The 113,207-nt window shown below is 71.0% G+C and carries 104 protein-coding genes and 3 tRNA genes (2 of these 107 running past the window's edge); 45 read left to right on the top strand and 62 right to left on the bottom strand.

The features are described from left to right. The 4 genes from ACZZ9K_RS08340 to ACZZ9K_RS08355 form a co-directional block, all read left to right on the top strand. Positions 1–868: the 3' portion of an HpcH/HpaI aldolase/citrate lyase family protein gene (locus ACZZ9K_RS08340; RefSeq protein ID WP_027466565.1), read on the top strand. It extends 5 nt beyond the left edge of the window; 868 of the gene's 873 nt are visible here — the last part of the coding sequence; its start codon lies beyond the left edge, outside the window; its stop codon occupies positions 866–868. 10 nt (positions 869–878) lie between these two features. Beyond that, positions 879–1,346 (top strand): DUF6264 family protein, encoded by a 468-nt coding sequence (locus tag ACZZ9K_RS08345; protein ID WP_111058095.1) that lies wholly within the window; start codon positions 879–881, stop codon positions 1,344–1,346. A 145-nt stretch (positions 1,347–1,491) separates the two neighbouring features. Beyond that, on the top strand, positions 1,492–2,739 hold the full coding sequence (locus ACZZ9K_RS08350) for an FAD-dependent oxidoreductase (RefSeq protein WP_463443814.1): 1,248 nt from the start codon (positions 1,492–1,494) through the stop codon (positions 2,737–2,739). A 77-nt stretch (positions 2,740–2,816) separates the two neighbouring features. Next, positions 2,817–3,695 carry an aldo/keto reductase gene (locus tag ACZZ9K_RS08355; protein WP_071244093.1) on the top strand — a complete coding sequence of 293 codons (879 nt, stop codon included), beginning with the start codon at positions 2,817–2,819 and terminating at the stop codon, positions 3,693–3,695. Positions 3,696–3,791: 96 nt separating this feature from the next. Here ACZZ9K_RS08355 and ACZZ9K_RS08360 read toward each other — a convergent pair whose 3' ends face one another. Next, positions 3,792–4,244 (bottom strand): hypothetical protein, encoded by a 453-nt coding sequence (locus ACZZ9K_RS08360; RefSeq protein WP_027466569.1) that lies wholly within the window; start codon positions 4,242–4,244, stop codon positions 3,792–3,794. 149 nt (positions 4,245–4,393) lie between these two features. Between ACZZ9K_RS08360 and ACZZ9K_RS08365 the strand changes: the two genes are divergently transcribed. After that, complete coding sequence (locus ACZZ9K_RS08365) at positions 4,394–5,359, top strand: NAD(P)H-quinone oxidoreductase (RefSeq protein ID WP_463443815.1); 966 nt, start codon at positions 4,394–4,396, stop codon at positions 5,357–5,359. On the opposite strand, the gene ACZZ9K_RS08370 is transcribed toward ACZZ9K_RS08365, so the two are convergent. The 6 genes from ACZZ9K_RS08370 to ACZZ9K_RS08395 all read right to left on the bottom strand — a co-directional run bounded on the left by ACZZ9K_RS08370 (position 5,356) and on the right by ACZZ9K_RS08395 (position 11,582). Next, positions 5,356–6,132, bottom strand: coding sequence for an amino acid ABC transporter ATP-binding protein (locus tag ACZZ9K_RS08370; RefSeq protein ID WP_463443816.1), 777 nt, complete (start codon positions 6,130–6,132; stop codon positions 5,356–5,358). The two genes, ACZZ9K_RS08365 and ACZZ9K_RS08370, sit on opposite strands and share 4 nt — an antisense overlap. Then, positions 6,129–7,007, bottom strand: coding sequence for an amino acid ABC transporter permease (locus tag ACZZ9K_RS08375; RefSeq protein ID WP_110862374.1), 879 nt, complete (start codon positions 7,005–7,007; stop codon positions 6,129–6,131). The genes ACZZ9K_RS08370 and ACZZ9K_RS08375 overlap by 4 nt, the downstream gene beginning before the upstream one ends. 4 nt (positions 7,008–7,011) lie before the next feature. After that, the gene (locus tag ACZZ9K_RS08380) at positions 7,012–7,833 is read right to left on the bottom strand and encodes an ABC transporter substrate-binding protein (protein ID WP_111058089.1); all 822 of its coding nucleotides are present in this window, start codon (positions 7,831–7,833) and stop codon (positions 7,012–7,014) included. A gap of 82 nt (positions 7,834–7,915) precedes the next feature. Continuing rightward, entirely contained in the window at positions 7,916–8,434 is a 519-nt protein-coding gene (locus tag ACZZ9K_RS08385) for a cupin domain-containing protein (RefSeq protein WP_247737982.1), read from the bottom strand. Then, the gene (locus ACZZ9K_RS08390) at positions 8,431–9,834 is read right to left on the bottom strand and encodes an amidohydrolase family protein (protein WP_463443817.1); all 1,404 of its coding nucleotides are present in this window, start codon (positions 9,832–9,834) and stop codon (positions 8,431–8,433) included. Before ACZZ9K_RS08390 ends, ACZZ9K_RS08385 begins: the two co-directional genes overlap by 4 nt. After that, a complete protein-coding gene (locus tag ACZZ9K_RS08395; RefSeq protein WP_463443818.1) occupies positions 9,831–11,582 on the bottom strand; it encodes an adenosylhomocysteinase in 1,752 nt (583 codons plus the stop codon). The genes ACZZ9K_RS08390 and ACZZ9K_RS08395 overlap by 4 nt, the downstream gene beginning before the upstream one ends. Before the next feature lie 81 nt (positions 11,583–11,663). Between ACZZ9K_RS08395 and ACZZ9K_RS08400 the strand changes: the two genes are divergently transcribed. Next, the gene (locus ACZZ9K_RS08400; RefSeq protein ID WP_463443819.1) at positions 11,664–11,933 is read left to right on the top strand and encodes a glutaredoxin family protein; all 270 of its coding nucleotides are present in this window, start codon (positions 11,664–11,666) and stop codon (positions 11,931–11,933) included. 114 nt (positions 11,934–12,047) lie between these two features. Beyond that, complete coding sequence (locus ACZZ9K_RS08405; RefSeq protein WP_027466577.1) at positions 12,048–12,323, top strand: GlsB/YeaQ/YmgE family stress response membrane protein; 276 nt, start codon at positions 12,048–12,050, stop codon at positions 12,321–12,323. Positions 12,324–12,549: 226 nt separating this feature from the next. On the opposite strand, the gene ACZZ9K_RS08410 is transcribed toward ACZZ9K_RS08405, so the two are convergent. Both ACZZ9K_RS08410 and ACZZ9K_RS08415 read right to left on the bottom strand, forming a co-directional pair. Beyond that, positions 12,550–13,143, bottom strand: a complete 594-nt coding sequence (locus tag ACZZ9K_RS08410; RefSeq protein WP_138801932.1) for a TetR/AcrR family transcriptional regulator — start codon at positions 13,141–13,143, stop codon at positions 12,550–12,552. 77 nt (positions 13,144–13,220) lie between these two features. Beyond that, positions 13,221–15,281, bottom strand: a complete 2,061-nt coding sequence (locus tag ACZZ9K_RS08415) for an MDR family MFS transporter (protein ID WP_463443820.1) — start codon at positions 15,279–15,281, stop codon at positions 13,221–13,223. Positions 15,282–15,451: 170 nt separating this feature from the next. Between ACZZ9K_RS08415 and ACZZ9K_RS08420 the strand changes: the two genes are divergently transcribed. Both ACZZ9K_RS08420 and ACZZ9K_RS08425 read left to right on the top strand, forming a co-directional pair. Then, positions 15,452–16,402, top strand: a complete 951-nt coding sequence (locus ACZZ9K_RS08420; RefSeq protein ID WP_463443821.1) for a phosphotransferase family protein — start codon at positions 15,452–15,454, stop codon at positions 16,400–16,402. A 71-nt stretch (positions 16,403–16,473) separates the two neighbouring features. After that, positions 16,474–16,863, top strand: coding sequence for a hypothetical protein (locus ACZZ9K_RS08425; protein WP_138801935.1), 390 nt, complete (start codon positions 16,474–16,476; stop codon positions 16,861–16,863). 34 nt (positions 16,864–16,897) lie between these two features. On the opposite strand, the gene ACZZ9K_RS08430 is transcribed toward ACZZ9K_RS08425, so the two are convergent. Next, on the bottom strand, positions 16,898–18,355 hold the full coding sequence (locus ACZZ9K_RS08430; RefSeq protein WP_185974055.1) for an SPFH domain-containing protein: 1,458 nt from the start codon (positions 18,353–18,355) through the stop codon (positions 16,898–16,900). Positions 18,356–18,532: 177 nt separating this feature from the next. Next, positions 18,533–19,360, bottom strand: coding sequence for an ammonia-dependent NAD(+) synthetase (gene nadE / locus ACZZ9K_RS08435; protein ID WP_138801937.1), 828 nt, complete (start codon positions 19,358–19,360; stop codon positions 18,533–18,535). A 454-nt stretch (positions 19,361–19,814) separates the two neighbouring features. Here nadE and ACZZ9K_RS08440 point away from each other — a divergent pair, with 454 nt between their 5' ends. Next, the gene (locus tag ACZZ9K_RS08440; protein ID WP_214523556.1) at positions 19,815–20,252 is read left to right on the top strand and encodes a MarR family winged helix-turn-helix transcriptional regulator; all 438 of its coding nucleotides are present in this window, start codon (positions 19,815–19,817) and stop codon (positions 20,250–20,252) included. A gap of 215 nt (positions 20,253–20,467) precedes the next feature. Beyond that, positions 20,468–21,898 carry an MATE family efflux transporter gene (locus ACZZ9K_RS08445; protein ID WP_463443822.1) on the top strand — a complete coding sequence of 477 codons (1,431 nt, stop codon included), beginning with the start codon at positions 20,468–20,470 and terminating at the stop codon, positions 21,896–21,898. A gap of 115 nt (positions 21,899–22,013) precedes the next feature. Here the strand turns inward: ACZZ9K_RS08445 and ACZZ9K_RS08450 are convergent, their stop codons facing one another. Both ACZZ9K_RS08450 and ACZZ9K_RS08455 read right to left on the bottom strand, forming a co-directional pair. After that, entirely contained in the window at positions 22,014–22,607 is a 594-nt protein-coding gene (locus tag ACZZ9K_RS08450; RefSeq protein WP_463443823.1) for a copper resistance CopC family protein, read from the bottom strand. 41 nt (positions 22,608–22,648) lie between these two features. After that, complete coding sequence (locus tag ACZZ9K_RS08455) at positions 22,649–22,816, bottom strand: hypothetical protein (RefSeq protein ID WP_155896891.1); 168 nt, start codon at positions 22,814–22,816, stop codon at positions 22,649–22,651. A 222-nt stretch (positions 22,817–23,038) separates the two neighbouring features. On the opposite strand from ACZZ9K_RS08455, the gene ACZZ9K_RS08460 reads away from it, so the two are divergent. Beyond that, positions 23,039–23,752, top strand: coding sequence for an alpha/beta hydrolase (locus ACZZ9K_RS08460; protein ID WP_463443824.1), 714 nt, complete (start codon positions 23,039–23,041; stop codon positions 23,750–23,752). Between the two features lie 90 nt (positions 23,753–23,842). Here ACZZ9K_RS08460 and argG read toward each other — a convergent pair whose 3' ends face one another. The 4 genes from argG to ACZZ9K_RS08480 form a co-directional block, all read right to left on the bottom strand. After that, on the bottom strand, positions 23,843–25,285 hold the full coding sequence (gene argG / locus ACZZ9K_RS08465; RefSeq protein WP_463443825.1) for an argininosuccinate synthase: 1,443 nt from the start codon (positions 25,283–25,285) through the stop codon (positions 23,843–23,845). Between the two features lie 117 nt (positions 25,286–25,402). Beyond that, a tRNA-Arg gene (locus ACZZ9K_RS08470) sits at positions 25,403–25,477 on the bottom strand. A gap of 13 nt (positions 25,478–25,490) precedes the next feature. Then, positions 25,491–26,594: an epoxide hydrolase family protein gene (locus tag ACZZ9K_RS08475; RefSeq protein ID WP_463443826.1), complete on the bottom strand. Its 1,104-nt coding sequence runs from the start codon at positions 26,592–26,594 to the stop codon at positions 25,491–25,493. Positions 26,595–26,642: 48 nt separating this feature from the next. Beyond that, positions 26,643–27,368, bottom strand: coding sequence for a GntR family transcriptional regulator (locus ACZZ9K_RS08480; protein ID WP_463443827.1), 726 nt, complete (start codon positions 27,366–27,368; stop codon positions 26,643–26,645). A 176-nt stretch (positions 27,369–27,544) separates the two neighbouring features. On the opposite strand from ACZZ9K_RS08480, the gene ACZZ9K_RS08485 reads away from it, so the two are divergent. The 3 genes from ACZZ9K_RS08485 to ACZZ9K_RS08495 are packed head-to-tail and all read left to right on the top strand — an operon-like array spanning position 27,545 to position 30,421. Continuing rightward, complete coding sequence (locus tag ACZZ9K_RS08485) at positions 27,545–28,240, top strand: HAD family hydrolase (protein WP_071244062.1); 696 nt, start codon at positions 27,545–27,547, stop codon at positions 28,238–28,240. Further along, positions 28,237–29,304 (top strand): alcohol dehydrogenase catalytic domain-containing protein, encoded by a 1,068-nt coding sequence (locus ACZZ9K_RS08490; RefSeq protein ID WP_463443828.1) that lies wholly within the window; start codon positions 28,237–28,239, stop codon positions 29,302–29,304. Before ACZZ9K_RS08485 ends, ACZZ9K_RS08490 begins: the two co-directional genes overlap by 4 nt. A gap of 7 nt (positions 29,305–29,311) precedes the next feature. Beyond that, positions 29,312–30,421 carry an alpha-D-ribose 1-methylphosphonate 5-triphosphate diphosphatase gene (locus ACZZ9K_RS08495; RefSeq protein WP_463443829.1) on the top strand — a complete coding sequence of 370 codons (1,110 nt, stop codon included), beginning with the start codon at positions 29,312–29,314 and terminating at the stop codon, positions 30,419–30,421. A gap of 48 nt (positions 30,422–30,469) precedes the next feature. On the opposite strand, the gene ACZZ9K_RS08500 is transcribed toward ACZZ9K_RS08495, so the two are convergent. From ACZZ9K_RS08500 to ACZZ9K_RS08545, 10 genes are all read right to left on the bottom strand, one after another. Then, entirely contained in the window at positions 30,470–31,570 is a 1,101-nt protein-coding gene (locus ACZZ9K_RS08500; RefSeq protein ID WP_463443830.1) for a TIGR03364 family FAD-dependent oxidoreductase, read from the bottom strand. Then, on the bottom strand, positions 31,567–33,312 hold the full coding sequence (locus tag ACZZ9K_RS08505) for a PhnE/PtxC family ABC transporter permease (protein WP_463443831.1): 1,746 nt from the start codon (positions 33,310–33,312) through the stop codon (positions 31,567–31,569). Before ACZZ9K_RS08505 ends, ACZZ9K_RS08500 begins: the two co-directional genes overlap by 4 nt. Next, positions 33,309–34,145: a phosphonate ABC transporter ATP-binding protein gene (phnC, locus tag ACZZ9K_RS08510; protein WP_463443832.1), complete on the bottom strand. Its 837-nt coding sequence runs from the start codon at positions 34,143–34,145 to the stop codon at positions 33,309–33,311. The genes ACZZ9K_RS08505 and phnC overlap by 4 nt, the downstream gene beginning before the upstream one ends. 35 nt (positions 34,146–34,180) lie before the next feature. Continuing rightward, entirely contained in the window at positions 34,181–35,122 is a 942-nt protein-coding gene (locus tag ACZZ9K_RS08515) for a phosphate/phosphite/phosphonate ABC transporter substrate-binding protein (RefSeq protein ID WP_173032965.1), read from the bottom strand. A 193-nt stretch (positions 35,123–35,315) separates the two neighbouring features. Then, complete coding sequence (locus ACZZ9K_RS08520) at positions 35,316–36,188, bottom strand: EamA family transporter (RefSeq protein ID WP_463443833.1); 873 nt, start codon at positions 36,186–36,188, stop codon at positions 35,316–35,318. Positions 36,189–36,566: 378 nt separating this feature from the next. Then, complete coding sequence (locus ACZZ9K_RS08525) at positions 36,567–37,403, bottom strand: lysostaphin resistance A-like protein (protein WP_463443834.1); 837 nt, start codon at positions 37,401–37,403, stop codon at positions 36,567–36,569. Further along, complete coding sequence (locus tag ACZZ9K_RS08530; protein WP_463443835.1) at positions 37,400–38,296, bottom strand: CPBP family intramembrane glutamic endopeptidase; 897 nt, start codon at positions 38,294–38,296, stop codon at positions 37,400–37,402. The genes ACZZ9K_RS08525 and ACZZ9K_RS08530 overlap by 4 nt, the downstream gene beginning before the upstream one ends. 172 nt (positions 38,297–38,468) lie before the next feature. Next, the gene (locus ACZZ9K_RS08535) at positions 38,469–38,963 is read right to left on the bottom strand and encodes an HNH endonuclease (RefSeq protein WP_027466591.1); all 495 of its coding nucleotides are present in this window, start codon (positions 38,961–38,963) and stop codon (positions 38,469–38,471) included. A gap of 351 nt (positions 38,964–39,314) precedes the next feature. After that, positions 39,315–40,301 (bottom strand): C40 family peptidase, encoded by a 987-nt coding sequence (locus ACZZ9K_RS08540; RefSeq protein WP_463443836.1) that lies wholly within the window; start codon positions 40,299–40,301, stop codon positions 39,315–39,317. 227 nt (positions 40,302–40,528) lie between these two features. Beyond that, positions 40,529–41,224: a metal-dependent transcriptional regulator gene (locus ACZZ9K_RS08545; RefSeq protein WP_071244044.1), complete on the bottom strand. Its 696-nt coding sequence runs from the start codon at positions 41,222–41,224 to the stop codon at positions 40,529–40,531. A 184-nt stretch (positions 41,225–41,408) separates the two neighbouring features. Between ACZZ9K_RS08545 and serC the strand changes: the two genes are divergently transcribed. After that, positions 41,409–42,524, top strand: a complete 1,116-nt coding sequence (gene serC, locus ACZZ9K_RS08550) for a phosphoserine transaminase (protein ID WP_463443837.1) — start codon at positions 41,409–41,411, stop codon at positions 42,522–42,524. A gap of 81 nt (positions 42,525–42,605) precedes the next feature. Here serC and ACZZ9K_RS08555 read toward each other — a convergent pair whose 3' ends face one another. Both ACZZ9K_RS08555 and ACZZ9K_RS08560 read right to left on the bottom strand, forming a co-directional pair. After that, on the bottom strand, positions 42,606–43,421 hold the full coding sequence (locus ACZZ9K_RS08555; protein WP_463443838.1) for a DUF3027 domain-containing protein: 816 nt from the start codon (positions 43,419–43,421) through the stop codon (positions 42,606–42,608). Positions 43,422–43,425: 4 nt separating this feature from the next. Further along, positions 43,426–43,803 (bottom strand): cold-shock protein, encoded by a 378-nt coding sequence (locus ACZZ9K_RS08560; RefSeq protein WP_017888041.1) that lies wholly within the window; start codon positions 43,801–43,803, stop codon positions 43,426–43,428. A 55-nt stretch (positions 43,804–43,858) separates the two neighbouring features. Between ACZZ9K_RS08560 and ACZZ9K_RS08565 the strand changes: the two genes are divergently transcribed. The 5 genes from ACZZ9K_RS08565 (at position 43,859) to ACZZ9K_RS08585 (ending at position 50,207) form a co-directional block, all read left to right on the top strand. After that, a complete protein-coding gene (locus ACZZ9K_RS08565; RefSeq protein WP_071244038.1) occupies positions 43,859–44,158 on the top strand; it encodes a hypothetical protein in 300 nt (99 codons plus the stop codon). Between the two features lie 28 nt (positions 44,159–44,186). Continuing rightward, on the top strand, positions 44,187–45,953 hold the full coding sequence (locus tag ACZZ9K_RS08570) for a helicase-associated domain-containing protein (protein ID WP_138801950.1): 1,767 nt from the start codon (positions 44,187–44,189) through the stop codon (positions 45,951–45,953). Between the two features lie 48 nt (positions 45,954–46,001). Further along, positions 46,002–47,699, top strand: coding sequence for a DNA repair helicase XPB (locus ACZZ9K_RS08575; RefSeq protein ID WP_463443839.1), 1,698 nt, complete (start codon positions 46,002–46,004; stop codon positions 47,697–47,699). 51 nt (positions 47,700–47,750) lie between these two features. After that, positions 47,751–48,446, top strand: a complete 696-nt coding sequence (locus tag ACZZ9K_RS08580) for a response regulator transcription factor (RefSeq protein ID WP_017888045.1) — start codon at positions 47,751–47,753, stop codon at positions 48,444–48,446. A gap of 66 nt (positions 48,447–48,512) precedes the next feature. Then, the gene (locus ACZZ9K_RS08585; protein ID WP_138801951.1) at positions 48,513–50,207 is read left to right on the top strand and encodes a sensor histidine kinase; all 1,695 of its coding nucleotides are present in this window, start codon (positions 48,513–48,515) and stop codon (positions 50,205–50,207) included. Between the two features lie 202 nt (positions 50,208–50,409). On the opposite strand, the gene ACZZ9K_RS08590 is transcribed toward ACZZ9K_RS08585, so the two are convergent. From ACZZ9K_RS08590 to ACZZ9K_RS08620, 7 genes are all read right to left on the bottom strand, one after another. Further along, positions 50,410–51,306: a hypothetical protein gene (locus ACZZ9K_RS08590; RefSeq protein WP_463443840.1), complete on the bottom strand. Its 897-nt coding sequence runs from the start codon at positions 51,304–51,306 to the stop codon at positions 50,410–50,412. 316 nt (positions 51,307–51,622) lie between these two features. Continuing rightward, positions 51,623–53,245, bottom strand: coding sequence for a chaperonin GroEL (gene groL / locus ACZZ9K_RS08595; RefSeq protein ID WP_138801953.1), 1,623 nt, complete (start codon positions 53,243–53,245; stop codon positions 51,623–51,625). 257 nt (positions 53,246–53,502) lie between these two features. Next, a complete protein-coding gene (locus ACZZ9K_RS08600; protein WP_017888049.1) occupies positions 53,503–53,706 on the bottom strand; it encodes a cold-shock protein in 204 nt (67 codons plus the stop codon). A 180-nt stretch (positions 53,707–53,886) separates the two neighbouring features. Continuing rightward, complete coding sequence (locus ACZZ9K_RS08605) at positions 53,887–54,492, bottom strand: LytR C-terminal domain-containing protein (protein WP_463443841.1); 606 nt, start codon at positions 54,490–54,492, stop codon at positions 53,887–53,889. After that, the gene (locus ACZZ9K_RS08610) at positions 54,489–54,845 is read right to left on the bottom strand and encodes a DUF3263 domain-containing protein (protein WP_259410241.1); all 357 of its coding nucleotides are present in this window, start codon (positions 54,843–54,845) and stop codon (positions 54,489–54,491) included. The genes ACZZ9K_RS08605 and ACZZ9K_RS08610 overlap by 4 nt, the downstream gene beginning before the upstream one ends. Positions 54,846–54,942: 97 nt before the next feature. Then, positions 54,943–55,944, bottom strand: a complete 1,002-nt coding sequence (locus ACZZ9K_RS08615; RefSeq protein WP_463443842.1) for a DUF2332 family protein — start codon at positions 55,942–55,944, stop codon at positions 54,943–54,945. Then, positions 55,944–56,417, bottom strand: coding sequence for a GNAT family N-acetyltransferase (locus ACZZ9K_RS08620; RefSeq protein ID WP_463443843.1), 474 nt, complete (start codon positions 56,415–56,417; stop codon positions 55,944–55,946). The genes ACZZ9K_RS08615 and ACZZ9K_RS08620 overlap by 1 nt, the downstream gene beginning before the upstream one ends. Positions 56,418–56,482: 65 nt before the next feature. On the opposite strand from ACZZ9K_RS08620, the gene msrB reads away from it, so the two are divergent. After that, a complete protein-coding gene (gene msrB, locus ACZZ9K_RS08625) occupies positions 56,483–56,890 on the top strand; it encodes a peptide-methionine (R)-S-oxide reductase MsrB (RefSeq protein WP_027466599.1) in 408 nt (135 codons plus the stop codon). A 37-nt stretch (positions 56,891–56,927) separates the two neighbouring features. Continuing rightward, positions 56,928–57,003, top strand: a tRNA-Thr gene (locus tag ACZZ9K_RS08630). Positions 57,004–57,219: 216 nt separating this feature from the next. On the opposite strand, the gene ACZZ9K_RS08635 is transcribed toward ACZZ9K_RS08630, so the two are convergent. Further along, positions 57,220–58,251, bottom strand: a complete 1,032-nt coding sequence (locus ACZZ9K_RS08635) for an aldo/keto reductase (RefSeq protein WP_110861756.1) — start codon at positions 58,249–58,251, stop codon at positions 57,220–57,222. A 53-nt stretch (positions 58,252–58,304) separates the two neighbouring features. After that, the gene (locus ACZZ9K_RS08640) at positions 58,305–59,090 is read right to left on the bottom strand and encodes an alpha/beta fold hydrolase (protein WP_071244025.1); all 786 of its coding nucleotides are present in this window, start codon (positions 59,088–59,090) and stop codon (positions 58,305–58,307) included. Between the two features lie 34 nt (positions 59,091–59,124). Here ACZZ9K_RS08640 and ACZZ9K_RS08645 point away from each other — a divergent pair, with 34 nt between their 5' ends. Then, positions 59,125–59,892: an NAD(P)H-hydrate epimerase gene (locus tag ACZZ9K_RS08645; RefSeq protein WP_463443844.1), complete on the top strand. Its 768-nt coding sequence runs from the start codon at positions 59,125–59,127 to the stop codon at positions 59,890–59,892. An 11-nt stretch (positions 59,893–59,903) separates the two neighbouring features. Here the strand turns inward: ACZZ9K_RS08645 and ACZZ9K_RS08650 are convergent, their stop codons facing one another. Further along, entirely contained in the window at positions 59,904–61,046 is a 1,143-nt protein-coding gene (locus tag ACZZ9K_RS08650) for a glycerol dehydrogenase (protein WP_463443845.1), read from the bottom strand. 103 nt (positions 61,047–61,149) lie between these two features. Here ACZZ9K_RS08650 and ypfJ point away from each other — a divergent pair, with 103 nt between their 5' ends. Continuing rightward, positions 61,150–62,043, top strand: a complete 894-nt coding sequence (gene ypfJ / locus ACZZ9K_RS08655) for a KPN_02809 family neutral zinc metallopeptidase (protein WP_463443846.1) — start codon at positions 61,150–61,152, stop codon at positions 62,041–62,043. A gap of 103 nt (positions 62,044–62,146) precedes the next feature. On the opposite strand, the gene ACZZ9K_RS08660 is transcribed toward ypfJ, so the two are convergent. After that, positions 62,147–63,079 (bottom strand): DsbA family protein, encoded by a 933-nt coding sequence (locus tag ACZZ9K_RS08660; protein ID WP_111056651.1) that lies wholly within the window; start codon positions 63,077–63,079, stop codon positions 62,147–62,149. Positions 63,080–63,322: 243 nt separating this feature from the next. Between ACZZ9K_RS08660 and ACZZ9K_RS08665 the strand changes: the two genes are divergently transcribed. After that, positions 63,323–64,423 (top strand): ABC transporter ATP-binding protein, encoded by a 1,101-nt coding sequence (locus ACZZ9K_RS08665; protein ID WP_071244017.1) that lies wholly within the window; start codon positions 63,323–63,325, stop codon positions 64,421–64,423. A gap of 84 nt (positions 64,424–64,507) precedes the next feature. Then, complete coding sequence (locus tag ACZZ9K_RS08670; RefSeq protein ID WP_463443847.1) at positions 64,508–65,824, top strand: DUF4032 domain-containing protein; 1,317 nt, start codon at positions 64,508–64,510, stop codon at positions 65,822–65,824. Between the two features lie 438 nt (positions 65,825–66,262). Here the strand turns inward: ACZZ9K_RS08670 and rlmB are convergent, their stop codons facing one another. Genes rlmB through ACZZ9K_RS08690 form a run of 4 tightly spaced genes read right to left on the bottom strand, consistent with a single transcriptional unit; the run spans position 66,263 to position 70,496 of the window. Further along, the gene (gene rlmB / locus ACZZ9K_RS08675; RefSeq protein ID WP_027466607.1) at positions 66,263–67,273 is read right to left on the bottom strand and encodes a 23S rRNA (guanosine(2251)-2'-O)-methyltransferase RlmB; all 1,011 of its coding nucleotides are present in this window, start codon (positions 67,271–67,273) and stop codon (positions 66,263–66,265) included. A gap of 28 nt (positions 67,274–67,301) precedes the next feature. Beyond that, positions 67,302–68,711, bottom strand: coding sequence for a cysteine--tRNA ligase (gene cysS, locus ACZZ9K_RS08680; RefSeq protein WP_111029061.1), 1,410 nt, complete (start codon positions 68,709–68,711; stop codon positions 67,302–67,304). Between the two features lie 32 nt (positions 68,712–68,743). After that, complete coding sequence (ispD, locus tag ACZZ9K_RS08685; protein ID WP_463444745.1) at positions 68,744–69,997, bottom strand: 2-C-methyl-D-erythritol 4-phosphate cytidylyltransferase; 1,254 nt, start codon at positions 69,995–69,997, stop codon at positions 68,744–68,746. Between the two features lie 16 nt (positions 69,998–70,013). After that, positions 70,014–70,496 carry a CarD family transcriptional regulator gene (locus ACZZ9K_RS08690; protein WP_017888066.1) on the bottom strand — a complete coding sequence of 161 codons (483 nt, stop codon included), beginning with the start codon at positions 70,494–70,496 and terminating at the stop codon, positions 70,014–70,016. A gap of 159 nt (positions 70,497–70,655) precedes the next feature. Here ACZZ9K_RS08690 and ACZZ9K_RS08695 point away from each other — a divergent pair, with 159 nt between their 5' ends. After that, on the top strand, positions 70,656–71,294 hold the full coding sequence (locus ACZZ9K_RS08695) for a hypothetical protein (protein ID WP_463443848.1): 639 nt from the start codon (positions 70,656–70,658) through the stop codon (positions 71,292–71,294). Positions 71,295–71,390: 96 nt separating this feature from the next. Here ACZZ9K_RS08695 and ACZZ9K_RS08700 read toward each other — a convergent pair whose 3' ends face one another. Together ACZZ9K_RS08700 and ACZZ9K_RS08705 are read right to left on the bottom strand one after the other, a co-directional pair. Next, positions 71,391–72,071, bottom strand: a complete 681-nt coding sequence (locus ACZZ9K_RS08700; RefSeq protein ID WP_027466611.1) for a response regulator transcription factor — start codon at positions 72,069–72,071, stop codon at positions 71,391–71,393. Next, positions 72,068–73,234, bottom strand: a complete 1,167-nt coding sequence (locus ACZZ9K_RS08705) for a sensor histidine kinase (RefSeq protein ID WP_027466612.1) — start codon at positions 73,232–73,234, stop codon at positions 72,068–72,070. The genes ACZZ9K_RS08700 and ACZZ9K_RS08705 overlap by 4 nt, the downstream gene beginning before the upstream one ends. Before the next feature lie 146 nt (positions 73,235–73,380). On the opposite strand from ACZZ9K_RS08705, the gene phoU reads away from it, so the two are divergent. Beyond that, positions 73,381–74,049: a phosphate signaling complex protein PhoU gene (gene phoU / locus ACZZ9K_RS08710; RefSeq protein WP_027466613.1), complete on the top strand. Its 669-nt coding sequence runs from the start codon at positions 73,381–73,383 to the stop codon at positions 74,047–74,049. Between the two features lie 49 nt (positions 74,050–74,098). Further along, positions 74,099–74,647, top strand: coding sequence for a P-loop nucleotide/nucleoside kinase family protein (locus ACZZ9K_RS08715; RefSeq protein WP_138801966.1), 549 nt, complete (start codon positions 74,099–74,101; stop codon positions 74,645–74,647). Between the two features lie 183 nt (positions 74,648–74,830). On the opposite strand, the gene ACZZ9K_RS08720 is transcribed toward ACZZ9K_RS08715, so the two are convergent. After that, complete coding sequence (locus tag ACZZ9K_RS08720; protein ID WP_071244006.1) at positions 74,831–75,577, bottom strand: phosphoglyceromutase; 747 nt, start codon at positions 75,575–75,577, stop codon at positions 74,831–74,833. A 44-nt stretch (positions 75,578–75,621) separates the two neighbouring features. On the opposite strand from ACZZ9K_RS08720, the gene ACZZ9K_RS08725 reads away from it, so the two are divergent. Then, positions 75,622–76,395, top strand: a complete 774-nt coding sequence (locus ACZZ9K_RS08725; RefSeq protein ID WP_463443849.1) for a class I SAM-dependent methyltransferase — start codon at positions 75,622–75,624, stop codon at positions 76,393–76,395. A 14-nt stretch (positions 76,396–76,409) separates the two neighbouring features. Here the strand turns inward: ACZZ9K_RS08725 and ygfZ are convergent, their stop codons facing one another. The 3 genes from ygfZ to ACZZ9K_RS08740 all read right to left on the bottom strand — a co-directional run bounded on the left by ygfZ (position 76,410) and on the right by ACZZ9K_RS08740 (position 78,512). Then, a complete protein-coding gene (ygfZ, locus tag ACZZ9K_RS08730) occupies positions 76,410–77,492 on the bottom strand; it encodes a CAF17-like 4Fe-4S cluster assembly/insertion protein YgfZ (RefSeq protein ID WP_463443850.1) in 1,083 nt (360 codons plus the stop codon). Further along, positions 77,492–78,094, bottom strand: coding sequence for a heme-binding beta-barrel domain-containing protein (locus ACZZ9K_RS08735; RefSeq protein ID WP_027466617.1), 603 nt, complete (start codon positions 78,092–78,094; stop codon positions 77,492–77,494). Before ACZZ9K_RS08735 ends, ygfZ begins: the two co-directional genes overlap by 1 nt. A gap of 136 nt (positions 78,095–78,230) precedes the next feature. Further along, the gene (locus ACZZ9K_RS08740) at positions 78,231–78,512 is read right to left on the bottom strand and encodes a hypothetical protein (RefSeq protein ID WP_128780538.1); all 282 of its coding nucleotides are present in this window, start codon (positions 78,510–78,512) and stop codon (positions 78,231–78,233) included. A 179-nt stretch (positions 78,513–78,691) separates the two neighbouring features. On the opposite strand from ACZZ9K_RS08740, the gene ACZZ9K_RS08745 reads away from it, so the two are divergent. Genes ACZZ9K_RS08745 through ACZZ9K_RS08755 form a run of 3 tightly spaced genes read left to right on the top strand, consistent with a single transcriptional unit; the run spans position 78,692 to position 82,260 of the window. Then, entirely contained in the window at positions 78,692–79,375 is a 684-nt protein-coding gene (locus tag ACZZ9K_RS08745; protein ID WP_017888078.1) for a response regulator transcription factor, read from the top strand. Next, positions 79,375–80,199 carry a mycothiol synthase gene (gene mshD, locus ACZZ9K_RS08750; RefSeq protein WP_463443851.1) on the top strand — a complete coding sequence of 275 codons (825 nt, stop codon included), beginning with the start codon at positions 79,375–79,377 and terminating at the stop codon, positions 80,197–80,199. Before ACZZ9K_RS08745 ends, mshD begins: the two co-directional genes overlap by 1 nt. Before the next feature lie 6 nt (positions 80,200–80,205). After that, the gene (locus tag ACZZ9K_RS08755) at positions 80,206–82,260 is read left to right on the top strand and encodes a serine/threonine-protein kinase (RefSeq protein ID WP_463443852.1); all 2,055 of its coding nucleotides are present in this window, start codon (positions 80,206–80,208) and stop codon (positions 82,258–82,260) included. Between the two features lie 105 nt (positions 82,261–82,365). Here ACZZ9K_RS08755 and ACZZ9K_RS08760 read toward each other — a convergent pair whose 3' ends face one another. From ACZZ9K_RS08760 to ACZZ9K_RS08770, 3 genes are read right to left on the bottom strand one after another with little or no spacing between them, the layout of a single operon-like run. After that, on the bottom strand, positions 82,366–86,637 hold the full coding sequence (locus ACZZ9K_RS08760) for an FtsK/SpoIIIE domain-containing protein (protein WP_463443853.1): 4,272 nt from the start codon (positions 86,635–86,637) through the stop codon (positions 82,366–82,368). Positions 86,638–86,674: 37 nt separating this feature from the next. Beyond that, a complete protein-coding gene (locus ACZZ9K_RS08765) occupies positions 86,675–88,081 on the bottom strand; it encodes a type 1 periplasmic-binding domain-containing protein (protein WP_463443854.1) in 1,407 nt (468 codons plus the stop codon). After that, positions 88,078–90,834 carry a hypothetical protein gene (locus ACZZ9K_RS08770; protein ID WP_463443855.1) on the bottom strand — a complete coding sequence of 919 codons (2,757 nt, stop codon included), beginning with the start codon at positions 90,832–90,834 and terminating at the stop codon, positions 88,078–88,080. The genes ACZZ9K_RS08765 and ACZZ9K_RS08770 overlap by 4 nt, the downstream gene beginning before the upstream one ends. Before the next feature lie 253 nt (positions 90,835–91,087). Here ACZZ9K_RS08770 and ACZZ9K_RS08775 point away from each other — a divergent pair, with 253 nt between their 5' ends. Continuing rightward, a complete protein-coding gene (locus tag ACZZ9K_RS08775; RefSeq protein WP_027466622.1) occupies positions 91,088–91,681 on the top strand; it encodes a hypothetical protein in 594 nt (197 codons plus the stop codon). 317 nt (positions 91,682–91,998) lie between these two features. Here ACZZ9K_RS08775 and ACZZ9K_RS08780 read toward each other — a convergent pair whose 3' ends face one another. The 5 genes from ACZZ9K_RS08780 to ACZZ9K_RS08800 form a co-directional block, all read right to left on the bottom strand. Next, a complete protein-coding gene (locus ACZZ9K_RS08780; RefSeq protein ID WP_463443856.1) occupies positions 91,999–92,280 on the bottom strand; it encodes a hypothetical protein in 282 nt (93 codons plus the stop codon). A 328-nt stretch (positions 92,281–92,608) separates the two neighbouring features. Then, positions 92,609–93,445: a hypothetical protein gene (locus tag ACZZ9K_RS08785; RefSeq protein ID WP_463443857.1), complete on the bottom strand. Its 837-nt coding sequence runs from the start codon at positions 93,443–93,445 to the stop codon at positions 92,609–92,611. A gap of 631 nt (positions 93,446–94,076) precedes the next feature. Beyond that, the gene (locus ACZZ9K_RS08790; RefSeq protein ID WP_138801976.1) at positions 94,077–94,316 is read right to left on the bottom strand and encodes a hypothetical protein; all 240 of its coding nucleotides are present in this window, start codon (positions 94,314–94,316) and stop codon (positions 94,077–94,079) included. Between the two features lie 83 nt (positions 94,317–94,399). Continuing rightward, positions 94,400–99,820: a DUF6531 domain-containing protein gene (locus ACZZ9K_RS08795; protein ID WP_463443858.1), complete on the bottom strand. Its 5,421-nt coding sequence runs from the start codon at positions 99,818–99,820 to the stop codon at positions 94,400–94,402. A gap of 117 nt (positions 99,821–99,937) precedes the next feature. After that, complete coding sequence (locus tag ACZZ9K_RS08800; protein ID WP_027466625.1) at positions 99,938–100,219, bottom strand: hypothetical protein; 282 nt, start codon at positions 100,217–100,219, stop codon at positions 99,938–99,940. A 207-nt stretch (positions 100,220–100,426) separates the two neighbouring features. Here ACZZ9K_RS08800 and ACZZ9K_RS08805 point away from each other — a divergent pair, with 207 nt between their 5' ends. The 6 genes from ACZZ9K_RS08805 to pstB all read left to right on the top strand — a co-directional run bounded on the left by ACZZ9K_RS08805 (position 100,427) and on the right by pstB (position 108,072). Further along, the gene (locus ACZZ9K_RS08805) at positions 100,427–102,592 is read left to right on the top strand and encodes an RNA degradosome polyphosphate kinase (protein ID WP_027466626.1); all 2,166 of its coding nucleotides are present in this window, start codon (positions 100,427–100,429) and stop codon (positions 102,590–102,592) included. Beyond that, entirely contained in the window at positions 102,589–103,536 is a 948-nt protein-coding gene (locus ACZZ9K_RS08810) for an NUDIX hydrolase (protein ID WP_463443859.1), read from the top strand. The genes ACZZ9K_RS08805 and ACZZ9K_RS08810 overlap by 4 nt, the downstream gene beginning before the upstream one ends. Before the next feature lie 406 nt (positions 103,537–103,942). After that, the gene (locus ACZZ9K_RS08815; RefSeq protein ID WP_071245762.1) at positions 103,943–105,049 is read left to right on the top strand and encodes a phosphate ABC transporter substrate-binding protein PstS; all 1,107 of its coding nucleotides are present in this window, start codon (positions 103,943–103,945) and stop codon (positions 105,047–105,049) included. 144 nt (positions 105,050–105,193) lie between these two features. Then, positions 105,194–106,144, top strand: a complete 951-nt coding sequence (gene pstC, locus ACZZ9K_RS08820) for a phosphate ABC transporter permease subunit PstC (RefSeq protein ID WP_027466629.1) — start codon at positions 105,194–105,196, stop codon at positions 106,142–106,144. A gap of 13 nt (positions 106,145–106,157) precedes the next feature. After that, the gene (pstA, locus tag ACZZ9K_RS08825) at positions 106,158–107,243 is read left to right on the top strand and encodes a phosphate ABC transporter permease PstA (protein WP_027466630.1); all 1,086 of its coding nucleotides are present in this window, start codon (positions 106,158–106,160) and stop codon (positions 107,241–107,243) included. Positions 107,244–107,292: 49 nt separating this feature from the next. Next, positions 107,293–108,072 (top strand): phosphate ABC transporter ATP-binding protein PstB, encoded by a 780-nt coding sequence (pstB, locus tag ACZZ9K_RS08830; protein WP_027466631.1) that lies wholly within the window; start codon positions 107,293–107,295, stop codon positions 108,070–108,072. Between the two features lie 215 nt (positions 108,073–108,287). Here the strand turns inward: pstB and ACZZ9K_RS08835 are convergent, their stop codons facing one another. The 3 genes from ACZZ9K_RS08835 to ACZZ9K_RS08845 form a co-directional block, all read right to left on the bottom strand. Continuing rightward, positions 108,288–109,163, bottom strand: coding sequence for an anti-sigma factor (locus tag ACZZ9K_RS08835; RefSeq protein ID WP_463443860.1), 876 nt, complete (start codon positions 109,161–109,163; stop codon positions 108,288–108,290). Continuing rightward, positions 109,160–109,759, bottom strand: coding sequence for an ECF RNA polymerase sigma factor SigK (sigK, locus tag ACZZ9K_RS08840; RefSeq protein WP_027466633.1), 600 nt, complete (start codon positions 109,757–109,759; stop codon positions 109,160–109,162). Before sigK ends, ACZZ9K_RS08835 begins: the two co-directional genes overlap by 4 nt. Before the next feature lie 529 nt (positions 109,760–110,288). After that, positions 110,289–110,918 (bottom strand): DNA-directed RNA polymerase subunit beta, encoded by a 630-nt coding sequence (locus tag ACZZ9K_RS08845; protein ID WP_138801980.1) that lies wholly within the window; start codon positions 110,916–110,918, stop codon positions 110,289–110,291. A gap of 127 nt (positions 110,919–111,045) precedes the next feature. Here ACZZ9K_RS08845 and ACZZ9K_RS08850 point away from each other — a divergent pair, with 127 nt between their 5' ends. The 4 genes from ACZZ9K_RS08850 to ACZZ9K_RS08865 all read left to right on the top strand — a co-directional run bounded on the left by ACZZ9K_RS08850 (position 111,046) and on the right by ACZZ9K_RS08865 (position 112,708). Further along, complete coding sequence (locus ACZZ9K_RS08850; protein ID WP_138801981.1) at positions 111,046–111,207, top strand: DUF2207 domain-containing protein; 162 nt, start codon at positions 111,046–111,048, stop codon at positions 111,205–111,207. Between the two features lie 53 nt (positions 111,208–111,260). Continuing rightward, a tRNA-Lys gene (locus ACZZ9K_RS08855) sits at positions 111,261–111,333 on the top strand. A 41-nt stretch (positions 111,334–111,374) separates the two neighbouring features. Continuing rightward, the gene (locus tag ACZZ9K_RS08860) at positions 111,375–112,211 is read left to right on the top strand and encodes an SGNH/GDSL hydrolase family protein (RefSeq protein WP_463443861.1); all 837 of its coding nucleotides are present in this window, start codon (positions 111,375–111,377) and stop codon (positions 112,209–112,211) included. A 176-nt stretch (positions 112,212–112,387) separates the two neighbouring features. Further along, entirely contained in the window at positions 112,388–112,708 is a 321-nt protein-coding gene (locus tag ACZZ9K_RS08865; RefSeq protein ID WP_027466636.1) for a hypothetical protein, read from the top strand. 88 nt (positions 112,709–112,796) lie between these two features. Here the strand turns inward: ACZZ9K_RS08865 and ACZZ9K_RS08870 are convergent, their stop codons facing one another. Beyond that, a protein-coding gene (locus ACZZ9K_RS08870) for an aldose 1-epimerase family protein (RefSeq protein ID WP_463443862.1) crosses the window boundary here: on the bottom strand, positions 112,797–113,207 show its end. It continues 522 nt past the right edge of the window; 411 of the gene's 933 nt are visible here — the last part of the coding sequence; the start codon falls outside the window, past its right edge — the gene reads right to left on this strand; its stop codon occupies positions 112,797–112,799.

Raw genomic sequence — 113,207 nt, forward strand, 5'->3', positions numbered from 1 at the left:
CATCGACGACCGCACCACTCCGTCCGCCCCCACGCCGAACCGGCGTCGATCGGTCCCCGCCGAGATCTCACGGTCGTGGCTGCTGGTGTCCGGCACCGCCACCGACCGGTTCGACAAGTCCCAGCGCTCCCGCGCCGACCAGATCATCCTGGACATCGAGGACGCCGTCGACCCCGCCGCGAAGCCCTCGGCCCGGCAGGGCGTCGCCGCCTGGCTCGCCGGCGGCGGCGAGGCCTGGGTGCGCATCAACGACGTCACGACGGACTTCTGGGCGGATGACGTCGAGGAGCTCCGCGGCCTGCCCGGGCTGCAGGGCGTCATGCTCGCCAAGACCGAGTCCCCCGCCCAGGTCACCGACACCTGGCACCGGCTCGGCGGCCAGACGCCGGTGATCGCCCTCGTCGAGTCGGCCCTGGGCATCGAGGAGTCGGTGTCGATCGCCAAGGCGCAGGGCGCGTTCCGTCTGGCCTTCGGTTCCGGCGACTACCGACGCGACACCGGGACCAGCGCCGACACGCTCGCGATGGCGTACCCGCGGTCGAAGCTGGTCGTCGCCTCGCGCGTCGGCGACCTGCCGGGTCCGATCGACGGCCCCACGGTCGGGTCGTCGCACCCGATCCTCCGCGAGCAGTCGCAGGTGGCCGTGTCGCTCGGCCTCACCGGCAAGCTGTGCCTGGACACCGAGCAGCTCCCCGTCATCAACGAGGTCATCTCCCCCACGCCGACGGACGTCGCCTGGGCGCAGGACTTCCTCGACGACTTCGAGGCCCGCGGCCGGGTCATCCGCGACGGTTCCGACCTGCCGCGGCTCGGTCGGGCGCAGAAGATCCAGCGGCTCGCACAGGCGTTCGGGGTCGAGGCGCGGTAGGACTGCACGCATGACCTGGTCCAACGTCCCCGGCCCTCCGCCGCAGTCCTCCTCCGGCCCCACGGACGCGCAGCGCGCGGCGTGGGAGCGCGGTGGCACCACGCTGTTCCCGCCGGCGAAGCTCGCCGACCGGATCTCGACGGTGCTGCTCCTGGTGTTCGGTGCCGTCATGACCGCGATCACGGCGGTCGTCGGCATCGTCGCGATCGCCTCGGCCACGGCAGAGTGCGACGCCTCGGCCGGGTGCACACCCGGTGGGTACTTCGGTGGCGCGGCCATCGCGGTCGGTGGCGCCTTCGTCATCGGGGTCGCCACGATCGTGCTGTCGATCGGCGCGTGGATCCGACGGAAGCCGTCGTGGTGGATCGCGGCGATCGGCTTCGTGCTCGCGATCGTCGTCATCGCCTGGGGCGGGGTCGTCTTCGTGAACGCCGTCGACAGCGGGTCCGGATCGTCGTCGGTGTCCGCCAGCGCCTGACCGGCGCGCACCGACACCACCCTTCCGGCCGGACCCCGGTCGTCCGCCGCGTGTCGGGCCTGCGAACGCGTGTGCGTTCCGGCCTGGAGGCCGCGGGTCGGGGCTGCCACGCGCCTCCGGTCCGGACCGGGGTAGCGTCCCGGGCATGGTGACGGTGTCGCGGACGACGGTCGCGGTGGTCGGTGGCGGCCCGGCAGGGGTCGTCCTCGGGCTGCTGCTCGCCCGCGCCGGCGTCGACGTGCGCGTGCTCGAGCGGCACGACGACTTCAACCGGGACTTCCGGGGCGACACGGTGCACGCCTCGACCATCCGGCTGCTCGACGAACTCGGACTCGGTGCACCGTTCCGGGCGTTGCCGCAGTCACGCCTCGACGACTTCTCGCTGCCGATGCCGGACGGCTCCCGGCTGCTGCTCGGTGACTTCTCGCGTCTCGCCCCTCCGTACGACCACGTGGCGATGGTGCCGCAGTGGGACCTGCTCGACCTGCTCGTGACCGCCGCCCGTCGTGAACCGTCGTTCCGCATCGCGATGGGCCTCGCGGCGACCGGACTCATCGAGGAGAACGGGGTCGTGACCGGGGTCCACCTGCGGCCGAGGGACGGCACCGGCGAACCCGAGGAACTCCGTGCCGACGTCGTGATCGCCTGCGACGGGCGGAACTCGGCGCTGCGCCGCGCCGCCGGGCTCGTGCCACGGGCGTTCCGGGTGCCGTTCGACACCTGGTGGTTCCGGTTGCCCCGGCGCCCCGGGGACGCGGCGAGCGCCCTCACCCCCGCGTTCTCGGACCGGGACGTGCTGCTGAGCTTCCCGCGGCCGGACTACCACCAGGTCGCGTACTTCGCGCCGAAGGGCTCGGACGCGGCCCTGCGCGCCGCAGGGGTGGCGGCCTTCCGTGCCCGGGTGGCGCGGCTCCGACCGGACTTCGCGGACCGGGTCGACGCGATCGCCTCGATGGACGAGGTGCACGTGCTCGACGTCCGGATGGACCGCCTGCGCCGGTGGTGGCGCCCGGGGCTGCTCTGCATCGGGGACGCCGCGCACGCGATGTCGCCCGCCGGCGGGGTCGGCATCAACCTCGCGGTGCAGGACGCGGTGGCGACCGCGACGATCCTGGTGCCGGCGCTCCGACGGGGGCTCCGTGGTGGCGGCCTCGACCGGACGCTCGCAGCCGTCCAGCGTCGTCGGACCCCGCCCGCAGCCCTGGTGCAGGCCGCGCAGGCCGTGCTGCACCGGGTCGTGTTCGAACGGGCCTTCGCCGGGCACCTGCAGGACGGTCCGCCGCTGCTCCCGGTGCTGCTCGCGCGCTGGGTCCCGCCGGTCCGGGGCCTCTACGCCCGCGGCATCGCGTTCGGTCCGCTGCCGGAACACGCGCCGGCGTGGGCTCGTCGGTGACCGGGAGCTCGTCGGTGCGGGCGCCTCGTCGTGCGGGAACTGGGCGTCGGCATCGGGGCCGGGCGCATGCTGGGCCGATGAAGCAACGAGTCATCGGAGACGTGTCCGTCAGTGCCATCGGTCTGGGCGGGATGCCCATGTCGATCGAGGGCCGGCCGGACGAGCGTCAGTCCATCGCCACGATCCACGCAGCGCTCGAGAACGGTGTCACGCTCATCGACACCGCCGACGCCTACCACCTGGGCGGCCACGACGAGGTGGGGCACAACGAGGAGCTCATCGCGCGGGCCGTCCGGGAGTTCCACGACGACACCTCGGACGTGCTCATCGCGACGAAGGGCGGACACCTGCGCCCCGAGGCCGGCAACTGGGCGCAGAACGGGCACCCGGAGTACCTGAAGGAAGCCGCGAAGGCCTCGGCGAAGCGGCTCGGCGTCGAGCAGATCGGCCTGTACCAGTTCCACCGGCCCGACCCGGCGGTGCCGTACGCCGACTCGATCGGGGCGCTCGCCGAGCTGCTCGACGAGGGCGTCATCCGGATGGCGGGCATCTCGAACGCCGACCCGGACCAGATCCGCACCGCGAACGAGGTGCTCGGCGGACGCCTGGCGTCGGTGCAGAACCAGTACTCACCGAAGTTCCGGTCGAGTGAGCCGGAGCTCGAACTGTGCGACGAGCTCGGCATCGCGTTCCTGCCGTGGAGCCCCCTCGGTGGCATCGGGAGCGCGGCGGACCTCGGGACCGCGTTCGAGGACTTCGCGTACATCGCCCGCGACCGCGGGGTCACCCCGCAGGTCATCGCCCTGGCGTGGGAGCTGCAGAAGAGCGACGTCGTCGTGCCGATCCCCGGTGCGTCGCGGCCGCAGTCCATCCTGAACTCGATCACGGCGCCGACCGTGCGGCTGCGGCCGGAGGACGTCGCACGCCTCGACGCCTCGCAGCCCGCGGCCGTCTGACGCCCGTTCCCCCCGACGGGGGAAGCACGACGCCCCGCCGCTCCTGGTCGAGGAGCGGCGGGGCGTCGTGCTGTGTGTGGCTGGGCGTGCGCCCGCTCAGCTCTTGGCGGGGCAGACCGCCGAGACCTGGTCGAGGGTGGTCTGCACCTCGGTCTGGGCCTTCTTGACCTCGGCGGAGTCCTCGGCCGCACCGGAGCGGATGGCGGAGCTGTAGCCCTTCGCCGCGCCGGAGAAGTCCTCGAACGTGTCGTGGACCTGGTCGTTCGAGACCTTCGTCAGCGCCGAGTCGATGCGCTGGACGAACTCGTCGACGAGCGCCGCACGGGCCTTCGGGTCGGCCGGGGCAGAGCTGGAACCCTGCTCCTTGAGGAACGACGCGAGTTCGTTCTCGAGCAGGGAGCAGGCTTCCCCCTTGGTCTGGGCGGGTGCTGCGGCGGCGGTCTTCGAGGCCGACGGTGCGCTGGACGAGCCCGAGTCGCCGCCCGAGCAACCGGCGAGCAGCGTGAGTGCGAGGCCGGCGGTGGCCAGCGCGATGAGCTTCTTGGGCATGGTGGAGAGTCCCCCTCGATCTGTCCGCACTCCCCCGGATGAGGTGCAGATCCGTCGTCGAGCGTACAGGGAACCTCCACAGGGACACCGGCGGTGGTTGTGGGCGACCGGCAGCCAGCCGGAGGCGGGTGGCGCGTACCGTCGAGGGCATGCGAGCCATCACGTTCGACGACACTTCCATGTCCGTCACCGACCTGCCCGACCCCGAACCCGGCACGGACGAGGTCCTGATCGAGGTCGCCGCGGCCGGCGTCAACAACGCCGACCTGCAGCAGCGCGCCGGGAACTACCCGCCGCCGCCCGGGGCGTCGGAGATCCTCGGGCTCGAGGTCTCCGGCACGGTGCGGGCCGTCGGCGCGGGCGTCACGACCGCGGCGGTGGGCGACCGCGTGTGCGCGTTGCTCTCCGGCGGCGGGTACGCGGCACTCGTGGTCGCGCCGGTCACCCAGGTGCTGCCGGTCCCCGAGGGCGTCGACCTGGTCGAGGCGGCCGGACTGCCCGAAGCCGCGTGCACGGTCTATTCCAACATCGGCATGCTCGCCGGACTCCGCCCCGGGCAGACGCTCCTGGTGCACGGGGGTACGGGCGGCATGGGGTCGCACGCGGTGCTGTGGGCGAAGGCCCTCGGTGCGACGGTGATCGCGACGAGCGGCGGCGACCGCAAGGTCGCCGCGTCCCGTGACCTCGGCGCCGACCTGGCCATCGACCACCGCACGGAGGACTTCGTGGAACGCGTCATGGCGTTCACCGACGGTGTCGGCGTCGACGTCGTGCTGGACGTCGTCGGGCCGTCCTACCTGGAGCGGAACCTGCAGGCCCTCGCCCCGAACGGGCACGTCGCGGTCATCGCCTCGGGCAGCGGCCGCACCGCCGAGCTCGACTTCGGGGTGCTCATGCGGAAGCGCGCGACGATCAGCGGCACGACCCTGCGCGCACGGCCGCTCGCCGAGAAGGCCGCCATCGTCGAGGCGGTCCGCTACAACGTCTGGCCGCTGGTCGCCGACGGCCGGGTGCGCCCGGTCATCGACTCGGTGCTGCCCATGGCCGAGGTCGAGGAAGCCCACCGCCGCGTGCGCGACGGCGAGGTCATCGGCAAGGTGCTGCTGACGCCCTAGGCGTGCACGCGGGCGAGGAACTCGACGAGCGCCGGGTGCTGCGGGTGGTCGAGGACGTCGGCGGGGGAACCCTGCTCGACGACCTCGCCGCGGTGCAGGAACACGATCCGGTCGGCGACGTTCCGCGCGAAGTGCATCTCGTGCGTCGTCATCAGGATCGTCGAACCCTGTCGCTTCAGCTCGGTGACCAGGTCGAGCACCTCACCGACGAGCTGCGGGTCGAGGGCGCTCGTGACCTCGTCGAGCAGCAGGAGTTCCGGGTCCGACGCGATCGCCCGGACGATGGCGACGCGCTGCTGCTGCCCGCCGGACAGGCGGTCGGGGTACGCATCGGCGAACGAGGCGAGCCCGATCCGGTCGAGCAGGCGGCGCGCGGTGTCCTCGGCCTGGGCCCGTCCGATGCCGTGCACCTGGCGGGAGGCGAGCGTGACGTTGTCGAGCACGCTCATGTGCGGGAACAGGTTGAACTGCTGGAACACCACGCCGATGCGCGCCCGCACGGCGTCGACGGCGATGCGCGGGTCGGCGATGTCCGTGCCCTGCAGCAGGATCTCGCCGTCGTCGATGCCCTCGAGCAGGTTGACCGTCTTGAGCAACGTCGACTTGCCGGAGCCCGAGGCCCCGATGACGCAGATGACCTGGTGGCGGCGGACCGTCAGGTCGATCCCGCGCAGGACCTCGTGCTCACCGAAGGCCTTGCGCAACCCGCGCAGTTCGAGGACCGCGCCGTCCGTACCGGACGCACCACGGGCCTCCAGGCCGGCCTCGCTCATACGGTCCCTCCGATCTGCTCGCGCCGCTGCTGGCGACGCGCGATCGCGTCCGTGACGCGGATCAGCGGCAGGCTGATCACGACGAACAGCAGCCCGGCGACGAAGTACGGCGTGAAGTTGTAGGTCTCGGCCTGCGCGATCTGGGCGGAGCGGACCGCGTCGACGGCCCCGAGGATCGACACCAGGCCGACGTCCTTCTGCATCGACACGAAGTCGTTCATCAGCGCTGGCGTGACCTTGCGGATCGCCTGGGGCAGCACCACGAGCCGCAGGGTCTTGGCGTGCGAGAGTCCGAGCGATCGGGCGGCCAGGCGCTGGGAGGGGTGCACGGCCTCCATGCCGGCGCGGAGCACCTCGGCGATGTAGGACGAGTAGGTCAGGGTGATCGCGATCGTGCCCCAGACCTCGGCGGGGAGCCGCGGGAACACCCCGAGCCCGGGGATGCCGTAGCCGACCAGGTAGAGCACGATGATGAGCGGCAGGCCGCGGAACAGGTCCGTGTAGCCGGTCGCGAGCATCCGCAGCGGGAAGAACACCGGGTTGCGCAGGCCGCGGACGACCGCGAGCAGCGTGCCGAAGACGGCGACGCCGATGGCGCTGAAGAACAGGATCCGGACGTTCAACCAGAGGCCCAGCAGGATGTCCGGGAACGTGTCGACCGCGGTCTCCGGGTCGAAGAACGACTGCTGCACCGCCGCCCACCCGGGGGTGTTCACGACGCCGAAGTACACGACGGCGAGCACGACCAGGGTGGAGACGACCGACACCACGACGGAGCGACGGCCACGCTGGCGACGGTAGAGCCGACGCTCGAGCTCGACCTGGCTCGGCGCGGGTGCGGCGACCGGGGTGCCGGCCCCTGCTGGCAGGGTCATCCGGTTACTTCAGGACCGGCGTACCGGTCTCCGACGAGAGCCACTTGGTCTGCAGGTCCTGCAGGGTGCCGTCGTCGTCGAGGGTCTTCAGGGCCTTGTCGACCTTGCTCGTGAGCTCCGAGTCCTTCGGCAGGACGAAGCCGAACTCGTCGCCCTTGCCGTCGGACGGGAACTGGGCCGACACGGTGCCGTCGTCGAGCTGCGCCGAGGCCATGTAGAACGCCGTCGGCAGGTCGGTGACGATCGCGTCGATCTGCCCGGACTTGAGCGCGAGCACGGCGTCGTCGTTGGAGTTGAACACCTGCGGCGTGACCCCGAGGACGTCCTTGACGCTCGCGATGCTCGTCGAACCGGTCGCGACGCCGATGGCGTCCTGCTTGAGCGCGGCGATCGTGGTGTCGCCGGCGGCCTTCGACCCGGACGTCGTCACGACCGCCTGCGTCGTCGTGTAGTAGGCGCTCGACATGTCGACGGCCTTCTTGCGCTTCGCGTCGATCGAGAACTGCTGGACGTTGAGGTCCCAGTCCTTCGGGCCCGGGGCGATGGCGCTGTCGAAGGTGCTGCGCTTCCAGACGACGTCGGACTTGCCGTAGCCCATCTCCTTCGCGACGGCGTACGCCACGGCGGACTCGAAGCCCTTGCCGGACTCGGGCTTGTTGTCCTCGATCCAGGGCGAGTACGCCGGGTCGCCGGTGGCGATCGTGAGCTTGCCGTCGGTCACGGTGCCGTCGGCGTTGCTGCTGCCCCCGGCGGAGCAGGCCGACAGGGCGAGGGCGGCGACCGCGGCGGTGGCGACGGCGAGGGTGAAGCGGAGGTGACGGGTCACGGTCGGGCCTTCGTGCGAGGGGGTGGGGGCAGGTCGAAGTGTACTTCGCAGTGGGATACCAACGCGAAACGGTGTCGCGGTGCTACTCGGCGGCAGCGTCCCCGTCGTCGGCCATCGTGAAGTCGTCGAACGAGAACCCCGGCGACACCAGGCAGCTCAGCAGCACCTCGCCGTCGCCCGGGATCGTCCGCTGCCACACGCCGCCGCGAACGAACGCCTGCGCGTCGTTCACGCGGTCGCGTCCGGCGTCCGGGCCGAGGGTGATCGTCGCGCCGGGCTCGGGGACGTCGCCGTCGCCGCCGAGCTGCAGGTCGACGGTGTCCGGCCCGTGCCACATCCAGATCTCGTCGCTCGTGACCCGGTGCCAGGCGGAGGCCTCGCCCGGGGGCAGCAGGAAGTGGATCAGGGTGGCGGCGGGACGCTCCCCGGCGGGGGTGGTGACCGTCGCCGGCGAGGTCCAGGTACGCACGTACCAGCCACCCTCGGGGTGCGGTTCCATGCCGAGGGCGATCGCGCGCTTCGGTACGTCGAGCCACTCGATCAGCTCACCGGTGACGGTTCGGCGTGCGGCCATGCCGGGGTGGGGTGCGGACTCGGTCATCGTTCCTCCTGGGAAGGGACTGGCGGCGGAGCGACCGCCGTGGACGGTGCTGCCGGGGAAGCCGGCTCGGTGACGACGCCCGCCGCGGCGCGGACGACCCCGCGGATCACGGTGGCGGCCGCCCGCCCGGCGCCGTCCTCGACGAGCTCGGCGAGCGCGTCCGGCACCGTGCGGGCGTCGACGTCGAACACCGCCAGGTCGGCGCGCGCCCCGACGGCGAGGTGCCCGATGCGGTCCGGTCCGACGGCCAGCCCCATCGCGTGCGCACCACCGAGGGTCGCCGCTGCGAGCAGTCGCTCGTGCAGGTCACGGTGCCCGTAGCCCTGGGCGCGGGCGATGCGGTGCAGCGCGGTGACGTCGGCCATCAGGTCGAGGGACGGCGACGACGACAGGGAGTCGGTGCCGATGGCGATCGGGCTGCCCTCGCGCAGGTAGTCGGCGACGGGCGGCGGGTCGAGGCCGATGACGGCGTTGGAGCGGGGGCACAGCGCCACCGCCGTGCCACGGGCGCGCAGGAGCGCCCGGTCGGCGGCGGTCATGTACACGCCGTGGGCGATGTGGCAGTCCGGCCCGAGCACGCCGAGGCGGTCGACGAACGCGGTCGCGCTGGCACCGAAGCCCAGGGCTCGCAGCGCCCGGAACGACGGCACGTTTGCCAGGTGCCAGTCGTTCCCGTGGCCGACGCCGTCGACCCCGTCGAGCCCGGGGACCGGACCGAGGGCGGTGCGCTCCCCCTCGAACGCCGCCTCACCGAGGTGCAGGTGCAGCCGCAGGCCGCGCTGCCGCACGATGTCGGGGAGCTCGAGCAGCGGAGCGACCTCGAGCGAGTACGGCGCGTGCGGTGACAGGCCGGCACCGGGTGTCGTGGGGATCCGGTCGAGTTCGTCGAGCACCTGGTCGCGACCGTGCGACTGCCAGGCGTCGTTCTCCCAGTCCATCACCTCCCAGTACGCGATGCCGCCGAGGCCGGCGTCCTGCAGGGCAGTGGAGGCCTCGATGTCGGTGACGATGTCGGCGATGCTCGTGACTCCGGCCAGGATCGACGCCCGTGCACCGTCCGCGGCTTCGGCCCGCCAGTCGTGCGGTTCGGCGTAGTCGACGTTGAACGCCGCGGCCCAGTCCTCGAACCCGTCGTACTGGCGTCGGCCGACACCGGACATGCCGGTGTACTGGAGGTGCGAGTGCGCGTTCACGAGTCCGGGCAGGAGCGCGCCACGCCACTGCCGCTCGGTGAAGGTCGCGCCGGACCCGGTGAGCTGGTCGATGACCCACGACCGGTCGCCGACGTGCAGGATGCGGCCGTCCTGCACGGCCACCGCGCCGTCGGCGATCGGCGGCGCCGTCATCGGGACGACGACGCGCGCCGAGTGCACGGTGACCGGGTGTGGACGGGCGCTCATGCCGGGTCTCCGAAACGGCGGGTCCGGACGTCCGGCTCGCGATCCGCCGGGTGCTCAGCGGGGAGCCCTGGGCCCACGCCGCCGGTTCCGGGCTGACGCGCCAGCGGCAGCCCGGCCGTGCCGGTGGGGAGAGGCAGAGGTCGGCTCCCGAAGGCGGCGAGCGCCGCGCGGGCGGTCACGTCGTCGACCGCGGGGTCGATCGGCACGACGGCACGCTCCAGCTCGTCGCCGCGTTCCAGGAGCATCCGGACGGCGCCGAGCTGCACGGCGAACGACAGGTCCATGATCTCGACCGGGTTGCCCTCGGCCGCGGTGATGTTGATGCAGCCGCCGTCGTCGAGCACGATCGGCCCGCCGTCGGCCCCGGGGAACACCAACCGCTCGGCCTTCGGCCCCGCGTCCTGGCGCCGGGCCCCGGCGGCGAGCGCGTCGTCGATGGCGATCTCCTGGTCGACCCCACCGGCGACGGCGAGGACCGCGCCGTCCGCGCAGGCACGGAGCACCTCGAGGTCGATGGTGTCCGGCACCCCGGTGGCGCTCATCACGAGGTCGGCGGCGCGCACCGCCTCGACGAGCGGGGCCACGGCGTACCCGGCGAACCGCGCCTGCAGGGCGCGGACCGGGTCGGTCTCGGCGACCGTCACCCGGAACCCGAGGGCGGTGAGCACCAGGGCGACCCCCTTGCCGACGTGCCCGAACCCGGCGACGACCGCCGCGCCTCCCGGCATCACCCGGTGTGTGCCGGACGCGAGCCCGTCGACCAGGTCGAGCACCGCGAACACCGTCGACTGCCCGGTGCCGTACCGGTTGTCGAAGAACGTCTTGGCGCGGGCGTCGTTCACCGCGATCACGGGGATGCCGAGCTCGCCGCGCGCCGCAAGGACACGAAGGGGTCGCAGGCCGCTCGTGGTCTCCTCGGCGGCTCCGAGCATCGTCGGCAGCAGGTCGGGGCGTTCCTGGTGGGCGAGCCGGATGACGTGCGAGCCGTCGTCGAGCAGGATGTGCGGCGCGGTGTCGAGCATCGCGAGGGCCAGCTGCTTCTGCTCGGGGAGCGTCGCCGTGCTGCTCGCGAACACCGTCAGACCGGCGGACCGCAGTGCGTCGGCGACGGCGTCGTCGGTCTCGTCGGCGTGGGCGTAGACGACGACCTCGGCACCGGCGTCACGGAGCAGCAGGCTCAGCACCGCGGTCTTGGGCTCGAGGAACATCGCGACACCGATGCGTGTGCCGCGCAGGAGCCCGCCGTCGCGGAGTTCCGCGGCGACCGAGCGGGCGACCGGCATCGACCGTCGTGCCCAGCGCAGGCGGGCGTCCGCAGCGGGGTCGTCCTCGGGGTCGCGGCCGGTGGACACCAGGAAGACGTCGTCGGACAGCATCGGGACGGCGAGCACGCCGGGGCGGGCGGGTGCGACGGGGCCGAAGGCGTCCTCGTCGACGGCGGGCAGGTAACGGCCGGCGTCGATGACGACCAGGGTGGTGCCGCGCGGGCGGTCGGCGGCCTGCTCGACCGCGGGGGTCGATTCCTCGGGCGCGCCGAGGCACCAGAGCTGGTCGACGAGGTCGGACGGCTGCTCGGCCTCGCGCGCGCCGAGTGCGGTCAGCAGGTGCCGCAGTGTTGCGGCATCCCGGGGGTCGCCGCCGACGATGCGGAACCGGCGGGCGGCGACGAGCAGGTTGGTCGCCGCGGCGAAGCGCCGAACGGCCGCCGAGGCCCAGACCAGCGTCGCGGGGTCGGGTGCTGGCGGCATGTGCCAATCGTAGGGCGAGCGGGGCGCGGGTCCGGCGGCGCTCCGGGAATGCCCGGGGGCGCTCCGACGTACTCTCTGCACATGAGCGATGCGACGACTGTCCCCGACCGCGTGACCATGTTCGGTGCCGACTGGTGCCGCGACTGCCGTCGGTCCAAGGCGCTGCTCGACACCCTCGGCGTGGACTACGAGTACGTCGACGTGGAGCAGGACCTGTCCGCGGCCGACCGTGCCGAGGCCATCAGCGGCCGGAAGAACATCCCCGTCGTGGTGCTGCCGAACGGCAAGCACTTCGTCGAGCCGTCGGACGCCGAGCTGCGGGCCGAGCTCGAGGCCTCCGGCGTCGTCTGATCGTCGTCTGACCGGCGAACCCGACAGTCCTCCCAGGAAGCCCGGAGTTTCGTCGGACGTCGGCCCTGACTCCGGCAACCATGCCGCGGCAACCGCACCCACGAGGAGGACACCGTGCTCGGTCTCATCATCAGCTTGATCATCATCGGTCTCATCGCCGGCGCTCTCGCCCGGCTCATCATCCCCGGCAAGCAGAACATCGGCATCCTCATGACGATCGTCCTGGGCATCGTCGGATCGTTCGTCGGCGGGTTCCTCGGGTTCCTGATCTTCCAGCACGACCCGATGGACGGCTTCTTCCAGCCGGCCGGCATCATCGGTTCGATCATCGGCGCGATCATCGTGCTGTTCATCTACACCCGCGTCGCGGGCCGCGGCTCGCGCCGCTAGGCACGACGCTGCCGGTCTGACCGGCGAACAACCACAGTCACCCCGAACCGCGTTTCCACGTGGTTCGGGGTGACTTTGCGTGTGCGGACCGACTGCGCGCTGCGGGCTGCGACCGCGCGACGGTGTGGACGCGAAACGGCCTGGAGGCGCGGTGCGGGTCCGACCCGCACCGCGCCTCCAGGCCGTGGTCGCCCCTGCGCCGGGGGCGACGCGATGGTCACGCTGATCAGGCGGTGGCGAGCCGCCCCATCTCGCCGACGACCGCGCGCAGCCGCGCAGCCAGTTCGTCGCGGGAGCCGTCCGCCGATCGGTGGGCGGACTCGATCACGGCGGCCATCACGAGGGTGGTCGCGGTCCGCGCGGTGTCCTCGTCGACGCGCTCGGCGGCCACCGCCAGCACGGTCTGCCGCGCGTGCGCCATCCACTGCATCATCGCCGGGACCATCTCGGGGCGGGCTCGGACGAGCTCCTTCATGCGCCGGCGGTCCTGCGGCAGGGTGACCGTGTGCGCGACGAGGTCGCAGAGGTCCGACACGAGCGGCCCCGTGGAACCGAGGAACGCTGCGCGTGCCGTGTCCGGGACCGTCGTGGCCGGCAAACCGAGGGCTGCTTCGGCCTTCGACGGGAAGTAGTTGAAGAACGTCCGCGGGGAGACCCCGGCGTCCGCGCAGATCTGCTCGACGGTCACCCCGGCGAGTCCGTGGTCGGTGACCAGGGCGAGCGCCGACCGGTGGATGGCGGCCCGGGTCTGCTGCTTCTTGCGCTCCCGCAGGCCGCAGTCGGTCAGGGCGGTGGCCTCGGTGGTGGTGAGCTGGTGCACGTGCTGCGCTCCGTCTTGTTCTCGGGTTGGTGCGACGCCGGGCCCCCGCGTCCTCGGACGAGGAGGCCCGGCGTGACTCAGACCTGCGCCCGACCACCCTGGACGGGGATCGAACCGGTGACCGGGGCGGTGGGCGAGCCCATCGTGTCCGCGGCCCGCACGGCCTGCGCCTCGAGGTCGTCAGCGGTGCCGGCGTCGTCCGCCTGCTCCTGCAGGGCCGAGCTCTTGCGGAGCGGCGGCGCCTTGAAGAAGAAGCTCAGGACGAACGCGAGCAGGATCACCGCGAAGCCGACCCAGTAGACGGTCACGGCCGAGGCGTTGAACCCGGACATGAACGGCCGGGTCAGGGCAGCGTCCGCACCGTTGAGGTACGACGTGTCGCTCGTCTCGGCGTTCGAGTCGCTCGAGTCGTTCGCGCCCTTGTCGATCTGCTTCGACAGTTCCGGTGCGAGCTGGTCCACCCAGTAGGTGCGCTGCGCCGAGTCCGACCAGTCGACGACGAGCCGGCCGTCCTGCACGCTGGCGTGCGCCTTGTCGGCGGCGGCGGTGAGCGCCTGCTGCTGCACGGCGTCGGGAGCCCCGGCGGTGGCCTGGGTCACCTGGTCGGTGGCGGTGTCGAGGCCGGACTGCACCTGCTTCTGGAGCGGGGTGACGATCGGGTTCCAGATCTGGTCCATGACGCCCTGGTTCGCCTTCGCGCTGGCGACCTCCGGGTCGAGCGCCGCACTGAGGGCGGGCTTGAGGTTCGACTCGTCCGCCGTGGCGTGCAGGATGTTCGCCGGCATGAGCGAGAACAGGACGGACAGCAGGACGGCGGTGCCGAGCGTGCCACCGATCTGGCGGAAGAACGTGGCGGACGACGTCGCCACACCCATGTCACGCGGCTGCACCGAGTTCTGGGAGGCCAGCGTGATGCTCTGCATGAGCTGGCCGAGCCCGAGGCCGATCAGGAACATGCCGATCATCAGGAACCACAGCGGCTTGTCGATCGTCATGAACGTCAGGACGACGTAGCCGAGCGACACCAGGGCCGTGCCGATCACCGGGAAGATCCGGTAGCGGCCGGTGCGGGCCACGATCTGCCCCGAAGCGATCGAGGCGATCATCAAGCCGCCGATCATCGGCAGCGTCGCGAAGCCGGACTCGGTCGGCGTCAGGCCGGTGACGATCTGCAGGTACAGCGGGATGGTGAGCATCGCGCCGAACATCGCGAAGCCGACCAGGAAGCCCAGGATGGTCGCCATCGAGAACGTGCTCGAGCGGAAGAGCTTGAGCGGGATGATCGCGTCGTCCTGCATGCGGGTCTCGATCACCAGGAAGGCGACGAGGCCGAGCGCACCGATGACGTAGCAGGCGATCGCGTTGGCCGAACCCCAGCCCCACGTGCGGCCCTGCTCCGCGACGAGGAGCAGCGGCGCGAGCGTGACGATGACCGAGGTCGCGCCCCACCAGTCGATGCGTGGCTTGGCCTTGGCCTCGCCGAACTTCGGCAGGTGCAGGAACGCGATCACCATGAGGAGCGCGGCGACGCCGATCGGCACGTTGATCAGGAACACCCAGCGCCAGCCGGTGATGCCGACGATCGAGCTCGCACCGGCGAACAGTCCACCGATGAGCGGGCCGATCACGGACGAGATGCCGAAGACCGCCAGGAAGTAGCCCTGGTACTTCGCGCGCTCACGGGGCGCGAGGATGTCGCCCATGATCGCGAGCGGGAGCGACATCAGCGCACCGGCACCGATGCCCTGGAACGCGCGGAAGGCGGCGAGCATGGTCATCGACGTCGACAGGGTCGAGAGCAGCGATCCGAGGATGAAGACCGCGATGCCGAAGATGTAGAGCGGACGACGGCCGAAGACGTCGGAGAGCTTGCCGTAGATCGGCGTGGTGATGGTCGACGCGATCAGGTAGGCCGTCGTGACCCAGGCCTGCTGGTCGAGGCCGTGCAGGTCGTCACCGATCGTGCGGATCGCCGTGCCGACGATGGTCTGGTCGAGCGACGACAGGAACATGCCGGCCATCAGGCCGTAGATGACGAGCAGGATCTGGCGGTGCGACATGATCGGCTTGCCCGGCGTGCTCGCCGGGGAGTCCTGTCGTCCGCGCGACACCTCGACGGGTGCGGTGGCAGTGGACATGCGGGGTTCCTCACAGGGGATGTGGCGTGGTGGTCGTCGGCCTGGTCGGGACCCCGAAACGAGGGTCAACCTTGCAGGCTCTGCAACTTTACACCGCAAGCACCTTTGCTGCCAACGCAAAGTTGCCGAGTATGCACGTTGGTGTACGGGTTCTCAGGTAGCGTCGGCGCATGGGGCGAACCACCTGGACCGACGTACCGACGACGCTGCGGCAGCAGGTGGAGGGGGTGCTGGGCGGTCCGGTCGTGACCGCCGAGTCCCAGGCGAGCGGGTGGTCGCCCGGAAGCGCCGACCGGGTGACGACCGCGGCGGGGGAACGAGCCTTCGTGAAGACGGTGTCGCGCTCGCGCAACGAGGCCGCCCTCGACCTGCACCGCCGCGAGGCCGAGGTCATGGCCCAGCTGCCGACCACCGTGCAGGCACCGCGGCTGCTCGACGCGCTGCACGCCACGGTCGACGGTGACGACTGGGTCGCACTCGTGCTCGAGGACGTCGCAGGGCAGCACCCGGGCGAGCACCTCGACGGATCGGACACGACGGCCGTGCTCGACGCACTCCACACACTGCCGCTCGCGACCGATGGGCTGGCGACGCTCCCCCGCATCACCGAGGACCTGCGCGAGGAGTTCGGCGCCTGGGACCGGATGCTGGCGGACGACTCGAACGCCGTCCGCGTCGCCGAGGTCGTCCCGCCGCACATCCTCGACGCCGGCCCCGCGATCGCCCACGCGGCATCGGGGGCAGCTGCCCTCGTCGACGGCGAACACCTCGTGCACGCCGACTGCCGAGCGGACAACCTGCTCGTCGACGACACCGGGCTCGTCTGGGTGGTGGACTGGCCCTGGGCGAGCGTGGGCGCGCACTGGCTCGACCCTCTGACCTACCTGCTCGACACGCTCGTCCGCGGCGAGGACGACGCCGTCGAACACCACCTCGCCACGCACCCGGTCTTCGCCGGGGTGCCCGCCGCCACGATCGACGCCGTGCTGGCCGGGCTCGCCGGGCTGTTCTTCGAGCACGCCCTGCCCCCGGCACCGCCGAACATGCCCGCCATCCGCGACTTCCAACGGCGCGAGGGCGTGGCGACCGCCGAGTGGCTGCTCCGCCGCTGGGCCGCCTGACAGCGCCTCCGCCCGAGCGGGGGACGCGTCTGTCCAGGGAGCGCAGCGCACCGGAGCGTACGGTCCACCGCATGACTGACGAGCCCCGCACCCCGCGTCCCGAAGACGACGCCGCGCGCCTCGGTCTCGTCGTCGTCGGAGAGGCAGCAGCCCTGCAGTCCGGCGACGAGGCGGCACTGGACGCGAGCGAGCAGAACATCCGCGACACGATCGACGAACTGGTCGACGAGCCCCTGACCCCGCGGCAGGAGGAGGTCGTCGAGCGACTCGCCTCGGCCGGCGGCACGCTGACCGCCGGACTCAGCGGTGCCCTCGCCGCCCAGAGCGGTCGCAGCGTCGACGACGTGCTCGAGGGCGCGGCCCGCAGTGTCGTCTGGCAGCAGCGGCTCGCCGACGAGCGTGAGGACGCCGGCGCTCAGCAGCGCGACCCGCAGAACGAGAACGGGCACGACGAGGGCTGATCCCCCGTCGCGCCCGCTGCAGGCACCCGCTCGGCTACTCGGCCGGCTCGACCTGCGGCACCGACTGCTCGCGCACGACAGCACGGGCAGCCGCCTGACCCGTCGTGGTGCTCTTCACGATGTCGCTCAGGGTGAACCCGGCGGTTGCGCCGAGCAACGCATCGACCTCGCTGAACTGACTGACGACGCTCTTCGACAGGGCACCGGCGCCCTCGGAGGACACCACGGTGAGCGTGTCGATGTTGCTCATCGGCGCGGCGAGCTCGCGGGCGATGCTCGGCAGCGTCTCGATCGCCTTGACCCGCAGGACGGCCTCGGAGTGCTGTGCGAGCGCGTCGGCCTGCGCCTTGGTCGCATCGGCCTCGGCCTGACCCTTCGCACGGATCGCGTCGGCGGCGGCTTCACCCTCGGCGCGTGAGGCGTCGGCGGCGAGCTTGCGGGCGTCCGCCTCGGCCTTCGCCTCGGCCGCGACGGCCTCCGCGGAGATCCGACGGGCCTCGGCCTGGGCGCGTGCGGTCTCGACCTGGGCCCCGGCGGCGGCTTCGGCCTCGACGCGGGTCTTGCGCGCCTGGGCCTCGGCGACGGCGGAGACCTCGGACTCGAGCTCGGCACGGCGCAGCTCGGCACGCTTCTGCGCGGTGATCTGCTCCTGCTCGACGACACCCTGGGACGCGCGCGCCTGGGCGAGCGGGCCGGCGGCAGCGGCTTCGGCGGACGCACGGTCGGCGTCGAGCTGCAGCGCGGCACGGCGGATGGCCAGGGTGTTCTCGGCCTCGGCGATCGCCTGGTCGGCGGTCGCGCGGGCCTCTCGCGCTTCACGGTCGGCCTGGGCCTCGGCGTTCTCGGCCTCGAGTCGCACGCGTGCACGCTCGGCACGGCCAAGGTCGCTGATGTACTCGTTGCGGTCCGAGATGCCCTTGATCTCGAACGAGTCGACGTCGAGCCCCTGGCTGTGCAGCGCGTCCTTGGCGACGTCGAGCACAGCGACGGTGAGCTGATCGCGCTTGCGGATGATGGTCGACACGTCGGTCGCACCGATCGAGGCGCGGAGCGAACCGGACAGGACCTCGCGCGCGAAGTCGTCGATCTTCTTCTCCTGCCCGAGGAACCGCTGTGCGGCCGCCCGGATCGAGGCGTCGGTCTCGCCGACCTTGACGAGCGCGACGGCCTCGACGTCGATGGTGACACCGCGGGAGTCCTGCGCGTTGACGTTGATGTCGATCGCACGCGAGCTGAGCGACAGCTTCGCGACCTTCTCGAAGAAGGGGCGGACGAGCACACCGGCGCCGAGCACGACCTTGATGCCGGACTCGACGGTCTCGGTGCCGTCGGCGTTCTTGACCTTGCGGGAGCGCTTGCCCGTGATGATGAGCGCTTCGTCGGCACCGGCGTTGCGGTACACGACCTTGGCGTAGATCAGCGCGATCACGGCGAGGACGATGATCCCCACGACGATCAGCGGGACGGCTCCGAGCGCGAACAGGACTTCCATGACTCCCCCTTGAGGACCAGGCGCCAGCCTGGATTCCGCATCTGTTGTTCCGTTGGCTCCCATCCTAGGAGCGCACGCGGACAGCGGGGCCGCGCTGGGGAGGGTTGGGGACAACAGACGGGAGGCGCGGTGCAGGATCACCTGCACCGCGCCTCCCGTCCGGGGTTGCGTCAGCGCCTACGCGCCCGCACGCCACCACTCGTCGAAGGGCGTCGCCGGCACCTGGCGCTTGTGCTCCGTCGCGCGGTAGCGCGACTCGATCGCCTCGGCGACCTCGACCGGCACGTCGTGTCCCTGCAGGTAGGCGTCGATCTCGGCGTAGGTGAGTCCGAGGTTCGCCTCGTCGGTCTGCCCGGGCAGCTCGTCGAGCAGGTCGGCGGTGGGCGCCTTCTCGTACAGGCGAGCGGGTGCGCCGAGGTGCTCGAGCAGCTGCCGCCCCTGGCTCTTCGACAGCCCGGTGAGCGGGGTGAGGTCGACGCCGCCGTCGCCGTACTTGGTGAAGAAGCCCGTGACGGCCTCGGCCGCGTGGTCCGTGCCGACCACCAGCAGGCCGCGCTGCCCGGCGATCGCGTACTGGGCGACCATCCGCATGCGCGCCTTGACGTTGCCCTTCACGAAGTCGCTCAGCTCGATACCCGAGGCCGCGGTGTCCTCCATGACCCCGTCGACCCCGTGCTCGATGTTCACGGTGACGCCAGGTTCGGCCGCGATGAACTGCAGGGCGAGCTGGGCGTCGTCCTCGTCGGCCTGCACCCGGTAGGGCATGCGGACGGTCGTGAACTCGGCCGGGTGCCCCTCGGCGCGGAGCGACTCGACCGCGAGCTGGGTCAGGCGGCCGGCCAGGGTGGAGTCCTGCCCGCCGCTGATGGCGAGGAGGTACCCCTTCGCCCCGGTCGTCAGCAGGTAGTCGCGCAGGAACCCGACACGACGGGCGACCTCCTGCTCCGGGTCGATGGTCGGCTGGACGTTGAGGTCCGCTGCGATGGCGGCTTGGAGTTCACGCACCACCCCAGTATCACGCCGATCCGGCTCCGTGGACCGGCAGGTTCCCGAAGACGTCCATCGGATCAACCGGGAGGTCCCGGGGCGGCGGTGACCCGATCACCACCGCCCCGGGGATCCGCGACGACCCGAACGCGTCGCGGACCCGGTGAGGCGGACGCCGGTACCCGCCGGCGCCCGTCCTGGTCAGGCGCGACGAACTCGTCGCGCCGGGATCGCGGTGGGTGGTCCGTGGTGTGGCACGATGCCCCCTCCTCCGACGGGGTCTCCGCCGCTGATCCGCCCCCGGTGGTGAGCCAGGGGATGTGGGGCCCGTCGAACGGGCCGGAGGCGGCTGGTGAGGCCGCTTGCTGTGGAAGGTATCAGGGTCCGGGCAGGACTCGACACCCCCGTTGTGGGGTCACGGGTCAGGCTGGGTTCGTTGACAGTTCGATGCCTAACAGTTAGAGTCCTGATCATGCAGGCACCGGACTTCACGACACCGCTCCAGCTCATGCGGTGGATCGGATGGGCACAGCGCAAGGGCGCCGAGGAGTGGGTCCGTGAGCGCGACCTCACCCACGAGCAGTCCTTCGTGCTCGGGTACCTGCAGGAACACCCCGGCGCCATCCAGCGGGACATCGCCGAGGCCACCCGGACCAGCGCGGCCAGCGTCTCGAGTCTCCTGCAGGGACTCGAGCGGCGCGGCCTGATCGAACGACGACCGGACGCCACGAACGGGCGGACGAAGACGGTGCACGCCACCCAGGCGGGCATCGACCTCATCGCCGGGTTCACCGACGCGATGGTCGCCCTCGACGACTCCCTGCTCGCACCGCTCGACGCGGACGAACGCGCCACCCTGCGGCGGCTGCTGCAGAAGGTGACCGCGCAACTCGCGCCGCCGACCCGCTAGCCGCACCACCCGCACCAGCGCACCACCCGCGCCACCGCACCGACCCGCTCCACGCACCACGCGCCTCCCGGCCGGATCCGCCGGCGCGCCCTCGCGACTCCGCGATCCCGCGCCTTCGCGATCCCGCGACTTCGCGACCCCGCCGGTCGCGCGCTCCCCCCTGCCGTGCCGGCGTCCGTCGGCGCGCCCACCGTCATGCCCGGAAGGGAACCGTCATGTCCTCCACCACCACCACCGCTGCGGCGACGAACCGCTGGTACCTCTCCGCTGCCCCGATCGCCCGAGCCCTGGTGCACCTGTGCGTGCCGATGGCCGCCGCGATGGTCGTCAGCGCCCTGTACAACGTCATCAACGCGGGCTTCATCGGCGCCCAGCACGACACGTCCCTGCTCGCCGCGATCACCTTCGGCACGCCGCTGCTCGGCCTCGTGATGGCCGTGGGCGGGGTGTTCGGCGTCGGCGGCAGCGCCTTGATGTCCCGGTTGCTCGGAGCATCGGAACACGATCCCGACAAGGCGCGGGACATCAAGCACGTCGCCTCGTTCGCCCTGTGGGGAGCCGTGGTGACCGGCGCCGTGCTCGGCGTCGTCGGACTCCTGCTGCTCCGCCCGCTCGTCGCCGTCCTCGGTGCCGACGCGGCAGCGGTCCCCGCCACGAGCGAGTACGTCGCCGTGATGCTCGCGTTCGTCCCCGTCCTCGCCGCGTCCTTCGCGCTCGAGCAGATCGTCCGCTCCGAGGGTGCCGCGCGGCAGGCGATGATCGGCCTGGTCCTGTCCACGGTCGGCAACCTGGTGTTCGACGTCCTGTTCATCCTGGGGCTGCACTGGGGTGTCGGCGGCGCCGCACTCGCGGTGGGCCTGGCCAACGTGGTCTCGATCGTCTACTGGGTGACGTGGCTGCAGCGGAACAGCGAGAACGTCAGCTTCGCGCCGAAGTGGTTCACCCTGCGTGCGGACATCCTGAAGCCCGTGTTCGGCATCGGCGTCGGCGAACTGCTGCAGTCCGCGTTCCTCATCGTCACGACACTCGTCCTCAACAACCTCGCCGCCGCCTACGGTGACGACCCGCTGGCAGCGATGGGCGTCGCGGTCCGCATCGCCCAGGTGCCGGAGTTCCTGGTGATGGGCGTGACCATCGGCGTGCTGCCGCTGCTCGCCTACGCGTTCGGCGCGGGCGACGCCGATCGACTCCGCTCCGGCCTGCGCGCCGCGGCCCTGACCGTCGGCGGCATCGTGCTCGTCTTCTCCGGCACCGTGTTCGTGTTCCGCGAGCAGGTCTTCACGATCTTCTCCGGTGACCACTCGGTGCTCGCGATCGGCATGACGATCCTGACGGCACAGCTCGTCGCCGCCGTCGTCAACGGGTTCACGGGACTGCTCACCTCGCTGTTCCAGGCGACCGGGATGGTCATGCCCGCGATGGTGCTGTCGATGGCGCAGGGCGTGTTGTTCATCCCGATCGTGATCGCCGGCAACGTGTGGTTCGGGCTCGCCGGGATCATCTGGGCACTCACCGTCACCGAGGGCATCGTGTTCGTCGCCGCCGTCGTCCTCTGGCTGGGGACGCGGGGCCGCATCGCCCGAGGCCTGGCCGAGGGCAGCGCGGCACGCGCCGACGCCGCGCTGGAGGCCGCCCCCGTAGCGTGAGGCGCGTCGCCCCCGGCGTCACGCACCACGTGCGGACGGGAGGCCCGGTGCCGGTCCGGCACCGGGCCTCCCGTCCGTTGCGTGGTCGCGTGACGTGCGCCGCGCGCGCTGGGTGCTACGCGCTGCGGCCGCGCCGCAGCAGCAGCACGACGACCGCGCCGGCCACCAGGACAGCTCCGGCGCCGAGGCCGATCCACACGCCCGGCGCGATGCCCGGCGACGAGGACGGAGCACCGTCCGAGGCTCCGGTGGCCGTCGCGGTGGCACTCGGCGTCGGAGCGGTGCTCGGCGTCGGGGTGACACTCGCGCTCGGGGTCGACGTCGGCGCTGCGGCCCGGTACTCGAACGCGAGCGTTCCCTCGATCGGGTGGCCGTCCGGCGACACGTACCGCCAGAGCACCGTGTAGCTGCCCTGGTCGAGGTCGACCGCGCGGCGCATGGTCGTCCCGGAGACCCTCACGTCACCCGTGGCGACGTCGGCACCGGAGGCGTCGGTCACCTGGATCCGGAGTCCGGCGTCGAGGCCGGCGAGCGGCGCCTCCGAGAAGGTCAGGTCGACGGATCCGAGCGGTTCGGTGACGACCGCCCCGTCCGCCGGGGTGCTGCTGGTCAGGGCCGAGTGGGCCGACGCGGGCTGGACACCGACGAGCGTCAGCAGTCCCGCCGCGACGATCGCCAGTGCCGCCGCCGTGGTTCGGGCTGTGCGCATGCGCAGACTCTACCGACGGCCGAGCGGCAGCCCGCTGGGGGTCAGAGCTGCTCGCCGAGGAAGTCCGCGTAGGTGGGCTCGTAGCGCGCTTCACTGACGCTGACGAGCTGGTGGCCGGTTCCTTCGAGGCGTTCGGCGACGAGGGCGGCGAGGTCCTCGGGCGAACGGAGCCCGTGGCGGTGCCACGCGTTCTGGATGGTGGCGGTCATGGCGACCAGCCCTTCGTCGAGATGATGCGCATCTCGGATCCGCCCGGGTCGACCCGCTGTGCCAGACCCCACAGATCGTGAGGAGCATCGTGACGACGAGTCCCTGATGACTGACCCGGTACCGCAACGATACGGTCGGGCCGGATCGCCGTCGAGGCGGATGCGCTTCGCGGCTGACGGACGCGACGGACCGGCGCGGCGGGTGCGCTGTAGCGTCGGCGCATGGAGATCCTCTTCGTCCACGGCGCGCTCGTGCGCGACGGCGACTGGTGGTGGCAGCCCACCGCCGACCTGCTGTTCGAGGGCACCGGTGTCCGCAGTCGATCGGTGGCGCTGCCGTCCTGCGGCGAGGGCCCGTCCGGCCGCCCCGAAGGCGGTCTCGCCGAGGACGCTGCAGCGCTCCGGGCCGCGCTCGACCACAGCGACGGCGCGATCGTCGTCGGGCACTCGTACGGCGGCACGGTCGTCGCCGAGGCTGGTCAGCACGATGCCGTCGAGCACCTGGTCCACGCGTCGTCCTACCTGCCCGACGTCGGATCGGCCCAGGCCGGGATCATGTCGGACGAGCCCGACCCGGTGGCGATCGGTGATGCCGGGGACGGAGCCCTGGCACTGGTCGGGTACGACGCCTCGTCGTTCGGCGCGCGGTTCCTGCAGGACGCCGTCCCCGAGGTGCAGCGGGCTGCGTGGGACCGCGTCACCGCACAGTCCACTGCCGCGTTCGTCACGCCGACGACCGCCGCGGGCTGGCAGGGCGTCGACTCCACCTACCTGGTCTGCACCGAGGACCGGAGCACAACCGTCGGCCTCCAGCGAGCGCACGCGGCACGTGCGACGCGGAGCGTCGACGTCCCCACCGGGCACCATCCCTTCATCACCCGGCCCGACCTGGTCGTCGAGCAGCTCGAGCTGCTGCTCGGAAGCGCCGCGGCTTGAGACGTCGCGACGACGGACGGGAGGCCCGGTGCCAGCTGGCACCGGGCCTCCCGTCATCGAGGGTCGCGCCCAGGGCGCGGATCCGCTCGATCAGTCGGTGCCGGAGTCGAAGGCCGCGCCCTCGGAAGCGAGGTCGGTGCGACGACCCATCGCGTCCTCGGCGTCGGAGGCGACGATCGCGCCGCCGAGGATCTCCTCGGCCTCGCCCGCCTCGAGCTCGCCGACGAGCTCGGCCGTCGCGCCGCCGATGAGGCCGGCAGCGGCGTACTGCTCGAGCCGCGAACGGGAGTCCGCGATGTCGAGGTTGCGCATGGTGAGCTGGCCGATGCGGTCGTCCGGGCCGAAGGCGGCGTCGCCGACGCGCTCCATCGACAGCTTGTCCGGGTGGTACGACAGCGCGGGGCCCGTGGTGTCGAGGATCGTGTAGTCGTCGCCGCGACGCAGGCGCAGCGTGACCTCGCCGGTGACGGCGGAGGCGACCCAGCGCTGCAGCGACTCGCGGAGCATGAGGGACTGCGGGTCGAGCCAGCGGCCCTCGTACATCAGGCGACCGAGACGACGGCCCTCGTTGTGGTACGAGGCGACCGTGTCCTCGTTGTGGATCGCGTTGAGCAGGCGCTCGTAGGCGATGTGCAGCAGCGCCATGCCCGGAGCTTCGTAGATGCCGCGGCTCTTCGCCTCGATGATGCGGTTCTCGATCTGGTCGGACGCACCCAGGCCGTGGCGGCCACCGATGGCGTTCGCCTCGTAGACCAGGGCCACCGCGTCGGGGTACTCGACGCCGTTGATCGCGACGGGGCGACCGGCTTCGAACCGGACGCTGACGATCTCGGTCGCGACCTCGACGTCGTCACGCCAGGCGGCGACACCCATGATCGGCTCGACGATGTCCAGGCCGCTCGACAGCTCTTCGAGGCTCTTCGCCTCGTGCGTCGCGCCCCAGATGTTCGCGTCGGTCGAGTACGCCTTCTCGGTGGAGTCGCGGTACGGGAACCCGCGGGCGACGAGCCACTCGCTCATCTCCTTGCGGCCGCCGAGCTCCTCGACGAACTCGGAGTCGAGCCACGGCTTGTAGACGCGCAGACGCGGGTTGGCCATCAGGCCGTAGCGGTAGAACCGCTCGATGTCGTTGCCCTTGTAGGTGGAGCCATCGCCCCAGATGTCGACGCCGTCTTCCTTCATCGCGCGGACGAGCATCGTGCCCGTCACCGCGCGGCCGAGCGGCGTCGTGTTGAAGTACGTCTTGCCGCCGGAGCGGATGTGGAACGCACCGGTCTGCAGGGCGACCAGGCCTTCTTCGACCAGGGCGCTCTTCGCGTCGACCAGTCGGGCGATCTCGGCGCCGTACTCGTGGGCGCGGCTCGGGACGGCGTCGATGTCCGGCTCGTCGTACTGGCCGATGTCGGCCGTGTACGTGCAGGGGATCGCTCCCTTCTCGCGCATCCAGGCAACGGCGCAGGAGGTGTCGAGACCCCCTGAGAACGCGATGCCGACTCGTTCGCCGACGGGGAGACTGCTCAGGACCTTGGACACGGGGTCAATCGTACGGGGCCCGCGGGCCGGGCTACCGTCCGGGGCGACGGTTGTGGAGAACTCCCCCGCGAAGTGGTGCCCCCGGACAGCACTGCAGGGACTCGAACCCCTTCGACCTGGTGCCCCTGGAGGGACTCGAACCCCCAACCGTTTCCTTAGGACGGAACTGCTCTTCCATTGAGCTACAGAGGCTGGCCCGTCCACTCTAGCGGCGGAAGCCCTGCAGGAACGCGTGCAGTTCGTCGACGAACAGGTCGGGCTGCTCGAACGGCGCGAAGTGCCCACCGCGGTCGAGTTCGTGGTGGAACACGAGGTTCGTGGTGCGCTCGAGCCACTCGCGCGGCGCCCGCACGATGTCGCCGGGGAAGATCGAGAACCCGGACGGCACCTCGACCCGTCGCTCCAGCTGCTCCGCCGGGATCGCCGCGTTCGCGTGGTACATCCGCATCGCCGAGCCGATCGTGCCCGTGGCCCAGTACTCGGTGAGCAGCGCCAGCACCTCGTCGCGCGTGTAGACCGACCACGGGTCCCCGTCGCAGTCGCTCCACGCCCGGAGCTTCTCGAGGATCCAGGCGGCCAGCCCCGCGGGCGAGTCGTTCAGCCCGACGGCGGCGGTCTGCGGCTTCGTGCGGTGCAGCATCGCGTAGGCACCCTCGGCGGTGCGCCACCGATCGGTCGCGGCGACGAACTCCCGCTCGGCGGCGGACAACGTCGACGCATCGAGGCCCGGCCAGGCGAGCCCGCCGTCGATGCGGTGCACGGCGACGACCCGGTCTGGGTGGTCGAGTGCCAGGTAGCGGGCGACGTGCGTGCCGATGTCGCCACCGGACACCGCGAACCGCTCGTACCCGAGGTCCGTCATCAGCGTCGCCCACATGCCGGCCACCTGCCGGGTGTCGAGCACCTGCGGCGGTGCATCCGAGAACCCGTAGCCGGGCATGTCCGGCACGACGACGTCGTACCCGGCGGCGACGAGCATCGGCAGCACCTTGCGGTACCGCCAGCCGGAGTCCGGCCAGCCGTGCGCGAGCAGGACCGGCAGGGCATCGGGCCGCGGAGCGCGGGCGTGCAGCACGTGGATGCCGATGCCGTCGACGACGACACGGCGCGAGGGCAGCGCAGCGAGCTCGGCACGGTGTGCGTCGAAGTCGAACCCGTCGGCCCAGTACTCGACGAGGGGGCGCAGGACGTCGAGGTCCACGCCGAGCGACCAGCCGAGCCCGGCGGGCGCGTCCGGCCAGCGCGTGGCACGAAGCCGAGCGCGCAGGTCGTCGATGGTCGCGTCGTCGATGTGCGGTGTCTCGCCCATGTCGGCGACGCTAGTCAGCGCCACCGACGAACGGAAGCCCGCAGCCGATCAGGTCAGCGGTGCGTCCCGACCGGCCTCGAACAACACCCGGATGGCGTCCGCCCGGATCCACCGCTCGCTCAGGCAGAGCGGTCGCTCGTCGTCGCGGTCCGACGTCAGGCTCTCGATGAACCAGCCGAGCGTGACCTCGTCGAGGTCCAGGTGCCGGGCGACGTCCTCGGACACCACGTCGGCGGTCGCACGGACCCAGCGGCGGTGCGGTACGGACCGTCCGACCTGCCGGAGCACCTCGTACAGCGAGTCACTGACCTGCAGCGCCTCGGCGAGCTCGGGCACGATCGCCGGCGGGACCCACTCCACGCCCCACGCAGCCGGCAGCCCGTCGACCAGTGAGCGCCGGGTCAGGCGGTGCACGGGCGCGCCCGGTTGCAGGTCGAGGGACTCTGCGATGCGCGGCGGGACCGGGACCAGTGCACACGACAGCGTCACGCTCGACGGCTTGCCACCGGCGGCGCGGACGGTGTGACTCCACGACGGTGCCGCCCGCGAACCGATCAGGTAGTCGATGCGGCGTGCGACGAAGCTGCCGACGCCCTTCACCCGGCGGATGCGGTTACGCCGCTGCAGGTGCTGCAGCGCTGCCCGGGCGGCGGACCGCCCGACGCCGAACCGCGCCGCCAGCTCCGCCTCGCTGGCCACCCGCGAGCCGATCGGCAGATCGGCCAGCTCGCCCTCCAGGGCGGCGGCGATGTCGAGGTATCGGGTCTCCGGCACGCTCGGACTGTAGCCGGTCCCCCTGGCGGACCGCATGCCTGTCCGGACAGGCCGTGACGAGCCTCCCGGCGTCGTTCACCTGGCGGACACCTGCGCACCGTCTGCCCGCCACGGGGCGCTCCGACGCTGGTCGGACCGCGCCGGTCCCGGCGTGACGGCACGAACCCAGGAGTCCCATGATCTCGCTCGTCTGCCTCGACATGGCAGGAACCACCGTCGACGACGGTGGCGTCGTCCTCGATGCCTTCCGCACCGCGCTCACCGACGTCGGCCTCGAGCACGGGAGCTCGGAGCACGACCGTGCGGTGCAGTACGCGGTCGACACCATGGGCCAGTCGAAGATCGCCGTGTTCACGGCACTCTTCGACGGGGACGGCGACCGTGCCGAGGCTGCGAACACCGCGTTCGAGCGCGCGTACGCCCGCACCCTCGACCGCGGCGTGCGGCCGGTGGACGGCGCCGTCGAGACGCTCGTCGCACTCCGCGCAGCGGGGCGACGGATCGCGCTGACCACCGGGTTCTCGCCCGCGACGCGCGACGCGGTGCTCGACCTGCTCGGCTGGCGGCCGCTGATCGACCTCGCGCTCTCCCCCGCCGACGCCGGCCGCGGGCGCCCGTACCCGGACATGGTGCTCGCCGCCGTGCTCCGGACCGGCACCGACGACGTCCGTGACGTGGCGGTCGTCGGGGACACCGTCGCCGACCTGCTCACTGGCCACCGTGCCGGCGCCTCCGTCGTGGCGGGCGTGCGGACCGGGACGCACCAGGACGCCGACTTCGCGACCGTCCAGCACACCCACGTCCTCGACTCGGTCACCGAGGTGCCGTCGGTGCTCGCCGAGGTCGAGGACGCCGCCCGGGTCCTGGCGTGACGCCGGTGCGCGCCGACGCCCGGTACGCCCTGTGGCACGGCGTCGGCGCCCCGGTCACCGTCGAGTCGCTGCCGTCGACGACGCTGCCGGACGGCGGTGTGCTCGTCGAGGTCGAGCTGGCCACCGTGTGCGGCAGCGACCTGCACACCGCACTCGGCCACCGTCCGGGTCCGACGCCGAGTGTCCTCGGCCACGAACAGGTCGGCCGCGTCGTCGCGGTCGATGCCGTGCCGCCGACCACCGTCCAGGGACAGCCGGTCCGGGTCGGTGACCGCGTCGTGTGGTCGGTCGCCGCGTCGTGCGGCGACTGCGACCGGTGCGCGTCGGGCATCCCGCAGAAGTGCCGCTCCCTGCGGAAGTACGGCCACGAGGCCGTCACCGCGGACTGGACGCTGAACGGCGGCTTCGCCACGCACTGCGTCCTGCTCCCCGGCACGGCGATCGCGGTCGTCCCCGCGCACGTGCCCGCGGCCGTCGCCGCGCCGGCGGCCTGCGCCACGGCGACCGTGGCCGCGGCACTCGACGCCGCGCAGCGACCGCTCGACGGCGCACGGGTCCTGGTCACCGGTGCCGGCATGCTCGGGATCACCGCCGTCGCGATGGCCGTCGACGCGGGTGCCACCGTGACCGTCTCCGACCCGAACGCCGGACGACGTGCCCGGGCGGTCTGCTTCGGCGCGGCGCGGGCCGTCGCCCCGGGTGACGCGATCGGGTCCTTCGACGTCGCGGTCGAGCTGTCCGGCCACCCCGATGCGGTCGAGGCGGCGGTGGACTCCCTCGACGTCGACGGTGTCGCCGTGCTCGTCGGCGCGGTCTCGACCAGCCGTGCGGTGACCATCGACCCGGAGCAGATCGTGCGGCGGCTGAACCGGATCGTCGGGGTCCACAACTACGCGCCCCGGCACCTCGCGACCGCGGTGGCCTTCCTCGCGCGCAGCGGGCTGCCCTTCGCGGACCTGGTCGAGCGGTCGGTCGGCCTCGACGCGGTCGGGCACGCCGTCACGACACCGCCGTCGGACGGGTTCCTGCGCCGCGGGGTCGACCCCGCGGTCGCCGTGGTGTGATGGCTGCGTGACGACCTTCACCGCTGCCCGTGTCCACCGGGGCGACGGCGGGACGCCGAGTTCGTCCTTCGCCGTGCGCGACGACGTGGTCGTCGAGGCGTCGGACGGACCGGCGGTCGACCTCGGCGACGTCGACGTCCTGCCGGGGCTGGTCGACCTGCACGCCGACTCGCTGTCCCGCTTCGAGCAGCCGCGCCCCGGCGTCCCGGTGCCGCTCGGGCACGCGCTCGAGTCCTTCGCCGCCGACGCCCTGCTCGCCGGCGTGACGACCGCCCTGCTGTGCTGCTCGGTGGAGCACGCGACGGCTCCGGCGCGCAGCGCCGAGCACGCCGCCGCCGTCCTCGACGCGGTCGCCGCGTCCGACCTGCCGGTCGACGTCCGCGTGCACCTGCGCGTCGACGTCACCCACGACGACGCCGTGGCGGCGGCCGGGAGGCTCGTGGCGGCGCACCCGGATCGGGTCACCCTGGTCTCGTACATGGACCACACTCCCGGACGCGGCCAGTACTCGACCGTCGCCGCCTGGAGACGGGCCTACCGCGCACTCGACCGCGCCGACGACGAGGTGCTCGATGCCCGCCTTGCGGCGTTCCACGCCGGTGCCGAGGGCATCGGCCGCCGACGAGCGGCCGTCGCCGAACTCGCGAACCGGGCCGGTGTCGTCGTCGCAGCACACGACGACGAGACACCCGAGGCCGTCCTCGAGGCTCGGCGGCTCGGTGCCCGGATCTCGGAGTTCCCGGTCACCGAGCGCGCTGCGGCCGCGGCGATCGACGCCGGGCTCGGGGTCGTCGTCGGTGCCCCGAACCTCTGGCGGGGCGGGTCGCACGGCTCCGGGCTGTCCGCTCGCGCGGCGATCGCGGCCGGTCGGGCCGACGTGGTGGCGTCGGACTACCAGCTCGGGTCGCTGCTGCCGGGGCTGCGAGCGGCCGCCACCGCCGGGGTCGCACCGTTCGCCGAGCTCGTCGCGACGGTCACCCGGAACCCCGCGGAACACGTCGGGCTCCCGGACCGGGGGCTCCTCGCACCGGGTCGCCGTGCGGACTTCGTCGCCGTGCGCGAGGACCGTGTGGTCGGTGTCTGGCGCGACGGCCGGCAGCGGCTGTTCCGCGACTGACGGTCTCCCCCGCCGAAGACCACCGGGGTCAGCCGAGGACCGCCGGGGTCAGCCGAGGACCGTCGGCGCGATGCCGAGGCCGGTCGTCATACCGATGCCCGTGGTGACCGTCACGACGTCGACGCCCGGGACCGGCCGGTCGATGAGGAACTCCCGCCCCGGGGCCGAGGCGTAGACGCCCTGCCACCGGTCGACCACGGAGACCGGCGCACCGAACAGCCGCTCGGTCTCGGTGACGAGCAGCCGGAAGCCGTCCTCGTCCTGGAACGGTGGCGCGTCGACCTCGCGCTCGTGGGTGTCCCCGACGATGACGCTGCCGTCCGGCGGTGACGTGTACATCTGATTGAGGTCCCAGCGGATCCCCTCGGGCAGGTCGGCGGCGAGCCGGTCCCGCAGGGCACCCGCTCCGGGCATCGCGGCGAACCCCGAGTAGCGCAGCAGCGACCACCCGGTCAGCAGCGGTGTGGCGAGCGGGAAGGCGAGCGGGATCGTCGCACGCAGCATGTGGAGCCGGCAGCGGAGCAGACCGATCGACTCGGCGAGCTCCGGGAAGAGCTGGTCGAGGTCGTGGTTGGTGCAGACGATGATCCGGGTCCCCTCCACGACGCCACGACCGGTGCGGACGGCGCCGGTGGTGACCTCGAGCGCGGGGGTGCGCCAGTGGAAGGTGACCCCCTGCCCGGCGAGCCAGCGCGCGATCGCGGGTGCCGCCTCCCGGGGGTCGACCTGCAGGTCGTGCGCGAGGTGCGCGCCGCCGAGGGCCGTAGCGGGATCGACCGGCACCGCCGCGGCGATCTCGGCCGCGTCGGCCAGCCGCAGGTCCGCGCCGGAGTCGCGGTACTCCTCGAGCACCGCCAGCTCCTCGGGGCGACGGGCGACGACGTGTGCACCGCGTTCGCGCGCCGTGAACCCGGCGAGCTGCGCGAGTGCGAGCCAGCGGCGGCGTGCCTCCTGCGCGTAGCCGGCTGCCTCCCCGGTCTGCGGGGTGACGCAGGCGTGCCCGAAGTTCCGGACACTCGCACCGACGACCGCGGCCGCACGGTCGACCACCGCGACGCGGGCGCCCTGCCGGAGTGCCTCGTAGGCCATGCCGAGCCCGACGATGCCCGCGCCGACCACGACGACGTCGTACCGTTCCGTCGCGCTCACCGGAACACCCGCCGCAGCCACATGGCCAGGCCCTCGGTGACGAGCACCGTGACCAGGATGAGCAGGACGATCGCGGTGACGGACGCGTAGTTCGATCCCTGCGCTGCATTGAGGAGGTAGTAGCCGATGCCGCCACCTCCGACGATGCCGAGGATCGTCGCCGCACGGATGTTCGTGTCGAGCAGGTAGAAGGTGTGCCCGAGCATCGCGCGGAACCCCTGCGGCACCGTCGCCGAGGCGTAGCGCTGCAGGCGACCCGCGCCGGTGGCCGTGACGGCGCGCTCGGGCCCGGGAGCGACCTCTTCGAGCGAGTCCGCGATCAGCTTGCCGAGGAGCCCGATGCCACCGAAGGCCAGGGCGAGGGTCCCCGCCTGCGCACCGAGCCCCGTCACGACGATGAGCACGACCGCGAGGATCGTCTCCGGGATCCCGCGGACGACGACGAGCAGCAGCCGTGCGCCGCCCCGGACCCCGCGCCCGGGGGCCACGTTGCGGGCGGCGAGGGACCCGATGACGAGCGAGAGCAGCAGCGCGAGGACGGTCGCGGCGAGGGCGATCGCGACGGTGTCGAACATCGCGCCGAACATGATGCCGGCGCCGTAGCTGCCGAAGGACGGCGGCCAGAACTGCACGGCGACGGCGGGGATCTTGCCCCACACGGTGACCAGGTCACCCCAGGCGATGTCGCAGACCACGACACTGCCGACGACGACGGCCAGGGCGACCCAGCACCAGATCCCGTTCCGGACCCGGACGGGGGTCCACGGACGACGGAGGGTGCCCTCGACCGTCGCAGCGACCGGTCGCTGCGTGGCCGGTACGGCCTCGGCTCGCTGGCGGTCCCGCCGACGCATCCACCGACGGGCAGCCGTGGCACCGATGCCGCGCCCGGCCGGGGCCACACCGAGCATGGCGGCGCGAACCGAGCTGGAGACGATCTCCATCAGGACGCACAGGCCGAAGATGACGATGGCGTACCCGATGCCGAGTGAGTAGTCGAGCGACTTGAACGCGAAGGACATCTCACGGCCGAGGCCGACGATGCCGACGTACCCGAGGATGACCGACCCGCGCAGGTTGATGTCGTTGCGGTGCAGGATCGTCGCGACCCACGACGGCAGCACCTGCGGGAGCACCCCGGCGGTGAACTGCTGCGCACGGCTCCCCCCGGCTGCCCGGATCGCGTTGCGCGGTCCTTCGTCGATCTGCTCGATGGCGTCCGCGAAGAGCTTCGAGATCATCCCGACGGAGTGGATGCCGATCGCCAGGATCCCGGGCAGGGGACCGATCGTGAAGACCAGGACGAACACCATCGCGAGGACGACGTCCGGCACGGCCCGGGTCAGGACGCTGACGAACCGCGCGGCGGCCACCCACCCGCGGCCCGGGCTGGTGTTCGCTGCCGCAAGGTACGCGACGGGGACGCTCAGCGCGGCGGCGAGCAGGGTGCCGAGCAGGACGAGCCCGACGGTGAGCGCGGTCTGCTGCAGCAGCACCGGGGCGGCCGGGAACCGGACGGTGCCCACACGCTGGAAGAAGTGCTCGGCGTTCGACCACGACGCGATGATGTTCGGGATCGAGATGTCGACCCGCGCGACCGCGACGCACGCCAGCACGCCGAGGGCGACGAGGGTCAGCACCGCAGCGGTGCGCTCGGGCGAGACCCGGCGGCGGGGTGCCCGACGGGCCACGTCCTCGGCGAGCGCCGCCGCGGTTCCGGGTCGGGTGTCGAGCGTCGTCACGAGGTCCGCTCCCCCGCGTCGAGTGCGTGCAGCTCGGCCTCGATGGTGGCGAACTCGTCGGTGCTCGTCGCGACCTGCCCGTAGATCTCCATGACCTCCGCCTTGCCGAGGCCGTCGGTCCTGGTGTCGAGCACGACCTCGCCGTGCCGGAGCCCGATGATCCGGTCCGCCCACGACAGGGCCAGGTCGACCTGGTGCAGGCTGCAGAGCACCGTCAGCCCGCGGTCGGCGGCGATCTCGCGGATGAGGCGCATGACCTGCCCGCTGGACTCCGGGTCGAGCGAGGCGACCGGTTCGTCGGCCAGGAGCACCGTCGGGTCCTGCATGAGGGATCGGGCGATCGCGACGCGCTGCTGCTGGCCGCCCGACAGGGTGTCGGCCCGCTGGTAGGCGCGGTCGAGCAGCCCGACGCGGTCGAGGTGCCCGAGTGCGGTGCGACGGAGGCCGCGCGGGTACGACCAGAGGCCGAGCCGCGGGCCACGGAGGGTCGCGAGCGCTCCGGTGAGCACGTTCTCGAGCACGGTGAGCGCCGGCACGAGTTCGAACTGCTGGAACACGAACCCGACGCGACTCCGCAGCTCGCGCAGACGACGCCCGGTCAGGCGGTGCACCTCGGTCCCGTCCACCCGGACGCTGCCGGACGTCGGGAGCTCGAGCGCGTCGACGTGCCGGAGCAGGGTGCTCTTGCCGGAGCCCGACAGCCCGAGCAGCACGACGACCTCGCCCTGCCCGACGCGCAGCGACACGTCGCGCAACGCCGTCGTGTCGCCGAAGCGCTTCGTCAGGCCGGTGATCTCGACGGCCGGGGTGCCGACCGGTGCGTGGTTCGTCATGGTGCTCCTCGGGCTGCCGTCTCGCGGTCGCCGGGTCAGGCCTGGCAGGTGGTCGACTTCGTCGTCTTGCAGATGTCGCGGATCAGGTCGTAGTACTCGTCGTCGACGGGCTTGGTGCCGTAGAAGACGCTGCGGAAGCCGTCGCTGTCGGCGCTGGTGACACCGGCGTCGATGATCTGGTCGATGGTGACGTCGGACAGTGCCTTCGTCAGCGTCTCCTTCTCGGCCGACGGCAGGGTGTCGGAGACGACGATCGGGGCGCCGGGGACCATCGTCTTCGCGACGACGCGCACGTCGTCGTTCTTCTCGACCTCGCTGTCCTCGGCGAACCCGGCGTCGCACTCGGTGCCCGCCGCGACCTTCTGGACGCTGACGTCGTGCTTGCCGGCGAACACCGGGGTGACGTCGGTCTTCGGGTCGACGCCCGCCTTGAGCAGGTTGTAGCTCGGGAACAGGTAGCCCGAGGTCGACGAGGGGTCGACGAAGCAGACCTTCTTGCCGGCGAAGTCCTTCAGCGAGTCGATGTCGCTGTCCTTCGGCACGATGGCCTCGGAGTAGTACCCGGGCTTCTGCCCCTCGGCGGTGATGATGGAGGAGATCGGGGTGATCTTCGCGCCGTTGTTCTTCGCCGTGACGTAGGTGAACCCGGAGAACGACGCGACGTCGATCTTGCCCGCGACGGACGCCTCGATGAGCGCGGCGTAGTCGGTCGACTCGTGGTACTCGACCTTCTTGCCGGTCTCCTTCGCGATGTAGTCCATCAGCGGCTGGTAGTTCGTCTCGGTGTCCACGGAGTCGGGGACCACGCCGAACACGATGGTGTTCTCGTCCGCGGCGTACTGCACGGCGTCGGAGCCGCCTGCGGGGCTGCCGTCACCGGTCGCGGCGGTGGAGCCAGCGGAGCAGGAGCTGAGCGTGGCGACGAGGGCCAGGGCGCCGGCCAGCGCGACGAGCGACTTGCGTGCGGAGATGGGCATGATGACCTTTCGGGCGGTTCGGGGGGCGGGTCCGGTGCGGACGACCGCAACTGTCGCAGCCGACCGGTGGAGCGGAGTTCCGTCCCGGTACACGCGGCGTGGACGGCAGGTGAACTCGGTTGGCACCTGTCCGGACAGGCCGCCGCTGTCGCAGCAGTCGCCGTCGCCGTCGCCGTCGCCGCCGCTGTCGCCGTCAGAGCGCGAGCAGCGCGATGCCGCCGAGCACGACCACCGCGGCACCGACCCGGGCGAGCGCACGGCCTTCGCGGAGCACCAGCACCCCGAACAGGCTGACGAGCACGACGCTCACCTCGCGCATCGGCGCGACGAGCGCCACGGGCGCGATGCCGATCGCGACCAGCACGAGGATGTACGACAGCGGCGACAGCACCCCGAACGCGAGCACCCGCGGCCAGTGCTGCCGCAGCACGGGCAGGACCTCGCGCCGCCGCGACCCGAGGGCGAGTCCGAAGAACACGACCTCGACCGCCGTGCACCCGACCATGAACGCGACCGGCGCGACGCCGAGGTCGCGGACGACGTAGGCGTCCCAGATCGTGTACGCGGCGATCGCCACCCCGGTGAGCAGACCCGCGACGAGCCCGGGGTCGATCCGCCTCCGCGGGAGCTCCGTCGACGTCGTCCCACGGTCGGCGAGCCCGACGGCGACCACGCCGACGAGCACCAGGAGCCCGCCGACCAGGGCGATCCAATGGGGGCGCTCACCCAGGAGCACGATCGCCAGGACGACGCTGATCGTCGGCCCGGTCCCCCGCGCCGTGGCGTACACCGTCGACAGCCGGCCGACCCGGTAGCCCCGCTGCAGCACCAGCATGTACAGGACGTGCAGCACCCCGGACGCGGCGACGCCGAGCACGAACCCGCTGGGGTCCGCGTCGCCGAATCCCCCGGTGAACGGGACCACACCGATCCAGACCACCACGCTCGACACCGCGCCGAGCCACAGGAACGGCATCCCGATCCGGCTCACCGCGTGGGCGATGACGTTCCACCCCGCGTGGGCGACGGCGGCGGACAGGACGAGGAGGACGGCGAGCGGTGTCACGGCAGGACCTTCTGCCCGGCGCGCGGCGCGACGGGCGAGGTCCTCCAGGCTTTTGTCCGTTCAGATGACGGCCCGCGTTCGGTGGCGGACCGTGGCGCCGCTCGGACCAGTCGGACGGGGAGTCCCGGAACCCTAGGCGCTGTCGGGACGGACGCTAGCAGCGCGGCCCACCCGGCCACCAACCTGTCCGGACAGGCGCGAGCCTGCGTTCAGGTGGCGTTCTGCGAACGTTCCGGTCCGTCGCCGTGGCGCGTCCGGCCCGACGACGCTCGACGGACGGACGGGAGGCCCGTGGCGGGTCCGCCACGGGCCTCCCGTCCGTCACCTGCTGCGTTCGACGCCCCCCCCGGCGCTCGATGCCCGTCAGTCGCGGTCACTTCATGCGGTCTCGCCGCCGCCGGTGGTTGTGTGGCGTTCCCGGCGGCTGCGGAGTGTCTCGCGCGCCACGCTGATCGCGATCGCGACCGAGAGCGCGATCAGGATGATCTCGATGACTCCGGTGGTTGCCGGGGGCTCGGCGCCCTCGTGGTCGCGGCCCGCCGTCTGCAGGAACAGCGCGGCGTCGTTGAGCCCGTGCAGGAGCATCGGCACCCACAGCTTCCCGGTGGCGCGGCGGGCCGCGTAGAAGAGCGCTCCGTCCATGCTGAGGAACGCCACCTGGAACAGGACCAGGCCGAGCGGGAGTCCGGCGATCACGAAGCCGACCACGTGGGCGAGGCCGAACATCACCGAGGAGACGATGAGGACGACGAACTCGGAGTGGTGTGCGCGGAGCGCGGTGACGAGTATCCCGCGGAAGAACAGCTCCTCGCCGACGCCGACGCCGAGCGCACCGATGAGCACGACGACGATGATCCCGACCGACGCCTCGGACCACGGCACGAGGCTGTACAGGATCACTGTCGAGACGAGGGACAGCACCGGAGCGGCGAGCCACCACCAGCGCCGGGGGCGGCCGACGGCGACGGCCGGTTCTCGCCAGATGTCGCTCCACCAACCCGAACGTCGGGCGAAGAACACTCCGGCGACGATCATGATGCCGACCGGGATCCAGGTGCCGGCGAGCCAGTCCGCGATCGGGTGGTTCTCCCCGTCGACGACGGCGCTGAGCAGGTTCCCCACCCCGGCGGCCATGAGGACGTAGACCACACAGGCGACGAGGGCGATCCAGAACAGCCGCGGGACCTCGCGACGCCCATCGACCGGGGCGGTCATGCGGCCACTCCCTGCTGGTCGGTCTCGGTCGAGGTCCCGGTCTCGGGGCTGCTGGCACGGCCCGTGATGAAGAAGAGCACCAGGAGTGCGAGCACCGGGTAGGCGAAGTTGAAGATCCCCGCGAAACCGATCAGCCCGGCGTCACCGGCGGCTGCAGCGGTGGTGTCGATGCCTCCGGTCGCCAGGATCGTGGTCGGGTCGGTCGCCGCGTGCAGGAGCATCGCGGGGACGATGCTGCCCGTGACCCGCATCGACAGGTAGAACATCATGCCGGCGCCGAACGTATACACGACCGTGACGGCCACCGTGACGAGCGGTGTCCCTCCGATGGCGTTCGAGGCGTGCATCAACCCGAACAGCAGCGACGACAGCAGCGCGACGGTGCGTTCGGTGTGGTGCCCGCGTCGGAGGAGGTTCACGGCGACGCCACGGGCGATGAGCTCCTCGGCGAACCCGATGCAGAGACCGAGGAAGAGCACCGCGAAGACCACGGAGACCGAGTACGACGACCAGTTCGTCGCGACGAGCCGGATCACGATCGGGACGAGCAGCAGGACGACGGCGATCCACATCCACCCGCGTCCGGGCAGTGGCTGGCGACCGAAGACCTCGCGTCCCCATCCGAGCGTGCGGACGAAGACCAGGGTGAGCAGCCCCATCACGATGATCGGCAGGGCGACGCCCACGATGACCCCGCGGGGTGTGGCGAACACCTCGTCCGCGGTGATGCCGCTGGCGAGGGTGTGGGCGTTCAGCCAGCCGAGCCCCTCGTAGACCGCCAGGTAGAGGACGACGGCCAGCACCGCGCGCCACCAGCCGCCGCGGTTCCAGAACCGCTGCCACGGGTTCCGACCGGCTGCCGTGTCGGTCGAGCGCTCTGTTCCTGCGGCCATGCTGTCCTCGCGGGTCTCGGTCGTCGGGGCACGTGGTGACTCGTCCTCACGTCAGCGTAGTGCGAACTCGGATCGCTCCGAGCGCCGTGAACGCGCGACGGGACGGACTGGAGGCCCGTGGCCGTGCCCGCCACGGGCCTCCAGTCCGACACGCGGCGCGCCGCGGCGGCCGCTACGCGGCCACGAGGTACTCGTCCCACTCCGCCTGCGGGCGCTCGATGCCGCGCACGACCCACGAGGACCCGTGCGGCACCTTCGGCGGGAACCGGAGGCGCCACCCCATCTCCTGCGGGGTGCGGTCGCCCTTGGTGTTGTTGCAGGCCAGGCAGCAGGCGACGAGGTTCTCCCACGAGTCCTGCCCACCGCGCGACCGCGGCTGCACGTGGTCGATGGTGGTGGCGTGCCGGCCGCAGTAGGCACAGTGGTTGCCGTCCCGGCGCAGCACACCGCGACGGGACACCGGCACGAGCCTCGAGTGCGGGATGCGCACGTAGCGGGTGAGGATGATGACGGACGGACGGTCGTAGCTCGACGTCGACCCGGTGACCGGGTGTTCGACGTCGGCGGCGACGATGGCGGCCTTCTGGTTCATGACCAGCACGAGGGCTCGTCGGAACGAGATCACCGCGAGGGGCTCGTAACCGGCGTTGAGGACGAGAGTGCGCATGGGTTCCCTTCCGACGTGCCTGGACGGCTTCCAGGCGCTGCGGGTGCGTCGGACCGACGACGCGAACGGGTGAGGACGACCTGTTCACACCCCTGGAACCACGAAGAGCACCACCCGGATGGGCAGTGCTCTCGTCATGCAGGGGCGTGCTCGTGCACGCAGGCTGTGCTCGACCATATGTCGACGCGCGCGCGCCGACCCATGGTGCGGGTCGTGCGGAACATCGACATGAGGGTCTCCTGTTCGCGCCGGTGCGGACCGGTGCAGCGTCAGGTTAACCAGAAACCGGCCCGGCACGAGGGTGCGCGGGCCGGTTCCGGTGAAGTTCACACGCCGGAGGGGCAGTGGTCGCTAGATGCCGAAACGGACGATGTGGTAGTCGCTGGTCCAGATCGGGCGGATCTGCACGGAGCCACCGGGCTTCGGGGCGTCCATGATCATGCCGTTCCCCATGTAGAAGCCGTCGTGCGCCTCGTTGTTGAAGATGACGACGTCACCGGGCTGCGCCTCGGACTCGGGGATCGTGGTGCCGGCCTGGTCCTGCAGCGGCACCGAGTGCGCGAGGTTGATGCCGTACTGGGCGTACACGAACATGATGAAGCCCGAGCAGTCGAAGCCCGACGGGTCCGCGCCACCGAAGACGTAGGGGGTGCCGATGTACTGCTTGCCGGTGGCGACCACGGCCGGCAGCGAGAACGGGGTGTCGGCGGCGGACGAGCTGGCCGCGTACTCGGCGGCGGTGGGCCCGGTGTACGAGGAGTACTGCTTCGCCGTCGCGGCGCGGGCGGACTGGGTCTGCTCGGCCTGCTCGGCGGCTTCCTTGGCTGCGGCGGCCTGGTCGGCGGCGGCCTGCTTTGCGGCCTTCTCGGCGTCGAGCGTCGCGGTGGAGGTCGCGCCGAAGCCGTCACGGCTCGTGTCCGCGAGCGCAACGGCGTCGGAGACCGACAGCTCCTGGCTCTCCGTGGCACGGACCTGACGCTGGGCGTCGGCGACGGCGGTCGAGTTGCTGGAGGTCGTCGCGGCGAAGGCCGGGGCGACCGCGACCGTGCCGAACATGCCGGCGGCCACGGTGAGGACGACCGGCGCGAGGAACTTGCGCTTGCGCGACGACGAGCTGGCCTTGGCGGTGTTCGCTGCGGCCGCGGCCTGGGCGGCACGACGACCACCGGGCAGCGGGGCGGAGCGCACCGGCACGACCTTGCTGACCGGGCGGCCCTCGGTCTCGCGCACGGCCCGCCGGGTGAGCGGGGCGGTGGTGGCGTTCTCGGTGTTCGTCGGGTTCGCGGGCGTCTGGTCGTCCGCGGCGGTACCGGTCTGCGTCAAGAGGTGGGTCTCCAACGTCTCGTCATCACGCCGCCGTGGGTGTCCGGCGGTGTGCAACCCCATCCGTTCGTCATCGTTTCCGATCGAGGCAGGAGACGGGTTCGAGACGTCCTGCCACGGGTCTCCGGCTCAGGGGCAGCGCGGCGACTCGGACGAGTGTACGGAGGCGTCGTTACCGTGTCGAGACCAAACGCCCCGTGTGTAACGAAACGGTAAAGACTCTCAGGGAGGACCAGGAACGGTCAGTCCCGCTCGATGTAGACGTGCTGCGCGACCTCGATGGGCAGCTCGATGCCCGAGTCCTCGCCCTCGACGCGGACCGCGACGTAGGCGCCCGCACGCTGCACACTCGCGACGCGCCCGGGCATGACGCCGGCGGTGCGGAGCTGGTGCAGGAGCTCCGGTTCGAACTGCACGGGCTCGCCCAGGCGTCGGACCACCCCGGTCGTGACGGCGTCGGTGCCCTCGGTCGCGGCGACGATGTTCTGGACGCCGTCGAGGAACCCGGCGGCCGCGGGGCCACCGATCTCGGCCAGTCCGGGGATCGGGTTGCCGTACGGCGACTCGGTCGGGTTGCCGAGCATCTCGAGCAGGCGGACCTCGACCTGCTCGCTCATGACGTGCTCCCACCGGCAGGCTTCATCGTGCACGAAGGCCCAGTCGAGTCCGATGACGTCGGCGAGCAGGCGTTCGGCCAGACGGTGCTTGCGCATCACGTGGGTGGCACGGGAACGACCTTCGTCGGTGAGCTCCAGGTGGCGGTCACCGGAGACGACGACCAGGCCGTCGCGCTCCATGCGGGCGATGGTCTGCGAGACCGTCGGGCCCGAGTGTCCGAGGCGCTCGGAGATGCGCGCGCGCAGCGGCACGATCGCCTCTTCCTCGAGGTCGAGGATGGTGCGAAGGTACATCTCCGTGGTGTCGACGAGATCGGTCACGGTCCGCCTCTCATGTCTGGGCCCAGCGCCGACCACACTACTTGTTCGCACCGACGAACACCGACCGGCGCCCGGGTGCACGTGAGAAAGGGTCATCCGACGCGGTGGGCGGGAGGGTCGAACCCTCCCCGTCCGGCCGGTACACGGGCTCGGGCAGGCGGATCGTCGTCGGTAGGATCGGCGCATGGCAGACATCGTCATCCCGGCCGAACTCCTCCCCACCGACGGTCGCTTCGGCTGCGGACCGTCGAAGATCCGCGGCGCCCAGCTCGAGTCCCTCGTGACGCGCGGTGCCACGATCCTCGGCACCTCGCACCGCCAGAAGCCCGTGAAGGACCTGGTCGGCAGCGTCCGCTCCGGTCTCGCCGACCTGTTCCAGATCCCCGAGGGCTACGAGGTCGTCCTCGGCAACGGCGGCTCGACCGCGTTCTGGGACGCCGCCGCGTTCGGCCTCATCGAACGCCGCGCCGAGAACCTGTCCTTCGGCGAGTTCGGGTCGAAGTTCGCCAAGGCCGCAGCGGCCCCGTGGCTCGAGGCTCCGCACGTCGTCGAGGCACCGGGTGGCTCCCTTTCCGCACTCGAACCGGTCGAGGGCGTGGACGTCTACGCCTACCCGCACAACGAGACCTCGACGGGCGTCATGGCCCCGGTCGTCCGCGCGACCGGCGACGCCGGCGCCCTCACCGTCGTCGACGCGACGAGTGCCGCCGGTGGCGCCCTGTTCGACGTCAGCGCCACCGACGTCTACTACTTCGCCCCGCAGAAGAACTTCGCCTCGGACGGCGGCCTGTGGCTCGCCCTCCTCTCCCCCGCCGCGATCGAGCGGATCGAGCGGATCGCCGCCTCCGACCGGTACATCCCGGAGTTCCTGTCGCTCAAGAACGCCGTCGACAACTCGCGTCTGAACCAGACCCTGAACACCCCGGCGATCTCCACGCTGCTGCTCCTCGACGAGCAGGTGCGGTGGATGAACGAGTCCGGTGGCCTGGCGTGGGCGGACCTCCGCACGAATACCTCGTCGTCGACCATCTACGACTGGGCCGAGGCCAGCGACTGGGCGACCCCGTTCGTCACCGATCCCGCCGCTCGCTCCCAGGTCGTCGCCACGATCGACCTCGACGACTCGATCGACGCCAAGGCCGTGGCCGCGACCCTGCGCGCGAACGGCATCGTCGACACCGAGCCGTACCGGAAGCTCGGCCGCAACCAGCTGCGCGTCGCGACGTTCACCGCCATCGACCCGGACGACGTCGCGAAGCTCGTGCGCGCGATCGACTTCACGATCGACGCCCTGCGCTGACGTCGGGGACACCCGCCGGAACGAGGACGGGCCCGGCACCACCGGATCGGTGGTACCGGGCCCGTCCTCGTTCCGGGTGGGTCAGGCGCGGTGGAAGCCCGGGTCGGCCTCGCCGGTGTCGAGCTGGTCGACCTCGAGATCGGCGTCGGGCTCGAACGGCTGCACGCGGCGGGCACGGCGGCGACGGGGCGGTTGCGGGGCCTCGTCCTCGGCAGCCGAGCTGGCGGAGGTGTCAGTGTCGCTGTCGCTCACATCGGCGAGCGCATCGACGTCCACACCCTCGATGTCGTCGTCGTCCGACTCGTCGAGGTCGTCCTCGTCGGCGTCGAACTCGTCGTCATCGTCATCGTCGTCGTCCGACTCGTCGTCGTCCTCGTCGTCCTCGTCGTCATCCGAGTCGTCGTAGTCGTCGTCCTCGTCCGAGTCCTCGTCGTCGTCGTCGGACTCGTCGTCGTAGTCCTCGTCGTCGGAGTCCTCGCCCGACGCGTCCTCGGCGCCGTCCTCGCCCTCGTGCTCCTGCGCGGCCCGGTACTCGGCCAGCCGCTCGGACCACGGCACCCACTCGGGCGCGACGAGCGAGCCGTCCCCGGGCATCAGCTCGACCTCGAGCACGGTCGGTTCGTCGTCACCGACCTTGGCGACGCTGACGGTCCACCGCCACCCGGGGTAGCCGGGCAGCCGGTTGGCGAACAGGACGGACACGACGCCGTCCCCTTCGTCCACGGTGCCGACGGGTGCACCGACGGTCGACTCCGGGGTGACCTCGAGCAACGCCTCGCGCGCCAGGTCGGTGTAGTTGATGGACGCTGCGTCGATGGACGCTGCGTCGATGGACGCTGCGTCGATGGACGCTGCGTCGGGAGCCGTCTCGGCCCCTGCTGTCTCGGACTCGGTCATGGGGTCACGCCTCCAACTGGTCTGCGACGTGCCGCAGGATGGCGGCGATGCGATCGCCGTTCTTCGGGTAGCGGCCGTGGCGGAGGTCTCCGCTGATCCGGTCGAGTTCCTTCACCAGGTCCTCGACGATCACGGCCATGTCGTCCGCGGAGCGACGGGTCATCCGCGACAGCGACGGCTGGGGCTCGAGCAGCCGCACGGACAACGCCTGCGACCCCTTCTTGCCCTGGACGACGCCGTACTCCAGCCGCGTGCCGGCCTTGACGGTCACGACGCCGTCGGGCAGCGAGGACGCGTGCAGGAACACCTGGTCGCCGTCGTCTCCGGTGATGAAGCCGAAGCCCTTGTCGTCGTCGTAGAACTTGACCTTGCCGGTGGGCATGCGTGGACTCCTCGAGGTCGTGGTACGGCCGTGGTGCGTCGGATATCCTGGGTCGATGGCCAAGCCGACCCGATCAACCGGGAACCCGCAGGACTCCGCAGAACCCCCGGTGACGTTCAATCGTACCGAACGCGCTCTGGCGTTCATGATCGGTGGGATCATCATCCTCGGCTTGCTCTGCTTCGTCGCGATGATCATCATGTGGCTCACCGCACCTGCTGCCCAGGGTGCGATGCCGTGGCCGGTGGTCATGGCGATCCCGCTCTTCGGCTTCCCGATCGCCATGGTGCTGGTCTTCACGCTCCTCGGCATCACCTGGACACGTCGCGCACGAGCGAACCGGACGGCTCGCTGACGTCCGCCCCGGACGCTGGCACCGGACGATGACGACCACCGCCGACCTCGCCGCCCGACTCCGGGCGATGCCGGACGATGCGCTCGAGCGCCTCGTCGCGGCGAGGCGACTCCCCACCGCTGCACTCGCCGAGACCGGCCCGCAGCGAATCACCGACTTCTTCGACCTCGCCGAGGCGCTCCGCAGCGACGACGCCGTGGACGCCGCCGTCGAGCACCTGCCGCGCGCGACGATCCTCGCACTGCGTGACGGCGGCGCCGTCGACGCGCTCGGCCCCGCGATCGAGCTCGGCCTCGCCGACGAGGACGGCGCAGTCGACGACGCGGTCGCCGCTCGTGTGGCCGCCCACCCCGACCTCACCTCGCTCGACGAGCAGCCTGGAGGCCCGGAGCAGGTCCGCCCCGCTGCTCCCGCCCTCGACGCCGTGGCGCTCGAGCGTGCGCGCACCACCGGCGCGGAGCAGGCGTTCGCGACGATGACCGTGCTCGCCGAACTGCTGCGGGCGGTCGACGCCGGCGCGGTCCGCGAACTCGTCAAGGGCGGCATCGGCATGCCGCTCGCCCGCACCCTCGCGGAGCGCATCGGCACCGACGCCGAACTCGTCGCCGGTCGCCTGGCGCTGCTCGACGACATCGGGTTCGCCGATCCCGACACCGGACGCTGGATCGTCACCGATGCCGGCCACGTGTGGTTGCTCGCCGGGTGGCCGGAGCGCTGGGTGTCGCTGGTGGCCGCGTGGTCGGACACGCTCCCGCCCGCCGTGCACCAGGTGCTCGACCTGGCCGACGGGGACCTGCGCGACCTCGTGCCGCTCGGGCGCTGGGCGTACCCGGCGGGGTCCCGCTGGCTCGACGCCCTGCTGCTCGACGTCGCCGGCACCGCGGCGTCGCTCGGCCTGGCGGTCGACGGCATCGTGACGAGCACCGGTCGGGCGCTCCTCGACGGCGACGACGAGCAGGCCGCCGACGACCTGCCGGGCACCGTCGAGCGGGTCTACCTGCAGCACGACCTCACCGTCATCGCACCGGGGCCGCTCGCGCCGGTGGACGACGACGCCCTGCGCACCGTCGCCGTGCTCGAGGCACCGGGCCTCGCGGCGCGCTACCGCATCTCCGAGGACACCCTGCGCGCGGCGTTCCGGGCCGGACACTCCCGCGACGACCTGCTGTCCCTGCTCGGACGGCTGTCGGCCACCGGGATCCCGCAGCCCCTCGCCTACCTGATCGACCAGGTGGCCGGACGCGACGGCAGCATCGTCGTCGACCGGGGGCCGGGTGGCGTCGGGACCGAGGTCCGCGGCACCGCCGACCAGCTCGACCTCGTCGGGGTGGACGCCGAGCTCCGACAGCTCGCGTGGGAGCGGCCCGACCTGACGACGCTGACCACGCGCTACCCGCCGCACGTCGTGCACACCGCGCTCGAGGACCAGCGCTACCCGGCCGTCCTGACGACCGCAGCTCGCCCCGAGGCGCACCACGGGCCTCCCGGCCGGCGCAGCCCCACCGGACGCTCGCCGGAACAGTCGGCGCACGCACTCGTCGAACGGCTCCGCCTGACGACGCAGCGCGGCGACGCGGAGCCGGAGCAGGAGTGGCTCGGTCGGCAGATCGACCTGGCCGTGCGCGGACGCACGCCGATCCGTGTGACCGTCCGGATGCCGGACGGCTCGGAGCGGCCGTTCTCGATCGTGCCGACCTCGGTCGCGGCCGGACGCGTCCGCGGGCGGGACACGGCCGTCGACGTCGAGCGGACCCTGCCGCTGTCGCTCGTCGTGTCGGTCGAGAGCGACGCCTGAGCCGCGCGGTCACCCGCACGCAGGTGCCGACGGCTAGGCTGGCAGGTCATGAACGGACCGCTGATCGTGCAGAGCGACCGCACCGTGCTCCTCGAGGTCGCGCACCCCGACGCCGAGGACGCACGCCACGAGCTCGCGGCCTTCGCCGAGCTCGAACGCGCTCCCGAGCACGTGCACACCTACCGGATCACCCGCCTCGGACTCTGGAACGCGCGCGCCGCGGGCCACGACGCCGAGGCGATGATCGACACCCTGGAACGCTTCGCGAAGTTCCCCGTGCCGCAGAGCGTCACGGTCGACATCCGCGACACGGTCTCGCGCTACGGACGGCTCGTGATCCGTCGCGAGGAACGACCCGACGCACCCGTGATCGCGAACTCCCCCACCGAGGAAATCGAGCGGCTGCCGCTCCTGTTCCTCACCGCCGAGGACCCGTCGGTGCTGGCCGAGGTCATCCGGTCGAAGCGCATCAAGCCGCTGCTCGGTGACATGCGGTCCTCGACCGAGGTCGAGCTGCAGCCGTGGGCGCGGGGACAGATCAAGCAGGAGCTCGTGAAGCTCGGCTGGCCGGCGGAGGACCTGGCGGGCTACACCCCTGGCCAACCCCACCAGATCGACCTGGACACGGCCGAGTGGCACATGCGGCCGTACCAGGAGCAGGCCGTCGACACGTTCTTCGCCCAGGGCTCCGGCGTCGTCGTGCTGCCCTGTGGTGCGGGCAAGACGCTCGTCGGCGCGGGCGCGATGGCGACCGTCAAGGCGACCACGCTCATCCTCGTGACGAACACCGTCTCGGCGCGGCAGTGGCGCACCGAGCTCCTCAAGCGCACGACCCTGACGCCGGAGGACATCGGCGAGTACTCGGGCAGTGTCAAGGAGATCCGGCCGGTCACGATCGCGACCTACCAGATCCTCACCGCCCGCCGGAAGGGCGAGTACACGCACCTGTCGCTCCTCGACGCCCTCGACTGGGGCCTCATCGTGTACGACGAGGTGCACCTGCTGCCGGCGCCGGTGTTCAAGCTGACCGCCGACCTGCAGGCCCGCCGTCGCCTTGGTCTCACCGCGACGCTCGTGCGCGAGGACGGCCGCGAGGGCGACGTCTTCTCACTCATCGGGCCGAAGCGGTACGACGCCCCGTGGAAGGAGATCGAGGCGCAGGGCTACATCTCGCCGGCCTCCTGCTACGAGGTCCGCATCGACCTGCCGCACCAGGACCGCCTGGAGTACGCGGCGTCGAGCGACGACGAGCGCTACCGGCTCGCCGCGACGTCCCCGGCCAAGACCCCGGTGGTGCGGGAACTCATCGAGAAGCACCGCGGTGAGCAGATCCTGGTGATCGGGCAGTACATCGACCAGCTCGACGAACTGGCTGCGTCGCTCGACGCCGCGGAGATCACGGGGGCGACCCCGGTCGACGAACGGGAGCGGTTGTACGACGCGTTCCGGTCCGGCGAGGTCGACGTGCTCGTCGTCTCGAAGGTCGCGAACTTCTCGATCGACCTGCCCGACGCGACCGTCGCCATCCAGGTCTCCGGCTCGTTCGGGTCACGGCAGGAAGAGGCGCAGCGGCTCGGTCGGCTCCTCCGCCCGAACAAGGACGGCCTGCCCGCGTCGTTCTACACGCTCGTGGCCCGGGACACGGTCGACCAGGACTTCGCGCAGAACCGGCAGCGGTTCCTGGCGGAGCAGGGGTACTCGTACACGATCCTGGATGCCGACCAAGTCCAGACGCCCGTTGGCTGACGTACGAACCGCTCTCAGGAAACCCCGAGGGAACAGTCAGAAGATAAGACCATGAGCGATGGCCCCAAGATCCTGATCGTCGACGACGAGCCGAACATCCGCGACCTCCTGACGACCTCGTTGCGCTTCGCCGGCTTCGCCGTGCGTGCGGTGGGCAACGGAGCACAGGCGATCTCCGCCGTGCTGGAAGAAGAGCCGGACCTCATCATCCTCGACGTGATGCTGCCCGACATGAACGGCTTCGGCGTGACCAAGCGTCTGCGCTCCTCGGGCTACACGTCGCCGATCCTGTTCCTCACGGCGAAGGACGACACCGAGGACAAGATCACCGGCCTCACCGTCGGCGGCGACGACTACGTCACCAAGCCGTTCTCGCTCGACGAGATCGTCGCCCGCATCAAGGCCATCCTCCGTCGCACCATGAACGACGAGGAAGACGCGATCATCCGCGCCGGCGAGCTCACGATGGACCAGGACACGCACGAGGTCACGATCGGCGACGCGCAGATCGAGCTCTCGCCCACCGAGTTCAAGCTGCTCCGCTACCTGATGCTCAACCCGAACCGCGTGCTGTCGAAGGCGCAGATCCTCGACCACGTGTGGGAGTACGACTTCAACGGTGACGCGGGCATCGTCGAGAGCTACATCTCGTACCTGCGCCGCAAGCTCGACCAGTACTCCGCCGAGCCGATCATCCAGACCAAGCGCGGCTTCGGGTACATGCTGAAGGCGTCCAAGGCCTCGTAGCACCATCACCTCTTCACGGCGGTCGTCCGGTTTCACCGGGCGGCCGCTGTCTATCGTTGGGGCAGCATGCACACGCGAATGAACCACTGGTGGGACGGGATCTCCCTGCGCACCAAGATCACCGGGATCACGGTGCTGCTCGTCGCGCTCGGATTGCTCGTCGCCGGACTCGGCACGATGACGGTGCTGTCCACCTACCTCATGCAGCAGCTCGACAACACGGTCAAGCAGACGACCGAGCAGCTCGAGGGTCAGAACATCAGTGACGGCGAGCAGTACTGCAAGCTGTCCGTCGTGGTGTCGCAGAGCGCCTACGTCGCCGCGTACGACGCCGACGGTGACCGGATCTGCCAGACGAAGGCGTCGAGTCGACCCGACGTCCGTGAAGCCACCCTGGTCGAGGCCTCGCAGTCGAACCAGCGCATCTCGCTGTACGACAGCCAGCACAACCACGAGTGGCGCGCCCAGATCATCCCGGCGTCGCTGCAGAACCAGTCCGACGGCACCACCGAGACGGGCTACGTGCTCATCGCCGTCTCCAGTGCCGGCACCGACGAGACCATCGGCAAGTTCACCGCGATCTTCCTCGGGTTCGGTGCCTCGGTGATCCTGCTCGGCGCCATGCTCACCCGGCTGCTCGTCACCGCGACCTTCGACCCGCTGCGCGACGTCGAGGACACCGCTGCACGGTTCGCCGCGGGTGACTTCAACCAGCGCCTCGAGGCCGACACCCCGAACACCGAGGTCGGCCGCCTCAACCGCTCCCTCAACGTCATGCTCGAGCGGATCGACTCCGCGTTCGAGGACCGCGAGCGCACCATCGCCCAGATGCGCCGGTTCGTCGGGGACGCCTCGCACGAGCTCCGCACGCCGCTGGTGTCCCTGCGCGGGTACGCCGAGCTGTACCGGATGGGTGCCCTGCGCAAGGAAGAGGACGTCGCGCAGGCGATGGAGCGCATCGAGAAGGAAGCGCAGCGGATGGGCCTGCTCGTGCAGGACCTGCTGCAGCTCGCCCGCATCGACGAGTCGAAGCCGCTCGAGCTCGGCCCGGTCGACCTCGTCGCCATCGCCCGCGACTCGGCGCTCGACACGATGGCCTCCAACCCCGACCGCGAGATCCAGGTCCTCGTCGAGGACTCCCTGACCGGCGAGAGCGTGCCCCAGGCCGTCCGCCCGTCGGCGTCGTCGTCCATCGGCTCTCCGGACTCCGGCGAAGCACCGCCCGTGTCGCCCACCTCGGCGAACACCACCGGGCCGATCGCGTTCTCGCGACAGACCATCGCCCGACTCCGGGCCCGTCGCACCCGCGCCATGAACATCGACGCCGGTGCCGCGCCGACCGACGAGACCACCCCGCTGCCCACGGTCGTGCTGCCGAAGCGCCCGCCGATCGTCCTGGCGGAGGAGAACAAGATCCGCCAGATCGTCACGAACCTGATGGGCAACGCCATGCGGTTCACGGCGAACGACGACCCGATCGAGATCGGCATCGGCGTGGACGACGAGCGCGGCATGGCGCACCTCGACGTGATCGACCACGGTGAGGGCATCCCGCCGCAGCTGCGCGAGAAGATCTTCCAGCGCTTCTGGCGTGCGGACACCTCCCGCGCCCGGGACACCGGCGGCTCGGGCCTCGGGCTCGCCATCGTGTCCGGCATCGTCGCGGCGCACAACGGCTCGGTCGAGGTCTTCGACACCGAGGGCGGCGGCGCCACCTTCCGCGTCTGGCTCCCCCTGCTCCCGCGCGACTTCTCCGCCTGACCCACGCGGGGCGCGCGGCCCGGGCGGCCTCGCCGTCCCGCGTGCGTCCCGAGCGGTCACAACACCCCGTCCGACGCCGCCGAGTTGTCACGATCTGTCGTCTGCGCGCCCGCTGACCGACAGTTCGTGACCGACCGGCGCACAGCCGACGACATGTCGTGACCGCCCAGCGACCAGAACTTCGGCGCGGCGATCACGGCCGTCACGCTGACCGCCGACGACTTCCGACCGCTCGGACCTCGAACGCCTGGCGGAGTCGCTCGAACACCACCGCGGGTCGGTGTGCGTCCGACGCCGTCGCGTGGATCACGAGCCAGTCGTTCACCACAAACCCGTTGTCCCGTCGTTGATCATGTCGGAAGGTGTCGCGCTCGCGGTGGTGATCGCCGTCGTACTCCACCGCGATGCCGAACTCCGGCCACGCCATGTCGACGCGGCCGAGGAACCGACCCGCACCGTCGTGCACATCGACGTTCAGCTCCGGCTCGGGGAACCCCGCTTCGACCACTGCCAGACGGAACCAGGTCTCCTGCGGTGACTCCGCCCCGGCCCGGACGAGGTCCAGCGCGCGCCGAGCAGCGAGCGCGAAGCGTGTGCCGGGGCGGATCGACGCACGGAGGTCGTCCGCCGTCGCCAGCCCGGCTGGTCCGACGAGGTGGTCCCCGACGGCGACCAGCGCGTCGCGCGCGAGCACGCCGGCGCACTCGAACCACATCTGTGCGGGAACGCTGACCGGGAACCCGCGGTGTTCGACGGTCCTCGGCTGGTCCAGCCGGTGCGCGACCACGCCGGGCCGACGCATCCGGCACCCGTCCCTCGTGGTCGAGACGTGCACCGGGCCGACCGAGCACACCGACTGCGGCAGTGGCGCACCCCAGATCGTGGCGGCCGTCGTGTGGCTGAAGAACTGGCCGGGACGCATGACCAGGACGACGGCGGCGATGAAGTCCACCGAGTCGATCGGAGCACGCACACCGTGGACCGGGGCTGCCAGGTCGGTGCGTCGGAGCCGTTCCGGATCGACGCCGTGCCCCAGGGCATCGGCCACGCGGAAGGTGGATCGGTCGAACGGAGCAGGGAGGCGACGGGCAGCTGACATGCCGTCATGGTCGTTGCGGGGCACGTGGGCCGGCCACGCGCACTCGCAACCTGTGGAGAACGAGGTGAGCCGGGCCTCCTGTGCGGGAGAGACGACCCGCGGACACGCGCAGGCCGCACGCACGAGCCGGTCACGACTCCCCGCTCCCGCGCCGCCGGACGGTCACGATGTGTCGACTGGAACGGGCCGAGCCGACGGTTCGTGACCGCTCGGCGAACCTGAGCGGGGTGTTGTGACCTCCCGCCCGGGCCCCGCCTCCCACACACACAGAAGGGCCCCACACGCGCAGCGTGCGGGGCCCTTCCGTCAGACGGACTTAGAAGTCCATGCCACCCGTCGGGTCGCCAGCCGGAGCAGCAGGGGTGCGCTCGGGCTTCTCGGCGACGACGACCTCGGTGGTCAGGAACAGACCGGCGATCGACGCAGCGTTCTGCAGCGCCGAACGCGTGACCTTGGCGGGGTCGATGATGCCGGCGGCGATCAGGTCGACGTACTCGCCGGTCGCGGCGTTGAGGCCCCAACCCGACTCGAGCTCGCGGACCTTGGCGGCGACGACACCCGGCTCGAGACCGGCGTTCAGCGCGATCTGCTTGAGCGGCGCGTCGATGGCCACGCGGACGATGTTCGCACCGGTCGCCTCGTCACCCTCGAGCTCGAGGGCCTCGAGTGCGACGGCACCGGCCTGGATGAGGGCGACGCCACCACCGGCGACGATGCCCTCTTCGACGGCAGCCTTCGCGTTGCGGACGGCGTCCTCGATGCGGTGCTTGCGCTCCTTGAGCTCGACCTCGGTCGCGGCACCCGCCTTGATGACGGCGACGCCACCGGCGAGCTTCGCGAGGCGCTCCTGGAGCTTCTCGCGGTCGTAGTCGGAGTCGGTCGCCTCGATCTCGGCACGGATCTGGCGGACACGGCCGGCGATCTGCTCGGCGTCGCCGGCACCCTCGACGATCGTGGTCTCGTCCTTGGTGATGACGACCTTGCGGGCACGACCGAGCAGGTCGAGCGTCGCGTTCTCGAGCTTGAGGCCGACCTCTTCCGAGATGACCTGGCCGCCGGTGAGGATCGCGATGTCCTGCAGCATGGCCTTGCGGCGGTCGCCGAAGCCCGGGGCCTTGACGGCGACGGACTTGAAGATGCCGCGGATCTTGTTCACGACGAGCGTGGCCAGGGCCTCGCCGTCGACGTCCTCGGCGATGATCAGGAGCTGCTTGCCCGCCTGGATCACCTTGTCGACGACCGGCAGGAGGTCCTTGATGTTCGAGATCTTCGAGTTGACGATCAGGATGTAGGCGTCCTCGAAGACGGCTTCCTGGCGCTCGGGGTCGGTGACGAAGTACTGCGACAGGTAGCCCTTGTCGAAGCGCATGCCCTCGGTGAGCTCGAGCTCGGTGCCGAAGGTGTTCGACTCCTCGACGGTGACGACGCCTTCCTTGCCGACCTTGTCGATGGCCTCGGCGATGAGCGCGCCGATGGTCGGGTCAGCGGCCGAGATCGACGCGGTCGCGGCGATCTGGTCCTTGGTCTCGATGTCCTTCGCGTTGGCGAGGAGCTGGTCGGAGACGGCGGAGACGGCCTTCTCGATGCCGCGCTTGAGCGACACGGGGTCGGCACCGGCGGCGACGTTGCGGAGGCCTTCGCGGACGAGCGCCTGGGCGAGGACGGTCGCGGTGGTCGTTCCGTCACCGGCGACGTCGTCGGTCTTCTTGGCGACCTCCTTGACGAGCTCCGCACCGATCTTCTCGTACGGGTCGTCGAGCTCGATCTCCTTGGCGATGGAGACACCGTCGTTCGTGATCGTGGGGGCGCCCCACTTCTTCTCGAGGACGACGTTGCGGCCGCGCGGGCCGAGCGTCACCTTCACGGCGTCGGCCAGCTGGTTCAGGCCGCGCTCGAGGCCACGGCGGGCCTCCTCGTCGAAAGCAATGATCTTAGCCATGTGGTTTTTCGTCCCTCCCGGACGTCGTCTTGGGGGTCGTGCTGGCACTCAGCGTGAGCGAGTGCCAACGCCGATTCTGGCACTCGCCGGGTGTGAGTGCAACACAGTCGGGAGGCTCGTGACGACTTCCCAGGACACGTCGCGTCCGGCGGACCCCGCACCACCGCCGCGGTCGCGCTCCCCGTACCGGTCACCGTCCACGCACACGACGAACGCGCCGCCCCTGACGGGACGGCGCGTTCTGGAAGTGGTCGTGCTCAGGCGGGGCGGACGGACTCTGCCTGCGGGCCCTTCGACCCGGTGCCGACGTCGAACACGACGGCCTGGCCCTCCTCGAGGACCTTGTAACCCGACATGTCGATGGCCGAGTAGTGCACGAACACGTCCTGGCCCCCTCCATCCACGGTGATGAAGCCGAAGCCCTTTTCAGCGTTGAACCACTTCACGGTTCCGTTGGCCATGATCTCTTGCTCCCTGGTACTGCAGTGCGGAACGACGTGATCGTCGTCTGCATGGGACTCTGACCGAACCGGTCCGATCAGGCAAGAGGTGTGACGTTGTTTCACGTCGATTCCGTCAGAAATCAACGTGCCCGAAACACAGCCGTCACAAAATGCGCGAATAACGCGGTGGAACCGGGATCAGCCGGTGTAGTCGGCACCGAGGACGACGCTCACGTCGGCGTTCGGGAACGCCGCCGACTGCTGCACGGCCGTGACGCCGAGCTGCTTCGCGATGCCCTGCGCGACCGCCGCCTGCGACGCCTGCTGGTAGTAGACGATCGTCGACGTGGAGCCCGTCGTGCCGGCGTCTCCGGTGGAGGCGACCTGCCAACCGGCGCCGGTCAGCGCCGCACTCGCCCGGCTTGCGAGGCCCGTGGTGGTCGTGCCGTTCAGCACGACGACGGTGGTGGTGCCCTGCTGTGCCGGCGTCGCTGCCGCAGCGCTGTCCGCCCCGGCCGAACCGGAACCGGCGGACGAGGACGCGGACGGCTTCGACGTCGCCGAGGGCTTCGCCGTCGCGGACGCCGACGTCGACGCCGAGGGCGAATCGGATCCGTTGAAGGAGTAGCTGCCGTTCAGCACCGCGAGGGAGAGCACCCCGACGCCGACGAGCACGCCGGTGGCGAGCGCCGCCCAGGCGAAGACGATCCAGCCACGGCCGCGACGCTGGGCACCGCGGTGCGCACCGACCCGCGGGCCGTCGGCGACGTCGTCGAACCGGTCTCGGGGGAATCTCGTGCTCATCGTTCCTCTTCACGTCCTTCGGGAGCTGCACCGGGCGCGACGAAGCTGCGCGTCGCCCGGGCGCTGGTGCGCGCGTGACGGAGCCGCTGCAGCCGGGTGACGAGCTGCGGGTCGTACGCGAGTGCCGCGGGTGAGTCGATCACGCGGTTCAGCACCTGGTAGTAGCGCGCCGCCGACATCTCGAACTCCACCCGGATCTCCGCTTCCTTCGTGCGGTCGTGCCGTGCCCGGTCCTGCTCGAACGACAGCACGTGCTTCGCGAGCTCACTGAGCTGGTCAGCACTGAGCTGGTCAGCACCGATCTGATCAGCGCTGCGCTCGTCGACACGGCGTTCGTCGGTGGGGCTGGTCACGGCGGTTCCGATCACGTATCGGGTAACGGGTCTCGCACATCGTAGGGGTGGAGTCGATCCGGACCCTGGCACGGCGCTGGACTGTCGCGAACACCGGTCACAGGTTCGGCGCGCGGAGCCAGCGCACACGCGTGCCGAACGGGTCGGAGACGGCGACCGCGACGCCGTCGAGCGAGACCGTCGCGAAGGCGTCCGGGTCGGCCGCGTCGACGTCGTCGGGCAGCGTCGCCGCCACCCCACGCAGGATCCCGGTGCGTTCGAGGGCGATCCAGTGCACACCCCGCGCACGGATCCGGTCCACGAGCCGCTGCCGGTTCGCGCCCGGCACGTAGACCAGGGTCCCGGTGGTCAGGACGACCGGCTCGACGTCGTCCGGCAGGGCGTCCAGTGCACGGTCGAGGTCACCGGGCACGGCGCCGACGAGCCGGTCTGGAGGCACGGCGAGCGTTGCGCGCGCAGCCTGACGCATCAGGGCGGTCCGGTCCGACGCCTCGGGCGGGACCGCCTCGACCAGCCGGTCGAACGCGCCGGGGACCGACAGGTCGATCGGGTTCGGGTCGAGCGCCACCCGGGCGCCGACCCTGATCGGTACGGTCGCGGGTGTGGGAACGGCCCCGGAGGCGTCCGCCACCAGCCGGACCGAGGGATCGGCGACCGCCGTGTGCATCCGGAGGACCGCGGCCCCGGAACCGACCCGGTAGTCCAGGGTCACCCGGTCCGGGATCGAGCACAGCGCGGCGGCGGCACCGGCGTCGACCAGGCCGAGCGGCCGCGCGGACCGTTCGGCGAGCGCCGCGAACAGCGGGACGACCGGTGCGAGCCGTTGCGGGTCGTTGGCCTGCACCGTGGCGGAGGCGAGGGCCGCGACCAGCGCGGGGCGGGCCTCCAGGCCGAGCGCGCGCAGCGCACCCGGGTCCGACGGGTCCGCGCCCAGTCGCCGCGCGACCGCGAAGAACAGTTCCGGCTGCCGCTGCTGCTCGGGGACCTCGGCGAGGAGCGCGACGAGGGAGTCGTCGAGCGACCGTGCCCAGACGGCGTACGACGGCGAGACGGCCTGGACGCGGTCGGCGTACGCGTCGTACCGGGTGCGGGTGTCCATCAGCGCCCGGGCCGGTGCATGCCGACGTGGCGGATGCCGGCCTCGTCGTACGCCTCCCCGAACCGCACGAAGCCGTACCGCTCGTACAGGGCGGCGACGTACTCCTGGGCGTGCAGGACGAACGGGTCGTGCCCGTGTTCGTCGAGGACGGCGGCGACGAGCCGGCCGGCGATCCCCTGCCCACGGTGTCCGGGGTCGGTCGCGACCCGGCCGATCACCCACGCCGGTGGCTCCGCGCCGTCGGGGTGGACCTCGTCGACTGCCGGACGGATGAGCCGCAGGTACCCAACCGCATCGGTGTCCGTGCCGAACCACCAGTGCTCGGTGTCGGGCTCGCGGTCACGGCCGTCGAAGTCCTCGGCGGTGACCCGCTGCTCGAGCGCGAACACGCGGTTGCGCAGGACGACGATGCCGTACAGTTCGTCCGTCGTCAGACGGGTCCAGCGGGCGTGGTGCACGGAATGCTCGGACATCGTGGCGAGTTTAGTGAAGTGGTCGGGAGTGCCCGGAAGAGCCCGGCCGGAAGCAGGAGGAACCAATGGCATACAACGTCGACAAGTCCGACGCCCAGTGGCGCGAGGAGCTCTCCCCGGACCAGTACGCCGTCCTCCGCCAGGCGGGGACCGAACGACCGTGGACCGGTGAACTCCTCGACGAGGAGCGCGCCGGCGTCTACACCTGTGCGGCCTGCAACGCGGAGCTGTTCAAGAGCGGCACGAAGTTCGACTCCGGCTGCGGCTGGCCGTCGTTCTACGAGTCGGTGAACCCGGACGCCGTGCAGCTCATCGAGGACAACTCCCTCGGCATGGCCCGCACCGAGGTCCGGTGCGCGAACTGCGGTTCGCACCTGGGCCACGTGTTCCCGGACGGGTTCGGCACCCCCACGGGTGACCGGTACTGCATGAACTCGATCTCGCTGAACTTCTCGGAGAAGTCCGGCGAGTGAGCCCCGGACGCCCTCACCGGTAGGATGAGCGGCGTCAGCCGGCATGGCGCAATTGGTAGCGCACCGTACTTGTAATACGGGGGTTGCGGGTTCAAGTCCCGCTGCCGGCCCCAGACGAAGCGATGCCCCGGGCGAAGTCTCGCCCGGGGCATCGGCACACGGAACGCGGATCAGGGGGCGTTCCGGGCGCTGGACGCGGTAACCAGCCGGTCGTGCGACGAGGATGACACCTCACCGACCCGCACGTCCACACCCTGACCCCACATCCGCGGAAATCCGCACGATGTGCACGAACGCGCAGCGGCCCTGCCCGGTCAGCGCCCGCTCGCTCAGCGCCCGCCGGTGATCTTCCGCTCACGCTGCGCGACGCCGGCCGTGCCGTAGGGGTAGTCGTCGATGCGGGGAGCGCTGGCGTCGGTCAGCCGGGCGAGCTCGTCGTCGGTGAGCACCAGGTCCGCGGCACCGAGGTTGTCCTCGAGCTGCGACAGGGTGCGGACACCCAGGATCACGCTCGTGACCGCGGGCCGGGCCAGCAGCCAGGCGAGTGCGACCTGCGACTTCGACGCGTCGTGGGCGTCGGCCACCTCGGAGACGGCGTCGAGGACCTCCCACGTGCGCTCGTCGCCGTTGCGGGCTTCCCACGCCTCCATGCCGCGCTGCGGGTTCTCGCCCAGGCGGGTGGCGCCGGTCGGGGCCTCGTCGCGCTGGTACTTGCCGGAGAGCCAGCCGCCGGCCAGCGGCGACCAGGGCAGCAGGCCGATGCCGGCGTCGAGGCAGGCGGGCACGACCTCGTGCTCGATGTCGCGGACGAGCAGGTTGTACTGCGGCTGCAGGGTGACGGGCGGCGCCCAGCCGTGGGCCTTCGCCTCGTAGACGGCCTTGGTGACCTGGTAGCCGAGGTAGTTCGAGAACCCGTAGGAGCCGATCTTGCCGGCGGACACGGCGTCGTCGAGGAACCGCAGGGTCTCGTCGATGGGGGTCAGTGCGTCCCACGCGTGCATCTGGTACAGGTCGATGTGGTCGACGCCGAGCCGCTCGAGCGAGGCGTCGAGGGCCACGCGAAGGTGTCGTCGGGACAGGCCGAGATCGTTCGGGCCGTCGCCCTGCGGGAACCGGCCCTTGGTGGCGAGGACGACCTGTGCGGCCTCGGTGGGGTGTGCTGCGAGCCAGCGGCCGATGATCCGCTCGGACTCGTTGCCGGAGTAGACGTCCGCCGTGTCGACGAGCGTGCCACCGGCGGCCACGAAGGCGTCGAGGATGGCGTGTGAGGTGGGTTCGTCGGCTTCGCTGCCGAACGTCATGGTGCCGAGGGTCAGCGTCGACACCGATGTCCCGCTGTTGCCGAGGAGTCTGTAGTCCATGGCGGGGACGGTACGCCCGGTGCCGCCCGACCGAGGGGACCCACGAGTACCCCTCAGCGCGGGGCGGACAGGAACCGCAGCGCCGCTTCGCGGAACGGCCGCGAGGTCGGGGCGTTGAAGTGGTTGCGCCCCGGGATCTCGAAGAAGGTGGCGTCCGGTGCGGCCTCGGCGAGCCGGACCGCGCTGTCGCGGATGCCGTCCTCGCTGCCCGCGGCGATCAGGAGCGGCTGCGCCGGGGCGTTCTCCGGGGTCGGCTCGATGCTGTTCCGCATCCCCTCGACCATGGCCACGAGCGCGCCGAGGTCGTTGCCCTCGACGTTGCCCGCCATCGTCAGGTAGCCGTTGGTGACACGGTCCTCGATCGGGGTGCCGTCGGCGATGTACGCCTTCGCCTGGTCGACGCGGACCCGACGCATCGGGTCGGCGTCCGGGATCCCGCCGAACACCGCGCGCGAGATCCGGCCCGGCAGCCGCTCGGCGGTGTGCCAGCCGACCCGTGCGCCGAGCGAGTAGCCGAGGAACGCGACGTCGTCGAGCAGGTACGTGTCGATGACGGTGGTGACGTCGGCGACGAGCAGGTCCATCGAGTAGGCACCCGGGTCGTGCGGCTTCGCGCTCGCGCCGTGCCCGCGCTGGTCGAGCGCCAGGACCCGGTAGCCGGCACGGACCAGGTGCCGCGTCCAGCCCGAGGCGTGCCAGTTGAGCACCGCACCGGACGCGAAGCCGTGCACCGCGATGACGGCCGGGGCGTCGGGGTCGCCGAAGTCGTAGGTCGCGAGTCGCAGCCCGTCGGGCGACATCACGAACCGGGGGCGGGGCGCTTCGGGGACGAGTGACATGTCCTCTCAAGCGTATCGGGGCAGTGTGGTGGCCATGAACGGCTACGGCGGGGATCAGATCCGGGCGGCGGAACGCCCCCACCTCGACGCGGGGGAACCCCTGATGCAGCGCGCCGCCGACGGGCTCGCGTCCGTCGTCAGCGACCTGCTGGACGACCCGGCCGCGCGGCCCGTCGACGGGCCGGGATCCGTCCTCGTGCTCGCCGGCAGCGGTGACAACGGCGGTGACGCCCTGTTCGCGGGTGCTCGCCTGGCAGCGGCCGGGAGGCACGTGGCGGTCCTGCGCGTCGGCTCCCGTGTGCACGAGGCCGGCCTGGCAGCGGCGCTGGACGCCGGCGCCCGTCTGCTCGACGGCCCGTCCGGCGCCTCGGGACCGAACGCGGGCGGAGCGGCCGACATCCTGCGAGCCGCCGGCCGGAGCCACGGCGAACGCCTGGCGGACGTCGCGACCGAGGCGGCGCTCGAGGCCGACCTGGTGCTCGACGGCATCCTCGGCATCGGGGTGCACGGCGCGAACGCGCTGCGGTCCCCCGCACGCGAGGTCGTGGACGCCATCCGTGAGCTCGCCCGCGACCAGCGTGCGCCGTTCGTCGTCGCGGTGGACGTGCCGAGCGGCATCGACGTGGACACCGGCGGGGTCGCGGACGACCACGTCCTGCACGCCGACGTCACCGTCACCTTCGGCGGTGTGAAGGCGGGCCTGCTGACCGGACCCGCTGCCACCCTCGCCGGGCGGATCGAACTCGTCGACGTCGGGATCGGTGCGGACCTGGCCACGATGGAGCCGCTGATCCGCACCTGACCCCTCGACAGTCAGTGGTGCTCGTACAGCACGGGCTCCGGCAGACCGTGCTCGGCGCGGACGCTGCGTGCGATGCCCTCGATGGCGACCAGGGCGTCGACCACGAGCTCCGGCGTCACCGGGAACGGCATGTTGTGGATGGTCTCGCCCTCCACCGTCGCAGCCTCGGCCACGGCGCGCAGCACGTCACGGTCGTCCACCGTCAGGCCGATCTCGGTCAGGGTGTTCGGCAGGCCGACCTTCGTGGTGAAGACGACGAAGTCCTCGATCTCCTCGGCCGGGGCACCCTCGAGCACCAGCTGCGCGATCGTCCCGATGTTCACCTTCTGACCGTGCGCCAGGCCGTGCGCCTGCGGAGCTGCGGTCAGCCCGTTGTGGATCGCGTGGGCGGCGGCGAGCCCACCGGACTCGAAGCCCAGGCCGGACAGCAGCGTGTTCGCCTCGACGACCTTCTCGAGCGCCGGGGTGACGACCTTGGCCTTGACGGCCTCGATCGCCTGCAGGGCGTTCTCGTGCAGGAGCTTCCACGACAGCTCGGCGAGCGCGACGCCGGTCTGGGTCTGCAGGCCGCCGGCCATGGTGTCGGCGTTGGCGCGCTTCGCGGCACGGGCCTCGACCCAGGTCGCCAGCGCGTCGCCGATGCCCGCGACCAGGAACTGCACCGGCGCGTTGGCGACGAGTCTGGTGTCGATGAGCACCAGGTCCGGGTTGTGCGGGAAGAAGCGGTACTCGATGAACTCGCCCTCGGCGGTGTAGATGACGGCGAGCGCCGAGGTCGGGGCGTCGGTGGACGCGGCGGTCGGCACGCTCGCCCACCGGATGCCGGCGAGGTGCCCAGCGGCCTTCGCGGCGTCGATCGCGGAGCCACCGCCGAGGCCCACGATGACGTCGGCGTCCTTCGCGCGGATCTGCTCGACGAGCTCGTCGACGGCCTCGGGGGTGGCGAAGCGGCCGAACCCGACCCGCTCCACGGCCAGGTCGGCGGATCGGAAGCTCTCGGTGACGGCGGTCTCGACGATGCCCCAGACCACGTCGTCGGCGACGATCAGGGGCCGCTTGCCGATCGGGGCGATGAACTCGCCGACGCGGGTGATCGCGTCCTTGCCCTGGACGTAGCGGGCGGGGCTCATCACGGTGCTGATGGGAGTGGCCATTGTGCGGTTCCTTCCGGTTGTACGAGAGGTGTCGGGGTGGCCGACGCCGCCGACGGTACGCGGGGCCACTGATCGGGAGGTGCTGATCGGTAGGTTCGGGATCATGACGTTCAACGACGACTCGCAACTCCGGGGCGGCAAGGTCAAGCGGCGGGGTCGCACCACGGCGATCGGCGGAGGTGCCGTGGGCCTCACCGCCATCGTGGTGTTCGTGATCGCGCAGTTCACCGGCTTCGATCTGAGCGGGATCGTCGGCGGCGGCACCGGCCTGACGACGATCCAGCAGGAGGGTGAGTCACCCGACGCCGCCCCCGAGTGCCGGACCGGGCGCGACGCCAACCTGCGCGTCGAGTGCCGGATGGAGGGCGCGGCCGAGTCGCTCGACGCCTACTGGACGTCCGAGGCGCGGTCGCTCGGCATCTCGTACACGTCACCGGAGTTCTTCCTGTTCCAGGACTCCACCGACACCTCGTGCGGGCAGGCCTCGGCCGCGACCGGCCCGTTCTACTGCCCGCCGGACCGTGCGATCTTCCTGGACACCGCGTTCTACGATGACCTGCAGTCGCAGTACGGCTCGTCCGGCGGTCCGCTCGCGCAGATGTACGTCGTCGCACACGAGTGGGGCCACCACGTGCAGCAGCTGCAGGGGTCGTTCGCGAACACCGACCGCTCCGGCACGGGTGCGTCGTCGGGCAGTGTCCGCGTCGAGCTGCAGGCGGACTGCTACGCCGGGGCCTGGGTCGGCGACGCCGCCACGACGAAGGACGCGAACGGCGAGACCTTCTTCGAACCGATCACCCGCTCCCAGATCACCGACGCCCTGTCGGCGGCGAGCGCCGTGGGCGACGACAGCATCCAGGAGCGTGCGACCGGCCGCGTCGACCCGGACTCGTTCACGCACGGGTCGAGCGAGCAGCGACAGCGCTGGTTCCTGCGGGGCTACCAGCAGGGCGCGACGAGCTGCGACACCCTGAGCATCCCGGGTTCGGCCCTGTAGCCGCACCGGTCACGGACGGGAGGCCCGGTGCCAGCTGGCACCGGGCCTCCCGTCCGTGGTCAGCGCGTCAGCGCCCGTGCAGACGTCAGCGCCCGTCCGGCTGTCAGCGCTTGGTCGGCGTGGCAGACGGGGTCGCGCTGGGCGTGGGCGTCGGGGTCGCGTCGGTCGCCCCGGCGGCCGTCACCACGAAGGTGCGGAAGTCGTCGTTCGTGACCGGGGAGGTCAGCTCGTAGCGCTGCCCGTTCACGAGCACGAGCGGGGTGCCGGGGAACTCCTTGAGCGTCGACCCGGGGATCGTGCCCCCGGACACCGCCGTCGTCTGCTCGTCCACCCACTTGGCGTAGTCCTGGTCGGCGATGCAGCTCCGGACGGCACTGCGTTCCTGCAGCCCCTGCACGCCCGTGACGACGTCGGTGAGCTCGGCGTCCGTCAGGCCCGCGGTGCCCTCGTCCGGCTGCTTGGCGAAGAGCGCCTGGTTCACCGCGTAGAACTGGTTCGGGGAGTGCTCGGCCACGCAGGCTGCGGCGTTCGCGGCGCGGAGGGAGTACTTCGTGCCCTGCGAGCGGTTCGACAGGATCGCGACGGGGTGGATGTCGACCGTGGCCGCACCGGAGTCGACGAGGTCCTTGATGTAGTCGCCGTTCGCCTGCTCGAACTGGCCGCAGCCCGGGCAGAGGTAGTCGACGTACAGGGTGATCCGGACGGTGCCGGCCCCCTCGGTCGCGGCGCTGCTCGGCGACGCGGAGGCCGATCCGGACGCGGACGCTGCGACGGGCTTCAGACCCTGCCCGATGGTGATCCCGCCCTGCGACATGGTCGACGGGCCGGGGCCGGCGGGCTTCACGGAGTCGACCAGCACGAGCGTGACGATCGTCGCGGCGGCGAGCAGCACGACCCCGAGCCCGATCTGCAGGCCGAGCCGGACACCACGCTGGCGTCGCTTCTGCTGGGTCCGGGCACGCTGGGCTCGCTGGCGGGCGGCTTCACGGCGCTCGTTCCGCGCGGCGCGGGCGGCACCCTCGGGGCGGTTGTTCATCGGTGCGTCGTCCTCCTGATCGGTGTCCGCTCGGCGTTCCCCTGCTCGGCGGACGGACCCGGCGATTGTAGTGGGGCGCTCTGGGAAGCCGCCGACCAAGGGGGAAAACACTGGCGCACCCGGGTGAACTCGTGTTGTATGAACCTCGACAGTCGACGGCGACTGTCCGGGGCCCGTACGGGCACACCGCTTCACTCGGATCGTCCGGCACGTACCTGCCGGTGAAGGAAGGACCGAACGCTCATGGCGTCCGTCACCTATGACAAGGCAACCCGTCTCTACCCCGGAGGCAACCGTCCCGCGGTCGACTCCCTCGACCTGGACGTCGCCGACGGCGAGTTCCTCGTCCTCGTCGGCCCCTCGGGCTGCGGCAAGTCCACCTCGCTCCGCATGCTGGCCGGCCTCGAAGAGGTCAACTCCGGTCAGATCCGCATCGGCGACCGCGACGTCACGGACGTCCCGCCGAAGGACCGCGACATCGCGATGGTGTTCCAGAACTACGCGCTGTACCCGCACATGACCGTCGCCGAGAACATGGGCTTCGCGCTCAAGATCGCCGGCGTCGGCAAGGAAGAGCGCGCCACCCGCGTGCAGGAAGCCGCCAAGCTCCTCGACCTCGAGGACTACCTCGGCCGCAAGCCGAAGGCGCTCTCCGGTGGTCAGCGTCAGCGCGTCGCGATGGGCCGTGCGATCGTCCGTCAGCCGCAGGTGTTCCTCATGGACGAGCCGCTGTCGAACCTCGACGCCAAGCTCCGCGTCCAGACCCGCACGCAGATCGCGTCGCTGCAGCGTCGTCTCGGCGTCACCACGGTCTACGTCACGCACGACCAGACCGAGGCGCTCACCATGGGTGACCGCATCGCGGTGCTCAAGGACGGCATCCTGCAGCAGGTCGGCACCCCGCGCGACCTGTACGAGAAGCCGAACAACGTGTTCGTCGCCGGCTTCATCGGTTCGCCGGCCATGAACCTGCTGCCCGCCGACGTCATCGAGGGCGGCATCAAGTTCGGCACGCTCAACCACGCGATCGACCGCGACACCCTGTCGAACGCCCGTGCCGCACAGATCACGGTCGGCATCCGCCCCGAGGACGTCATCGTCTCGCAGTCCGGCGAGGGCCTGCCCGTCACGGTCGACGTCGTCGAGGAGCTCGGCGCCGACGGCTACCTCTACGGTCACGCCGACGTGAACGGCCAGCGTGCCGACATCGTCGCCCGTGTCGACGGTCGTGCGCACCCGTCGATCGGTGACACGATCGTCATCACGCCGAAGCAGGGCCACGTCCACGCCTTCGACACCGAGTCGGGCGACCGCCTCGACGACAAGGCCGTCGTCAGCGCGTAACCAGCGCACTCCCCCGAGAGCCCGCGCCCGCCTCACAAGGGCGGACGCGGGCTCTCGGCTGTCCCCGACACCAGAGGAACCACCGTGCCCGACTCGATGTCCATCACCGCCGCCACCGTCGACCCCGGCCTGCTCGACCTGCCGTGGGACCTGCCGCTCGCCGACTGGCCCGACGACACGATCGTCGCGCTGCCGAAGGGCATCTCGCGGCACCTCGTGCGGTTCGTGCACCTGAGCGGGTACGTCGCGGCGGTGAAGGAGACCGGCGAAGAGGTCGCCCGGTCCGAGTACGAGATGCTCAGGACACTGCAGCGCATGGACGTGCCGTGCGTGGATCCGGTCGCGGTCATCACGAACCGCGTCGACGCCGACGGTGAACCGCTGCACCCCGTGCTGGTGACCCGCCACCTGCGGTTCTCCCTGCCCTACCGCGCGCTCTACTCACAGACGCTGCGCCCCGAGACCGCCACCCGTCTGGTCGACGCCCTCGCGCTGCTGCTCGTCCGCCTGCACGTCATCGGTTTCTACTGGGGCGACGTGTCCCTGTCGAACACGCTGTTCCGTCGCGACGCCGGAGCCTTCGCCGCGTACCTGGTCGACGCCGAGACCGGCAAGCTCTACCCCGGCGGGCTGTCGAACGGCCAGCGCGAGAACGACCTCGAGGTCGCCCGCGTGAACATCGCCGGCGAGCTGCTCGACCTCGAGGCCGGCGGACGACTCGACGAGAACGCCGACCCCGTCGACGTCTCGAACCGCATCGTCGCCCAGTACCGGACGCTCTGGACCGAGCTCACCGGCACCGAGCAGTTCGACATCAAGGAACGCTGGCGCATCAACGACCGCGTCGAGCGCCTGAACGAGCTCGGCTTCGACATCGAGGAACTCTCGATCCACACGACCGAGGGCGGCTCGCAGGTCCGGATCCAGCCGAAGGTCGTCGACGCCGGGCACCACCAGCGCCGACTGCTGCGGCTCACCGGGCTCGACGCCGGCGAGAACCAGGCCCGGCGCCTGCTCAACGACCTCGACTCGTACCGTGCCCGCAACGGCCGTGACGAACTCGACGAGGAGATGGTGGCGCACGAGTGGGTCTCACGGGTCTTCGAGCCCGTCGTCCGCTCGATCCCCCGTGACCTGCGCGGCCGGCTCGAACCCGCCGAGGTGTTCCACGAGCTGCTCGAGCACCGCTGGTTCATGTCCCAGCAGGAGGAGCGTTCCGTCTCCCTGCCCGAGGCCACGACCGCCTACATCAACGACGTGCTCCGACACCGTCGCGACGAGCGCCTGCTCATCAACCCGCCGACCTCGTCGATCACCGTGCCGATCCCGGTGCTGGACGACGACGCCGCCGACGGGTCCGACGAGTCCGACGACGTCGACGACTGGCGCGCCACGGTCTGACGCGGTCTCCGCTCGGTCACGACACCCCGCCGGGTGGGCGCCGACCGGTCGCAGACCGTCGTCTGCGGCGTCGCGCAGCGACGACTCGTGACCACACGGCGGGCACCGGCCGACGTGTCCTGACCGTTCGGGGGTCGAGAACGCGACCGCCTGGAGGCCCGGCGCGGGTCCCGGGGACCGGCGCCGGCCCTCCAGACCGCCACGTCCACTCCCGACGGTGGTGACGTTGGACGTCGAGCGGTCACGACACCCCGCCGGGTGGGTGGCGACCGGTCGCAGACCGTCGCCGGCGGCGTCGCGCAGCGACGACGCGTGACCACACGGCGGGCACCAGCCGACGTGTCCTGACCCTTCGAGCCCGCCCCAGGCAGCACCGTGAGCAGGAATGGTCGCCTCCCGCTCGGGGAGGCGACCATTCCTGCTCACGAAGTGCTGCGGCTACGCGGTGCGACGGCGCCGCGCCACCTCCCACAGGGTGACGCTCGCGGCGATGCCGGCGTTCAGGGACTCGGTGGCGCTCGAGATCGGGATCGACACGATCGCGTCGCACGTCTCGGTGACCAGGCGCGACAGGCCCTTGCCCTCGGAACCGACGACGATCACGATCGGACGGTCGGCGAGCTCGAGGCCGTCGAGCTCCACGTCACCGTCGCCGTCCAGGCCGAGGACGAACAGGCCCATCGACTTGAGCGACTTCAGGGTCTGCGTGAGGTTCGGGGCCATCGCCACGGGCGTGCGTGCGGCGGCACCGGCCGAGGTCTTCCACGCCGACGCCGTCACGCCGACCGAACGACGCTGCGGCACGATGACGCCGTGTCCGCCGAAGGCCGCGGTCGAGCGGATGATCGCGCCGAGGTTGCGGGGGTCCGTGATGCCGTCGAGCGCGACGAGCAGCGGGACCTGGTCGCGCGAGAACGCCTGCTCGACGATGTCCTCGGACACGGCGTACTGGTACGCCGGCACCTTGAGCGCGACGCCCTGGTGCACGCTGTCGTGTCCGGTGATGCGGTCGAGCTCGGGACGCATGAGCTCGATGATCGGCACGCCACGGTGGTTGGCGAGCGCGAGGATCTCCTTCACGCGGTCGTCGACCTCGATGCGCGACGCGATGTAGAGCGTCGACGACGGGGTCTTCGTGCGCAGGGCCTCGAGCACGGAGTTGCGCCCGGTCACCAGCTCGGAGTCGTCGGTCTTGCGTGCCGGCGGACGGCCCGTGCGACCCTGCGGGGTGCTCGAGGAACCGTGCCGGCCCTTGGCCGCCTCGAAGCGGTCCTTCGCGGCCTTGCGCTTGCCGGCGGGGTGGTACGGGCGGTCCTCGGCCTTCGGGGTCGGCTTGCGGCCCTCGAGCGCCTGGGCACCCTGTCCGCCGGAACCGACCTGCTTGTTGCCCTTGCGACCGGTGCGGACGGCGCCGGGCCGACCCTTCTTGCTTCCCGAGACGTTCTTCATGCGTAGCTCCTGTTCGGCACTGCCGTGTTCAGGCGATGCTCCAGCGTGTTCCGGACGGCGTGTCCTCGATCGTGATGCCCGCGGCGGCGAGGTCGTCGCGCACGCGGTCGGCCGCGGTGAAGTCCCGTGCTGCCCTGGCGTCCGCGCGCTCCTGCACGAGGCGTTCGACGAGGGCGGCGAGCGGGCCTGCCGAGGTGTCGTGGCCGCCGCCCGACCAGTGGGCAGCTCGCGGGTCGATGCCGAGCACCTCCACCATCGCAGCCACCTGATGGTACGCGGTCCCGAGCGTTTCCGCATCGTCGGCGTCCAGGGCGGCGTTGCCGGTGCGCACGGTCTCGTGCAGCACGGCCAGGGCCTGGGGCACGGAGAGGTCGTCGTCCATGGCGGCGGCGAAGGCTTCGGGCACGGCCGGGGCGTCGGCGAGGTGGACGCCTTCGAGCCGGGTCTCGGCGCGCTCGAGGAACCCGGCGATGCGGTCGTACGCCGCCTCGGCCTCGGCCAGGGAACCCTCGTGGTGGTCGATCGACGAGCGGTAGTGGGCGGCACCGAGGAAGTAGCGCACGACGGCGGGACGAGCGGATCCGAGGAAGTCCGCGGCGAAGATCGAGTTGCCGAGCGACTTCGACATCTTCTGGCCCTCGACGGTCACCAGGCCGTTGTGCAGCCAGTACGACGCGAACGGGTCCCCGGCGGCCGTGGATTGCGCCAGCTCGTTCTCGTGGTGCGGGAAGCGCAGGTCGAGCCCGCCGCCGTGGATGTCGAACGCCGGGCCGAGGTACCGACGGGACATCGCCGAGCACTCGATGTGCCAGCCCGGGCGGCCGGCGCCCCACGGGGAGTCCCAGTTGGCCGTCGACGGCTCACCGGGCTTCGCACCCTTCCAGAGCGCGAAGTCACGGGCATCGCGCTTGCCGCGCGGGTCGGCGTCGGCGGCCTCGACCATGTCCTCGCGCCGCTGCCGGGTGAGCACCCCGTAGTCGGCCCAGCTGCCGGTGTCGAAGTAGACGTCGCCCGAGCCGTCGTCGGCGGCGTAGGCGTGCCCGCGGTCGATCAAGCGCTGGATGATCTCGTGCATCTGCGGCACGCTCGCGGTGGCCCGCGGCTCGTACGTCGGGGGCAGGATGCCGAGGGCGTTGTACGCGGCCGTGAACTCGAGCTCGACCCGGTAGGCGCGGGCGAACCACTCCTCGTCCGTGCCGGCAGCCAGGTCGAGGACCTTGTCGTCGATGTCGGTGACGTTGCGCACCAGGGTCACCCGGTACCCGCGGTGGGTGAGCCACCGACGCCAGATGTCGTAGACGAGCGCGGACCGCAGGTGCCCGATGTGCGGCGACGACTGCACCGTCGGACCACAGACGTAGACGCTCACGTGTCCGTCGACCAGGGGCACGAGGTCGACGACGGCTGCGGCGCGGGAGTCGTAGAGGCGAACGGTCACGCCTCAACCCTAATCGGCGCGGGGCCGCGGTTTCAGGAGGGACGCACGAGTGCCGTGGCGATCGCCGCGAGCCCCTCGCCACGGCCGGTGAAGCCGAGGCCGTCGGTCGTCGTGCCGGACACGGCGACGGGCGCACCGACGACCGCGGACAGGGCGTCCTGCATCTCGTCGCGGCGACGTCCGATGCGCGGCCGGTTGCCGATGACCTGCACGGTGACGGACACCGGCTCGAGTCCGGCGTCGGCGAGCAGCGCGACCGCTCCGCGGACGAAGACGTCGCCCGTGGCGCCGGCGTACTGCGGATCAGCGGTGCCGAAGCGTCCGCCGATGTCGCCGAGGCCCCCGGCGGAGAGCAGGGCGTCGCACACCGCGTGCGCCACCGCGTCGCCGTCGCTGTGCCCGGAGAGGCCGGGTTCGCCGGGGAAGTCGAGCAGGCCGACGCGGCAGGGCGAGGCGTCGTCGAAGGCGTGCACGTCGACCCCGAGCCCGAGCCGGACCGCGACGACGGCGTCGGGCGTCCCCGCACCGGCACCGGCACCGGCACCACCAGCTGCCTCGGTCCGCGCCCGCACGATCGACTCGGCCCGGCCGAGGTCCCACGGCGTCGTGATCTTGAAGGCGTCGGCGTCACCGGGCACGAACCGGACGGTGCCCCCGACGGCCTGGAACACCCCGGCGTCGTCCGTCTCGGACTGCGACGACACCGCGTAGGCCCGCCGCAGTGCCGCGAGCGGGAAGCCCTGCGGCGTCTGCACCCCGACGAGCGCCGCACGGTCGACGGTCTCGACGACGACGTCACCGTCGACCCGCTTCACCGTGTCCGTGACGGGGAGCGCCGGCACGACGCCCGCACCGTCACCGGCGGCGACGGCGTCGAACACCCGCGAGAACTGTGCCGCGGGGGTGAGGCACCGCGCCGCGTCGTGCACGAGCACCGTGGCGACGGAGTCCGGCAGGACGGCCAGGCCGGCCTCGACCGAACCGTGGCGATCCGCGCCTCCGGCCACGACGGCCGTGTACGCGACCGCAGCACCCGCGACCGAACCGACCACCTGCCGGCACTCCTCCAGGTGCGACGCCGGTGCGACCACGACGACCAGCGTCGGCGACGGCAAGGCGAACAGGGGTTCGAGCGCCCGCGCGAGCATGAGCGAACCGGCCACGGGCACGAACGCCTTCGCGGTCCCGATGCCGAGCCGGGTGCCGGAGCCGGCCGCAACGACGACGACCGCCCGGTCCACCCCTTCGGGGAACCGTGCGGTCGTCGTTCGTGCTGTCGCGTTCAGTGCGCTGTCGTCGGGCTCAGGAAGCCAGGACCTCGTCGAGGACGGTCGATGCCTTGTCCTCGTCGGTCTTCTCGGCCAGCGCGAGCTCGGAGATCAGGATCTGCCGGGCCTTGGCCAGCATCCGCTTCTCACCCGCGGAGAGCCCGCGGTCCTGATCGCGCCGCCAGAGGTCGCGGACGACCTCGGACACCTTGATGACGTCACCGGAAGCGAGCTTCTCGAGGTTCGCCTTGTAGCGGCGTGACCAGTTGGTGGGCTCTTCCGTGAACGGCGCCCGGAGGACCTCGAACACCTTGTCGAGTCCTTCCTTGCCGATCACGTCGCGGACGCCGACCAGGTCGACGTTGTCCGCCGGGACCTCGATCGTCAGGTCACCCTGCGTCACCCGCAGTTTCAGGTAGACCTTTTCCTCGCCCTTGATGACGCGAGTCTTGACTTCAGAGATGGTTGCCGCCCCGTGATGGGGGTAGACGACGGTCTCGCCGACCTCGAATTGCATGTATCAGGCTCCGTTCCCAGACATCCAGTTTACCACAGGGGCTGTTCCGGTAAGGGGACCCTCAACGCTCACCCCTCCCGGTGATCGCTAGGATGGGCGCGGGGACCGCCCGGTCCTCATCGTGACTTACGGAGGAATCTCTTGCGACCTCGGGTACTCGTGTCCGTCGCCGTTGCGGCAACCATCGCGCTCGGCGCCACCGGGTGCGAGTTCATGTCGCCGGCCCACACCGTCGACATCAAGCAGATCACCGACGGCGTGGACGTCTCGACCGGCAAGGTCGACGTGCGGAACGCCCTCCTGATCTCGGACGACGGTGAGAGCGCCCGCTTCATCGGCACGCTCGTGAACAACGACGACCAGGACGACTACACCGTCTCGATCGAGATCGGCGGCGCCACCCAGACCGTCGACGTGCCGGCGAACACCCACGTCGACCTCGCCATGGCCGCGGGTGCGGGCAGCGACGACGAGTCGAGCGTGCAAGAGGGCGACACCACGCAGGGCACCACCGCCGGTGGCGCCGAGCCGATCGTGTTCGACAACGCGGACGCGAAGCCCGGTTCGCTCGTCAAGGTCTACTTCAGCTACCCCGACGCCGAGGGTGTCTCGGCGAACGTGCCGGTGCTGACGAGCTCGCAGGAGGAGTACCAGACCCTCGCGCCGAGCCCGACCCCGACGCCCACCTCGACGTCGCCGTCCGAGAGCGGCGCACAGTCGACCGGCGAGGCCGTCCCCGGCACGCAGCCGACCGACTCGCAGACGGATTCGTCCGAGGGCGACAACGGCACCAACTGACGCCGACGGGCGCGGCTGACACCGCGCCCGGATCGTTCGCACAGGAGGCCCGGTGCGAGTCCCGAGGACTCGCACCGGGCCTCCTGTCCGTCCGCCTCAGGCCTCGATGCGGTAGCCGAGGCCGCGGACCGTCACCAGGATCTCGGGGGTCGACGGGACCCGCTCGATCTTCGAGCGGATGCGCTTGATGTGCACGTCGAGGGTCTTGGTGTCGCCGAAGTAGTCGGACCCCCACACCCGGTCGATGAGCTGCCCGCGGGTCAGCACACGACCGGCGTTCCGGAGCAGCAGCTCGAGGAGTTCGAACTCCTTGAGCGGCATCGGGGTCTCGGACCCGTCGACCGACACCGTGTGCCGCTCGACGTCCATCCGGATGCCGCCGACCTGCAGGATCCCGCTGTCCGCCGGGTCGTCCTCGGTCCGGCGACGGAGCACGGCGCGGATCCGGGCCAGGAGCTCCCGGGTCGAGTACGGCTTCGTCACGTAGTCGTCGGCGCCGAGCTCGAGCCCGACGACGATGTCCACCTCCGAGTCCTTCGCGGTCAGCATGATGATCGGCGCGTTCGACCGGGTCCGGATCTGCCGGCACACCTCGGTGCCGCTCAGGCCCGGCAGCATGAGGTCGAGGAGCACCAGGTCGGGGTTCTCCGCGTCGAACTTCGACAGCGCGGTCACGCCGTCGGCGGCGACGGAGGTCTCGTACCCCTCACGCTGCAGCAGGAACTCCAGGGGCTCGCTCAGGGCCGGCTCGTCGTCGACGATGAGGATCTTGGTCACGATGGCTGCTCTTCCAGTTGCTCTTCGAGTGCTGTGGTCAGTTCGGGATCTGCCTCGGGCAGACGGATGGTGAAGGTCGAGCCCTTGCCGGGCTGCGACCAGACGCGCACGTCACCACCGTGGTTGCTGACGACGTGCTTGACGATCGCGAGCCCGAGGCCGGTGCCCCCGGTGGCGCGCGACCGTGCGGGATCGACACGGTAGAACCGTTCGAAGACGCGGTCGAGGTCGGCCTCGGGGATGCCGACGCCCTGGTCGGTGATCGCGATCTCGACGAAGCCCTTCGACGACCGCACGCCGACACCGACGCGGGTGTTGTCCGGCGAGTACTTCACCGCGTTGGCGATGAGGTTCGACACCGCGACCTGCAGCAGCCCGCGGTCGCCCATCACCCGCAGCTTCGACTTCTTGGCGCGGATGATCTCGATCGAGCGGGCGCGGGCGACGACCTCGTTCGCGTCGATCGCGGCCTGCACGATCTTGTCGATGCCGGTCTCCTCGCTGTTCTCGAGCGCGTCGACGGACTGCAGCCGGGACAGCTCGATGATGTCCTTCGTCAGCGCCCCGAGCCGCTCGGACTCGGTGATCAGCTGCGCGGCGAACTTCTTCACGTGCGCCGGGTCGTCGGCGGCGAGGACGAGGGTCTCGGACAGCAGGCCGATTGCGCCGATCGGCGTCTTCAGCTCGTGCGAGATGTTGGCGACGAAGTCGCGGCGGACCTCGTCGATGCGCCGGCTCTCGGTCAGGTCGTCGGCCGTGAGCAGGACGTACCGGTTGCCGAGCTGGGCGGCACGGAAGCTGAGGTAGCCGATGAGCTCCCCGTGGCGGCCGCGCGGCAGCTCGAGGTCCTCCGACCCCATCTCCCCGCTCTTGCGCACCCGGTCGATGAGCTCGAGCAGTTCGTGGTGCACGAGGCGTCGGCGCACGACGAGGCCCGCCGTGAGGGCCTGGGGGGATGCCGCGACGACGGTGTTCGACGGGTCGATGACGACCGCCGGGTTGTGCATCGTCGCGATGACCGCTGCGACGCCGTCCGGCAGGGTCCGCTCCGCCACGTCGGCAGCACGAGCCGTCCGCTCGGCGGTGATGATCAGCACCACGACGCCCGCGCCGAAGACCCCGCCGAGGAGCATCGACAGTGGCACGAGCCACGCGTTGTCCATGCCGCCAGTGTAGGGATGGTCATGCGGGGTTCCGGTACCGTTCACCGTCTGCGGAAGGCCAGAACGCGAAGCGTTCAGCCCCGCGTCACCGTTCGTTCACCTGGGCTGACGACACTCGTCCGGTACGCAGAGAGAGGTACTCCCCCATGCGCGAAGTCTTCCAGCAGGAACTCCAGGACGTCCAGGAGCGACTGACCGAGATCGCCGGGCTCGTCGAGTCCGCCATCACCCGAGCCACCCAGGCCTTCAGCGACTCCGACGTCGCCCTCGCCGAAGAGGTGATCGCCGACGACGAGAAGATCGACCTCGCCGCGAACAGCCTCGACGAGATCGCGATCGACATCCTCGCCCGCCAGGCACCGGTGGCCCGCGACCTGCGCGTCGTCGTCACCGCCCTGCGCGTCAGCTCCTCGCTCGAGCGCATGGGCGACATGGCCGAGCACATCGCGCAGCTCGCCCGCCAGCGCTTCCCCGAGAAGGTCGTGCCGAAGGGCCTGCGCAGCACGTTCAAGGAGATGGGCCGGCACGACGTCGCGATGGCGCAGAAGCTCACGCGACTGCTCGCCACCGAGGACATCGCGCTGTCGGCCGAGATCCGCGACGAGGACGACGCCGTCGACGAGCTGCACGCCAGCGTCTTCGACTTCGTGCTCGGCGAGGCCTGGAAGGGCGGTCCGATCGACACCGTCGACGCCACCCTGGCCTCCCGCTACCACGAGCGCTTCGCCGACCACGCGGTCTCGATCGCCAAGAAGGTCGAGTACCTGGCGACCGGCGACTGGACCGGCGCGTCCACCTCGACCGCGGCGGTCTGACCCGGCCCGATCGGTCTGACCCGGCCGATCGGTCTGCGAGGATCGTGGCATGGCCCAGGTCGCGATCATCGTCAACGGCATGCCCGGTTCCGGCAAGAGCAGCATCGGCACGGCACTCGCCGAGGTGCTCGGCTGCCCGTTCCTGTCGAAGGACCGCATCAAGGAGCCCCTCGCCGACGTCGTCGGCCCGATGATCGCCTCGCGGCCGCTCGGTGGCATCGCGATGGACACGATGTGGTCCATGGCGCGGGCCGTCGAGAACGGGGTCGTCCTCGACGCCGTCTGGCTGCCGTCGCGTGACCGGAACCGCCTGGAGGCCGGACTCGCGTCCGCCGGGTCGCCTCGCGCCGTCGAGGTGTGGTGCGACACGGACCGCGCCACCGCCGAACAGCGGCTGCGCGACCGGTACGAACCGGGCACCGTGCCGGTGCGGCACGAGGTGCACGGGGACCTGGCCGACGTGCTGGCCTTCTGGGACGAGCACGGCGACGACGCCCGGCCCGTCGGGCTGCCCGGCGTCCCGGTGATCCGGGTCGACACGACGAAGCCCTACGACGTCGGGGCCCTGGTGCAGGAGATCGCGTCGCACTTCGTCTGACCAGCCACGGCTCGTCGAGCCGACCATGCTGCCGAAGCGACAGGTCGTCGACGGGGCGATCCGTTCCTCCTGGCAGAGCGACAGGAGTCGTCGGAACGTCGGCGGCCCACTGTCGCCCTCGCGAAGCCCGGCACACGCACGAACGCCCCGCCCGGATGCCGGACGGGGCGTTCTGCGTGGGTGCTACTTCTTGGCGCCCTGGGCGGCCACGGCGGCGGCGCCGGCGGCGGCGGCCTCGGGGTCCAGGTAGTACGCGGGCTTCGTCGGCGTGAAGTCGTCGTCGAGCTCGTACACCAGCGGGATGCCCGTCGGGATGTTCAGGCCGGCGATGTCGTCGTCGGAGATGCCGTCGAGGTGCTTCACGAGCGCACGCAGCGAGTTGCCGTGGGCCGTCACCAGCACGGTCTTGCCGGCGGCGAGGTCCTTCGTGATGTCGGACTCCCAGTACGGCAGCAGACGGTCGATCACGAGCTTGAGCGACTCGGTGCGGGGCAGCTGGTCGCCGAGCTCGGCGTAGCGGCGGTCACCGAACTGCGACCACTCGGCGTCGTCGGCGATGGGGGGCGGCGGGACGTCGAACGAGCGGCGCCATTCCATGAACTGCTGCTCGCCGTACTCGGCCAGGGTCTGGGCCTTGTCCTTGCCCTGCAGGTCGCCGTAGTGGCGTTCGTTGAGGCGCCAGTCGCGCTTCACCGGCAGCCAGGCCAGGTCGGCCTGCAGCAGCGCGATGTCCGCCGTCTGGATCGCACGGGTCAGGAGCGAGGTGTACAGGACGTCGGGGACGATGCCGGACTCGGCGATGAGGTCGCCGGCGCGCTTCGCCTCCTTCTCGCCCAGCTCGCTGAGCCGGACGTCGACCCAACCGGTGAACAGGTTCTTCTGGTTCCAGTCACTGTTGCCGTGACGGAGCAGGACGAGCGTGGAGGTCATGCCTCCGAGTCTACCGAGCGGTACCGGCCCCGTACCCTTGACGCATGCCCATCGGGAACGTGACGCGCGGGACGACCGGGTACAACCGGCTCCGCCGCGTCGACCGGTGGATCGCGACCCTGCCGGTGCTGCGCCGGACGGACGACCCGCTCGTCGCAGACGTCGGTTACGGGGCTTCGCCGACCACCACCCTCGAACTGCGCGACCGGCTGGCCGCCGTCCGACCCGACGTCGAGGTGACCGGCATCGAGATCGAGCCCTCGCGGGTCGCGCTCGCGAACGCCGGGACCCGCGACGGCGTGACGTTCCGCCTGGGGGGCTTCGAGACGCCGACGCCCGGGCAGCGCCGGCCCGCCGTCATCCGGGCCTTCAACGTGCTGCGGCAGTACGACGAGTCCGTGGTGGTCGGGTCGTGGCGGATCATGCAGGACCGGCTGCAGCCCGGCGGTGCGCTCGTCGAGGGGACCTGCAACGAGGTCGGTCGGGTGGCCTCGTGGGTGACGCTCGACGACGTCGCTCCGCAGACCTTCACGGTGTCGCTCCGGCTCGCCGGGCTCGACGTGCCGTCGATCGTCGCCGAGCGCCTGCCGAAGGCGCTGATCCACCGCAACGTGCCCGGCGAACGGGTGCACGCGTTCCTGCGGGACCTCGACCTGTCGTGGGCGGTCGCCGCACCGCTCGGCACGTACGGGCCCCGGCAGCGGTGGATCGCCACCGTGCGCGGGATGCGTGACCGCGGCTGGCCGGTGCTGCACGGGGTGACGCGCTGGCGGCTCGGTGAGCTCAGCGTCCCGTGGTCGGCCGTCGAGCCCGCCTGACGCCAGCGCGCAGGCTAGGAGCGCTTGACGGCTCCGAGGCGGGGCAGGCGCGGGACGTTCGCCGTGGCACCGGCCTCGGGCGGGACGATGGTCTCCTGCGCCGCGGTCACCACGACGTCGTCGGCCTCGAGCCGCAGGGTCGCGGTGGGGTCGAGCGAGCGCTTCACCACGGCGAGCCCGATCGGACCGAGCTCGTGGTGGATCGCCGACGCCGACAGCCGGCCGACGGGCTTGTCGTCGAGCAGCACCGGGGTCCCGGGGGCCGGCAGCACGCCGTCGGACCCGTCCAGGTGCAGCAGCACGGCCCGTCGCGGGGGGTGCCCGAGGTTGTGGACCTTGGCGACGGTCTCCTGCCCGCGGTAGCAGCCCTTCGACAGGTGCACGGCGGAGCGCAGCCAGTCGAGCTCGTGCGGGATCGTCCGCTCGTCCACGTCGGACAGGGTCGGGCGCCACGCGGCGATCCGCAGCGCCTCGTACGCGAGCAGCCCCGCGACGGGCACGTCCGACGCGGCGATCGCGGTCGCGGTGCCGGGGGTGACCACGGCGACGCGGAGGGTCCAGTCGGAGCCGGGGTGCGCCTCCGGGGCGGCGTAGCCCCACCCGCCCGGCGTGACGGCGCCCCACGGGTCGACCCACTCGGCGACGGGCGGTTCCGGCAGTTCGACGGACGCGAACGGGGCGTCCGCCGCGAACCAGCCGAGGGTGACGAAGTCGGCGGAGCGGTCGGCGACCTCGACCCGGAGCATGAAGCGCATCGAGTCGAGCCACCCGGCGAGCGGCGCAGCGTCAGCGCGTTCGGTGAGCAGCCAGACCGTCGCACCGTCGTCGATGACGCGGGCCGCGTGCTCGACGCGTCCGGCCTGGTCGAGCACGAGCGTCTCGGTGCTGACGCCGGTCGGCAACCCGGTGAGCTGCTGTGAGGTGATCGAGTTGAGCCACGACAGCCGGTCCGGTCCGGTGACGGTGACGACACCGAGCCCGAGCTCGACGACGGCACGCCCCCGGGTCAGCAGGCGCTGCTCCCGGATCGGGTTTCCGAAGTGCGCGGCGACGGAGTCGGCGGCGACGAAGCCGTCACGCGCGGCGAACACCGACATCAGTCGACCTTCGCGAGCTGCCCCGAGGCGTGCGAGGTGAGTTCGCGACCGAGCGCGGCGATGTCCCACGCCCAGAAGAGCTTGCCCTCGACCAGTCCGTACAGGCGGGTCGCGGCGGAGTAGTCCTTCGCGTTCGGCGAGCGCAGCACGGCGTCGGTCGACAGGTCGATCCGGCCCTTCAGCACACGGCCGACGTAGAGCTCGTTGACGCCCGTCGGGTGGATGATCGCGGCCTCGACGTCGAAGCCGTCCGTGGTGTTGCGGAGCGCCTCGACGCTCTCGACCGTGCTGAAGGGCGTGGGCCCGTCGCCCAGGAGCATCGCGGGGCCGCGGTCGCCGGGCTCGGTCGGACGGTCGATCCGCCAGTAGCCCATCTCGGCGGCGAGCGGGGTGTGGTCGTCGTCGAGCAGCCAGGTGGTCGACGAGTAGTTCAGGTACGGCAGGCCGTCGTGGCTGAAGCTGACGCGCTGGCCGAACTCGTAGTTCCGGACCTCGTCGTCGTCACCGACCGGGTACTCGACCACACCGGTGCCCTCCCACACGCCGACCAGCCACGACAGCGGGACCAGTTCGGGGGCGAGGCCCTCGGGCAGCTCGATCAACGCTGGCCCTTGAACAGCTTCACGACGACGACCACCGAGATGAACGCGATCGCGAGCGACGCCAGGCCGAGGAGGCCGACGTAGAAGAGCTCGAGCGCAAGCAGCGAATCCATGCTCGGAGTCTACGCGGCTCGGCTCAACGCGCCAGGAGCACCACCGCGGTGACGAGGACCACGACGAACGCCCCGGACGACGCGATGCTGATCCGTTCGACCAGACCGTCCTTCGTGGCGGTGATGAGCTGCAGCACGAAGCTGACCATCACGCAGGCGACGAAGACGAGCAGCAGCCAGGCGAAGGCGTCGCGCTCGGCCACGGTCAGCACGAGCACGGCCCCGACGACCGCCAGCACCCAGACCGGCAGGACGGACGTCAGCCGCAGGCGACGCTGGTCGGTGGGGTGCACGGGCTCGGTCACGCGCTCCATCATGTCAGGGACGTGCGGAACGCACGCACCGGGCGGTGCCGTTCGTGCGCCGTGGGGTGCGGTGCTCGCACCGTGGGGGTGCGGGACGACGCGCAATCCGTCCGGCCGGATGAGTCCTTCCCGAGCATCACTAGGATGTCTCCACGACGTCATCCACCTCCGGAGGTCCTGTGGCACAGCTCCTGGTACTCACCTCGACCGCGCCCGGAGACGTCCTGCCGAGCCTGGGCCTCCTGAGCCACCGGATCCGCCACGTGCCGGCCGAGGCCGCACAGCTGGTCAACGCCCCGCAGAGCGACCTGATGTTCGTGGACGCCCGCACCGACCTGGTCAGCGCGAAGGCCCTGTGCAAGATCCTCGCCTCGTCGGGATCGACCACGCCGATCGTGCTCGTCGTCACCGAGGGCGGGCTGACCGCCGTGAACAGCGACTGGAACGTCGACGACGTCGTGCTCGAGAGCGCCGGCCCGGCCGAGATCGACGCCCGCATCCGGCTGTCGGCCGGTCGTGCGGCGAAGGGCCAGACGAGCTCGAAGATCCAGGCGTCCGGTGTCGTCATCGACGAGGCCAGCTACTCCGCCAAGGTGCGCGGCCGGCCGCTCGACCTGACGTTCAAGGAGTTCGAGCTCCTGCGCTTCTTCGCCACCCACCCGTCACGCGTCTTCACCCGCGAGCAGCTGCTCAGCGAGGTCTGGGGCTACGACTACTTCGGTGGCACCCGCACGGTCGACGTGCACGTCCGACGGCTGCGCGCCAAGCTCGGCGACCTCGAGTCGCTCATCGGCACCGTCCGCAACGTCGGGTACCGCTTCAACGTCTACGACGACGAGGCCGAGCGCCTGATGGGGCAGTAGTGCTGCCCCACCTCGGCAGCTTCGTCGCCCCCGGCGAGGCTCCCCCGTTCTCCGACCAGACCCTGGTCGACGTCCGCGCGGGGCGCGCGACCGTCCTGACCGTCGACCACGGGGTCGCGGTGGTCCGTGACGGCGAGCTGGAACTCGTCGTCGCCCAGGAGGCCCGTGGCCGGGGCATCGGCACGGCCCTGGTGTCGCAGGCACTCGCGCTGGGCGGCGGGGCCGCTCCTCGGCTCGCGTGGGCGCACGGGGACCACCCGGCAGCACGGGCGCTGGCCGACCGGTTCGGCTGGCGCGCGGTCCGCACGCTGCTGCAGCTCCGGGCACCCGTCGCCGACCCCGATGTGGACGCCGACGTCGCGCTGCCAGACGGCTACTCGCTGTCGGCGTTCCGCCCCGGCACCGACGACGAGACCGACTGGCTCGCGCTGAACGCCGCCGCCTTCGCCCATCACCCGGAGCAGGGGCGGATGACGCTCGACGACCTGCACGCACGCGAGGCCGACGACTGGTTCGCAGGCGAGGACCTGCTGCTGCTCCGCGACGCCTCCGGGCAGCTCGCGGGCTCGTGCTGGCTCAAGGTCGAGGACGGCATCGGCGAGTTCTACGCCGTCGCCGTGCGGCCCGACCTGCAGGGGCAGCGGCTCGGCGGTGTGCTCATGCGTGCGGGCACCGCTCGGCTGCGCGGCCGCGGCCTGACCGCCGCCGCACTGTACGTCGAGGGGGACAACGAGCCGGCGCTGGCGCTGTACCGGCGCTCGGGGTTCACGCAGCACGCGATCGACGTGCAGTACGCGGCGCCGGAGCAGGCCGCCGGCCGGTAACATTGCGTGGTCGGCGAGGGGTCGGCCATCGGGGGGATCGGGGAACGCGTGGCGCAGGACCGTCAAGGGCAGTACGGCCAGGGCGAACCGCTCGGTGCGTCCTACCGACTGGTCGAGCTCCTCGGGACCGGCGCCACCGGAGAGGTCTGGCGGGTCGAGCACTCCGCGACCGGCGAGGCTTTCGCGGCCAAGCTCCTGCGTGCCGAACTCGCCGCCGACCCGCAGATCGTCGAGCGCTTCGTCCGCGAACGCTCGGTGCTCCTCGCCCTGCAGCACCCGTCCATCGTGCGCGTCCGCGACCTGGTCGTCGAGGGCGACCGGCTCGCGATCGTCATGGACCTGGTGCCGGGTGGGTCCGCCCGCGACCTGCTCGCGTCGAACGGTCCGCTCCTCCCGCGGGACGCGCTGACGATCACCGCCGAGACCCTCGACGCACTCACCGCGGCGCACGAGCAGGACGTCACCCACCGTGACGTGAAGCCCGACAACGTCCTGCTCCAGACCGCGTGGGCCCCCGGTGCCACCGGTGCCGTCCGGGTGACCGACTTCGGGATCGCGTCGGTCGTCGCCGAACGCGAACGCACGACCACCGGGCTCCTCGGCACGCCGCAGTACATGGCACCCGAGTCGATCAGCCACGGACGCTCGGGTCCTGCCGCCGACGTCTACGGCGCCGGGGTCATGCTCTACGAGCTGCTGTCCGGTCGCACGCCGTTCGCCGGCCCGGGTACGGACTTCGCCGTGGCCTACCGCCACGTCACCTCGAACCCGCCCCCGCTCGACGTGCCCGACGCCCTGTGGGCCGCGGTGTCCGCCCTGCTCGCGAAGGACCCGAACGCCCGGCCGTCGGCGGCCGACGCGGCGGGGACCCTCCGTCGGCTCGCACGGTCCCTCGCCTCGGAACCCGCACTGGTCGCCTCCAGCGACCCGGACTCGTTCGACGAGGTCGAGCGTCCGGCGACCGTCGTCCGTGGGGTCCGTCCCGACGACGCGACGGGATCCCGGACCACCACCGGGGACGACGCCGCGGTCGTCGGGCCGGCCCCGGAGCTCGGCCCCGCCGGGTCGCAGACCGTCATCCGGCCGATGGCGCGGCAGCCGCTGCCCGCCGCACCGGCCGCTGAGCCCGAACCGACGCGTCGGTTCGCCCGCCCGGAGTGGCTGACCGACCGTGCGCTCCTGTTCGGCGGCATCGGCGTCGTGCTCGTCGCCGCGCTGGTCGTCGGTGGCGTCGTGTGGCTGCCAGGGGCCCTCCGGAAGACGCCGGGCACCGGTACCGCGACCGCACAGGCCGCCAACGCCTACCAGCAGGACCGGCCACTGCCCACCGGGCTGGCGACCACACGGCGCGCCACCGTCGACCCGGCGAAGGGCACCGTGGACCTGCGCGTCACGTACGCGGCGCAGGCGGCGACCCTCAGCGGACCGTTCCTCGAGGTGCTGCCGGGTGCCCGCTCGGGAGCCTCCTGCCCCGCCGTCACCTGGTCCGGCGAGGGCATCACCGCGAAGCGCAACCAGCCGTCACTGACCGGCGTGGACACCGCGTGCGCGTGGAGCCTGTCCGGCGTCGAGGTCCCGGCTGGCGGAGACGTCACGGTCGAGGCCTCGGTGCCACTCACTGTCAAGGACGGTGCAGCGCTGCAGACCTGGCTCGACGGCGTCGGCGAGGCGACCACCGCAGCCGTGACCGACGACGCCGTGCGAGGGACCGCCTACCCCGTCCAGCGGTTGCAGGGCGTCGAGGTCCGGACGCCCGACCGGACGGTCAGCCAGACGGCACTGCCGGTGACCCTGGTGCCGGTCTGGCCGAACGGTGCCGACGAGCTCAACCCGCTGTACCGCAGTCCGAGCAGCGGGCGCCCGTCGCAGATGCTCGTCGACGTGGCCGGCGGGGAGTCCGGCGTACGGTTCGCCGACGGCTGCTCGGGCGCGTTGGCCGTGTCGTCCGACGGGCTCGTGGTCACCGCACTCTCCGTCGCCCCGTCGTGCACCGTCCGGGCGACGGTGGGGAACTTCACGAACCTCGAGAGCTCGCCCTTCGGGATCACGACGCGCGACTGAGCGCGTCTGCCACGCGCGTCCATCGCACGACTGAGCGCGACCAGCAGGCGGACTGGAGGCCCGTGGCGGCGTCGCCACGGGCCTCCAGTCCGTCTGTCGGTCGGGTCAGCTTCCTGCGGACGCGGTCTGGACCAGGCGGACGGCGCCGCCGGACGACGCGTAGCCGCGCCCCACGGTCAGCGCGACCGGTGCACGGCGCGGGAGCGTGACGCCGAGCAGCTCGCCGTCGTAGTCGACGTCCGGCTGCAGGAGCACGCCGCACCGCGACTTGCGGACGGCGCGGGTCCAGTGGCTGTAGAGCGACCGGAGGTCGGCGGACCGACCGGCGGCGACCACGCACAGACCGGGACGCTCCGTCGCGAGCAGGGTGGCGATCGCCTGGTCGCCGTCGTCGAAGCGTTCGGCGTCGTCGATGAGCAGCAGGACCGGACCGCGCTCGAGCCGCAGCCCGGCCAGCAGTGCCGGGACCTCGTCGGGTCCGACGGCGATGCGGTCGAACGATTCCGAGGCGAGCGGTGACCGACGGTCACAGATCGCCCAGACGGCCGGGCGGACGCCCTCTGCAGAGCGCGCCAGTGCCGCCAGCGCCAGCAGGACGGTCGACTTGCCCGAGCGGGCCGGCCCCGCGACGAGCACGTGTTCGCCGTCGTAGACCTCGAGTGCGGCCGGAGCGAGGTCGTCCTCGGCGACCCCGACCGGCAGCCGCCACGGCTCGCTGGAGAAGACCGCACCGGCACCGAGCTCGTCGACCAGGACGGCGTCGGGCAGCCGCCCGACCGCACTCGCCTTCGGAGCGGTGCCGGACCAGCGTTCCGCGAGGCGCTCGACCGCCTGCGCGAGCGGGACGTCGGGCGTCGCCACGTGCGACTGCAGGCGCATGACCGAGTCGATGAATCGACCCGGCACCGGCGGCGGGACGTCCTTGGGGCGGACGCCGATCGAGGCGTAGTCGTACGGGTCCGCCAGGCGGAACATCCACTTCTGGGTGGTCACTTCGTCCATCGCGGACGGCACGGCCTTGGCCCGTGTCGTCGACACGGCGAACGAGATGCCCAGCGCGGGCCCCTCGGCGTAGACGCGGTACAGGGCGTCGAGCAGCAGCTGGCCCTCGAAGTCCTGGTACTCGTCGCGCAGTGCCGCGAGACCATCGATCAGCACGATGGCACGGCGGCCGCCCGGAGTGGCACGACGGCGCTCGAGCTCGACGCGCAGGTGGCGGAGGAACCGCGCCTGCAACTCCCCCGCGCCGGCACCGGAGCCGACGTAGGCCGTGGTGTGCGGCAGCCGGGCGAGCGGAGCGAGGTCCCCTGGGCCCATGTCGAGCACCAGCAGGTCGAGGTCCTCCGGGCTCGTCCGGTCGGCGAGCTGCAGGGCGAGGGTGGCCAGCGCGGTGCTCGTCCCGCTGCCGGGGATGCCCATGAGCATGAGGTTGCCCTCGTCGAGGTCCCATCCTGTGGTGACCTGACGCTGGTGGTCGGGGTCGTCCGCCAGGGCGACGGGCACCGTCCGCGACGTGTCAGCGGCGTCGGCTGCTGCCAGCGCACCCAGCTCGACGCGGTCGCCGAGTGCCTCGGGCCAGATCGGGCGCGGCGGAGCGTAGCCGGCGGCGGCGTTCGCCTGCCCGATCGACTCGATGAGCTGGTCGAGGTCGGTCACGTCGGACGCTGTCGGAGCCGGGGCGGGCATCGGCGCGGGAACGCCGAAGACGTCCGTCGGACGGACCGACACCGGCTGTTCGGCACGTTCGTCACGGGCGCCGCCGGTGACGAGGGCTGTCTGCACCGGGGTGATGTCGTCCTGCCCGAGCTTCACGTAGGCGCGACCGGTCTGCTGGCGACCGATGCCGGCGGCGGCGGGGACGCCGATCACGTTGGTGGAGTCCTCGCGGCTCTGCACCCGCAGCGCGACACGCATGTTGGTGTTCGCCAGGATGTCCTCGCTCACCACGCCGGCCGGCCGCTGGGTGGCCAGGATCATGTGGACGCCGAGTGTGCGCCCGACCGCCGCGACGGCGACGAGCGAGGTCAGGACGTCGGGGAAGTCCTTCGCCAGCATCGCGAACTCGTCCACGACGAGGAGCAGGCGCGGCATCGGCTCGACCGGCTTCGTCGCCAGGTAGGCGTCGAGGTTGTCGATGTCCGCCCCGGCCGCGGCGAACACCCGCTGCCGTCGCTCGAGCTCGGCCTCGAGCGCACGGATCGCCCGGTCGGCGAGCTGCTCGTCGAGGTTGCTGATCGTGCCGATGGTGTGCGGCAGCCGCTCGCAGGCGGCGAACGCGGCCCCGCCCTTGAAGTCGACGAGCAGGAAGTTCAGGCGCGTCGGGTCGTTCCGCGCAGCGAGCCCGGCGACCAGCGACCGCAGGAACTCGCTCTTGCCCGAACCCGTCGTGCCACCGACCAGGCCGTGTGGTCCGTCGCGAACGAGGTCGATCTCGAGGACACCGCTCTCCGACGACCCGATCGGGGTCGAGAAGCCGGTGCGGGCGTCCCAGGCCGCGCGGATCGCATCGGCGGGGCTCGTGCCCGTCGGGGTTCGCGCGACCGTGTCGTCACCCGCGAGCAGCTCCGGCAGGCGGACGAGCGACGGCAACGACGCCCCCGGCACCAGCAGTTCGGGATCGTCGAAGTGCGCCACGCTGCGGGCGCTCCGTTCGGCGGTCTCGGCGCTGAGGCCGGCGAGCACGACGTCCTCGACGCGGGTCCGGTCCTCCGGCCGGTAGACCGTCGCTGCGGCGTCGGCACCGACCGTGATGATCGTCGTGCAGGCTGCGGGGAGCTGCTGCTCGTTGGTCGCGATGACGATCCCGCTCACCCGTCGGGGCTGCTCGCCGGGACGGAGCGACTGTCCGGGCACGGTGCGCCCTTCGCCGAGCAGGTTCCGGGCGGGTGCGTCGCGGCCCTCGGTGAGCACCTCGGAGTCGACCACGACGAGCAGGTTCGGGGTCGGGAGTTCGTCGAGCGACTCCCGCAGCCCCCGGAGCATCGCCGCGCTCTGGTCGCGCTGCGCCGACATCCAGCGGGCACCGGTACTGCTCCCCGCCACGCGCGCGTGCGGCAGCCAAGAGGCCCATCCCCAGTCGTCCGCGCGGCCGGCGTCGCAGAAGATGCCCACCGTCAGGTCGGCGGGCCCGCAGTGCACGGTGGCCTGCGTGAGCAGACTGCGCGCCAGCGCGAGCGCGCCCTCGCGGTCGCCGACGATCCCGACGACGCCGGCGTCGGACAGGTCCGCCACGACCGGCGCAGCGGTGAGGCGACTGTCGGCGATGGCGGCCTTCGCCTCGTCCTCGAGCTTGGACGACGCCGCCCGCTGATCGAGTTCGGGGCGCCACGGTGCGTCACCGGTGCCGGCGTGCAGGCTGAGGAAGTCGGCGTCCTCGGAGCGTCGCTGCCACAGCAGGGTGGTGGGGAGCTCGGCCCGACGGACGACGGTGGCCGGGTCGGGGACGAGTTCCTGCCGACGGGCCGCCTCGACCGCTGCGGCCTCGGCGATCTCACCCCGGAAGGACTCCACGGCCTCGGCGAAGCGGGTGTCCTCCTCCTTCAGGTTCTTCGCCCGACGGTGCTTCTGCTCGAACCACATGCCGATCGCGGTGACCGGCGACAGCAGCGCGAACAGGGCGAACCGGGCGTCGCCGAGCAGGAGCACCATCGCGCCGGCGAGGACCAGCGGCGCTGCGACGGTGATCCAGCTGAACTTCGAGGCCTGCGGGACCTCGCGCTTGGCCGGTGGGTCGACGGTCTCGGTCTCGGTGTTCCGCCCGGCTCGGGGCGGGCGGTTGAACGGCGCGGTCGCCGCGGGCGTCAGGTTGGCCAGGGAGCCCGCGGCCGGCACGGGGACCTCGTCCAGCGCTGGCCGGACCAGCAGCACGGCGCCGCCCACGATGACGCTCGTGGTCCCGGTGAGCAGGACTCCCTCGGCATCGATGCGCTCGCCCGCGATCACGGTGCCGTTCGTCGACCCGGCGTCACGCACCCGGACCCCGTCGTCCTCGCGCTCGATCGTGCAGTGCTCCCACGAAGCGCTTTCGGTGGGCAGCACGACATCGGCTTGCGGAGCCCGGCCGACGACGAGCTTCCGGCTGCGCGGGACCGGTACGACGAGACCCGCGTCGAGTCCCCCGGCGAGGGTGACGCTCCACCCGTCGATCGTCTGCGGTCGCTCCTGCGGTGCGCGGCCGATGCGGGATCCCTCGAGCAGGACGAGGTCGCGCAGCGGGGTCGCCGCACTGGTGCGGTGACCGTCGACCGCGAGGGTCGTCTCGGCATCCAGTTCGACGCCGATCGCCGCCGAGAGGAGCTCCCCCAGCGAGGACGCGCCGGACCACCCGTCGACCTCGACCGCTTCACGTCGGTCGTCGAGCTCGATCAGCAGGCGCATGCTCGCGGTGTCCTTCTCGGGGTTGTGCGTGGGTGGGTCAGCGTGCGGTGGAGTCCTCGAACCACACCAGCGAGGTGGCCTGAGCCGCGTCGTCGCCGGATGCGTCTTCGGAGCCAGCAGCGGCGGCGTCGTCGGGTCGGAGTCCGAGTGGCTGTGCCGAGGCCGCCAACACCGTCGCGGGCGCACCGAGCGCCTGCTGCCGCGTGAAGTCGAGCGCCGGGCCGGCGATGCCCGCCGCGGAGTCGAGGTCCAGCGCGGCGAGGGCATCGGTCACGTCGGAGGGCTCGGCACTCCCCGCCTTGCCGACTGCGCGGACCAGGGCGACGACGGCGTCGTGGCTGCGGGAGTCCGCTGCTCCGGCCACCGCCGAGAACGGCCGGTCACCCGTCAGGTTCTGGGCGTCGGGATCGTCGGCGAGCACCCGGACCCCACCGAGGAACGCGGACATCGCCCGACCTTCGGCGTCCGAGGAGAGCGCCCGTGCGTCGTCGGTGGCCACCCCGACGGTGCGGAAGGAGCCGCTCAGGCTGCCGCCGGCATCGATGAGTGCGGCGCCGAAGGCCGGACTCGTCGCGTCCGGGGTGAGGACGACCGGCACGGTGACGTCTGCGGCCTGCAGTGCTGCCACCAGGGCACCCTGTCGTTGCGCGGACCCGCTGACGACGACAGCGTCCGAGTCCGGCGCGGCCTTCGGGTCGGCGTCCGAGGCCTCGGCGGTGCCCTCGTCTGCGTCGGTCGCGCCGGTCCGTGAGGCGATGGTCTCGGCGAGCTCGCCGGTGTCAGCGGTGTCGTCGCCGTCGAGGACGTGCGCCACTCGGAGGCCTGCGGGCGCACCACCGCCGAGGTTCACCAGGAGCGGCGACTTCGCGTCGCCGAGCGCCGTCGTCATCGCGGCGCCGATCGACTCGGCGGTCGGGGCGGTCGACCACGAGTCCTTCTCGGCCGAGGTGTAGGGCACCACCACCGGGATGTGCTTCTCGGCCGCCGCCGTCAGCGCTCCGGAGACGTGCTTGCCGGACGACGCGACGACGATGCCGGCGACGCCGCTCTTCGCCAGGGACTCCACCGCGGTCTTCGCGCCCGCGGACGTTCCGCCGTCGTTCTTCGTGACGAGGGTGATGTCGGTCCCGCCGAGTGCCAGTCGTCTCTCGGCGACCAGGGCACCTTGTGCCGCCTCGTTCCACTCGGAGCCTTCACCGTCGCCCAGGGTGACGACGACGCCGATCTTCGTGGTGTCGGGGACGTGCTTGACGGTGATCTCCACCGGCACGGTGGCCGGGACGGCCTCGGCCGGCGTGCTGCTGCCGATCGCCCGGAAGGTCAGGACGGCGGCGACCACCGCGGCGACCAGGAGCACCGCGATGGCGGCGATGACCAGCGGACGGCGGTTGCGCGGACGTCCCGCCTCGGGGCCATCGGACTCGTCGATCGTCTGGTCGCTCATCGGTCCGCCCCGATCCGGAAGGTGTACAGCGTGGTCGAGGTCGCGCTGGCCGGCACCTTGAGCTGGAAGGCGGGCAGCGTCGTCGCGGCGTCGAGGGAGGCCCGGAACTGCTCCTGCTGGAGCAGGATCCCGGCGACGTCCTCGGCGCGGACGTTCGCGTAGCCTGCGGCGTTCTGCGAGGCCAGGGCGAGCTGGTAGTCGGCGGAGTCGGACTTCGCCGCGCTCGTGGCCATCGCGCCGAGGATGCCGGATCCGTTGACCTTGCGGTCGCCCAGGTCGAGCATCACCCGGTTGAGGTCGCCGGTCAGCAGCGTGGAGGCTCCCTGCACGTCGCGCGTCGAGGCGCTCGTGCTCGCAGCGATCTGCTCGAGACTCGAGGCCGTCTGACGGTCGACGGCGGATGCCAGCTCGGAGCCTTCCTGCTCGAGCGTCCCCCGCTGCTCGTCGATCGTGCCCTTCGAGTCCTTCGTGACCTCGCCCGAGGTGGACCGGAGCCCGGAGATCGACTTGTCGAAGGCCGAGATGACGGCGTCGCGGCTGCCCTTCGCGGTCTCACTGACCTGCCGCACCTGCTGGTCGATGATCTTCTGCACGTCCTTCTCGGACTGCGTCGATGCGTCGGCGAAGGCCTTGCGGACCGCGTCCTGCAGCTGGGTCTGCTGCGTGCTGATCGCGGTCAGCTGGGTGCCGACCACAGCGCTCGACTTCGTTGCCTGCTCGACGAGTTCCTGGAGCTCCTGCGCCGCTCCCTCGACCGAACCGCCGTCGTTGCGCACTGCCCGGCGGACCGCGGCGATGCCGTCGTCGAGCGCGTCGACGTCGTCGGACAGCGTCGTGACGGCGGCACCGATGCCGGTCTCGGAGCGGAGATCGGTCGCCGCGACCACCGCGTCCCACTGCTTCGCCTGGTCCGTGAGGCGTTCGTCCATCGGGGTGCTGAAGCGTCCACCGGGCCGCAACGTCGTGCCCTCTTCGGCACCGGGGCACGGCGTGGCGGTCAGGTACCCGCGCAGCGCATCGGCCTGCTCGGCGTCGAGCTGGTCCGTCGCCGCGAGGGCGCAGAGCTGGTCGGCGACCTCGAGGTTCTGCGCCTGCATCGACGTGCTGAACCGACCGTCGCCGGCGTTGCCCACCAGCCCGCGCGCTGCGACTGCCTGCCGGTTCACCGTCGTGACGGCGTCGCGCACGGGGCCGAGGTCATCAGCGGTCTGGTCGCGGAGGTCCTGCAACGCCTGCAGGGTGCGCGCGACCTCACCGGTGCCGTCGGCGCCGAGGGCCTGCACGGCGGTTTCGATCTCGCCGAGCTTGGCGCGCAGGGCGTCCGACTGCTCGATCGCCGTGTCCGCGAGCTTGGGGTCGAGCTGGTCGGCGAGCTGCTGCCCGGTGCTGACCAGGCCGATCAGCGAGGTGCTCACCGCACGCGACGAATCCCAGAGCGCGCAGGTCAACGATCCACGGGCCTCCTGAGGGGCACACGTCGTCTCGTCCGGCGAGGCCGGGCCGACGGCAGCGGTGAGCTGCGCACTCACCTGCTGCTTGCACGCCTCGCTCGCATCGGCGTAGCCGGTGAGCTGCGCCGAGACGCGGAGGAGGTTGCCGTAGACGCTGCCGCCTGCTGACGGGGTCTTCGGCGTCGCCGCACAGCCGTTGCCGTCGAGCACCGTGGTGGGGGCGGTCGCCGAAGTGTCACCGAGCAGGCCATCGAGGCTCGTGGTGGTCTGCTGGAGCTGCTGCAACACCGTCGACTGCGTGGCCTTGACCGTGGTGCCGAGGTCGCTGTTCAGTGAGCCGAGCTGTCCGGAGAGGGACTGCATCGTGCTGGCCAGGGAGGAGCTGCTCTCCTTGAGGCGCTCGGCCGTGCTGACGCCGAGGGTCTCCGACGTGGTCTCGAGGTTCGACCGGACCTCGGTGATGGTGCCACCGGCACGCGCCAGCACCTCGTTCACCTGCGAGATCAGGTCGATCGTGCGGCGCTGGAGCGCGAGTTCGGAGTCGCTGTCGGACCCGAAGGCCGCGTTGACGACGCCCGTGGAGGACAGGTCCGTGGACAGCCCGGGCTGCGCGGCGACGTCGATGGTCGGCGCGGTGAAGTCCTCGACGTCGGCGACGAGGTGCAGCGTGCTGCTCGCACCGGAGGTCGGCGGGGCGAGCAACCGGCCCCACTGGACGACCGCGTCGCCGTCCTCGTTGGTGCTCACGACACCATCGGTCGACGAGCCGGAGTCGGCCGAGTCCGTGACGACGCGGTCGGCGGCGGTCCCCGTCAGCACGGTCGACGCCGCGATGCTGAAGGGCGCGCCCACGAGTGCCGGGGTCGAACGCGACGTGCCGGCGACGTCGTAGGTCAGGTTCTTCGAGGTGACCGTCAGGTTCTCGATCGTCAGGTCGATCGCCACCCGGCCCGAGTACCCGTCGAGGTCGGCCAGGTCCGTGCCGGTCTTCTTCTTGGTCGAGTACTGCGTCGTGATGCGCAGTGGCAGGTCACTCGCCGCCTTCGCTGGGTCGTGCTCGGTCGTCGCGGACGAGGAGTCCTTGCCTGCGACGGAGATCGCGGTGTCCGAGATCGACGTGATCGAGCCGTCCGCGGCGAGGCGCGTGTCGACGGTCTGCAGGACCCTCGAAGGGTCGGCGACAGGCTTGTCGTCGGAGGTGCAGCCGGCGAGCACCAGCGCAGCGATCCCCGTGACGGCGACCGTCCCCGCGATCCGTCGTCCGGTCCGTCGTGCTCCGGTGTTCCCGGCACGCTGGTTCATCACGGTCTTCCCCCCAAGAGAATCGTCGAGCACATCGATGCTAGTTGCTGAACGGCGTCAGGTCCGGGCTGCTCTTCCCCGGGAGCCACCCCCGTTCGGGCCACAGCTCGCTACTGAAATCCAACATAGAGCATCCGCGAGGGTGCTCGGGCCTGTCCACAGGGCGCTGATACTCTGCACGCATGATCCAGGGGGACCAGGGCGTCGCGCCCTTCGAACGACGGCGCACGAACGCACGAACGGGGGCGGACCGGTGAACATCAACCTGTCGCCGGTGCTCATCGCGCTGATCGCCATGATCACCATCCCGGCCGCCGTCAGCGCGCTCGTCCGTCAGAACGACCGGAAGCGGCCACCGTCCACCGTCGTGGGCGACGAGGCGTACGGCGTGCTCTTCACCGTCCGTGCTCGCCGGTTCAGCTACCTGCTGCTCCGGATCATCGGGATCGTCGTCATCGTCGTCGGCGGGTTCTTCTTCCTGGCCACGCTCAGCCTGCTTGACGACCCCGACGCGATCGGCATGCTCATCGCCGGCGTCGGCATGGTGCTGTTCGGGATCCTGTTCGTCTACCTCGGCGTCGGGCAGAAGCGCCGTCGCGTCGAGGCGTACGACTCGCAGCTGGTCGTGACGCCGATGTTCCGTGCCGCGCGGACCGTCGACCCGGCGGCGATCAAGCGCATCCGGCCCACCACCAACCGGTTCGGCGGACTCGACATCAAGGTGAACGGCCAACGCGGCGTGATCAGCGTCCTGTCGATCGACGCCGCCTACCCCGAGCTCTGTGCGTGGCTCGAACAGCGGGCACCGGCGCAGTGGGGTGAGTTCGTCGGGGCCTTCGGGCGCTGAGCGGCGCGCTGCTGCTGCACTGGGCCGACGGACCTACCGTGTTCGCACGGGCTCGAAGCTCTTCACGTACACGGCCTGGCGGATCGTGTTCAGGAACTCCCGCATCGTGAAGGAACCCTCGCCGACGTCCAACCGGTAGCGCTCCCCCTCGGCCAGGTCATCCTCTTGTCGCGATCCGCAGCCCAGGCAGCACAAGCGCCCCGCAGTCGGACGTCTCGAACACGACCTGCGACGTCGACGAGTCGACGCCCTTCTGGGAGTGACACGAGTCCGCACTACTGTGCGCCGAGCTGACGGTGCAGCCATTCAGTCCTGGGTCACTCGACTGCAGCCCCGATGTCCGTCGTACGGTGCGGGCCAACTTTCCGTCGCACCGCTTTGGAAAAGGCCAGCACCAGCGCCCCCAGCTCGCTCTCGTAGGGCCAGGTGTCGGCAACAAGGCGGGCGGCGCCCTGTATCCCGCTGCGGTACGCCGGATGACCGGGCGCCTGCTCGAATGCGGCAATGAGGACAGATCGTACGGCTGCTATCTGCACAGCCGACGCGGCGTCCTCGACGGCGTGATCGTCGAGTTGCTTGAGCAATTCCGACAAGGTCATGTTCTGCCGTGCCCCTTCAGCGCTGGAACAGCGAGTCCGTCACGGGAATGTGCGCGTCACCCGCAGCAGCGCGGAGAGTGACCGCTGGAACGCTTCGGTCGCAGGGACATCGCCCGCGCCGTCAGGCGTGACCACGAACATGTCGCCCATGCCCCCTGCCCCCGTGTTCGACGCGGAGTAGATCCTTCGGTAGATCCGCCGCCGAACAAGCCCAGCAGAGGGATGACGACGAAGACGACGATCGAAGTCGCGATCCTGTCCTGCCGCACGCACCTTCACGGTGCGCGTCGTTCACCCCTCGTGTGACGCATCGACATCGGCCGGAAAGTCACTGGGGCTCGCTGACGCCGTACACCTCCGGGGCCAGCGGCACCCACGGTGCATGCTGCCTGACCCAGTACGACGCACCCCCGACGGTGAATGCGTACGCCCCGAGGGCACGGTCGTAGCGGCGGGCGAAAGCGTCTTGGTTCCCGAACGAGATCGTCTTCGAATAGGTCAGACGGCCACAATCAGATGTGTCGAACCCCACACCAGCGTAAGAAGCGCCGACGCCCTTCGCGGACCGACTCGACAGCGTGACTGCTTCCGCAGACGTCACCGTGCATGTGACCCGCTCCCGGTGCGCGCTGTCGTATGCGTTCATGACGAACAGGCCCGGGAACATGGCGAGCGTGAAGAGGTAGAAGGCGACGATGGTCAGCATCGATATTGCGTTGCGGACCGGCTTCGGCTTCGTCTGGTGAGTGAGCTTGCTGAAGAACGCCTGGTGCTGGGCCCAAGGCTCGCCGCCGTTCTGATCGAGCCAGTCGTTCAGCGCGTCGTAGCGGCGGTGGAACCGGTTCGATTGGAACCCACGTCGTCCGCGAGCGGTTGCAGCGCTGAGGTCGTCGTTGCCCTTCCCTGACGCTCGAAAGTGGGCAAGTTCGCCAGGACGGATGGTCCTGGTGCGGCCGAGGTTCACGGTCGCCTCGAGTCGGTCAGGGAACACCTTGACGCGAGTGCGGACCGTGGTCACCGCCAGGAACAGTCCCAGCAGCCCGAAGAACAGCAGGAGCGCGCTACACCAGATGCGGGTGAACCACGCGCCACCGAACACATCCGCCGAGCACGCCAACCACGCTCCTGCGGCGATTATCCCAGTTGACAGCAGCAACCACGCCACTGGCACCACCCTGTTCCCGCGGACCAGCACCGGCTCGCCCTGAGAAGTTTCCAGCACGTGTTCCCCAGTCACCCTCTTGTCACGTACCTATCCCTCGCAACCAAAAATGAACCTGCTCAACAGCACTCCCACGAAAGCAGCCATTGGCTGCTGCAATTCATCGCTTATACTCGAAGGCTGTCGGATACCGATTTGTCACCTGGAGCGCATCTCGGAACCACCAGGAAGATGCGCCAACCGAGAACTGGAACGTCCCGCCTCCGGACAAATCCCGCGCAACGCGCTCCTGTGAAGACTTTGTCACCCCCTGCAAGATGAGAACGCCGCAGTCTTCCGTCTCCACCTTCACGTAGGAGAACGGTGCCCCCAATCCAGTGCGGCTCACCGTTGACCCCGCGTAGACCTCTGCGCTAGAGACGCTGCACGGCATGGTTCCCCGGTGCGTTTCGTCGTACGCGCTCATCCAATATGGCCACACCAGCAGCAATACCAGCGACACCACGACGCCGAAAGCCCAGACGGCCAGGATGATCCAGGTTCTTCGATTCCCCTTCTTCGGGGGCTCCGACGCGGCGGCTGGCTCGCGCAATCAGTACACCTCTCGTCATGGAGCGACGTAGGGCCAAAACCATCACGGGAACGTACGAGTTTCCTTCAGCAGCGCGTGGAGGCAAGCTTCAAAGGCCTTGGTCGCAGGCACATCGCCGGTCCCGTCTGGTTTGGTCACGTAGAGATCGCTCATCCCTCCTGCTCCCGTATTCGCCGCTGAATAGATCGTGCGATAGATACGCCTCCGCCCAAGCATGGTCTCTTCCGCACACAATGCGTCGGCATGCCGCAGGTAGAAGGATTGCGCTGAATGCATGTCCATGCGCCCTAAGAATGCGGCCATTTGTCGACTTAGAGTCACTACCCTGTCGCGCCGATCACTTTTTCTTGACATCATCCATCCTTCTACGGAGCCAAGGGCCAGCTCTTGATGACATCGGCATGGGACCATCCGTCTGGAACGTATGTCTGATTTCCCCCGCCGCGGTACACAGAACCGTTCAAATCACGCTGAGGTGCTGCGTATCCTCGATACGCAGGCATCTTCTGGTCGAATCGCGCCGTAAACCCCGAGTTTTGGTTTGAAGCGCTTCCGTCCGGCCATGTCTCTGGAAGCGCCTTCTCACTCCGGACCTTCTCGATGCTCGTTGGCGCATCCGTTGACCACCAGTTCCCGGTGTGACGGCCGTCGATGTCACCCGAGCGGTGTAGCACGGTGCTCTCATCAACGTGACCCATGTGGTAGGACCATCCGGCGAACTTCTTAGTGTCGTCAAAGTTGAGCCACTTCGGCCCTCCAGCAGTCGCACCTCCTGTAGCTGCGCCGACGACTGCGGAAGAAGCCATCGCCCCGAGCGCACCGGTTACCGTGTGCGGCCCCGGCGAGGTCGCATAGTCCGCAAGTCCTGTCGCGCCTCCCTCAGTCGCTCCGGAACCGGCGCCGGCGGCCGCCCGCTTGAGTATGCCTGACCCGAGGCGCCGGGTGAGCGCGGCGCCAGTTCCGCCACCGATCATGCCCGTCACAGCGCCGATCGCAGTCTCCTTGCCGACCTCCCCCCAGTCGACGCGTCCGGTCGTCGCCTTCTGGGACGCGACCGAGATGCCGCCACTCATCAGAGCACCAGATGCTCCGAGCAGCGCCAAGCCTGCAACACCACCCACCCCGGTGAACATCAGCGCAACCCCGGCCACGATCGCCGCCCCCGCGACGATGTACTCCCAGTTGTCCTTCGTCCAGTTCACTGCCGACGAGATGAACCCCTGGTTCGCATCCCGGTACGCCTGCATGTCGGCATCGGTCGCCGGCCGCAGCCCGAGCGGGTCGACGGCCTGCAACGGGTCGTTGCCCGCGTACGAGTACGGGTTCCCCGACCACGCGGCACCCAGGATCGGCGCGAGCGGATCAACCGACAGGAAGCCCCGCGCCGCAGGGTCGTACACACGGGCCCCGAGCCACTCCAGCCCTGCGACGGACACCCCACCCGAGCCGGTCAGGGACACCCCCGCGGGCAGCCCGACGTCGGTGACGGCAGCGAGCGCAGCCCACGGGTCCGCAGCATCGGTCGCGCGAGCACTGCGCCAGGCGGGCTGCGTCACGGCATCGCCGATCGCGGTGACACCCCCCGGCAGGTCGAGCAGCGACGTGTCGGCGATGCTGATGAGCGACGGCACGACCGCGGCGGAGTCCCACCACGTGGCGACCCCACCCGCCTCGGCGAGCTCACCGAGCGCGTCGACCCAGACGTCGAGCCGACCGGTCTCGGCGTACGAAGCGTCGCGGTCGACGACGGCAGCGAGGTACCCCAGGTCGGACCAGGCGTACTCGGTGGTCGAACCGTCGGCGGCCGTCCGCCGGATGCGGCGGCCGAGACCGTCGTGGACGTACTCGATCCGGCCGGCCTCGGTGATCGTCGCGACCAGCTGTCCGGCAGCGTCGTAGTCGTGGAGCGTCTCGACACCACCGACGGTCTCGGCGACGAGTCGCCCACCGTCGTCGTAGGCCCACGTCGAGTCCCCGGCTCGCACGAGCTGCCCGGCGGCGTCGTACTCGTACGACACCGCTCCGGACGGTCCGTCGACCGCGGTGATCCGCGCGTCGGCATCGCGCTCGATCCGCGTGCTGGTGGCACCGTCGAGCGTGGTCGAGGTGTGCGCGACGAGGGCGCCTCCCTCGTACGACCACGACTGCACCAGGTCGCCCGTGGCCGCCTGGACGATACGACCCGAGGCGTCGTAGGAGAACGCGCCGGCAGCGGTGCCGTCACGGTCCACCCCGACGACGCGGCCGACGGCGTCGCGACGGTAGGTGGTTCGGGTGCCGTTCGGGTCGACCCGGGCAGTGCGGTTGCCGTCGGCGTCGTACTCCCACGCGACGGACTGGTCGCCTCGGGCTCGGCGGACGAGCAGGCCGCGGCGGTCGTGCTGGAGCTCGTGCTCGATCGTCCGGCCTGCACCACGGGTGTGGTCCGACACGACGACAGTTCGGTGGACGGCGTCGCGGGTGATCTCCGACTGCACCGCACCGTCGACGAGCACGGCCTGCTGGCGGCCGGCTGCGTCGTACGTCCACTCGGTGGTGCGGCCGTCGGGATCCGTCTGCCGGATCTGGCGCCCGGCCGGGTCGTAGGCCGCCGTGGTGGTCCGCCCGAGCGGATCGGTGACGGCGACCACGCGGTCGACGGCGTCGTACTCTCGTCGAGTGGTGCCGCCGGCAGGGTCGGTGATCGTCACCAGGCGCCCGCGCTCGTCGTACTCGAACGAGGTGACCCCGTCGAGACCGTTGACGACCTGGATCAGCTGCCCGGCTGCGTCGTAGCGGAACCGACGACGGCCGAAGCGTGCGTCGTGGCTGGAGACGAGCCTCCCGGCCTGGTCCCAGCGGAACCGCGCGGTGCCGGAACCCGGAGTCGTCTGCGTGACCACGCGCCCGACTGCGTCGTACGTGACCTCCTCGACCTCGCCGGTGGGCAGGGTCCGGGCCACGACACGGGAGTCCGCGTCGTAGGTGAGCGTCGTCCGCGCCCCCGCGGCGTCGGTGGCTGCGGCGGGACGCCCGCAGGCGTCGTACTCGTACGTGGAGCGCGCGCCCGAGGGGGCGACCAACGCGACGACGCGACCGGCGAGGTCGCGCTCGAGTCGGGTCAGTCCGCCTTCGCCGTCGACGAGTTCGACGGGGCGACCGGCGGCGTCGTAGGTGATGAGTTCGGAACCGGTCTCGTCAGACGTGGACTCGACGGGTCGGCCGTACTCGTCGAACCGGACGGTCGCGGTGTCGAAGGCGTCGCGCAGCGTCGCGACGCCGGTCGCGACGTCGTCCGAGAACTCCTGACGGACGCCCGTCGGGTCGACGGTCGCCGTCAGCTCGCCGACGACGTCGTACTCGCGACGCCAGGTCGCTCCGGCGGGGTCGGTGACGGCCTGGAGGCGCGACAAGGCGTCGTGCGCGAACGTCCAGACCGCGCCGCCCGGCAACGCGAGCTCCGCCAGGTTCCCCTGGTCGTCGAACGTCCGTGAGACGCGTCGACCCAGTGGGTCGGTCGTGGTCGCGAGTTCGCCGTTCGGGGCGTACTCGAGCGTCGTCCGTGCTCCGAGCGGGTCCGTGATCGCAGCGATCCGTGCTCCGGCGGCGTACTCGAAACGCCAGACCGCTCCGTCGGCGTCACGTCGTTCGACGAGGAGCCCGGCGGCGTCGTGGCGGTACTCGCTCCGTGCGCCGGAGGGGCTGATCGCGGCGACCGGGTGACCGGCGGCGTCGCGCTCGATCCGAGCGGTGTCGCCGACGGCGTTGGTGGTCGAGACGAGCTCACCGAACGCGTCGTAGGAAAGAGTCAGGACCACGCCGGTCGGGTCGACGACATGGGTGAGGGAGCCGTCCTGCCAGGTCAGCTCCGTCCGGCCGCCGACCGGGTCGACGATGACCGACGGGTCGCGGTCGTCGCCCACGTACTCGTAGCTCACGACGGCACCGGCCTCGGTGACGACCGTCGTCACGCGGTCCTGGTCGTCGTACCCGTAGGTCAGGTCGCCGCCGGACGGCGTGACGGTCCGGGTCTTCCGGCCGCGGTCGTCGTACGCGTGGACGGTCACCGACCCGTCGCGCTCGGTCGCCGACACCAGGTTGCCGTGCCGGTCGTAGCTCATCGACTGGCGTCGGTCGTCGGAGTCGATGATCCCGACCAGACGCCCCTTGGCGTCGGCGATGTAGGAGTTCGACCGCGAGCCGTCGTGGTCGGACACCACCGTGACGCGACCGGGCAGGTACGCGAAGCGCACGGTGCGGCCGTGCGGGCTGATCTGTTCGACCACGCGGCGCTGGTCGTCGTAAGTGTTGTCGACCTCGACGACACCGGCCGCACTCGTGACCGTCGTGATGAGGTCGTCGTCGTTCCAGCCGTAGGTCCGGGTGCCGACGGCGTCGGTCACCGAGACGAGTCGGCCGCGCTCGTCGTACCCGTACTCGACCCGGCGGCCGTCGGAGGCGCGGAGCACCGCCACCCGGCCGTCGACGTGGTCGATGTCGATCGAGCGCCCGCGCTCGTGCAGCAGGCGCACGACGACGTCGTCGGCGTCCCGCTCGACGCGGACCGCGGTGCCGGCACCGCCGCGCTGTCCGAGCCACAGCCCGGACGGCGAGAAATCGATGCGCTCACCCTGGTTGTCGCGGACGACGAGCCGGTCGCCCTCGGCCGCGAGCCAGCGGTTCTCGCCGACACCGCGCGCCCACCCCTCGCCGTCGCGCGGGAACCGGACCTGACGACCGTCGGCGCCGACGAACGACGCGCCTTCGTCGTCGAGGAGCAGGCGGGTCTCGAGGATCGACGCCCACCCCGGACCGAAGAGCCCGACGTGCTGGTCGAGGGAGTTGTACATGCGGGTCACCTGCAGCGCCGCAGATGCACCGGTGAACGCCAGGTCGAGCTCCGGCTCGAGGAAGTTGCCCGTCGTGGTGTTCACCGGGTCCATCGAGAAGCCGGTGGTGGGCTGGGCGCCGTAGGCCGTCGGCGGCTCGAACTGCAGATCGGTGCGGGTCTGCGAGACGCCGGCCGCGGCGAGCGCGGCTGCGAGCCCGGAGTCCGCGACGGTCGAGACCTCGCCCTCGCCGCCGGCCGCCGCGAAGGCGTCGGCGACGGTGTTGGCCCACGTGACATCCTGGTCGTTCGCCGCGATCCACTGCTCGAACGCCGTCACGACGCTGCCGGCGTCGATGTGCGCCCACGAGCACTTCGTGGCGAAGTCGGCGAGCTTGCCGCGGAGCGCCCCGGGCTTGCCGTCGAGGGCGCGGTTCAGCCCCGAGGAACCGGTCGCGAACGAGCGGAGGTCAGCGGGCCGGGCGGACGACGTGCCGCCGCCGCCACCACCGCCGCCGGCTCCGGGGTTCGGGGTCTCACGCGGCTTCGTCGTCACGGCCGGCGGGTCGAACTTCGGCGCCGGTTCGTTCTCGACGGTCGGCATCGGGTCGTAGTGGACCGTGTCGTTGAGGAAGTCCTGGAAGCCGTTGCGGCCGTCCTCGCGTTCCTGCCACTCGCGGGCGGTCTTGCGCCGCGCGCGCTCGTCCGCGGCGGCGGCCTTCATGGTGTCGATCCACCCGGCGACGGTCTCGAGGGCGTCGACGATGTTGGTGGCGTCGCTCGATGCCGTCCCCGCGTTCTGCGTGAAGAGCTGCGAGAAGTGCCCGCGGAACTCCTGGGAGGCGGTCGTCACGTACGACTGCCTCGATGCCTTCTGTCCGCTGATCGCGTCAGCCGACGCGGTCAGCGAGCTCTTGAGCGCATCCGCGGTGGCATCGTCGAACTCGATCGAATCCGTGTTGGCGTGGATCTTCGCCATGGTCGTCCCCCCAGGGTCGGTGCTGGTCGTGCTGATCGTGCTGGTGAAGCGGCCCCACCGACCGCGAACGCCCGGACCGCCGCGAGTGCGACGGTCCGGGCGGGAACAGGCCGGTGCTTACGCGCCGCCACCTGCGGTGAAGATGTCCTGCGAGATCTTGTCGAGCTGCGTGCGGAGCTGCTCGAGCTCGGTCTTCGCCTTGTCCAGAGCAGCCTTGGTCTCCGGCCAGGTGGACCCGCGGAACGTCGCCGCGAGCGGGCCGTCCCAGACGTTCGAGTCGGAAAGGATCCGGCCCTGAGCGTCGAGCTGCGAGATCTGGTCGGTGAAACCACCGTTGATGATCGACTGGACCTGACGGATGGCGGTCTTGGCCTGCTCGGTCGAAAGGACACGCGACATGATGAACCTCTTTCATTCGTAGCTGCACCCCCGCGCAGTGGAATCCCCCCGGAGGCTCTGACACGGCCCACCATACCCACAAACCCAGGCAGATGTCACCGTCGGTATATCGTGATCCTTCCTCCACATCCAAACGGTTCACCGGCGGTTTCCACAGCGTCCACCGAGGCCCCTCCGGTGGCAGGGGCCGGGTGGCAGGATGTGGGGATGGACACCGAACCGCAGCTCGACGGCGAATCCGTCGCACCCGACCTCGACGACTTCGACGAAGTCATCGAGATCGAGCACGAGTCACTGCCGACGGACCGCTACTTCGACCGCGAGCTCAGCTGGCTCCGGTTCAACCAGCGCGTGCTCGAGCTGGGTGAAGACCGCACGCAGCCCCTGCTGGAGCGGGCGAACTTCCTGGCGATCTTCGCGTCCAACCTCGACGAGTTCTTCATGGTCCGCGTCGCCGGCCTGAAGCGCCGCATCGACACCGGCATCGCCGTCCCGACCAACGTCGGCCGTGCCCCCAGCGACGTCCTGCGTGACATCGCGAAGAAGGCCCACGAGCTGCAGGACCGGCACGCCCAGGCCTTCATCGGGTCGCTCAAGCCCGACCTCGACGCCGCGGGCATCCACATCGAGCACTGGTCCGACCTCGACGAAGCCGACCGGCAGCGCATGCGGGAGTACTTCAACGAGCAGATCTTCCCGGTGCTCATGCCCCTGGCCGTCGACCCGGCGCACCCGTTCCCCTACATCTCCGGGCTCTCGCTCAACCTGGCGGTGCGGGTCCGCAACCCGAAGTCGCAGCGCCAGGAGTTCGCGCGCCTCAAGGTGCCGCAGAACTTCTCCCGCTTCATCAAGCTCCCCGACGACAACTCCGGCCGGATGCGCTTCATCCCGCTCGAAGACCTCATCGCGAACCACCTCGACGACCTGTTCCCAGGGATGGAGGTCCTCGAGCACCACGTGTTCCGGGTCACCCGCAACGAGGACGTCGAGATCGAGGAGGACGAGGCCGAGAACCTCATCCAGGCCCTCGAGCGCGAGCTCCTGCGCCGCCGGTTCGGTCCGCCGATCCGCCTCGAGATCACCGAGGACATGGACCCGGTGACCCTCGACCTGCTCGTGCGTGAACTCGACATCACCGAGGAAGAGGTCTTCCGGCTGCCGTCGCCGCTCGACCTCGGCGGGCTGTTCGAGATCTCCAAGATCAACCGTCCCGACCTGCACTACCCCAAGCACGTGCCGACCACCCCGGTGCAGTTCCAGCCGGGTGAACCGAACACGAAGCCCGACCTGTTCCGCGCGATCAAGGCGAACGACGTCCTGGTCCACCACCCCTACGAGTCCTTCGCCACGAGCGTGCAGGCGTTCCTCGAGCAGGCCGCGGCCGACCCGAACGTCCTGGCGATCAAGCAGACCCTGTACCGCACCTCCGGCGACAGCCCCATCGTCGAGGCGCTGATCGACGCTGCGGCCGCCGGCAAGCAGGTCCTCGCCCTGGTCGAGATCAAAGCTCGCTTCGACGAGCAGAACAACATCACCTGGGCCCGGAAGCTGGAGAAGGCCGGCGTGCACGTCGTCTACGGCCTGGTCGGGCTGAAGACGCACTCGAAGCTGGTGCTCGTCATCCGGCAAGAGGGCGGGACGCTCAAGCACTACAGCCACATCGGCACGGGCAACTACAACCCGAAGACCTCGCGCATCTACGAGGACATGGGGCTCTTCACCTCGGACGACACGGTGGGCAAGGACCTGACCCGCCTGTTCAACGAGCTGTCCGGCTATGCCATCGAGAAGAAGTTCAAGCGCCTGCTCGTGGCACCGCTGCACCTGCGGAAGGGCCTGCTCAAGCGCATCCAGACCGAGGCCGCCAACGCTCGCGCCGGCAAGCCCTCGGGCATCCGGATCAAGGTCAACTCGATGGTCGACGAGCAGATCATCGACGCGCTGTACCTGGCGAGCCAGGCCGGGGTGCCGATCGACGTCTGGGTACGCGGCATCTGCTCGCTCAAGCCGGGCATGGAAGGCGTCAGCGACACCATCCGCGTGCGGAGCATCGTCGGGCGCTACCTCGAGCACTCCCGCGCGTTCGCGTTCCACAACGACGGCGACCCGGCGGTGTTCATCGGCAGCGCCGACATGATGCACCGCAACCTCGACCGCCGCGTCGAGGCGCTCGTGCGACTGGTCGCCCCGGACCACATCAACGAGGTCCAGGAGATGTTCGACCTGGCGATGGCCGACACCGCCAGCTCGTGGCACCTGGAGTCAGACGGCGAGTGGACGCGGCACTCCACCGACGATGCGGGCCGTCCGCTCGAGGACGTGCAGAATGTGACCATGCGGAAGATCTCGGCCCGGAAGCGCTCGACTCGGTGAGCGGCGGTCCCTCGGGCCCCGTCGTCGCTGCGGGTGCGGTCGTCTGGCGCGAACAGGACGGCACGCCCCTCGTGCTGCTCATCCACCGCGACCACCACAAGGACGTCTCCCTGCCCAAGGGCAAGGTGGACCCGGGCGAGGCCGTCCCGACGACCGCCGTGCGCGAGATCGACGAGGAGACCGGGTACCGCGTCCACCTCGGCGCACCGCTCGGCACCGCCGAGTACGTGCTGCCGAACGGCCGCGACAAGGTCGTGCACTACTGGGCGGCCCGGGTCTCGGCGAAGGAGTACGCCCGCGCGGGCGCCTTCGTGCCGAACCACGAGGTCGCGGCGCTCGAGTGGCTGACCATCGACGACGCCCGCAACCGCCTGACGTACGAGCGGGACGTCGCGATCCTCGACCGGTTCGCCGAACGCGCCGCCGCGGGACAGCACCGCACGTTCGCCCTGATCACCCTGCGCCACGCGAAGACGGTGCCCGGCTCGGACTGGGACGGCCCCGACGCCACCCGTCCGCTGCTGCCCGTCGGCCGCTCGCAGGCCAAGGCGGCCGCGGCACCGGTCGCAGCGTTCGGCCCGAAGAAGATCGTGAGCAGCACGGCGGCGCGGTGCCTCGCGACCGTCGAACCGCTGTCCGCCGCGACGAAGCTCGGCGTCTCGAGCACCCCGGACCTCAGCCAGGACGCCCACGACCGCGGAGCCGCCGACGTCAAGGGCGTCGTCCGGCGCCGGCTCGACAAGGGCAAGACCGCCGTGTTGTGCTCGCACGGCCCGGTGCTGCCCGACATCATCGCCCGGATCGCCACCGCGACCGCCGACGAGTCCGGCCGCTTCGACCTGCGCCGCGCCGCGATGCTGTCGGTCGGGGACTTCTCCGTCATGCACATCGCCGGGGACACGCTCGTCGCGGTCGAGACGCACCGCAACACGATCCCGGCGTAGCCCACCACCGGCGGACCGCAACGGTCCGGCGGTGCGCAGCTCTGCCCGACCGCAGCGTCGACGGACGACAGTGTCGCCCGACCGCAGCGCCGCCGGCATGCTGCCGACGCGCCCGGCACCCGGCCACAGGACGGGGCCGCGCCGCGCCCGGGAACGCGATCCGGGCCTCCCGACCGCTCGTCCGCGAACATGCGTGCGCATCTTCCAAACGAGCGCACAGTGCCCCCGATCCTGCTCCCTGCGCGGGTGCGGCGCACGCCGCCCCGACGCGGACAACCCCTCGTTCACCTCCCGTTCACCAGCGGGGGTGATTGCGGTCACCTCGCGTCCCTACAGTCGCTCCCGGGTCGGCACCGGCCCAGGGACCGCAGTGGTCCCACTGCATTCCATTCCCGAAGGGACCCCTGTGAACATCAAGCGAATCGGTTCGATCGCAGCAATTGCGATCGCCGGCGCAGTCGTGCTCTCCTCGTGCGCGGCAAACGAGGACGCGGGCAGCACCGAGTCCTCCTCCACCAGCGGCAGCGACTACTCGAAGCTCTCCGGCACCCTGACCGGCTCGGGCTCGTCCGCACAGCAGACCGCGCAGGCCACCTGGGCCGCCGGTTTCCAGAACGAAGCCTCGGGCGTCACCGTCAACTACACGCCGGACGGCTCCGGTGCCGGCCGCGAGAACTTCATGTCGGGTGCCGCGGACTTCGCCGGCTCCGACGCCGCGCTGAAGGACGAGGAGCTCTCGGGCAAGTTCGAGTCCTGCAAGGCGGACACCAAGGGCATCGACATCCCCGTCTACATCTCCCCGATCGCGATCGCCTACAAGGTCGACGGCGTCAGCGACCTGACCCTCGACGCCAAGGCCATCGCGGGGATCTTCTCGGGCAAGATCACCAAGTGGAACGACTCGGAGATCGCCGGCCTGAACAAGGACGCGAAGCTGCCGGACGCGAACATCACGGTCGTGCACCGCTCGGACGACTCGGGCACCACGCAGAACTTCTCGGAGTACGTCTCCGCGAACGCTTCTGACGTCTGGACCGAAGAGCCCAGCCAGACCTTCCCGTACTCGGTCGGTGACAGCGCGAAGGGCACCTCCGGTGTCGCCTCCGCGATGGGCAACGCCACCAACGCCATCACCTACATCGACGACTCCGGTGCGGGCGACCTCGACCGCGCGAAGCTGATGGTCGGCGACAAGGCGACCGAGATCTCGGCCGACGGTGCCGCGCAGGTCGTCGCCGACTCGAAGATCGCGACCGGCCGCGAGGACAACGACCTCGCGATCGACATCGACCGCAAGGACACCGCTGACGGTGCCTGGCCGCTGGTCCTCGTCTCCTACGCCATCGCGTGCCAGGAGTACAAGGACGCCGACAAGGCCGAGCTCGTGAAGGGCTACCTCGACTACGTCGTCTCGAGCGCCGCTCAGGACGCCGCTGCCAAGGAGGCCAAGTCGGCCGCCCTCTCCTCCGACCTCGCGTCGAAGGCCAAGGACGCGGTCGCGTCCATCAAGTAAGGCCCCTTGAGCGCCCGGACGCCGGTCCCACCCACACGACCGGCGTCCGGGCACTCAGCCGTCCAGGCCACCACCCGGACGGGCACCGCACCACCACCCCAGAACCCGTCGCCTCCCCCGGCGTTCCTCCGACAGGAGTACCCCATGACGACCGCACCGGCCCAGCCAGGGGCCACCGTCACCCCGATCAAGCCGAAGGCCGTCGTCCGTGTCGGCGACCGCGTCTTCTCCGCCGCATCGGTCATCGCCGGCGGCCTCATCCTCTTCGTGCTCGTGCTCGTCGCCGCGTTCCTCGTGTGGCAGAGCATCCCGGCCTTCTCCGCCAAGGTCGGCGAGCTGCCGGGCAAGGCCACGAACTTCTGGGACTTCGTCGGCCCCCTGGTCTTCGGCACCGTCTGGTCCGCGCTCATCGCGCTCGTGATCGCCGTGCCGCTGTCCCTCGGGATCGCCCTCTTCATCTCGCACTTCGCGCCGCGTCGACTCGCGCCGGTCCTCGGCTACGTGATCGACCTGCTGGCCGCCGTGCCGTCGGTCGTCTACGGCCTCTGGGGCATCGCCGTGCTGGCGCCCCTGGTGAAGCCGTTCTACGTGTTCCTGAACGAGTACGTCGGCTGGTTCCCGCTGTTCTCCGGCCAGGTGTCCGGCACGGGCCGCACGATCCTGACGGCGTCGATCGTCCTCGCCGTCATGGCGATCCCGATCATGACCGCGGTCATGCGTGAGATCTTCCTGCAGGCCCCGACCCTCAACGAGGAAGCGGCCCTGGCCCTCGGCGCGACCCGCTGGGAGATGATCCGCCTGTCGGTCCTGCCGTTCGCGAAGTCCGGCATCGTCTCCGCGATCATGCTCGGCCTCGGCCGTGCACTCGGCGAGACGATGGCGATCGCGCTGGTGCTGTCGGTCTCGACGAACGTCACGTTCCAGATGCTGACGTCGCAGAACCCCTCGACGATCGCCGCGAACATCGCCCTGCAGTTCGCCGAGGCCTCGGGCACCGCACTCAACGCGCTCATCGCGTCGGGTCTGATCCTCTTCGTCATCACCCTGGTCATCAACATGCTCGCGCGGTACATCGTCCGCAGCCGAGTCAGCTGAGAGGTCGCACCCGATGTCCCTCGCGCTCCGTCAGACCGGCACCGCCGGCAACGTCTACGCCAACGGCAAGCTGCACGCCTCCGTCCCGTGGCTGCTGCTGGTCGGCAGCTGGGTCGCCCTCGTCCTGGTCTTCGCCCTGCTCAACGCCGGTGGCGCCGTCAAGGACTTCAACGTCGTCGCCGCGATCTTCCTCGGCACGGTCCTGTTCGACGTCCTCATCGTCGTCATCTCGCGCATCGTCGAGGGCGGCCGCAAGGCGGTCGACCGCCTGGTCACCTCGCTCGTCATCACGGCGTTCGTCATCGCGGTCCTGCCGCTGGTGTCTCTGCTCTGGACGGTCATCGCCAAGGGCATCGCCCGCTTCGACGCGAACTTCTTCTCGTACTCGATGCGCGGGGTCATCTCCGAGGGCGGCGGTGCGGTCCACGCCCTCATCGGCACGCTCGAGATCACGCTGTTCGCGGCGCTCATCTCGGTGCCGATCGGCCTGCTCACCTCGATCTACCTGGTCGAGTACGGTCGCGGCGCACTGGCGAAGGGCATCACCTTCTTCGTCGACGTCATGACGGGCATCCCGTCGATCGTCGCCGGTCTGTTCGCCTACGCGCTCTTCGCGCTGTTCCTCGGCCCGGGTGCCCGCTTCGGCCTGGTCGGCTCCGTGGCCCTGTCGGTGCTGATGATCCCGATCGTCGTGCGCTCCACCGAAGAGGTGCTCAAGATCGTCCCGATGGAACTCCGCGAGGCCTCGTACGCCCTCGGGGTGCCGAAGTACCTCACGATCCTCAAGGTCGTGCTCCCCACCAGCCTCGCCGGCATCACCACCGGCGTCATGCTCTCGATCGCCCGCGTCATCGGTGAGACCGCCCCGCTGCTCGTCACGGCCGGCTTCACCGCGAGCATGAACTACAACCTGTTCCGTGACCCGATGATGACCCTGCCGGTGTACGCGTACACGCAGTACTCGCAGCAGGGTGCCAACCCGGTGCCGTTCGTCGACCGGGCCTGGACCGCGGCCCTCGTGCTCATCCTGATCGTGATGCTGCTCAACCTGCTCGCCCGGTTCATCACCCGTCTCTTCGCCCCCAAGCTCAGCCGCTGACCCTCCGCCCCCGCGGAACCAGCGACACCACCCACCCAGAAGGATCAACGTGTCCAAGCGCATCGAGGTCGACGGCCTCAACGTCTACTACTCGAAGTTCAAGGCGGTCGAGGGTGTCGACATCACCATCGAGCCCCGCACCGTCACGGCCTTCATCGGCCCGTCGGGCTGCGGCAAGTCCACCTTCCTCCGCACCCTGAACCGCATGCACGAGGTCATCCCCGGCGCATGGGTCGAGGGCTCGGTCAAGATCGACGGCGACGACCTGTACGGCGCCGGCGTCGACCCCGTGCTCGTCCGTCGGCAGGTCGGCATGGTCTTCCAGCGTCCGAACCCGTTCCCCACGATGTCGATCCGCGACAACGTGCTGGCGGGCGTGAAGCTCAACAACAAGCGCGTCTCCCGTTCCGAGGCCGACGACATCGTCGAGCGCTCGCTGCAGGGCGCGAACCTGTGGAACGAGGTCAAGGACCGCCTCGACAAGCCCGGCATGGGCCTGTCCGGTGGGCAGCAGCAGCGTCTCTGCATCGCCCGCGCCATCGCGGTCGAGCCGGACGTGCTCCTGATGGACGAGCCCTGCTCGGCCCTCGACCCGATCTCGACCCTCGCCATCGAGGACCTGATCGAGGAGCTCAAGAAGGAGTTCACGATCGTGATCGTGACCCACAACATGCAGCAGGCGTCGCGCGTCAGCGACAAGACGGCGTTCTTCAACATCGCCGGCACCGGCGCACCCGGCAAGCTCATCGAGTTCGACGACACCGCGACGATGTTCTCGAACCCGTCCGTGCAGGCCACCGAGGACTACGTCTCGGGCCGCTTCGGTTGATCGGCATCCGTCCGTCGCGCTGACGGACTGCCTGGAGGCCCGGTGCACGTCCGCCACGGACGCGCACCGGGCCTTCGTGGTTGCGGCGGCGTTCGTGGTCGCGCGCGGCGCCACGGTGCGATCACGACGCGGACGCAGAACGACGAAGCCGCTGTCGTGTGACAGCGGCTTCGTCGTTCTGCGTCGGTGGCAGTCCAGCAGGACCGCCCCTGGCATCAGGCCGTGGTGGTGGGGACCGCCATGATCGGCGAGGTGGTCGGCTGCTCGGAACCGCCCTCGGGCTCGACCGTCATGCCGATCGTCGCGCCCTCGGACATCGCGCCCTTGAGCACGGCGGAGTGCACACCGTCGGCCGCACCGTCGACCAGGCCGGCCGACTTGATGGTGCCGCCCTGCTCCTCGGAGCCGATGTACCAGAGCTCGTACGTCTTGCCCTTCGGCGCCTGCTCGACACCGTCGAGGATCACCGCGGACTTGCCGAGGTCGTTCGACCACACGACCGTCGCCGAACCGCCGCCCGCGACCTTGGTCGTGGTGCGCTGGAAGTCCGACGCGGCGTAGATGCGGTCGAGGCCGCTCGAGGCCTGCGTGGTGCCGGTGCCGGAGCCGTTCGGATCGAAGATCGATCCGACGCCGAGTCCGCCGAAGAAGACCGCGGCGACGGCAGCTGCGGCCGTCAGCATGACCGCCGGACGCTGGAACCAGCGGCGGCGAGCCTCGGAGGAAGCCCGGCCACCGGCGGTGGGGCCGTCGGCGATCGAGGCGACGTGCCTGGCGGGCTCGGGACGGGCCTCCTGGACGGAGGTGGTCTCGGCGACCGGGATCTGGTCGACCGTCGTGTCGGCGAGGGGTGCGGCCTGGGGGGTCGTGGCGATCTGGGCCAGCAGCGACTCCTTGAGCGACGCTGGGGGCTCGATCGGTGCGACGGCGTAGGCGAGCTGCAGCGCGGTCTCGCGCAGCGAGTCGTTCTCGGCCTGCAGCTCGGGGGACGTCCGGAGGGCGTCCTCGAGGAGCGCGCGCTCGTCGTCGGACAGCGCGTCGAGGGCGTGGGAACCCGTCATCAGTGCGGGGTCGTCGTGGCGTTCGGTCATGAGGTCACCCCCATCTCGTCTCGGAGTCGGATCATCCCGTCACGGAGACGGGTCTTGACGGTGCCGATGGGGACACCGAGGTGTTCGGCCATCTCGCTGTGCGAGTAGCCGCCGTAGTACGCGAGTTGCACGGCCTGCCGCTGGAACTCGGTGAGCTTCGCCAGCGCTCGGCCGACGCGCTCGTGCTCGATGCGGATCTCGACGGACTCGGAGACCTGGTCGAAACCGGCCTCGAGGTCGCGGATGCCGATCTTGGTGTCGCGGTCGTGCGACGACTGCGAGGCACGGACCCGGTCGACCGCTCGGCGGTGGGCCATGGTGAGGACCCAGCTGGCCGCGGTACCGCGCTTCCGGTCGAAGCGGGTGGCCTGCTGCCAGACCTCCAGGAAGACCTCCTGCGTGACCTCTTCCGACTGCGCGCGGTCCCGGAGGAGGCGCGTGATCAGACCGAGGACCCGACCGGAGAGTGCGTCGTAGAGGTCCGCGAAGGCGGCTTGGTCACCGGCGGCGACCCGGGCGAGCAGGTCGTCCGGCGATGCCTGAGCTGGCTCTGACGAGCTCCAGCGTTCGGTGTCGCTATCCACGAGGGCAAGCATTGCAGGTTTCCCTCCTCTCGGTTGCTTTCGTTGACCAGGCGGGTAGCACGAAGCCTCCGCATGGGCGGTCGAGACGAGGGGCCGGCGTGACCCACAGGGAATTGACCGGCGGTGCCGGTCCGGGTCACACCGGGCCTCTCGCTTCGTGACGGGCATTCCGACCGTCACGCAGATGATTCGGCGCGGTCCCCGCTGTGGATTGGATGGGGGTCGGGATTTCTCGGCGGGATGGGCGCGGCGGGCCTTCGAAGGGGCTCCCGCGGGCACGCCCGGGGCCGGTTCTGTCCACCGTGAGTGAACAGGGTCGAGTGATCAGCCAGCGTCTCGTAGACTTGGTCTCGCCGGGCCGCAGCAAGCCCCGGGCTCCAAAATTCGCCGCTTCGAGCGGCCTCGCGCCGAGAGGCGCTTCTGCGGCCCGGTCTTTTCATGCCCGGATGCGTTCCGGACTGCTGCGCGGCCCCTGGCCTGGCGCGTCGTCGCGCTGCTGCGCGGCCCTGGAGGCCCGGTGCGGGTCCGTCCCGCCGCGCGCTCAGTCCAGGCTGTCGCGGCGCCAGAGCGCCGCCGCCTCGGTCAGGTCGGCCGCCAGCTCCGTCAGGCGGAGCGCCCGCGTCGTGAGTTCGCTCGCGCGCTCGGACGCGACCAGGTCCGCCTCGTCCGCCACGGCGGTCGCGCCGGCGGCGGTCAGACGACAGAACGACGCCCCGCGGTCGAGCGCCACCGCGAGGTCGCCCGTGTACAGGCCGTGCAGGATGCGGTCGGCGAGCGTCAGGATCTCGGCCGGGCCCGTCGGTTCCTCGGCGCCCGCGACCGCCTGGTCGATCGTGCCGATCTGCGCCGTGCCCCGCTCGAACAGGTACGCGATCTCCTCCGGGTTCTGCCGGATGACGATGCGCACCAGGTACACCCGCCAGAGCGCCCCCGGCAGGGTGTGCGCGCCGACCCGCGCCCACAGCTCCGCGATGGCGTCGATGCCGTGCACGTCGGTGTAGGTGACGAGCCGCTCGACCACGGCGGGGTCCGGGTCTTCGCGGACCCGGTGCAGCAGTGCGTTCGCGGTCTCGTGCGCGACGCGGTTCACCAGCGCCGGGTCCTCACCGCCCTGGATGGCGGCGAACTCGGCGTCGGTGAAGTGGACGGGACGGTGGTGATCGCGAGGCACCGCAGCAGTGTAGGCGCGGCCGGTGACACGCCCGCGTCCCGTTCGCCCAGAACGCAACGGCTGCGCCACGCGTACCGTGTTGCGGCAGGGAGGCGCTCCTCCCTGCACGTGAAGGAGAGGATCTTCCATGAACGCCCTGCTCATCATCCTGGCTGTGATCGCAGTCATCCTGCTGTTCGTCGGCGGGTTCGCCGCGAGCCTGAAGTTCCTGCTCTGGGTGGGCATCGTGCTGCTCGTCATCGCGGTCATCGCGTGGCTGCTGCGCTCGCTCACCGGACGTCGGGGCTGACCCGGACCGACGGTTCCTTCCCGGAGGCCCTCACCCGCTAGCCTTGCGGGTGAGGGCCTCTAGCTCAGTTGGTAGAGCACCGGACTTTTAATCCGAGGGTCGTGGGTTCGAGCCCCACGGGGCCCACCTCCCAGTCTCGCTTCCCGCTCGTGTCTACAATTCGACGGATGGGCCGACGATCGCAGCGCGGGCGGCCGGGCACCCCCACCGGCCCGGCGACGATGCGCCGACGCCGCCGCGGGCTGGTGCCGGCACTCGCCCTCGGCGCGATGGCCCTCGGGGTCTCCGGGCTCCTGCTGATCCTGCCGAGCGTCTCGAGCGCCTGCCAGACGGTGTCCTCGTCGACCTCGGCCTCGGCCATCGCCGCCCCCGGGGTCTCGGCCGACCGCATCGCCGCTGCCATCGAGCCCGGGTCACGTGTCCTGATCGTCGGCGACTCGTACACCGCTGGTCGGGGCTCGACCACCGGCATCCGCGGATGGGCCCAGGACATCAGCGAGGACCGCGGCTGGACGGCCGAGATCGACGGCTACCCGGGCACGGGCTACGTCGACACCGGTCGGACCGGTTCGTCGCACTACACGTTCGGACCGCGCCTCCAGCGGCATGCGTTGTTCGACCCCCGGCTCGTGATCGTGCAGGGCAGCCAGAACGACTGGCTCGTCGACGCGGACACCCTCCGCGCCACCGTGGAGCGGACCCTCCGCCAGGCGCAGCAGACCTGGCCGGACGCCGTCGTCGTCGCGCTGGGCCCGTCGGCACCGCTGCCGTGGGCGAACTCGACCGTCGGCGTCGCCGCGTCGGTCTCCGCGGGTGCCGCGGCCGCGGGTGTGCCCTACATCGATGCCCTGGCCGGCAGGTGGTTCACGTCGAGCAACAGCCCCGGGTACTCCGCCGTCGACGGCGGACACCCGAACGACGCCGGGCACCAGTACCTGGCGGAGCGGGTCAGCGACTCCCTCGACGCCCTCGCCGCTCCCGTCGGCAGCGCCCGCTGCCTCTGAGCGAGCCCACCCGCTCCTGAACGGGGTACAACCCGTCCCCAGCGTGCTCATGGGAGATCCCCTGGGCAGCACAGGCCGTCCTCAGCGGACTGTTGGGCTGCCGCCGATAGTGTCGTTCCCGGATCCGATCACCGGATCCTGCAGCACCGCACCACCACGAACGAACGGGGTACACCGTGATCGAGCCCATCGAAGCCACGCAGACCAGCACCACCGGTGACGCGCGCCGCATCGTCGAGCTCGCAGCAGCGACCAACACGACGATGAGCAACGAGCTCCTGCTCGACACGCTCCGCCGCAACGCCCAGGTCACGACCCGCCACATCCGCAAGGACTTCATCGAGGTCGCGACGGCCACCGCCGTGCTCGGCTACGTCTGCCGGCAGCGCAAGGACTTCATCGCGCTCCGTGGCGACGACCCGGCGTGGGCGCACGAGGTCGGCCGGTACGCGACCGAGTCCCTCGCGGTCGAGGCGCTCCGGATGCGCCGCGGCTGACGCCCGGCGACCGACACGAACGATGAAGGCCCCGCCGGACACCCGGCGGGGCCTTCATCGTGTCAGCGGTGTGAGCTGACCGGAGTCCTCAGGACCAGACGCGGCGGATGCCCCACGAGCCGGTCCAGGTCTCGTCCGGCTCGAGCCAGCGCAGGCCCTCGCCCGAGTTCAGGGCGTTCGCGGGAGCCGTCATCGGTTCGACCGCGATCGCCAGGCCCTTCCCCTCGCCACGCGGGTACTCGCGCGACGTGAAGACCTGCACGTAGGGGAACGAGGCGTCCTGCCAGAGCTCCACACCGTCGCCCTCGGGCCCGTGCATCGTCGTCCGGCGGATCCCCTCGGCATCGGGGGTGACGTCCTTGTACGCGGTGTCGAGGTCCGAGTCCCCGGCACGCCGCCCCTGGCGCAGGTCGTACGGCGTGCCCTCGACCGGCACCGAACCGTTCGGCACCTTCTGCTCGTCGACGGTGAAGGCGGTCGCGGCGTCGAGCGTGACGAC

The organism is Curtobacterium sp. AC268 (assembly GCF_979258745.1).

Excerpts from the sequence above, each read along its gene's own strand:
- ACZZ9K_RS08345 (WP_111058095.1), top strand. The coding sequence starts at position 879 with ATGACCTGGTCCAACGTCCCCGGCCCTCCGCCGCAGTCCTCCTCCGGC.
- ACZZ9K_RS08350 (WP_463443814.1), top strand. The coding sequence starts at position 1,492 with ATGGTGACGGTGTCGCGGACGACGGTCGCGGTGGTCGGTGGCGGCCCG.
- ACZZ9K_RS08355 (WP_071244093.1), top strand. The coding sequence starts at position 2,817 with ATGAAGCAACGAGTCATCGGAGACGTGTCCGTCAGTGCCATCGGTCTG.
- ACZZ9K_RS08360 (WP_027466569.1), bottom strand. The coding sequence starts at position 4,244 with ATGCCCAAGAAGCTCATCGCGCTGGCCACCGCCGGCCTCGCACTCACG.
- ACZZ9K_RS08365 (WP_463443815.1), top strand. The coding sequence starts at position 4,394 with ATGCGAGCCATCACGTTCGACGACACTTCCATGTCCGTCACCGACCTG.
- ACZZ9K_RS08370 (WP_463443816.1), bottom strand. The coding sequence starts at position 6,132 with ATGAGCGAGGCCGGCCTGGAGGCCCGTGGTGCGTCCGGTACGGACGGC.
- ACZZ9K_RS08375 (WP_110862374.1), bottom strand. The coding sequence starts at position 7,007 with ATGACCCTGCCAGCAGGGGCCGGCACCCCGGTCGCCGCACCCGCGCCG.
- ACZZ9K_RS08385 (WP_247737982.1), bottom strand. The coding sequence starts at position 8,434 with ATGACCGAGTCCGCACCCCACCCCGGCATGGCCGCACGCCGAACCGTC.
- ACZZ9K_RS08390 (WP_463443817.1), bottom strand. The coding sequence starts at position 9,834 with ATGAGCGCCCGTCCACACCCGGTCACCGTGCACTCGGCGCGCGTCGTC.
- ACZZ9K_RS08395 (WP_463443818.1), bottom strand. The coding sequence starts at position 11,582 with ATGCCGCCAGCACCCGACCCCGCGACGCTGGTCTGGGCCTCGGCGGCC.
- ACZZ9K_RS08400 (WP_463443819.1), top strand. The coding sequence starts at position 11,664 with ATGAGCGATGCGACGACTGTCCCCGACCGCGTGACCATGTTCGGTGCC.
- ACZZ9K_RS08415 (WP_463443820.1), bottom strand. The coding sequence starts at position 15,281 with ATGTCCACTGCCACCGCACCCGTCGAGGTGTCGCGCGGACGACAGGAC.
- ACZZ9K_RS08420 (WP_463443821.1), top strand. The coding sequence starts at position 15,452 with ATGGGGCGAACCACCTGGACCGACGTACCGACGACGCTGCGGCAGCAG.
- ACZZ9K_RS08425 (WP_138801935.1), top strand. The coding sequence starts at position 16,474 with ATGACTGACGAGCCCCGCACCCCGCGTCCCGAAGACGACGCCGCGCGC.
- ACZZ9K_RS08430 (WP_185974055.1), bottom strand. The coding sequence starts at position 18,355 with ATGGAAGTCCTGTTCGCGCTCGGAGCCGTCCCGCTGATCGTCGTGGGG.
- ACZZ9K_RS08440 (WP_214523556.1), top strand. The coding sequence starts at position 19,815 with ATGCAGGCACCGGACTTCACGACACCGCTCCAGCTCATGCGGTGGATC.
- ACZZ9K_RS08445 (WP_463443822.1), top strand. The coding sequence starts at position 20,468 with ATGTCCTCCACCACCACCACCGCTGCGGCGACGAACCGCTGGTACCTC.
- ACZZ9K_RS08450 (WP_463443823.1), bottom strand. The coding sequence starts at position 22,607 with ATGCGCACAGCCCGAACCACGGCGGCGGCACTGGCGATCGTCGCGGCG.
- ACZZ9K_RS08455 (WP_155896891.1), bottom strand. The coding sequence starts at position 22,816 with ATGACCGCCACCATCCAGAACGCGTGGCACCGCCACGGGCTCCGTTCG.
- ACZZ9K_RS08460 (WP_463443824.1), top strand. The coding sequence starts at position 23,039 with ATGGAGATCCTCTTCGTCCACGGCGCGCTCGTGCGCGACGGCGACTGG.
- ACZZ9K_RS08475 (WP_463443826.1), bottom strand. The coding sequence starts at position 26,594 with ATGGGCGAGACACCGCACATCGACGACGCGACCATCGACGACCTGCGC.
- ACZZ9K_RS08485 (WP_071244062.1), top strand. The coding sequence starts at position 27,545 with ATGATCTCGCTCGTCTGCCTCGACATGGCAGGAACCACCGTCGACGAC.
- phnC (WP_463443832.1), bottom strand. The coding sequence starts at position 34,145 with ATGACGAACCACGCACCGGTCGGCACCCCGGCCGTCGAGATCACCGGC.
- ACZZ9K_RS08515 (WP_173032965.1), bottom strand. The coding sequence starts at position 35,122 with ATGCCCATCTCCGCACGCAAGTCGCTCGTCGCGCTGGCCGGCGCCCTG.
- ACZZ9K_RS08525 (WP_463443834.1), bottom strand. The coding sequence starts at position 37,403 with ATGACCGCCCCGGTCGATGGGCGTCGCGAGGTCCCGCGGCTGTTCTGG.
- ACZZ9K_RS08530 (WP_463443835.1), bottom strand. The coding sequence starts at position 38,296 with ATGGCCGCAGGAACAGAGCGCTCGACCGACACGGCAGCCGGTCGGAAC.
- ACZZ9K_RS08535 (WP_027466591.1), bottom strand. The coding sequence starts at position 38,963 with ATGCGCACTCTCGTCCTCAACGCCGGTTACGAGCCCCTCGCGGTGATC.
- serC (WP_463443837.1), top strand. The coding sequence starts at position 41,409 with ATGGCAGACATCGTCATCCCGGCCGAACTCCTCCCCACCGACGGTCGC.
- ACZZ9K_RS08555 (WP_463443838.1), bottom strand. The coding sequence starts at position 43,421 with ATGACCGAGTCCGAGACAGCAGGGGCCGAGACGGCTCCCGACGCAGCG.
- ACZZ9K_RS08560 (WP_017888041.1), bottom strand. The coding sequence starts at position 43,803 with ATGCCCACCGGCAAGGTCAAGTTCTACGACGACGACAAGGGCTTCGGC.
- ACZZ9K_RS08565 (WP_071244038.1), top strand. The coding sequence starts at position 43,859 with ATGGCCAAGCCGACCCGATCAACCGGGAACCCGCAGGACTCCGCAGAA.
- ACZZ9K_RS08570 (WP_138801950.1), top strand. The coding sequence starts at position 44,187 with ATGACGACCACCGCCGACCTCGCCGCCCGACTCCGGGCGATGCCGGAC.
- ACZZ9K_RS08575 (WP_463443839.1), top strand. The coding sequence starts at position 46,002 with ATGAACGGACCGCTGATCGTGCAGAGCGACCGCACCGTGCTCCTCGAG.
- ACZZ9K_RS08580 (WP_017888045.1), top strand. The coding sequence starts at position 47,751 with ATGAGCGATGGCCCCAAGATCCTGATCGTCGACGACGAGCCGAACATC.
- ACZZ9K_RS08585 (WP_138801951.1), top strand. The coding sequence starts at position 48,513 with ATGCACACGCGAATGAACCACTGGTGGGACGGGATCTCCCTGCGCACC.
- ACZZ9K_RS08590 (WP_463443840.1), bottom strand. The coding sequence starts at position 51,306 with ATGTCAGCTGCCCGTCGCCTCCCTGCTCCGTTCGACCGATCCACCTTC.
- groL (WP_138801953.1), bottom strand. The coding sequence starts at position 53,245 with ATGGCTAAGATCATTGCTTTCGACGAGGAGGCCCGCCGTGGCCTCGAG.
- ACZZ9K_RS08600 (WP_017888049.1), bottom strand. The coding sequence starts at position 53,706 with ATGGCCAACGGAACCGTGAAGTGGTTCAACGCTGAAAAGGGCTTCGGC.
- ACZZ9K_RS08605 (WP_463443841.1), bottom strand. The coding sequence starts at position 54,492 with ATGAGCACGAGATTCCCCCGAGACCGGTTCGACGACGTCGCCGACGGC.
- ACZZ9K_RS08615 (WP_463443842.1), bottom strand. The coding sequence starts at position 55,944 with ATGGACACCCGCACCCGGTACGACGCGTACGCCGACCGCGTCCAGGCC.
- ACZZ9K_RS08620 (WP_463443843.1), bottom strand. The coding sequence starts at position 56,417 with ATGTCCGAGCATTCCGTGCACCACGCCCGCTGGACCCGTCTGACGACG.
- msrB (WP_027466599.1), top strand. The coding sequence starts at position 56,483 with ATGGCATACAACGTCGACAAGTCCGACGCCCAGTGGCGCGAGGAGCTC.
- ACZZ9K_RS08635 (WP_110861756.1), bottom strand. The coding sequence starts at position 58,251 with ATGGACTACAGACTCCTCGGCAACAGCGGGACATCGGTGTCGACGCTG.
- ACZZ9K_RS08640 (WP_071244025.1), bottom strand. The coding sequence starts at position 59,090 with ATGTCACTCGTCCCCGAAGCGCCCCGCCCCCGGTTCGTGATGTCGCCC.
- ACZZ9K_RS08645 (WP_463443844.1), top strand. The coding sequence starts at position 59,125 with ATGAACGGCTACGGCGGGGATCAGATCCGGGCGGCGGAACGCCCCCAC.
- ACZZ9K_RS08650 (WP_463443845.1), bottom strand. The coding sequence starts at position 61,046 with ATGGCCACTCCCATCAGCACCGTGATGAGCCCCGCCCGCTACGTCCAG.
- ypfJ (WP_463443846.1), top strand. The coding sequence starts at position 61,150 with ATGACGTTCAACGACGACTCGCAACTCCGGGGCGGCAAGGTCAAGCGG.
- ACZZ9K_RS08660 (WP_111056651.1), bottom strand. The coding sequence starts at position 63,079 with ATGAACAACCGCCCCGAGGGTGCCGCCCGCGCCGCGCGGAACGAGCGC.
- ACZZ9K_RS08665 (WP_071244017.1), top strand. The coding sequence starts at position 63,323 with ATGGCGTCCGTCACCTATGACAAGGCAACCCGTCTCTACCCCGGAGGC.
- rlmB (WP_027466607.1), bottom strand. The coding sequence starts at position 67,273 with ATGAAGAACGTCTCGGGAAGCAAGAAGGGTCGGCCCGGCGCCGTCCGC.
- ACZZ9K_RS08690 (WP_017888066.1), bottom strand. The coding sequence starts at position 70,496 with ATGCAATTCGAGGTCGGCGAGACCGTCGTCTACCCCCATCACGGGGCG.
- ACZZ9K_RS08705 (WP_027466612.1), bottom strand. The coding sequence starts at position 73,234 with ATGGACAACGCGTGGCTCGTGCCACTGTCGATGCTCCTCGGCGGGGTC.
- phoU (WP_027466613.1), top strand. The coding sequence starts at position 73,381 with ATGCGCGAAGTCTTCCAGCAGGAACTCCAGGACGTCCAGGAGCGACTG.
- ACZZ9K_RS08715 (WP_138801966.1), top strand. The coding sequence starts at position 74,099 with ATGGCCCAGGTCGCGATCATCGTCAACGGCATGCCCGGTTCCGGCAAG.
- ACZZ9K_RS08720 (WP_071244006.1), bottom strand. The coding sequence starts at position 75,577 with ATGACCTCCACGCTCGTCCTGCTCCGTCACGGCAACAGTGACTGGAAC.
- ACZZ9K_RS08725 (WP_463443849.1), top strand. The coding sequence starts at position 75,622 with ATGCCCATCGGGAACGTGACGCGCGGGACGACCGGGTACAACCGGCTC.
- ygfZ (WP_463443850.1), bottom strand. The coding sequence starts at position 77,492 with ATGTCGGTGTTCGCCGCGCGTGACGGCTTCGTCGCCGCCGACTCCGTC.
- ACZZ9K_RS08760 (WP_463443853.1), bottom strand. The coding sequence starts at position 86,637 with ATGCGCCTGCTGATCGAGCTCGACGACCGACGTGAAGCGGTCGAGGTC.
- ACZZ9K_RS08765 (WP_463443854.1), bottom strand. The coding sequence starts at position 88,081 with ATGAGCGACCAGACGATCGACGAGTCCGATGGCCCCGAGGCGGGACGT.
- ACZZ9K_RS08770 (WP_463443855.1), bottom strand. The coding sequence starts at position 90,834 with ATGAACCAGCGTGCCGGGAACACCGGAGCACGACGGACCGGACGACGG.
- ACZZ9K_RS08780 (WP_463443856.1), bottom strand. The coding sequence starts at position 92,280 with ATGACCTTGTCGGAATTGCTCAAGCAACTCGACGATCACGCCGTCGAG.
- ACZZ9K_RS08790 (WP_138801976.1), bottom strand. The coding sequence starts at position 94,316 with ATGGACATGCATTCAGCGCAATCCTTCTACCTGCGGCATGCCGACGCA.
- ACZZ9K_RS08795 (WP_463443858.1), bottom strand. The coding sequence starts at position 99,820 with ATGGCGAAGATCCACGCCAACACGGATTCGATCGAGTTCGACGATGCC.
- ACZZ9K_RS08800 (WP_027466625.1), bottom strand. The coding sequence starts at position 100,219 with ATGTCGCGTGTCCTTTCGACCGAGCAGGCCAAGACCGCCATCCGTCAG.
- ACZZ9K_RS08805 (WP_027466626.1), top strand. The coding sequence starts at position 100,427 with ATGGACACCGAACCGCAGCTCGACGGCGAATCCGTCGCACCCGACCTC.
- pstC (WP_027466629.1), top strand. The coding sequence starts at position 105,194 with ATGACGACCGCACCGGCCCAGCCAGGGGCCACCGTCACCCCGATCAAG.
- pstA (WP_027466630.1), top strand. The coding sequence starts at position 106,158 with ATGTCCCTCGCGCTCCGTCAGACCGGCACCGCCGGCAACGTCTACGCC.
- ACZZ9K_RS08835 (WP_463443860.1), bottom strand. The coding sequence starts at position 109,163 with ATGACCGAACGCCACGACGACCCCGCACTGATGACGGGTTCCCACGCC.
- sigK (WP_027466633.1), bottom strand. The coding sequence starts at position 109,759 with ATGCTTGCCCTCGTGGATAGCGACACCGAACGCTGGAGCTCGTCAGAG.
- ACZZ9K_RS08850 (WP_138801981.1), top strand. The coding sequence starts at position 111,046 with ATGAACGCCCTGCTCATCATCCTGGCTGTGATCGCAGTCATCCTGCTG.
- ACZZ9K_RS08860 (WP_463443861.1), top strand. The coding sequence starts at position 111,375 with ATGGGCCGACGATCGCAGCGCGGGCGGCCGGGCACCCCCACCGGCCCG.